This window comes from Methanonatronarchaeum sp. AMET-Sl (genome assembly GCF_029854155.1).
GTDB lineage: Archaea > Halobacteriota > Methanonatronarchaeia > Methanonatronarchaeales > Methanonatronarchaeaceae > Methanonatronarchaeum.
Map to the genome: position 1 here is coordinate 612,672 of NZ_CP122958.1, position 115,343 is coordinate 728,014.

At 37.5% G+C, this 115,343-nt stretch carries 109 protein-coding genes, 4 tRNA genes and 3 pseudogenes (2 of these 116 cut by a window edge); 58 read left to right on the forward strand and 58 right to left on the reverse strand.

From position 1 onward, the window contains the following. From aroD to QEN48_RS03025, 3 genes are all read right to left on the reverse strand, one after another. Positions 1-554, reverse strand: the 5' portion of a protein-coding gene (aroD, locus tag QEN48_RS03015; RefSeq protein WP_280108928.1) for a type I 3-dehydroquinate dehydratase. The gene continues 178 nt to the left of window position 1, outside the view; only the first 554 of its 732 coding nucleotides appear in the window; it begins with the start codon at positions 552-554; its stop codon lies off the left edge, out of view. Between the two features lie 99 nt (positions 555-653). Then, a complete protein-coding gene (locus QEN48_RS03020) occupies positions 654-1,775 on the reverse strand; it encodes a 3-dehydroquinate synthase II (protein WP_280108929.1) in 1,122 nt (373 codons plus the stop codon). Between the two features lie 6 nt (positions 1,776-1,781). Continuing rightward, on the reverse strand, positions 1,782-2,582 hold the full coding sequence (locus QEN48_RS03025) for a 2-amino-3,7-dideoxy-D-threo-hept-6-ulosonate synthase (protein ID WP_347985126.1): 801 nt from the start codon (positions 2,580-2,582) through the stop codon (positions 1,782-1,784). A gap of 216 nt (positions 2,583-2,798) precedes the next feature. On the opposite strand from QEN48_RS03025, the gene QEN48_RS03030 reads away from it, so the two are divergent. The 3 genes from QEN48_RS03030 to flaJ all read left to right on the forward strand — a co-directional run bounded on the left by QEN48_RS03030 (position 2,799) and on the right by flaJ (position 7,622). Then, positions 2,799-3,983, forward strand: coding sequence for an MFS transporter (locus QEN48_RS03030; protein WP_280108931.1), 1,185 nt, complete (start codon positions 2,799-2,801; stop codon positions 3,981-3,983). A 145-nt stretch (positions 3,984-4,128) separates the two neighbouring features. Continuing rightward, a complete protein-coding gene (locus QEN48_RS03035) occupies positions 4,129-5,844 on the forward strand; it encodes a type II/IV secretion system ATPase subunit (RefSeq protein ID WP_280108932.1) in 1,716 nt (571 codons plus the stop codon). Between the two features lie 59 nt (positions 5,845-5,903). Further along, on the forward strand, positions 5,904-7,622 hold the full coding sequence (gene flaJ, locus QEN48_RS03040; RefSeq protein WP_280108933.1) for an archaellar assembly protein FlaJ: 1,719 nt from the start codon (positions 5,904-5,906) through the stop codon (positions 7,620-7,622). Positions 7,623-7,694: 72 nt separating this feature from the next. Here the strand turns inward: flaJ and QEN48_RS03045 are convergent, their stop codons facing one another. Continuing rightward, entirely contained in the window at positions 7,695-8,687 is a 993-nt protein-coding gene (locus tag QEN48_RS03045; protein ID WP_280108934.1) for an AI-2E family transporter, read from the reverse strand. Between the two features lie 341 nt (positions 8,688-9,028). Between QEN48_RS03045 and QEN48_RS03050 the strand changes: the two genes are divergently transcribed. Together QEN48_RS03050 and QEN48_RS03055 are read left to right on the forward strand one after the other, a co-directional pair. Beyond that, a complete protein-coding gene (locus tag QEN48_RS03050; protein ID WP_280108935.1) occupies positions 9,029-9,769 on the forward strand; it encodes a hypothetical protein in 741 nt (246 codons plus the stop codon). 269 nt (positions 9,770-10,038) lie between these two features. Next, entirely contained in the window at positions 10,039-10,467 is a 429-nt protein-coding gene (locus QEN48_RS03055) for an Hsp20/alpha crystallin family protein (RefSeq protein WP_280108936.1), read from the forward strand. A gap of 345 nt (positions 10,468-10,812) precedes the next feature. On the opposite strand, the gene QEN48_RS03060 is transcribed toward QEN48_RS03055, so the two are convergent. Further along, positions 10,813-11,088 carry a helix-turn-helix domain-containing protein gene (locus QEN48_RS03060; RefSeq protein ID WP_280108937.1) on the reverse strand — a complete coding sequence of 92 codons (276 nt, stop codon included), beginning with the start codon at positions 11,086-11,088 and terminating at the stop codon, positions 10,813-10,815. A 244-nt stretch (positions 11,089-11,332) separates the two neighbouring features. Here QEN48_RS03060 and QEN48_RS03065 point away from each other — a divergent pair, with 244 nt between their 5' ends. From QEN48_RS03065 to QEN48_RS03075, 3 genes are all read left to right on the forward strand, one after another. Then, positions 11,333-11,737 (forward strand): hypothetical protein, encoded by a 405-nt coding sequence (locus tag QEN48_RS03065; protein WP_280108938.1) that lies wholly within the window; start codon positions 11,333-11,335, stop codon positions 11,735-11,737. 118 nt (positions 11,738-11,855) lie between these two features. After that, positions 11,856-12,134, forward strand: coding sequence for a hypothetical protein (locus QEN48_RS03070; protein ID WP_280108939.1), 279 nt, complete (start codon positions 11,856-11,858; stop codon positions 12,132-12,134). Positions 12,135-12,194: 60 nt separating this feature from the next. After that, positions 12,195-12,476, forward strand: a complete 282-nt coding sequence (locus tag QEN48_RS03075) for a hypothetical protein (RefSeq protein WP_280108940.1) — start codon at positions 12,195-12,197, stop codon at positions 12,474-12,476. A 19-nt stretch (positions 12,477-12,495) separates the two neighbouring features. On the opposite strand, the gene QEN48_RS03080 is transcribed toward QEN48_RS03075, so the two are convergent. Continuing rightward, positions 12,496-12,933 carry a bifunctional nuclease family protein gene (locus QEN48_RS03080; protein ID WP_280108941.1) on the reverse strand — a complete coding sequence of 146 codons (438 nt, stop codon included), beginning with the start codon at positions 12,931-12,933 and terminating at the stop codon, positions 12,496-12,498. Between the two features lie 107 nt (positions 12,934-13,040). Between QEN48_RS03080 and QEN48_RS03085 the strand changes: the two genes are divergently transcribed. From QEN48_RS03085 to QEN48_RS03095, 3 genes are all read left to right on the forward strand, one after another. After that, positions 13,041-13,766: a proteasome assembly chaperone family protein gene (locus tag QEN48_RS03085; RefSeq protein WP_280108942.1), complete on the forward strand. Its 726-nt coding sequence runs from the start codon at positions 13,041-13,043 to the stop codon at positions 13,764-13,766. Between the two features lie 12 nt (positions 13,767-13,778). Next, a complete protein-coding gene (locus QEN48_RS03090) occupies positions 13,779-14,168 on the forward strand; it encodes a DUF473 domain-containing protein (RefSeq protein ID WP_280108943.1) in 390 nt (129 codons plus the stop codon). A 79-nt stretch (positions 14,169-14,247) separates the two neighbouring features. Beyond that, a tRNA-Arg gene (locus tag QEN48_RS03095) sits at positions 14,248-14,336 on the forward strand. A 328-nt stretch (positions 14,337-14,664) separates the two neighbouring features. Here QEN48_RS03095 and QEN48_RS03100 read toward each other — a convergent pair. After that, complete coding sequence (locus QEN48_RS03100) at positions 14,665-15,360, reverse strand: phospholipase D family protein (protein ID WP_280108944.1); 696 nt, start codon at positions 15,358-15,360, stop codon at positions 14,665-14,667. Between the two features lie 697 nt (positions 15,361-16,057). On the opposite strand from QEN48_RS03100, the gene QEN48_RS03105 reads away from it, so the two are divergent. The 3 genes and pseudogenes from QEN48_RS03105 to mtbB all read left to right on the forward strand — a co-directional run bounded on the left by QEN48_RS03105 (position 16,058) and on the right by mtbB (position 19,978). Next, complete coding sequence (locus tag QEN48_RS03105) at positions 16,058-16,612, forward strand: HDIG domain-containing metalloprotein (RefSeq protein ID WP_280108945.1); 555 nt, start codon at positions 16,058-16,060, stop codon at positions 16,610-16,612. A gap of 375 nt (positions 16,613-16,987) precedes the next feature. Further along, positions 16,988-18,421, forward strand: a pseudogene (mttB, locus tag QEN48_RS03110) ([trimethylamine--corrinoid protein] Co-methyltransferase). A 150-nt stretch (positions 18,422-18,571) separates the two neighbouring features. Next, positions 18,572-19,978: pseudogene (gene mtbB / locus QEN48_RS03115) on the forward strand ([dimethylamine--corrinoid protein] Co-methyltransferase). A 383-nt stretch (positions 19,979-20,361) separates the two neighbouring features. Here the strand turns inward: mtbB and QEN48_RS03120 are convergent. After that, positions 20,362-21,192, reverse strand: coding sequence for a CARDB domain-containing protein (locus tag QEN48_RS03120; RefSeq protein WP_280108946.1), 831 nt, complete (start codon positions 21,190-21,192; stop codon positions 20,362-20,364). Between the two features lie 821 nt (positions 21,193-22,013). Here QEN48_RS03120 and QEN48_RS03125 point away from each other — a divergent pair. Then, positions 22,014-24,497, forward strand: a complete 2,484-nt coding sequence (locus QEN48_RS03125; RefSeq protein ID WP_280108947.1) for a PAS domain S-box protein — start codon at positions 22,014-22,016, stop codon at positions 24,495-24,497. Positions 24,498-24,646: 149 nt separating this feature from the next. On the opposite strand, the gene QEN48_RS03130 is transcribed toward QEN48_RS03125, so the two are convergent. The 3 genes from QEN48_RS03130 to QEN48_RS03140 all read right to left on the reverse strand — a co-directional run bounded on the left by QEN48_RS03130 (position 24,647) and on the right by QEN48_RS03140 (position 27,446). Continuing rightward, complete coding sequence (locus QEN48_RS03130; protein WP_280108948.1) at positions 24,647-24,829, reverse strand: hypothetical protein; 183 nt, start codon at positions 24,827-24,829, stop codon at positions 24,647-24,649. A gap of 246 nt (positions 24,830-25,075) precedes the next feature. Next, positions 25,076-26,509 carry a serine hydrolase domain-containing protein gene (locus QEN48_RS03135; protein ID WP_280108949.1) on the reverse strand — a complete coding sequence of 478 codons (1,434 nt, stop codon included), beginning with the start codon at positions 26,507-26,509 and terminating at the stop codon, positions 25,076-25,078. Positions 26,510-26,924: 415 nt separating this feature from the next. Beyond that, complete coding sequence (locus tag QEN48_RS03140; protein ID WP_280108950.1) at positions 26,925-27,446, reverse strand: hypothetical protein; 522 nt, start codon at positions 27,444-27,446, stop codon at positions 26,925-26,927. 422 nt (positions 27,447-27,868) lie between these two features. Here QEN48_RS03140 and QEN48_RS03145 point away from each other — a divergent pair, with 422 nt between their 5' ends. Continuing rightward, a complete protein-coding gene (locus QEN48_RS03145) occupies positions 27,869-29,638 on the forward strand; it encodes a PAS domain S-box protein (protein ID WP_280108951.1) in 1,770 nt (589 codons plus the stop codon). Positions 29,639-29,742: 104 nt separating this feature from the next. Beyond that, positions 29,743-31,821: an MEDS domain-containing protein gene (locus QEN48_RS03150; protein ID WP_280108952.1), complete on the forward strand. Its 2,079-nt coding sequence runs from the start codon at positions 29,743-29,745 to the stop codon at positions 31,819-31,821. A 237-nt stretch (positions 31,822-32,058) separates the two neighbouring features. Here QEN48_RS03150 and QEN48_RS03155 read toward each other — a convergent pair whose 3' ends face one another. Continuing rightward, entirely contained in the window at positions 32,059-32,424 is a 366-nt protein-coding gene (locus QEN48_RS03155) for a hypothetical protein (RefSeq protein WP_280108953.1), read from the reverse strand. 363 nt (positions 32,425-32,787) lie between these two features. On the opposite strand from QEN48_RS03155, the gene QEN48_RS03160 reads away from it, so the two are divergent. Then, complete coding sequence (locus QEN48_RS03160; protein ID WP_280108954.1) at positions 32,788-32,961, forward strand: hypothetical protein; 174 nt, start codon at positions 32,788-32,790, stop codon at positions 32,959-32,961. 604 nt (positions 32,962-33,565) lie between these two features. Then, the gene (locus QEN48_RS03165) at positions 33,566-33,844 is read left to right on the forward strand and encodes a helix-turn-helix domain-containing protein (protein ID WP_280108955.1); all 279 of its coding nucleotides are present in this window, start codon (positions 33,566-33,568) and stop codon (positions 33,842-33,844) included. Positions 33,845-33,985: 141 nt separating this feature from the next. On the opposite strand, the gene QEN48_RS03170 is transcribed toward QEN48_RS03165, so the two are convergent. Continuing rightward, the gene (locus QEN48_RS03170; protein ID WP_280108956.1) at positions 33,986-35,857 is read right to left on the reverse strand and encodes an aldehyde ferredoxin oxidoreductase family protein; all 1,872 of its coding nucleotides are present in this window, start codon (positions 35,855-35,857) and stop codon (positions 33,986-33,988) included. A 225-nt stretch (positions 35,858-36,082) separates the two neighbouring features. Between QEN48_RS03170 and QEN48_RS03175 the strand changes: the two genes are divergently transcribed. Further along, positions 36,083-36,748, forward strand: coding sequence for a class I SAM-dependent methyltransferase (locus QEN48_RS03175; RefSeq protein WP_280108957.1), 666 nt, complete (start codon positions 36,083-36,085; stop codon positions 36,746-36,748). Here the strand turns inward: QEN48_RS03175 and mgtE are convergent. Further along, positions 36,740-37,807, reverse strand: coding sequence for a magnesium transporter (gene mgtE / locus QEN48_RS03180; RefSeq protein WP_280108958.1), 1,068 nt, complete (start codon positions 37,805-37,807; stop codon positions 36,740-36,742). The genes QEN48_RS03175 and mgtE overlap by 9 nt on opposite strands. 56 nt (positions 37,808-37,863) lie before the next feature. After that, positions 37,864-40,674, reverse strand: coding sequence for a leucine--tRNA ligase (gene leuS / locus QEN48_RS03185; protein ID WP_280108959.1), 2,811 nt, complete (start codon positions 40,672-40,674; stop codon positions 37,864-37,866). 300 nt (positions 40,675-40,974) lie between these two features. On the opposite strand from leuS, the gene QEN48_RS03190 reads away from it, so the two are divergent. Then, a complete protein-coding gene (locus tag QEN48_RS03190; protein ID WP_280108960.1) occupies positions 40,975-41,322 on the forward strand; it encodes a CGGC domain-containing protein in 348 nt (115 codons plus the stop codon). 97 nt (positions 41,323-41,419) lie between these two features. Here the strand turns inward: QEN48_RS03190 and QEN48_RS03195 are convergent, their stop codons facing one another. Beyond that, entirely contained in the window at positions 41,420-41,695 is a 276-nt protein-coding gene (locus tag QEN48_RS03195; RefSeq protein ID WP_280108961.1) for an amphi-Trp domain-containing protein, read from the reverse strand. Between the two features lie 60 nt (positions 41,696-41,755). Here QEN48_RS03195 and QEN48_RS03200 point away from each other — a divergent pair, with 60 nt between their 5' ends. Further along, a complete protein-coding gene (locus QEN48_RS03200) occupies positions 41,756-42,049 on the forward strand; it encodes a winged helix-turn-helix domain-containing protein (RefSeq protein ID WP_280108962.1) in 294 nt (97 codons plus the stop codon). A 26-nt stretch (positions 42,050-42,075) separates the two neighbouring features. Here the strand turns inward: QEN48_RS03200 and QEN48_RS03205 are convergent, their stop codons facing one another. Continuing rightward, a complete protein-coding gene (locus tag QEN48_RS03205; protein WP_280108963.1) occupies positions 42,076-42,552 on the reverse strand; it encodes a type IV pilin N-terminal domain-containing protein in 477 nt (158 codons plus the stop codon). Positions 42,553-42,782: 230 nt separating this feature from the next. Here QEN48_RS03205 and QEN48_RS03210 point away from each other — a divergent pair, with 230 nt between their 5' ends. Continuing rightward, positions 42,783-43,190, forward strand: coding sequence for a hypothetical protein (locus QEN48_RS03210; protein WP_280108964.1), 408 nt, complete (start codon positions 42,783-42,785; stop codon positions 43,188-43,190). A gap of 19 nt (positions 43,191-43,209) precedes the next feature. Here the strand turns inward: QEN48_RS03210 and QEN48_RS03215 are convergent, their stop codons facing one another. Further along, on the reverse strand, positions 43,210-45,444 hold the full coding sequence (locus QEN48_RS03215) for a DEAD/DEAH box helicase (protein ID WP_280108965.1): 2,235 nt from the start codon (positions 45,442-45,444) through the stop codon (positions 43,210-43,212). Between the two features lie 375 nt (positions 45,445-45,819). Here QEN48_RS03215 and guaA point away from each other — a divergent pair, with 375 nt between their 5' ends. The 8 genes from guaA to QEN48_RS03255 all read left to right on the forward strand — a co-directional run bounded on the left by guaA (position 45,820) and on the right by QEN48_RS03255 (position 52,243). Further along, positions 45,820-46,731: a glutamine-hydrolyzing GMP synthase gene (guaA, locus tag QEN48_RS03220; RefSeq protein WP_280108966.1), complete on the forward strand. Its 912-nt coding sequence runs from the start codon at positions 45,820-45,822 to the stop codon at positions 46,729-46,731. A 5-nt stretch (positions 46,732-46,736) separates the two neighbouring features. Further along, a complete protein-coding gene (locus QEN48_RS03225) occupies positions 46,737-47,897 on the forward strand; it encodes an acetylornithine transaminase (protein ID WP_280108967.1) in 1,161 nt (386 codons plus the stop codon). Between the two features lies 1 nt (position 47,898). Continuing rightward, positions 47,899-48,966 carry a histidinol-phosphate transaminase gene (hisC, locus tag QEN48_RS03230; protein ID WP_280109093.1) on the forward strand — a complete coding sequence of 356 codons (1,068 nt, stop codon included), beginning with the start codon at positions 47,899-47,901 and terminating at the stop codon, positions 48,964-48,966. 4 nt (positions 48,967-48,970) lie between these two features. After that, complete coding sequence (locus QEN48_RS03235; protein ID WP_280108968.1) at positions 48,971-49,489, forward strand: adenylate kinase family protein; 519 nt, start codon at positions 48,971-48,973, stop codon at positions 49,487-49,489. A gap of 73 nt (positions 49,490-49,562) precedes the next feature. After that, entirely contained in the window at positions 49,563-50,156 is a 594-nt protein-coding gene (locus QEN48_RS03240; RefSeq protein WP_280108969.1) for a CDP-alcohol phosphatidyltransferase family protein, read from the forward strand. Positions 50,157-50,165: 9 nt separating this feature from the next. Then, entirely contained in the window at positions 50,166-50,522 is a 357-nt protein-coding gene (locus tag QEN48_RS03245) for a hypothetical protein (protein ID WP_280108970.1), read from the forward strand. A 58-nt stretch (positions 50,523-50,580) separates the two neighbouring features. Beyond that, complete coding sequence (moaA, locus tag QEN48_RS03250) at positions 50,581-51,471, forward strand: GTP 3',8-cyclase MoaA (RefSeq protein ID WP_280108971.1); 891 nt, start codon at positions 50,581-50,583, stop codon at positions 51,469-51,471. Between the two features lie 31 nt (positions 51,472-51,502). Beyond that, on the forward strand, positions 51,503-52,243 hold the full coding sequence (locus QEN48_RS03255) for a sulfite exporter TauE/SafE family protein (protein ID WP_280108972.1): 741 nt from the start codon (positions 51,503-51,505) through the stop codon (positions 52,241-52,243). A 42-nt stretch (positions 52,244-52,285) separates the two neighbouring features. On the opposite strand, the gene QEN48_RS03260 is transcribed toward QEN48_RS03255, so the two are convergent. The 11 genes from QEN48_RS03260 to cooS form a co-directional block, all read right to left on the reverse strand. Next, positions 52,286-53,122 carry a rhomboid family intramembrane serine protease gene (locus QEN48_RS03260; protein ID WP_280108973.1) on the reverse strand — a complete coding sequence of 279 codons (837 nt, stop codon included), beginning with the start codon at positions 53,120-53,122 and terminating at the stop codon, positions 52,286-52,288. A 332-nt stretch (positions 53,123-53,454) separates the two neighbouring features. Continuing rightward, positions 53,455-53,727, reverse strand: coding sequence for a hypothetical protein (locus tag QEN48_RS03265; protein ID WP_280108974.1), 273 nt, complete (start codon positions 53,725-53,727; stop codon positions 53,455-53,457). Positions 53,728-53,924: 197 nt separating this feature from the next. Continuing rightward, positions 53,925-53,997, reverse strand: a tRNA-Asn gene (locus QEN48_RS03270). A 103-nt stretch (positions 53,998-54,100) separates the two neighbouring features. After that, positions 54,101-54,173 (reverse strand) — tRNA-Arg (locus tag QEN48_RS03275). Between the two features lie 61 nt (positions 54,174-54,234). Beyond that, a complete protein-coding gene (locus tag QEN48_RS03280) occupies positions 54,235-54,447 on the reverse strand; it encodes a hypothetical protein (protein ID WP_280108975.1) in 213 nt (70 codons plus the stop codon). Next, a complete protein-coding gene (locus QEN48_RS03285; protein WP_280108976.1) occupies positions 54,440-55,561 on the reverse strand; it encodes an isocitrate/isopropylmalate dehydrogenase family protein in 1,122 nt (373 codons plus the stop codon). The genes QEN48_RS03280 and QEN48_RS03285 overlap by 8 nt, the downstream gene beginning before the upstream one ends. After that, entirely contained in the window at positions 55,562-56,035 is a 474-nt protein-coding gene (locus QEN48_RS03290; RefSeq protein ID WP_280108977.1) for a 3-isopropylmalate dehydratase small subunit, read from the reverse strand. Beyond that, entirely contained in the window at positions 56,035-57,273 is a 1,239-nt protein-coding gene (locus QEN48_RS03295) for a 3-isopropylmalate dehydratase large subunit (protein WP_280108978.1), read from the reverse strand. The genes QEN48_RS03290 and QEN48_RS03295 overlap by 1 nt, the downstream gene beginning before the upstream one ends. Before the next feature lie 321 nt (positions 57,274-57,594). After that, complete coding sequence (gene trxA, locus QEN48_RS03300; protein ID WP_280108979.1) at positions 57,595-58,002, reverse strand: thioredoxin; 408 nt, start codon at positions 58,000-58,002, stop codon at positions 57,595-57,597. A 95-nt stretch (positions 58,003-58,097) separates the two neighbouring features. Beyond that, on the reverse strand, positions 58,098-59,078 hold the full coding sequence (locus tag QEN48_RS03305) for a zinc metalloprotease HtpX (protein WP_280108980.1): 981 nt from the start codon (positions 59,076-59,078) through the stop codon (positions 58,098-58,100). Between the two features lie 85 nt (positions 59,079-59,163). Then, entirely contained in the window at positions 59,164-61,038 is a 1,875-nt protein-coding gene (gene cooS / locus QEN48_RS03310; RefSeq protein ID WP_280108981.1) for an anaerobic carbon-monoxide dehydrogenase catalytic subunit, read from the reverse strand. A 111-nt stretch (positions 61,039-61,149) separates the two neighbouring features. Here cooS and QEN48_RS03315 point away from each other — a divergent pair, with 111 nt between their 5' ends. The 5 genes from QEN48_RS03315 (at position 61,150) to QEN48_RS03335 (ending at position 66,055) form a co-directional block, all read left to right on the forward strand. Then, positions 61,150-61,914 (forward strand): V4R domain-containing protein, encoded by a 765-nt coding sequence (locus QEN48_RS03315; protein WP_280108982.1) that lies wholly within the window; start codon positions 61,150-61,152, stop codon positions 61,912-61,914. Between the two features lie 34 nt (positions 61,915-61,948). Then, complete coding sequence (gene endA, locus QEN48_RS03320) at positions 61,949-62,950, forward strand: tRNA-intron lyase (protein WP_280108983.1); 1,002 nt, start codon at positions 61,949-61,951, stop codon at positions 62,948-62,950. A 27-nt stretch (positions 62,951-62,977) separates the two neighbouring features. Then, positions 62,978-64,273, forward strand: a complete 1,296-nt coding sequence (locus QEN48_RS03325; protein ID WP_280109094.1) for a tryptophan--tRNA ligase — start codon at positions 62,978-62,980, stop codon at positions 64,271-64,273. Continuing rightward, on the forward strand, positions 64,270-64,731 hold the full coding sequence (locus QEN48_RS03330; RefSeq protein ID WP_280108984.1) for a ferritin family protein: 462 nt from the start codon (positions 64,270-64,272) through the stop codon (positions 64,729-64,731). The genes QEN48_RS03325 and QEN48_RS03330 overlap by 4 nt, the downstream gene beginning before the upstream one ends. 469 nt (positions 64,732-65,200) lie before the next feature. Next, positions 65,201-66,055 (forward strand): hypothetical protein, encoded by an 855-nt coding sequence (locus QEN48_RS03335; RefSeq protein ID WP_280108985.1) that lies wholly within the window; start codon positions 65,201-65,203, stop codon positions 66,053-66,055. A 379-nt stretch (positions 66,056-66,434) separates the two neighbouring features. Here QEN48_RS03335 and QEN48_RS03340 read toward each other — a convergent pair whose 3' ends face one another. Next, positions 66,435-68,078: a hypothetical protein gene (locus QEN48_RS03340; protein ID WP_280108986.1), complete on the reverse strand. Its 1,644-nt coding sequence runs from the start codon at positions 68,076-68,078 to the stop codon at positions 66,435-66,437. Between the two features lie 4 nt (positions 68,079-68,082). Continuing rightward, the gene (locus QEN48_RS03345) at positions 68,083-68,841 is read right to left on the reverse strand and encodes an ABC transporter ATP-binding protein (protein ID WP_280108987.1); all 759 of its coding nucleotides are present in this window, start codon (positions 68,839-68,841) and stop codon (positions 68,083-68,085) included. Between the two features lie 125 nt (positions 68,842-68,966). Between QEN48_RS03345 and QEN48_RS03350 the strand changes: the two genes are divergently transcribed. Next, positions 68,967-69,650: a DUF5668 domain-containing protein gene (locus QEN48_RS03350; protein ID WP_280108988.1), complete on the forward strand. Its 684-nt coding sequence runs from the start codon at positions 68,967-68,969 to the stop codon at positions 69,648-69,650. Positions 69,651-69,834: 184 nt separating this feature from the next. On the opposite strand, the gene QEN48_RS03355 is transcribed toward QEN48_RS03350, so the two are convergent. Next, positions 69,835-70,215 (reverse strand): hypothetical protein, encoded by a 381-nt coding sequence (locus tag QEN48_RS03355; RefSeq protein ID WP_280108989.1) that lies wholly within the window; start codon positions 70,213-70,215, stop codon positions 69,835-69,837. Between the two features lie 196 nt (positions 70,216-70,411). Continuing rightward, complete coding sequence (locus tag QEN48_RS03360; RefSeq protein WP_280108990.1) at positions 70,412-70,801, reverse strand: DUF4870 domain-containing protein; 390 nt, start codon at positions 70,799-70,801, stop codon at positions 70,412-70,414. A 304-nt stretch (positions 70,802-71,105) separates the two neighbouring features. Between QEN48_RS03360 and QEN48_RS03365 the strand changes: the two genes are divergently transcribed. From QEN48_RS03365 to QEN48_RS03380, 4 genes are all read left to right on the forward strand, one after another. Continuing rightward, positions 71,106-71,180, forward strand: a tRNA-Pro gene (locus QEN48_RS03365). Positions 71,181-71,395: 215 nt separating this feature from the next. Beyond that, positions 71,396-71,902, forward strand: coding sequence for a tryptophan-rich sensory protein (locus QEN48_RS03370; RefSeq protein ID WP_280108991.1), 507 nt, complete (start codon positions 71,396-71,398; stop codon positions 71,900-71,902). A gap of 65 nt (positions 71,903-71,967) precedes the next feature. Then, positions 71,968-73,506: an Ig-like domain-containing protein gene (locus QEN48_RS03375; protein WP_280108992.1), complete on the forward strand. Its 1,539-nt coding sequence runs from the start codon at positions 71,968-71,970 to the stop codon at positions 73,504-73,506. Then, complete coding sequence (locus QEN48_RS03380; RefSeq protein ID WP_280108993.1) at positions 73,493-73,645, forward strand: hypothetical protein; 153 nt, start codon at positions 73,493-73,495, stop codon at positions 73,643-73,645. The genes QEN48_RS03375 and QEN48_RS03380 overlap by 14 nt, the downstream gene beginning before the upstream one ends. Before the next feature lie 59 nt (positions 73,646-73,704). Here the strand turns inward: QEN48_RS03380 and QEN48_RS03385 are convergent, their stop codons facing one another. Next, positions 73,705-76,158, reverse strand: coding sequence for a heavy metal translocating P-type ATPase (locus tag QEN48_RS03385; protein WP_280108994.1), 2,454 nt, complete (start codon positions 76,156-76,158; stop codon positions 73,705-73,707). Positions 76,159-76,472: 314 nt separating this feature from the next. On the opposite strand from QEN48_RS03385, the gene QEN48_RS03390 reads away from it, so the two are divergent. Beyond that, positions 76,473-76,973, forward strand: a complete 501-nt coding sequence (locus QEN48_RS03390) for a type IV pilin N-terminal domain-containing protein (protein ID WP_280108995.1) — start codon at positions 76,473-76,475, stop codon at positions 76,971-76,973. A 59-nt stretch (positions 76,974-77,032) separates the two neighbouring features. On the opposite strand, the gene QEN48_RS03395 is transcribed toward QEN48_RS03390, so the two are convergent. The 3 genes from QEN48_RS03395 to QEN48_RS03405 are packed head-to-tail and all read right to left on the reverse strand — an operon-like array spanning position 77,033 to position 79,004. Further along, complete coding sequence (locus tag QEN48_RS03395) at positions 77,033-77,860, reverse strand: molybdopterin synthase (protein ID WP_280108996.1); 828 nt, start codon at positions 77,858-77,860, stop codon at positions 77,033-77,035. Positions 77,861-77,872: 12 nt separating this feature from the next. Further along, on the reverse strand, positions 77,873-78,490 hold the full coding sequence (locus QEN48_RS03400; RefSeq protein ID WP_280108997.1) for an orotate phosphoribosyltransferase-like protein: 618 nt from the start codon (positions 78,488-78,490) through the stop codon (positions 77,873-77,875). Between the two features lie 16 nt (positions 78,491-78,506). Continuing rightward, on the reverse strand, positions 78,507-79,004 hold the full coding sequence (locus tag QEN48_RS03405; RefSeq protein WP_280108998.1) for a hypothetical protein: 498 nt from the start codon (positions 79,002-79,004) through the stop codon (positions 78,507-78,509). A gap of 261 nt (positions 79,005-79,265) precedes the next feature. Between QEN48_RS03405 and QEN48_RS03410 the strand changes: the two genes are divergently transcribed. The 3 genes from QEN48_RS03410 (at position 79,266) to QEN48_RS03420 (ending at position 81,875) form a co-directional block, all read left to right on the forward strand. Beyond that, positions 79,266-79,475 (forward strand): histone family protein, encoded by a 210-nt coding sequence (locus tag QEN48_RS03410; RefSeq protein WP_347985127.1) that lies wholly within the window; start codon positions 79,266-79,268, stop codon positions 79,473-79,475. Positions 79,476-79,729: 254 nt separating this feature from the next. Next, a complete protein-coding gene (locus tag QEN48_RS03415) occupies positions 79,730-81,082 on the forward strand; it encodes a PAS domain S-box protein (protein WP_280109000.1) in 1,353 nt (450 codons plus the stop codon). Between the two features lie 13 nt (positions 81,083-81,095). After that, positions 81,096-81,875, forward strand: coding sequence for a HAMP domain-containing sensor histidine kinase (locus QEN48_RS03420; protein ID WP_280109001.1), 780 nt, complete (start codon positions 81,096-81,098; stop codon positions 81,873-81,875). Between the two features lie 5 nt (positions 81,876-81,880). On the opposite strand, the gene QEN48_RS03425 is transcribed toward QEN48_RS03420, so the two are convergent. Beyond that, a complete protein-coding gene (locus QEN48_RS03425; protein WP_280109002.1) occupies positions 81,881-82,492 on the reverse strand; it encodes a hypothetical protein in 612 nt (203 codons plus the stop codon). Between the two features lie 163 nt (positions 82,493-82,655). On the opposite strand from QEN48_RS03425, the gene QEN48_RS03430 reads away from it, so the two are divergent. The 3 genes from QEN48_RS03430 (at position 82,656) to msrB (ending at position 84,721) form a co-directional block, all read left to right on the forward strand. Then, positions 82,656-83,387, forward strand: coding sequence for a HesA/MoeB/ThiF family protein (locus tag QEN48_RS03430; protein WP_280109003.1), 732 nt, complete (start codon positions 82,656-82,658; stop codon positions 83,385-83,387). Positions 83,388-83,721: 334 nt separating this feature from the next. After that, positions 83,722-84,312 carry a peptide-methionine (S)-S-oxide reductase MsrA gene (msrA, locus tag QEN48_RS03435; RefSeq protein ID WP_280109004.1) on the forward strand — a complete coding sequence of 197 codons (591 nt, stop codon included), beginning with the start codon at positions 83,722-83,724 and terminating at the stop codon, positions 84,310-84,312. Continuing rightward, a complete protein-coding gene (msrB, locus tag QEN48_RS03440; protein WP_280109005.1) occupies positions 84,305-84,721 on the forward strand; it encodes a peptide-methionine (R)-S-oxide reductase MsrB in 417 nt (138 codons plus the stop codon). Before msrA ends, msrB begins: the two co-directional genes overlap by 8 nt. 9 nt (positions 84,722-84,730) lie before the next feature. On the opposite strand, the gene QEN48_RS03445 is transcribed toward msrB, so the two are convergent. Next, positions 84,731-85,516, reverse strand: coding sequence for an alpha/beta hydrolase (locus tag QEN48_RS03445; RefSeq protein ID WP_280109006.1), 786 nt, complete (start codon positions 85,514-85,516; stop codon positions 84,731-84,733). Positions 85,517-85,591: 75 nt separating this feature from the next. Further along, entirely contained in the window at positions 85,592-87,283 is a 1,692-nt protein-coding gene (locus QEN48_RS03450; protein ID WP_280109007.1) for a thiamine pyrophosphate-binding protein, read from the reverse strand. 368 nt (positions 87,284-87,651) lie between these two features. Between QEN48_RS03450 and QEN48_RS03455 the strand changes: the two genes are divergently transcribed. The 4 genes from QEN48_RS03455 (at position 87,652) to QEN48_RS03470 (ending at position 92,013) form a co-directional block, all read left to right on the forward strand. Continuing rightward, a complete protein-coding gene (locus QEN48_RS03455; protein ID WP_280109008.1) occupies positions 87,652-88,848 on the forward strand; it encodes a pyridoxal-phosphate dependent enzyme in 1,197 nt (398 codons plus the stop codon). Next, entirely contained in the window at positions 88,845-89,942 is a 1,098-nt protein-coding gene (comD, locus tag QEN48_RS03460) for a sulfopyruvate decarboxylase subunit alpha (RefSeq protein WP_280109009.1), read from the forward strand. Before QEN48_RS03455 ends, comD begins: the two co-directional genes overlap by 4 nt. Before the next feature lie 129 nt (positions 89,943-90,071). Then, positions 90,072-91,301 carry a methanogenesis marker 16 metalloprotein gene (locus QEN48_RS03465; protein WP_280109010.1) on the forward strand — a complete coding sequence of 410 codons (1,230 nt, stop codon included), beginning with the start codon at positions 90,072-90,074 and terminating at the stop codon, positions 91,299-91,301. Further along, positions 91,285-92,013: a UPF0280 family protein gene (locus tag QEN48_RS03470; protein WP_280109011.1), complete on the forward strand. Its 729-nt coding sequence runs from the start codon at positions 91,285-91,287 to the stop codon at positions 92,011-92,013. Before QEN48_RS03465 ends, QEN48_RS03470 begins: the two co-directional genes overlap by 17 nt. A gap of 27 nt (positions 92,014-92,040) precedes the next feature. Here the strand turns inward: QEN48_RS03470 and QEN48_RS03475 are convergent, their stop codons facing one another. The 3 genes from QEN48_RS03475 to QEN48_RS03485 all read right to left on the reverse strand — a co-directional run bounded on the left by QEN48_RS03475 (position 92,041) and on the right by QEN48_RS03485 (position 96,152). Then, complete coding sequence (locus tag QEN48_RS03475) at positions 92,041-92,724, reverse strand: phosphoadenylyl-sulfate reductase (RefSeq protein ID WP_280109012.1); 684 nt, start codon at positions 92,722-92,724, stop codon at positions 92,041-92,043. 273 nt (positions 92,725-92,997) lie between these two features. Further along, positions 92,998-95,550 carry a PAS domain-containing protein gene (locus QEN48_RS03480; RefSeq protein ID WP_280109013.1) on the reverse strand — a complete coding sequence of 851 codons (2,553 nt, stop codon included), beginning with the start codon at positions 95,548-95,550 and terminating at the stop codon, positions 92,998-93,000. A gap of 116 nt (positions 95,551-95,666) precedes the next feature. Beyond that, positions 95,667-96,152: a universal stress protein gene (locus QEN48_RS03485; RefSeq protein WP_280109014.1), complete on the reverse strand. Its 486-nt coding sequence runs from the start codon at positions 96,150-96,152 to the stop codon at positions 95,667-95,669. Between the two features lie 159 nt (positions 96,153-96,311). Between QEN48_RS03485 and QEN48_RS03490 the strand changes: the two genes are divergently transcribed. Continuing rightward, the gene (locus QEN48_RS03490) at positions 96,312-97,157 is read left to right on the forward strand and encodes a S16 family serine protease (RefSeq protein ID WP_280109015.1); all 846 of its coding nucleotides are present in this window, start codon (positions 96,312-96,314) and stop codon (positions 97,155-97,157) included. A 76-nt stretch (positions 97,158-97,233) separates the two neighbouring features. Here the strand turns inward: QEN48_RS03490 and QEN48_RS03495 are convergent. The 6 genes and pseudogenes from QEN48_RS03495 to QEN48_RS03520 form a co-directional block, all read right to left on the reverse strand. Next, positions 97,234-97,530 (reverse strand): annotated as a pseudogene (locus QEN48_RS03495) (hypothetical protein); the annotation flags it as partial. A gap of 436 nt (positions 97,531-97,966) precedes the next feature. Continuing rightward, positions 97,967-98,746, reverse strand: a complete 780-nt coding sequence (locus tag QEN48_RS03500) for a class II glutamine amidotransferase (RefSeq protein ID WP_347985121.1) — start codon at positions 98,744-98,746, stop codon at positions 97,967-97,969. Positions 98,747-98,898: 152 nt separating this feature from the next. After that, on the reverse strand, positions 98,899-99,162 hold the full coding sequence (locus QEN48_RS03505; RefSeq protein ID WP_280109017.1) for a hypothetical protein: 264 nt from the start codon (positions 99,160-99,162) through the stop codon (positions 98,899-98,901). Positions 99,163-99,282: 120 nt separating this feature from the next. Further along, positions 99,283-99,681: a hypothetical protein gene (locus QEN48_RS03510; RefSeq protein ID WP_280109018.1), complete on the reverse strand. Its 399-nt coding sequence runs from the start codon at positions 99,679-99,681 to the stop codon at positions 99,283-99,285. A gap of 646 nt (positions 99,682-100,327) precedes the next feature. Beyond that, positions 100,328-101,101 (reverse strand): PHP domain-containing protein, encoded by a 774-nt coding sequence (locus QEN48_RS03515; protein ID WP_280109019.1) that lies wholly within the window; start codon positions 101,099-101,101, stop codon positions 100,328-100,330. 22 nt (positions 101,102-101,123) lie between these two features. Further along, positions 101,124-101,885, reverse strand: coding sequence for a DUF6293 family protein (locus QEN48_RS03520; RefSeq protein WP_280109020.1), 762 nt, complete (start codon positions 101,883-101,885; stop codon positions 101,124-101,126). 117 nt (positions 101,886-102,002) lie between these two features. Here QEN48_RS03520 and QEN48_RS03525 point away from each other — a divergent pair, with 117 nt between their 5' ends. From QEN48_RS03525 to QEN48_RS03535, 3 genes are all read left to right on the forward strand, one after another. Then, positions 102,003-102,239: a hypothetical protein gene (locus tag QEN48_RS03525; RefSeq protein WP_280109021.1), complete on the forward strand. Its 237-nt coding sequence runs from the start codon at positions 102,003-102,005 to the stop codon at positions 102,237-102,239. A gap of 77 nt (positions 102,240-102,316) precedes the next feature. Further along, positions 102,317-104,896 carry a PD-(D/E)XK nuclease family protein gene (locus QEN48_RS03530; RefSeq protein ID WP_280109022.1) on the forward strand — a complete coding sequence of 860 codons (2,580 nt, stop codon included), beginning with the start codon at positions 102,317-102,319 and terminating at the stop codon, positions 104,894-104,896. Further along, a complete protein-coding gene (locus QEN48_RS03535; protein ID WP_280109023.1) occupies positions 104,893-107,748 on the forward strand; it encodes an ATP-dependent DNA helicase in 2,856 nt (951 codons plus the stop codon). The genes QEN48_RS03530 and QEN48_RS03535 overlap by 4 nt, the downstream gene beginning before the upstream one ends. A gap of 73 nt (positions 107,749-107,821) precedes the next feature. On the opposite strand, the gene QEN48_RS03540 is transcribed toward QEN48_RS03535, so the two are convergent. Further along, complete coding sequence (locus QEN48_RS03540; RefSeq protein WP_280109024.1) at positions 107,822-108,475, reverse strand: hypothetical protein; 654 nt, start codon at positions 108,473-108,475, stop codon at positions 107,822-107,824. Between the two features lie 138 nt (positions 108,476-108,613). Then, positions 108,614-109,138 (reverse strand): NTPase, encoded by a 525-nt coding sequence (locus QEN48_RS03545; protein ID WP_280109025.1) that lies wholly within the window; start codon positions 109,136-109,138, stop codon positions 108,614-108,616. A 23-nt stretch (positions 109,139-109,161) separates the two neighbouring features. Here QEN48_RS03545 and QEN48_RS03550 point away from each other — a divergent pair, with 23 nt between their 5' ends. Further along, positions 109,162-109,374, forward strand: a complete 213-nt coding sequence (locus QEN48_RS03550) for a hypothetical protein (RefSeq protein WP_280109026.1) — start codon at positions 109,162-109,164, stop codon at positions 109,372-109,374. A 162-nt stretch (positions 109,375-109,536) separates the two neighbouring features. Here QEN48_RS03550 and ftsZ read toward each other — a convergent pair whose 3' ends face one another. Then, entirely contained in the window at positions 109,537-110,619 is a 1,083-nt protein-coding gene (gene ftsZ, locus QEN48_RS03555) for a cell division protein FtsZ (protein ID WP_347985128.1), read from the reverse strand. Between the two features lie 315 nt (positions 110,620-110,934). On the opposite strand from ftsZ, the gene QEN48_RS03560 reads away from it, so the two are divergent. Beyond that, positions 110,935-111,579: a DUF2284 domain-containing protein gene (locus tag QEN48_RS03560; protein WP_280109028.1), complete on the forward strand. Its 645-nt coding sequence runs from the start codon at positions 110,935-110,937 to the stop codon at positions 111,577-111,579. Positions 111,580-111,688: 109 nt separating this feature from the next. Here QEN48_RS03560 and QEN48_RS03565 read toward each other — a convergent pair whose 3' ends face one another. From QEN48_RS03565 to QEN48_RS03590, 6 genes are all read right to left on the reverse strand, one after another. After that, on the reverse strand, positions 111,689-112,186 hold the full coding sequence (locus QEN48_RS03565; protein WP_280109029.1) for a small multi-drug export protein: 498 nt from the start codon (positions 112,184-112,186) through the stop codon (positions 111,689-111,691). 100 nt (positions 112,187-112,286) lie between these two features. Further along, entirely contained in the window at positions 112,287-113,369 is a 1,083-nt protein-coding gene (locus QEN48_RS03570) for a S16 family serine protease (RefSeq protein WP_280109030.1), read from the reverse strand. Positions 113,370-113,655: 286 nt separating this feature from the next. After that, entirely contained in the window at positions 113,656-114,138 is a 483-nt protein-coding gene (locus QEN48_RS03575) for a hypothetical protein (RefSeq protein ID WP_280109031.1), read from the reverse strand. Positions 114,139-114,303: 165 nt separating this feature from the next. Further along, positions 114,304-114,783, reverse strand: coding sequence for a hypothetical protein (locus tag QEN48_RS03580; RefSeq protein ID WP_280109032.1), 480 nt, complete (start codon positions 114,781-114,783; stop codon positions 114,304-114,306). A 152-nt stretch (positions 114,784-114,935) separates the two neighbouring features. Further along, positions 114,936-115,148, reverse strand: a complete 213-nt coding sequence (locus tag QEN48_RS03585) for a carboxymuconolactone decarboxylase family protein (RefSeq protein WP_280109033.1) — start codon at positions 115,146-115,148, stop codon at positions 114,936-114,938. A 99-nt stretch (positions 115,149-115,247) separates the two neighbouring features. Continuing rightward, on the reverse strand, positions 115,248-115,343 hold the end of the coding sequence (locus tag QEN48_RS03590) for a PAS domain S-box protein (protein WP_280109034.1). The gene runs 2,793 nt beyond the window's last position; only the last 96 of its 2,889 coding nucleotides appear in the window; its start codon lies off the right edge, out of view; its stop codon occupies positions 115,248-115,250.

The window sequence follows — 115,343 nt, forward strand, 5'->3', positions numbered from 1 at the left end:
ACTGTGTATGTAGCTCTCATTAATGAAAGTACATCGAGTGGTGTTTTAGCCATATAAGCCACTTTAGCTATATCACCGATCTCCATGCATTCTTCTATTTTCATTGCGATCTCTGTTGTTCTTGGTGTTAAGGAGTGGTTGTGGTAGGAAACTATTATGGGAACTCCTTGTTCCCTAGCTTTATCAATTAATTTATCTCTAAGGTCTCGAGGGGTATGTAGTTCTATGTCGATTATGTCTGCAAAACCCATAAAAGAAATTAGGTCTTCAACTCGATTTGACTCTGATCCATCGTACTCTCCGCCCTCTTTCTCCCGTCTGTTGGTGATTATTAAAGATGGCCCACTTCTTATTTCCGATAACCCTCTTTTTAGGTCCCGATAACTATCTTGATTTATTTTATCTATTCTTAATTCTATTAAGTCTGTTTTTTGGTTATTTAGGTAATTTAATGCTTTTTCAACGTTTTTTTCCCCGATAGAACCACATATAATTGGTTCTAAACCGATTTCTATATTCTTGGTTGAAACCGGTTTACTGGCTGTTGGCCTCATTTTATTTTAAACCTCCAGGTAAGTTAGAAAATATTTTTATTTTTTTTTGGGTTTTTGGTTGTGTCGGTGTTATTGAGGGGTTGTATAGTTTTTTGGTTTTTATTTTTCTTTGATTGTTTCTGTTACTTCCATTCCGAAGTGTCTTGCTTTTTCTTCTGTGTTTACGAGTACTTTGTCGCCTTCTTTTAGTTCAGATATTGATTTTGGTTTTCCTTCTGGGTCTACGAGTCTTATTGTTTCTGCGTTTTGGAGTACTGTTTTTATTGTTGTGTTTTCGGTTTCTGCTTCGATTAGCATGAGTGGGCGTTTTTCTATTTTGGATCGGCCTACTACTGCTTTTTTTGTTTTTCCTTCGTTGTTTACTATTAGTACTTCGTCACCTGCTTCTAGTTCGGAGAGGTATACTGTTTTGTTTCCTGGTGTTTTTAGGTATGCGTGTACGCCTCCTGCGTTTACTCTGAATGGTCTGGCTGCTACGTATGGTGATTCTATTGATTCTGAGTGTATTAGGAAGAGTCCTGTTGAACTGCTGCCTACTAGCATGCCTTCTCCTTTTTTCATTAGGCTGCATGTGTCTACGCATACTCGGTCTCCCATTCCTACTGGCTCTATTTTTTTTATTGTGGCTTCTGTTAGCTCTATTTCTCCTTCTTGGAATTCTTCGAGTTTTTCGGATGCTTTTATTATTTCTTGTATGTCGTTTGTTTCTAGTAGGACTCCGTCTGACCCTACTTCGAGTGTTTTTAGGGCTGTTTCGAGTTCGGTTGAGTTTTCTATTCCTGTGATGATTTTTACGTCTTTTTCTTGTAGTTCTGCTATTAGGTTTTCTAGTGGTATTATTTTCCAGTCTTCGCCTCTGATTATTATGTAGTCTACTTTTTCGGCTATTTGGCTGGCGAATTCTTCGTGTTTTTTGTCTGTTATTATTATGTATTCGGCGGTTTCTCCTTTGAAGTCTTTTAGTGTTTCTATGTCTTCTGATGAGTTTGGTCCGATTGGGAGTGTTTTTGTTCCGTCTCCTTCTCCGTTTTTTCCTGCTACTTTTATGTCTGCTTTGTCTCCGTATGATGCGGTTTTTATGTTTCCGAGTTCACGTGTTTTTTCCACGTCTTCGTCGTTTATTAGTACGGTGTTGTATCCTTGTTCTAGGGCAGTGGTTATTTTTTCTTTTTTGTCTTGCCATTTTTTGGTGTCGGCTTTTAGCCATAGTTCTTTTTTCATTTGTTATCATCTCTTGAGTTTTTTGTAGACTTCTTCTGCTTTTTTGTCTTTGTGGACTATTTCTGAGATTGCGTTTGTCATTGCTGGTACGTCGCTTGATTGGAATACGTTTCTTCCGATTGCGACTCCGCTGGCGCCGCCTTTTATTGCGCCTTCAACCATTTCTAGTACTTCTTTTTCGTTTTCCATTTTTGGTCCGCCGGCTACTACTATTGGTACTGGACATCCGGCTACTACTTCTTTGAATGTTTTTGAGGATCCGGTGTAGTTTGTTTTTATTATGTCGGCTCCTAGTTCTGCTCCTGCTCTTGCTGCGTGTTTGACGTATTTGACGTTGTATTCATCTTTTATTTTGTCTCCTCTTGGGTACATCATTGCTATGAGTGGTATTCCCCATTTGTCGCATTTTTCTGCTACTTTTCCGAGTTTTCTTAGTTGTTGGGCTTCTGTGTCTGACCCTATGTTTACGTGGACGCTTACTCCGTCGACTCCGTATTTTAATGCTTCTTCAACTTCGCATACTTGTATTTTGTTGTTGGGGTTGGGTCCGAGTGATGTGCTTGCGCTGAGGTGGGTTATTAATCCGACGTCTTTTCCATATCCTCTGTGTCCATGTGGTATCATTCCTTTCTGCATTAATACGGCGTTTGCACCGCCTTCTGCTACTTTTTCTACTGTGTCTGAGAAGTTTACGAGTCCTGGTATTGGTCCGACGCTTATTCCGTGGTCCATTGGTACTATTACTGTTCTTTGGCTGTTTCTGTCTATTATTCTTTCTTTTCTGATGTTTTTTCCTATCTCCATTATTCATTCACCCACACAGAGGTGTGTTAATGTGTGTCACACTTACATAGTTAGTTGTTCCAGAATACTTAATACTTCCCACAAAACACCACACACCAACAAACAAACATAAAAAACCAAACAACAAAACACTATCCCCCAAAACCAAAAACAACACTATAACAACAAAAAACCAAATAAAAAACAACAAACCCAACACCCCCAAAAAACGGTGCCAAAATGGAAACAAAAACAAAACTACTCGTAACATTCGCAACAATCTCATCCCTCTCAATGGGAATGATATTCCCATACATACCACTATACGGCCAAGAAATAGGAATGCCAATATCATTAATCGGCTACCTAATATTCACATACTACATCACAGAAATGTTCTCAAGAATACCAGTAGGCCAAATAACAAACGAACTCGGATACCCAAAAATAACCCTAATAGGCGGAACACTATTCATAACCTCATCAATACTATACCTAACATCCGAACTAATATGGCCAATACTATTCCTAGCACAAATAACATTCGCCCTAGCATTCTCAATAGCATGGGTCTCCATACCAGCCTACATAACAAAAGAAAAAGCATCACTACCAAAATACACCTTCCTAGTAGGAATAGGATGGCTATTCGGCCCACCAATCGGCGGAATAACACGAGACCTACTAGGAATGACAGAACTATTCATAATACTAACAATAAACAGCATAATCCTACTAACAATCTCAATATACTTCTACAACCAACCCCAAAAACCAAACCCCAACCCAACAAACAAAAAAACCACAATAACCAAATCAATAAAAAAATCAAAAAACTCATTCAAACAAGCCTACCACCTCCTCATCAACAGAAAAAAAGTCCTAATAGCAACACTCGTCTCACTAATAATGTTCATGTCATTCGGCCTCCTAGCATCCGTAATCCCACTACACCTCGAAGACATAGGATTCACCTCCTTCCTAATAGGAATATTCGCAGCAACACAAACAACAGTATCCGCAACAATCCGCCTAAAAACAGACCCAATAGCAAAAAAAATCGGCCGAGTAAACATACTAATCATAGGAACCGCAGTATGCGGACTAGCAATATACACAGTCTCAATATTCACAACCCCAACCGCACTAATCCTAATATCCGCAGTATGGGGATTAGGCCACGGACTCTACCTACCAATAGCCTTCGACCTAATAGCAGACGACACAACCGGAGGCGAAAGAGACATAGGAATGGGATTAAGAGGAACCGTAGGAACCGCAGGATCCGCAATAAGCGTACTCATATTCATGTACATAGCAGAAATAATAACACTCTCATTCTCAATAGCAACATTCGGAGTAATAATGATGGCTTTCGCCCTAACACTACACATATATTGGAAGAAAAAAGGAGTATGCCGCTAAAAACAACTAAACAAAAAAAAACATTAAAAACCACTAAAAAAAGGGATAACAATATATAGCGTCACTAAAAACAATTAATGAAAAACCATTTAATGATACTTTAAAAACCAAAAACCAAGCCAATCTATAAAAAAGGGATTTCAAGATGAGCGTTAAACCACAGGGAACAAAAACAATATCCTCCGACCTAAGGAGGCTTGCCGGAAGACATAGACACCTAAAGAGACATGTAATTAGGTTTAAAAAAATAACCGGCACATATCCTGAACTCATCGGAAGCCCCGACAGCAAACACAAAACAGATTATCCAAACGTAATATACCCAGTAGGCGAATCCATATTCTGCCACATATACGGAAGCCCAACACAAGACTCAAGATACTACGCCGTAGAACCCACAATAACAAAAGGAGAAAAACAGAAATTCAACGAAGTAAAAAGAAGAATCTTAGATAGAAGCATAAACGTAAAAGCACCAGAAACAAGCAACCAATTCGACGACAGAATCGAAAAACTACTAAGCGAAACAACAATAATCTCCGACGACATGCCAGCCGGAAACATCCTAACCAAAATCTGGAGAGGAATAAAATACCTACTCGGAAAAGACGTAGTAACAATCGACAGAAAACAATACAACAAATTCCGATACCGCCTCAACAGAGACATAATCGGACTCGGACAACTAGAACCCGTAATGAGAGACAAAGCAATAGAAGACATACACGTAGTAAGTCCAGAAGACATATTCGTAGAACACGACGTATTCGGCCTAAACCAAACAAACATCGAGTTCAACGACCGAGAAGAATACGACAGATACCTACGGTCAACAGCAGAAAGAATTGGAAACCCCGTAAGCGACTCAAACCCAATAGTCGACGCAACACTACCAGACGGATCAAGACTAAACCTCGTATACAGCGATGACGTATCACTAAAAGGCCCAACACTAACAGTAAGACAACAAGACGAAACACCACTAACAATCACACAACTAGTCAAATGGGGTACATTCTCACCCAAAGCAGCAGCCTACATGTGGCTAGCACTAGAAAACGACATGAGCGCCTTCGTAGTTGGAGAAACAGCTTCAGGAAAAACAACATCACTAAACGCCATACTCTCATTCATACCAAGAAACTCAAAAATATATACAGCCGAAGACACCGCAGAAGTCGTACCACCACACAACGCCTGGCAACAACTACTAACAAGAGAATCCGACAACAAAGAAAACAACGGCTCCGGCGAAGTAAGCATGTTCCACCTAATCAAAACCGCCCTCCGATCAAGACCAGACTACATAATCGTAGGAGAAGTCCGAGGCGAAGAAGGCCGAATGGCCTTCCAAGCAATGCAGACCGGCCACCCAGTAATGTGCACATTCCACGCATCAGACGTTAAAAGCATGGTACAGAGATTCACAAGCGACCCAATAAACGTCCCAATCGCCTTCTTCGGAAACCTAAACATCGCCATATTCCAAAACTTCATAAGAAGAGGAGACCAAGACCTCAGAAGAGTAACATCAATACACGAAATAGAAGGATACTCACAAGACATGGGCGGCGTCGTAACAAGAGAAATATTCGAATGGGACCCAATAAAAGACGAAATAATATTCAAAGGAATGAACAACTCCTACATCCTTGAACAAAAAATAGCACCAAAACTCGCATACGAAGACAGCCGAAGAATATATCTAGACCTAGAACTACGAACAAGAGTAATAGAAGCAATGGTAAGAGAAGCAATATTCGAATACCACGAAGTAAACAAAACACTAAGCAACTTCCAAAAAAACGGACTAGAAGGCCTACCATTCGAAGTCAAAAAACCAGAAGCCATGCTAAGATAAAAACACCTAAAAAACCAAACCTAAAAACAAAAAAAAATAAAACAGCCCCACACGGTAACATGAAAGACAAGGACGTAAAGAAAGGGAAATACACCTTTTCATGGAGACGGGCAGTAGAAACCCTATTAAACGAATCCGTCTTCAGCTACTTAATCAGATATATAACCAGCTCCGCATTACTCGGAACCGCAATATACTACTTACTAACACTATTAATAGGCGACCTACTAGGTCCATTCCAACCAATACTCCTATTAATACCAATATTCATCGTAACAGTAGCAATAATATACCCAAAACTCCTTGCAGACCGACGAAGAATTAAAATAGACCAAGCAATGCCATTATTCATAACAAGCATGGGAGTATTAAGCACAACAAACATACCAAGAATCGACGTTGTAGAAACAATCTCCCAACAAAAAGAATACGGCCCAATCGCAGACGAAATGAAAAAAATCGTCGAACTCGTCAAAACATGGAACATGTCACTAGACGAAGCAGCCAGATTCCAATCAGAAGTCACCCCCTCACCCCTCCTAAGAGACTTCCTAGAAAGAATGGCATACAACGTAAGCGCAGGCCAAGGACTCGAAGAATTCCTCAAAAACGAACAAGAAGTCGTGATGTCAGAATACGAAACAATGTACATGAGCGTCCTAGAAGACATGGACGTACTAAAAGACCTATTCATATCAATGACACTATCAGTAGCCTTCATAATAGTATTCGCAACAATAATACCAATACTAACCGGAATCGACCCCAACTTCCTGCTATTCGCAAGCATAATGCTATACGGCTTAATAGAAGCCATGTTCCTATACGGAACATACGTAAAAGTACCATTCGACCCAGTATGGTACGAATTTGAAGACATAACATTCTTCGACAAAAAAATAATACTCGCAATAATAGCCAGCATAATAGGCGTAATTATAACAGCAATAATCCTAGCACTAAACCTATACCACAACCTCCCAATAATAGAACACATAGAACTACCATTACCCCTATACTTCGCAATCGCCCTCACCCCACTCTTGATACCAGGAATACTAATGCGAAAAGAAGAAACCAAAATCAAAAAACGAGACAGAGCATTCCCATCCTTCATCAGATCCCTAGGATCAAGCGAATCAGCCAAACAAACAACAACCACAAAAGTACTTAAAACACTTCAAACAAAAGATTTCGGAGACCTAACAAACGAAATAAGAAACCTCTACAAACGACTAAACCTAAGAATCAACCAAATAAGATCATGGAAACAATTCGCCATGGAAACAAAATCATTCCTAATACAAAGATTCTCAGAAATGTACTACAAAGGCAGATTAAAAGGTGGCAACCCCGAAAAACTTGGATACATAATAGGCAAAAACTTCAACAAAATACTAGAACTCCGACAACACAGAAAACAAACAACCTCAACATTCACCGGCGTAATATACGGAATAACCGCAAGCTCAGTATTCGCCTTCTTCGCAGGAATAGAAATCGTAAAACTAATGATCAACATAATGGCCGACGTACAAATGCCAGACGAAGACTGGATACAACAAATAATCTACACCGAAATATACAACATACCAGACGTACAGGTCCTAATAATGATATTCATACTATTAAACGCCGTAATGAGCTCAATGATGATAAAAGTCGTAGACGGCGGCCACCACATAAACACATACCACCACCTAGTAGGCCTCGTATGGATAGGCGTAATAGTAGCCCTAATAACAGAAAGACTAGTATCAATGTTCCTAACAATCTAAACCCAAATACAACCCCCCAAAAATAGAACATTCCAACCCAAAAAACCCTTTTTTTAAGCCACAAAAACCTCATTATTTCGTCTCAGAAACTATTTCAAAGGTCTTTATCAATATAGCAATCACCAAAGGCCCGACAATAATACCGATCGCACCAATAGTGATAATACCACCTATAAAACCTATGAAGTACTGGCTTGGCGAAAGACCTGTCTCAAGATCTGCTAGATAAGGCCGTAAAACCAGATCAGGCAGTCCAGCAATCAATAATAAACCGGCTACCAAAATTATTGCTGCAAACACCAACTCTCCAACCAACACTTCAAAAACTACTAAAGCGATTATTAGGAGAGATGGACCCAAGATAGGTATAAACTGTAAGACACCTGCAATAAGAGATAGAAATATAAACGGTTCATAACCTAATAGATAGAAAAACGGTAACCCAACAAAGAAGGTGAGTACTGCGGTTGATAACTGAACTACATATAAACCAATGATCGTATCTTTTATCTTTTTATTATATCCATGCAATAACTCGTGGTAAGATTCATCAAAAATACCTAATAAATACCTAGCGATCACATTAGATTTATGGAGCAAAGCATAAACCAGAACGATTAAAACTAAAAATTGAAGTAAAACAGTTGGAGTTGCTTGAGCCACCTCAATAGCAACCTCAGTAATGTACTCCCAACTTATATCAACCAACAGACCTACATCCAAACTCAAATCAAATCCAAATAACTCGAACTCAATCGACTCTGGAATATCCCGTAAAAAATCGAATAAAACATCTCTCCTACGATATAAAACAATAACAAACGGTAAGGCAAGAGCTATAAGACCAATAAACGCCATTAAAGTCGAAATTATACTTGAAATGAAACTTGAAAAACCCTTCCTCCTCAAAAAACTATAAAGAGGATACAACGAATAAGCAATAGTCCCAGCAAAAACAAATGTCCAGATAATCCCAGAAAAAACCCACATAGTGATAAAAAACGTAACTAAAAGAGCCGAAACATACAGAACCAACCGTGAGTTTTCTCCAAAGATACGAGTCATAAATAAAAACCATCAATTAAGCTATAAACCCTAATCATCTATCTAACAACAAACACAATAAACATTTTCCAAAAAAACATACCAACCAAAAAACAAAGACCCAAACCAAAAAACCAAAAAAACTTTATATAGTTTAAAAAATCTGATAAAGCAATTTATAATTACTAATACTTTTTAAAAGCGTTTTAGATAAATTTTCTTGGAAAATAAAAAGCCTAATGTACTTTAATTACATACTGTAGTTTATAGTAAGTAAATATTGGTTTGTTAGGGAAAAAAATAAGGAGCATTCAATTAACTGTCCAAAAAACCCCCTAAACCCTAACAACAGGAGTAGATAAATGAAGAAACTAATAGTTTTAATAACACTATTTGTAGTAGTTGTAGGGCTAACATCGATAACCGGATGTCTAGACGATATAGATGACCTAGAGTTCTCAATACCGTCAGACTACATAAAAGAATCTACAGCAATATTCGAAGGATTTGAACTAACACAATACATAGTAGACGATAAAACAACTTCAGAAATACTAGATGAACTAAAAAAATCAGCTGAAGATGCTGGATGGAAAACATACGCTGAAGATTTTGACCTCGGACCATACTTAGGTGGGATAGCCTACGAAAAGAACGATGAACTCTTGATAATATACGTAAGTGAACTCGAAGAACAAACAATGACATTCATAATGACAGGATCCAAAGAACACCTAAACGATGAAAAACCACCAACAAACGACCTAGATGAAGCACCAAAAACAGATGTCGATGGTGAAGACCTAAATGAAATACCTAGATACACAGATTCAGTTAGAACAGCATACTGGCACTGGATGTCAACAGACATATCAACACACTACGTCACATACATAACTGAAGACACCAAATCCGAAGTGAAAGATTACTATGAAAACATTCTGAGCGATTGGAATGACTACGTAACTTGGCAATACCAACAAGATGGGGAAACAGTAATCTGGCTATCAGCAGAAAAACAAGAAATATACACACTTATTTTAATCGGACCAAGTGACTTCGAAGGATACACAGAGATATACATCACATACACCATAGAATAAAACAAAACAAAAAACAAATAAATAGGTTATAACCACAGCCTTAAAACAGATAAGTATTGTAGCCCTAAAGAACTTTAATCCCAAAATTAAAGCACAAGAAAATAAAGGGCTACAGTAACATTTTTTTGTTCAAACCTTTTTTACAGTCCTAAATAGTTTTTAATTTATTATAAATAAATATAAAGTTATTTAAAGATATTATAACGCTTTATTTTGTGTTGGGAAAATTTTAATAGATTCCACACAAACACAATTATTGGTGAGAAAACATGAGTTGGGATCCATTCCGCGAGATTAAAAGAATGAGAGAACGTATGGAAGACATATTTGAAGAAATTGAAGAGGAAGGATTAGAAAAACACAGAGGTAGAACCGGATTCAAACCATTCGTCGATGTAATAGAACACGAAGAACAAGTAACAGTAACAGCAGACCTACCAGGCGTTGAAAAAGAAGGAATCAAAATCAACATATCAGACAACATACTAACAATCGAAGCAACAAGAGAAAGAGGAACCGATACCGAAGAAAAAGGATACCTCAAAAAAGAAAGAACAGTAGGAAAATTCCAGAGAAAAGTAAAACTACCAACAACCGTAGACGAAGAAAACGCAGAAGCCACATTCAAAAACGGAGTCCTAGAAATCAAACTACCAAAAAAAGAAGAAGACAAAGGCAAAGAAATCAAAATACAATAAACCCACCCACCTCTTTTTTTCCAAAACAACAGACACAAAAAACCCAAAAACACCCCTAAATTCAGAAGACAGAGAATCCTGGAGAATTTCAATCAAAAACCAACTTCACAAACCCCAAATTCTTCCAACAAAACCATCATCCACCAAAACCCCCAATTAACCACAAGACATATCGTCTCAACCTATTTCTTATTCAATACAAATAAACAGTTTTCTAAGTTAAGAACCCATAGAGCCTTCTTTAAATCGAACCAATTATATTTTTCCAATAAACTCCATATCCCTCAAAAAGAGTTTATAGCAAATAAAAGAAAACAGAGGTTTAAAAAAAACTGGGAAAAATTGTTATTTTAACTCGTCCCATACCCCGACAAGTTTGTCTTCTTTTTCTTCATTTTCAGTAAACTCAACTTCAATCCCACCATTAAAATCTATTTTAGCAGTCTTTATACGGCTTCTATACAATTTTATATCCCCTCCATCCTCGGAAACCGTCTTACCATCAATTTTAATTAAATCAGCTTCTTCAAGCTCTTGAATTCTCCTATAACCAGTAGCTATTGGCACATCAACTTCATCAACAATCTCTTTAACAGGCTTTGGCTCCTGAGCCTCCGACAAAATCTCAACACTGTATTTATTGCCAAGTGCACGAATTACCTTGATAGGATCCATCGATTATCGTATAAATAGCAATCAATATAAAATCTTTCTTTAAAACTCACCGAAAACATTGTTAACCCCCGAAAAACAACCAAAACCAACCCAAAACAACAAACACTATAAAACCATTTAAACCAAACACAGAAATCACCTTAAAATAAAAATATTAATAAAAACTAAACATAGTTAGGGAAGAGAATAAATGAAAAAAACCTATAAGATAGTGATTCTCACCGCTCTAATACTTTTATTAGCCTTTGCACCAGGTTGTTTAGGAGAGGCTCAGGAAACTCCAACTTACCCGGATGCTGAGAAAATAGATATTCCAAAAGACCTATCTCAAGATATATTTGATGAAATAGGTTTTGAAGGCATAATAAACGCATATAAAACCACAGATACACCAGACGAGATAATGGATTGGTATGAAGAGGAAATGGATAACCAAGAATGGACAGACATCTTCAGTAAAGCAGGAATACCATTCTGGGAAAAAGAAAACACATTGCATGGAATCCAGATATTAGAGCCAGATGAAGCCCAAGAAGAATTCGATGTCAACAAAACAGTAATAATAACAATAACCATACCCCCTATAGAAATCTAAACAACCAAAAAAACCAATGAATATAAACATACATGATTATCAAAAATAAGAATCGTAGATTATATTTATAAACAAGTCCTTTGAAAAAATAAATAAGGATTTAAAGGGACTTGCTAAAATGGAGACTATCGAAATATTATACATAATATTCAGCATTACATTATCAATATCCGGACTCTTATTAGTAGCATTTTCATTAAGAGCCTACAAAAGAACCTACCGAACAGACATGATATTACTATCACTCGGATTCGCCTTAATAGTCTCTGCAGCAATAGGAACAACAATAAGCGCGTTCCTAAGCGATTTCGCCTACCCACAACTCCTACTAACAATAAACTACTTCATAACAACAATCGGATTCCTATGCCTAATATACAGCCTAATAATCGAATAAAAAAACCAAAAACTGAATAACCCAACAAAAACAAACATAGAAAACATGGAGCCAGAAAAATTGAAAGAAAACGAAAACGACCAACAAAAAAACCAAAACTACAGACCACCCGACCTCAAAGAAAAAGGATATACAAACAAAACCTGTTTCAGATGCCAAGAAACAGGCTTCCCAGTACTACAAGCAGGCGAAAAAACAGCAATCATACACCTATGCCCAAACTGCGACCACATGTGGATAATAAACCACCAAGAACAAAAAATAGAAGAAATACCAAAAGAACTACCACACTACCAAGAAATAGCCAAAAAACTAAGACAACAATACAAAGAAATACTCTAACCCACAACCCCAAAAAAATTCATTCCTTCTTCTTAAAACTCGATGGAGAAACACCCCTCTTCTCCATCAACTGTTCATTAACATAAATAGGAGACCTAACCCTAGCAGCAATCGCTATAGAATCACTCGGCCTAGCATCCAAAACCAACTCCTCACTACCATCATCACCATACCTACTAATATGTAATTCAGCATAATACACAGAGTCCTTCATCTCAGTAACCAACACCCTATCCAAAGCACAACCAAACTCATTCAATATCTCAACAAAAAGGTCATGGCTATGAGGACGGCTATTAGACAACTGAGACAAACCCATCTTGATACTACCACCCTGCATCGGACTACACAAGATAGGTAAAACCTTCTCATTCATCTCCTCCACACCCTGCAACAAAATAATAGCCCCATCACCAGTCCTACCAACTTCGTAGATCTCAACCTCAATAAAATTCATTAACTATATATTTATTTTCCCACAACAAAAAACCTCCAACAAAAAACCACACTGTAAATGGAAACCATTATTAATTCTAACATAAAGAAATAACTAGTTGGGTAAAAATGACAGATCCCGAGATTATTCTTCAAAAAGAAATAGAACCAGAAAAACCCATCATAATAGAGGGTTTCCCAGGAGTAGGGCTTATAGGAAACATAGCAACCCGCCACATAATAAAAGCAATGGAATTCGATGAAGTTGGATTGATAAAATCTGAGAGATTCCCACCGGTCGCAATCATAGAGGAAGGAGAAACCAAACACCCACTCAGAATATACAACAAAAACCAATACATAATCTTCACCTCAGACATACCAATGTCAAGCAACCTAGCAAAAGACATAGCACATGAAATCGTACAATGGAGCATACAACAAAAATCAAGAGAAATAATATCGATCGCCGGAATATCAACAACAAGCCAAGCCACATCCCGCGTATTCACAGCAGCAAGAGATAAAAAAGACCTCCAAGGACTAGAAGACCAAACAGAGAGATTTACAACCGGAAACATACTCGGATTCACAGGATGCATCCTAAACGAATCAAAACTACAAGAAATACCAGCAATAACCCTCTTAGGAGAAACAAGAGGAATAGGTCCCGACCCCAGGTCAGCAGCCGACGTAATCAAAATACTAAACCAATACCTAGACCTAAACATAGACACAACCAAACTAATCGAAGAAGCAGAAAAAATCGAAGAAGAAATGAACCGAATGATGCAGAGAATGGAAGAAATGGAAGAAACAAAAAAACCAACAATCAAATCCCCAATGTACCAATGAGGTGACCTAAAAATGAAAATGAAAGTACTAAGCGGGATCGCACAACCAGTACTAGACGAACTACTACAAGACGGAACAAGAACAATAGAACTCCGAAGCGCAAACAACATAATGACAATATTAGACCAAAAACCAGGAGACCACATATTCCTATCAAACAAAAAAAGAGACGACATAAACAAAGGAACAAACGGAATAATAGCAAAAATACAAAACAAAAAAATCTCAATGCACCACATATCCTACACAACAGACTCAATCTACGAAGAAAAAGAACTCACAATAGTAAGAATAAAAACCCAAACAGCAGGACTAGGAACAATCAACAAAATAATAAAACAAACACCCCACGGAATCACAACAGAAATAACAGAAAGAACCGAAAGATACTCAGCCGGCTAACAAAACCCAAAAAAACAACCAAAAACCAAGAAAGTTTAAATCAATAAAAGAACAAAAAAACCCAGACCCCACTCCCACAGGGCCCGTAGCCTAGCGGATAAGGCACCAGCCTTCTAACAACAAACGGAAGAAAGCTGGTGATCGCGGGTTCGAATCCCGCCGGGTCCGCTCAAAACAACCAAACCCAAACAAAAAACACTACCAATACCATACCCACCATAAATCGTTTTCATAAACTGTAAAATTAGATTTAATACTTTTTCTACCATTTTTTTGGTCTTGAAACAATTTAGAGGGTGGACACCGGGGTTTGTTTAAATATAACTGGAGCTGAATATGGTTTCAAACAGTGGGAAGAGGTTTATCTTGAGGTCGAGCCAGGAAATTGAAAAATTAATTTGACTATGGATGTGGGAATGAAGAGGTCACTGCTGGCTTTCAGCCTGCTGAAGGCAAATCATAAGGTTGATTGGGGTTGGTGTTTAGGTTTTTTGGTTTAGTTTTTTTTGTTTTTTGGGAATTTTAGTTTGTTTTTGTGTTTTTTGTAGCATTTGTAGCAGACTGGTTTGTTTTTGGTTGTTTCTTTTTCTTTTTTGCAGATGTGGCAGTATTTTTCTTTGTAATCTTTGTTTTTGTATTTGTTCCATTTTTTGTAGCATTTACGGCAGTAAGGGGTTTTTGGGTTTAGTTTGATTTTTTTCTTGCATCTTATGCAGTATCCTTTTTTGTTGTTTTTTTGTTGTTTTTGTGTTTTTTGTTTGGGGTCTGTATCTTTTGCTGTTTCGACTATGAAGTCTATTTCTTTTTTGAGATCGTTGTATAGTTCTGGGTCTTGTTTTTTGTTTATGTATACTCCCATTTCGTAGTTGTTTTCTTGGGAGTGTTGGTAGAGGTTCATGGAGGTTATTATTGCTTCTTTTTCGTTTAGGTAGCATTTTGCATGAAGGTCTTCGTGATAACTTGTTTTGATGTATTCAAGTTCGCTCAACCATTCCCTTTCCTTTTTTTCAAGTTTATTTTTTCTATAAACAATTTTAGCAAATTTTTTCCTGTTATTTTTAACCTTCAACCGGTTTTTGATTTTTTTATTAATCTGCAGATAAGGACTCATCAAAATCAAATTATCATCTGCACCATCGATTATATCCTCTATTTTAGATGAAATCTGGTTTGTTCTCAAAAAATCAGCCATGCAAAAAACACTCCATACAACTAAAAAAACAATAATAACAAATAAATAATAAATTTTTCCCCAAAAAACGTAGTTTAGAAGCCTAAAAACCAAGATATAAAAGAGAAATAGTCTCTATTAACCTCAAAACAAAACGCAAAAAATAATAGGGGGTATGGCCATGGCCGCCTTATTTTAATTTCTTTCCTTAGGTTTTATACTCCTATTTACATCTTAATTTAGTTTTAGACCTTTTTTATTTGACAAACTATTTATTCAGCAGCAGCGGTAATTCCCTAGCATAGGGAGTTCTCCCCACGCAACCATCTCGCTCGGGATTGGAATCATTTGGTCACCAAACTGAAAAACGATTATTGTCTTCAATACCAAAAAAAACCCTTTTAAACTCTCTTAACAAACTATTGTTTTTTAGAAATAAATATTTTATGGTTTTAAACCTTCTAAAGTCTTTATAGACAATATAAAAGTTTTAGAAGTTGTTTTACTTGTAATTTTAATAGGTTTAATAAACCCCAGATTCAACTTAAAACACAAATTTATTTTTATAGGGGTTTTAAAGGTTTTTCTAGATTTTTGAGAGATATACAAGATTAGGTATGTAGTTTTTTGGTTGGCTTTCTGGCGATGTTGGTGGTGGGGGTGTTCCTGTTTGGGTTGAATAGGAGATATGTTTCTTTAGAAGTAATGGATAGTTAGTATGATTGGGGAAGATGAAGCTGAGAATATGGTTATTGAGTGGGTGGATACGGAGAATTTGAGGAAACATATGTATGCGGTTTCTGCTATTATGGGGGAGGTTGCTAAGGAGTTTGATGGTGACTCTGAGTTGTGGAGGCGGGTTGGTTTGTTGCATGATATAGATTATGAGGAGACTAAAGATAATCCTATGGAGCATGCTATGAGGTCTGCGGAGATTTTAGAGGATAAAATGCCTAAAAAGGGTTTGAAAGCTATTAGAGCCCATAATCACCAGCATCTTGATGTAAGTCCTGAAAATGATCTTGATAACGCTTTGATTGCGGCGGATGCGGTTTCAGGGTTGATAGTGGCTACAGCTCTTGTTATGCCCAACAGCAAACTAAAGGAAGTTAGAGTTGAATCTGTGCTAAAAAAATTCGACGACTCATCCTTTGCAAAAAACATAGATCGAGATAGAATCCTCTATTGCCAAAAAATAGGACTTGAAAAAAAGGAATTTATAGAAATCTCAGTAAAGGCCCTACAAAAAATAGACCAAAAACTAGGGCTCTAACCCCAACCAATAAAAGCCCTACAGAACTACCTCCTTAAAACAAAGACCTACATTCCCTACATATAGCAAAAATGATTATAAAGGAGGGCAGTATCTCTCTTTTTTTGTTAGGGGTATGGTTATTTTAGTGGATATGGAGTTAGAGGTATTTATTTTGTATATATGGATATATTCGGGTAGTCTTTTTGATTTTCTTGTTTTTGGGTTTAGGGAGGTTTGTTTTTTGTGTTTTTTGTGTGGTTTGTTTTGTTCTAGGTTTTTTGGTTTGTTTGGTTGATAATATTTATTTATTTGGTTTATATATTCGTTATTGGGGTTTTGAGTATGTTGGGTAGTGGATTTGGGTCTAGTATGGATAGGTTCTTGGGTTCGAGTATGGCGTTGTTTACGAAGGATGAGCTTGAGGAGATTCATAGAACTACTTTGCAGGTTTTGCGGGAACCGGGTATTTATGTTGAGAGTTCCCGTGCTCTTGATGTTTTTAAGGATGGTGGGTGTAAGGTTGTGGGAAAGAGGGTTAGGATACCTGAGGGGGTTGTTAATCGGGCTTTAAAGACGGCTCCATCTTCTTTTTTGATGGCTAGTAGAGATAGGGAACATGACATTGAGATTGAAGTTGGTGGTAATGTTCATTTTACTACTTTTGGTGTTGGTGTGTTAACATGTGAGATGGATGATAATGGTAATTTTAGAATAAGGAATTCTAGTGAAGATGATGTAGGGGATCAAGCGAGGATTGGGGATTATCTAGAAAACATCGATTGTTTCACACAAACCGTGACTGCTTATGAGTTAACTGGAAAAGCAGAACAAGATGTACATGAATTGTTTGCTTTGTTTAAAAATACCTCTAAACATTTTTTTCATGGTGAAGCTGTTGGAGATAATTTAGATTATTATTTTGAGATGGCTAAGGCTTATTACGGTGGAGATGAGGAAATGGCTCGGGAAAGACCGTTGTTTTCAACAGATTTGTGTCCAACAAGTCCACTTCAATTAGGTGAAAATGGATGTAAAGTTATAATTAAAAGCGGTGAGTACGATATACCTGTTGACGTCTTAAGCATGGCGATGTCCGGAGCCTCCAGCCCAATCCACCTAGCCGGAACCCTCGTAATTCATAACGCAGAAGTCCTGGCTGGTATTGTGTTGTCGCAGCTAGCTAACCCAGGTGCTCCTGTTTTTTATGGAAGTTCAACTACACAGTTTGATGTTAAAAAAGGAACTGCTCCAGTCGGAGCACCAGAACTCGGAATGATAAGCGCGGGGGCCGCAAGAATGGCTCAATTTTACGAAATACCATCTTATGTAGCCGGTATATAGGCTGACTCGAAATTACCGGATGCTCAAGCGGGACACGAAAAAACAATAACCGCCCTTTTACCAGCGATGGCAGGCGCTAACATAGTCTATGGTGCCGGTATGCTTGAACTTGGAATGACCTTCAGCAACGAACAACTCGCAATCGACAACGACATAATCGAAATGGTTAAGAGGGTTGTGGAAGACGGAATCGAAGTAAACGACGACACACTAGGCCTGGAAAGCATCCGTGAAGTAGAGTTCGACCAATTCATAACCCACCAAACAACAAGAGACAACATACACAGCTATTCCTCACCAACACTAATCAACAGACAGATGAGAGAAGACTGGGAAAACAGTGGATCAAAAGACCTAGCAATGCAAGCCCATGAATTCCTAAAAAAAGAACTAGCAGACTATAAACCAAAAAAGATTGACCCAGATAAACTGAAAGACATGGAAGAAGTCGTAAAGAAAGCAGACAAAGGAATTGAATTGAATTGAATTGAACCTAAAAAACTGGATTTAAAAAATTGACTTATAGTATTTTTTTGGATATAAACCTCATTTGGATGGATTCTTAGATAGCGAAGTATTAGCAAACTAAAAACAAATAAAAATAAATTTAGTTTTGAGAAAGAGAGAGTGGGTTTTATGGCATATAAAGTTTGTATGGGCGATGGTTCTTCAATAGAAATGGATAAAAGTCAGATATATGAAGAATTAGAGTTAGGTAGTAAAGCTGCAACAGAGGAAGCTGAGATAAACCAATTATCTGATAATGAATTGGATAGATTACTATCGATATTAATTGAACCGGGAAAGGTTGTTGGAGTGGAAAAAGGAGATGAAGTAGTTTTTAGCCAAGACGACGGTGGTTTAAGATTAATTGTAGATCAAGCTGATGGAGGTGTTGGGACATCACTTTCAAGACAGCAAGCAGTTCAAACTCACGAAAGGGCTTTTGCAACCGACTCCATCGAACTTGGACACATAGACTACAGCTTCAAACCAACAAAACCAATCATAGCACAAGAACAGCAAACACTTGAAAACATATTACTAAACACAATTGCTCCAGTTTGGTATGGATCAATGCCAAACCTAGGGTATTACTACAAACCAGACGGGCCATTCCGAAACCCAGGAAAACTTATGAAAAACGGAAAAATAGAAGAAGCCATGGAATCACAGGAAAACGCTGTAGACCAAGCCATGGAGGACATAGGATACATAGCCAAGAACCTAGCCAAACTAGGACTAGACGGCCTAAACCTAGACACAACAGGAGCAGCAGGAGACCCAGACTTCAAAGCATCACTCGAAATAACAGAAAAACTAAAATCAAACCCAAAAACTAGTAAAATAGCCATCGAGATTGGTATGGCTGCTGAAAACGTACTCGGAATGCACGGCGACTTAAAATACGATGGAACAACACTCGCCGGAACATGGCCACACCAACAACTAGAACTAGTAGAAAAAGCAGGCGGCGACATATTCGGACCAGTAATAAATACAGATACAAACAAAAGTTTTCCATGGAATCTTGCTAGGGCTGTTACGTTTGTTAAAAGGACTACTGAGGATGCCGACATCCCAATTCATGTTAATATGGGTATGGGTGTTGGTGGTATACCGATGTTTGAGACTCCGCCAGTGGAAGCAGTTACACGGGCTTCTAAATCTATGGTTGAGGTTGCTGGAGTAGACGGTATATAGGTAGGGGTCGGAGACCCAGTAGGAATGTCCCTCGCCCACTACGCCGCATCAGGCCTAGGTGGATTAAGAACCTCTGGAGATCTAGTCTCAAGAGTAATGATGAACAAAAAAATGGGGATCGATGAATCCAAACAATACGTCGCAGACAAACTCGATGTCTCCATCGCAGACCTATCCGACGTCTTCGTGATGAGAGAACTACGAGAAGACATGGACATAGGCGTAATCACATCCGTACCAGGATGCGCAAAAGGAATAGAAGCCAAAGCAAGAATAGCCGAAGTCCTCGACCTTGAAATACCATCAGTCAACAGACTAGAAGACAAACTCGAAATCTAAAAACCCAAAAAAATATAGAACAAACCAGGACCTTGTCTCTTTTTTGTTTTAACTTTAGAATCTTTTCTCGCCATTCTCTTTGACTTCTTCTTGTTTCGATAGTTGTTATGACGGTTTACTTATTATTTTGCTCTTAGTTGTTAAGATAAGTGATATTCCTTGGAAAAGTAAGCGGTATATGGAATGGATATAGATTTCATTTCTTATTTTTGCCTATTGATCTTGTTTAGCTCATTAAGAAAATCCTTATTAGTTCTTTTTAGGTTATTTTTGGATGAGTGATGAGGTTGACTGATAAGATGTCCTTAGAGGGTGATGGAAAAACAATCTGCATTGAGGATTTGAAGAAGGGGATGAGAACTTAATTAAAACCGCCTTTGTTATTAACCTCTGTTTTTTCTGTTTTGTAATGCTATTATTGAGACAGCGGTTATTAAGCTGATTAGCGCAACTAGGGCTTTAAATCCGGGTATCTCTTCATCGATGGGTATTGTGAATTCTTTGGTTTCAACTTCTTCGTTTGAACTCATGAATTTGAATTGGTATTCGCCTTCTTCTAGTTCACCTAGGCTGTAGGTGTTGTTTACTGTTTTTACTGCTGGAGAGGATAGGCCTGTGTCTTTTTCTATTTCTGTGTTTACAGTAAATGTATTGTTTTCTTTGGTTGGTTCATCCCAGTCTACTACGCGGTATCCTAGATCTGAGAATGTTATTGTTACTTCGGATTCGACATATATCTCTTCTTTATCTGTATTGTTATGTTTGATGATTTCTATCTCTACTTCATCTTCATCTGGGATATAAGTCTCCCAATCATTCTCCTCAACCGTTAATCCACCGTCTTCTATTTCGTTATCAGTTTCTACTTTGAAGTCGTATTCTCCGCTGTCATTTACTTTTGTTTCCCAAGTTAGATTTATCTGTTTCGTTTCATTTGGCTCTAGTTGGATTTGAGCCGTATCTACAGTTTCGCCAACTGGATCTCCAATATATAGTTCAATGGTTTGGTTGCCATCAATATTACCTGTATTTTTAATTTCTATGGTGGCAGTGAAGTTTTCACCTTCTAAAATAGGTGAGTTTGTCTCAACTATATCGACTTCAAAATAAGCTTCTTCTTCAAGAGATAGAGGTTCTGCAGAAACAGGTTGCAATAAGACTAATATGAGTATACAGACTATCAAAAATAAATAAATATATTTTCTATATGTCAAAACAACCACCTAACAAATAAATTTGTTTTTTTATCTCTGCCCAACAAACCTTATATACAAACTCCTATATTCACGTTATATAAATAATGATATAAGTAATTTTTTTTAAACCTTTTTTCACCTAATACCGAATAGAAATGGATTTGGAACTGACATAGACCCATTTATAGAGAATATGGGTTTTTGTTTCGTTACCGCTGTAAACCCAAAACCTTTAGGCCGATTAATTATTTGAAGAAATTTCTAAAAGAACTATTTTCTATAAGAGGTAAAAACTACACAAACAGCCTTAGATAGAGAATTTTTTTTAAAGAGATTATGATGCGATAGACACCTTTTGGAAGGGAAGAATATTGAAAACACAGATCTCTACATGGATGTTTACCAGGTTTTTTTCTCTAACCAATATATAAAGGTCTAGACCTAGGTTGTATAGAAAAATTTAAAGAAATTAATCCATCTATTGAATTTGTTTTAAGGAGTTTTTTAAGGGCTATTCTATTATAAGAGGATTAAATAATACGAGTTTATTTATGTTTAGGGAAGTTAGATCCCTGCCATTTTTTGTATATAAACTTTGAATTTAAGTTTGGGCAAGCTACACGATTTAAAAAAGGGCTTTTATTTTCGGTATCGATAGTTGGTGATAGTGGGAGAAAGTCTTGTTAATGAAATCCGGGGATACAGCCTCTTTAACCCAGCTAGATAAAGTGGGATGTATATTTATAATTCAAGAAACGGTTTTTTTGGTAAGAATATGGTGTGAAACTTTTATCTTTTATAGGTAACTATTTTACTTGCTTATGGTTTTTAAAATTCTGTTGGTTGATGATGAGCCTGGTTTTTTAGATTTGGCTGAAATCTATTTGGAGAGGGAGGATGAAGGCTTGGAGGTGGAGACAACTAGTTCTATAGAAGAAGCGTTAGAGTTAATTAAGAAGGATTGTTTTGATTGTGTTGTTTCCGATTACCAGATGCCTTCTATGGATGGTATTGAGTTTTTGGATACTTTAAGAAATGAATTTGGCATGGGTATTCCTTTTATATTGTTTACTGGTAAGGGTCGGGAAGAAGTTGCTATGGAAGCTTTAAACCTAGGAGCAGATAGATATCTCCAGAAAGGAGGTGGTCCAGAAAGTCAGTTCAAAGTCCTGGCACAGGCTATAAAGCAGGAGATAGGGAATTATAGGAAGAGTAAAGAATTATTGAAAAGCGAGGAACGATATAGACGGTTATTTGAGACAGCTAAAGATGGAATGATTATTTTAGATGCGGAAACTGGTGAGATAAAAGACGTTAATCCATATTTATTGAATCTCTTGGGGTATGAAATAGAGGAATTAGTAAATAAGAAGCTATGGGAAATAAATCCCTTTAAAGATATTGCTGAAAATAAACGGAAATTTTTGAAGCTAAAAAAAGAAGGGCATGTTCGGTATGAGGATTTACCATTACAGACCAAGGATGGAAGAGAAATTTCTGTTGAATTTGATAGTACAACATATCTAGCTGGAAATGAAGAAGTTGTTCAATGCAACATAAGGGATATCTCGAATAGAAAGGAAAAAGAAAAAGAGCTTCGTATAGAGAGAAAGAGATTTAAGGAAATTTTCAATAAAGCTAATGACGCAATTTACTTACATGAATTAACAGAAGACAACATGCCTGGGAGATTCCTTGAAGTGAATGAAGTAGCTAGTCAGATGCTTGGATACTCTAAAGAAGAATTTTTAGAGATGTCACCAAACAAGATTGATGCTGAAGAAGAAAAAAACAAAATTCCAAAGATTATGAAAACATTAGCTGAAGAAGAAAACGTTCGTTTTGAAATGAAACATCAAGCAAAAGATGGAACAAAAATACCAGTCGAAATACATAGCCACCTATTCGAGTTAGAAGGTGAAAAAAAGGTATTATCAATAGCAAGAGACATAACAGAGAGAAAAGAATTTGAAAAAAAATTAAAGGAATATAAATTAGCTATTGATGGATCAGATGACTTAATTGCAGCTGTTGATATTGACTATCGTTATTTATTTGCAAACCAAGCCTATAGGGAGTTTTTAGCAGAAGGTAGAGATATCGCTGGAAAACATCTTAGCGATGTAGTATCTACTGAAATATATAAGAAAATTAAGCCCAATGTCGATAAATGCCTATCTGGAGAAACCGTTAGATATGATATGAAGAGACAGAAAACTAACGAATCCATTATAAAATATCTAAATATATACTATTATCCACTAAAAAATGAAGAAAATAAAGTTATTGGTGTTGTAGGAATTTTAAGAGATATCACTGAAAGAAAAAGACTGGAAGACAAATTTAAGGAATTATTTATCAACAATCCTGAAGCACTGGTTTATATTGACACAAAAAACAACATAAAGGACGTAAATAAAAGGTTTATGGAATTATTTGGTTACAAAAAAGATGAAATCGTTGGAAAAGACCTAGACGACCTAATTGTACCCTCAGAAAAGAAGGATGAAGGAAAAAAACTACAAAGAAAGGTTAAATCAGGTTATTTTAACTATGAAACAACAAGAAAAACTAAAGAAGGTGAATCAATACCAGTCTCTATTTCAGGGTTCCCTATGAAAACAGAAATTGAGAAAGGATATCTTGGCCTCTACAAAGATATATCTAATAGGAAACAGGCCGAGGAAAGAGAAAAATTCCTTCACAGCTTACTGAGACATGATGTACTGAATAAACATCAGATTATAGATGGTTATCTGGATTTATTGGAAAACGACTTAGATGGGTCTAGTGAGTATCTATCGAAGGCGAAAGAAGCATCTCAAAAGAGCCAAGACATAATTGAGAAAGTCAGAACGTTGAGAGAGGTTGAGGAAGAAGAAACTAAACAAGTTGACTTAAACCCACTTATAAAAGAAATATTAGAAGAAAAAAAGTCTGTTTTAAAACAAAATAGCTTTCAAGTAATAACAAAATACCCTAAAGATAGCTGTAAAGTAAAAGCTGGATCATTGCTAAAAGAATTATTAAATAATTTAATAGAAAATACAATAAAACACTCAAAAGGAGACAAAATAAGGATAAATAGAGAAGAAAAAGAAAAAGAAGTAATCTTCTCAATAGAAGACAATGGAAAAGGAATAAACGACAAGGAAAAAGAAAAAATCTTCGAAAAAGGATACAAAAACCAAGAAACAGGCGGAACCGGCCTAGGACTATACCTAGCAAAAGAAATAATCCAAAAATATGATGGAAGATTAGAAGTCGAAGATTCAGAGTTAGGTGGCGCTAGATTCAATGTAATTTTAGAAAAGAAAATGTAGCAAACCCTCATAAAAAACGATAATACAAAAGACTTCATAGAACATGGTTTATAACAAAAAATAACTAACAAACCCAAAAAATAACTAACAAAATAAGAGAGAATAAATAAGAGAGAGGGAGGAGATCTCCCCCTAGCATCAATCCTCATTTAACCGTTTTTTGGAGCTTCACCTTTATCTAGTGCATCCTCAATTGCGGCAGGTATTTCCTCGAGCTTACTTTCAAGGGCGTCTTGAGCTGCTTGTGGTAGTTCTTCAAGTGTACCGTTTTCAGCAAGCAGTATTATAAGTTCAATAATTTCCTCTTCACAAGGTACTCCTGCAAAACTCATAAAAAACCCACCTCCTTAATTAAATCTAAATATTAAATCAACTAAAAAATTTTGATTTCATCTATCGTTACCAAGAACATTAGATATCTAACAAACAACCTCTTTAAAAGCAAAAAACAATCCTTAAACATTCTAAATAACCTAACCACACTGAAAGGAAATTCAAGTAGGAATAAAAATACCTATTTTAATTCCTTTTAATCTTAATTATATAGGTTAATGGGTTTTTAAGGTGTATTTATTAAATTATTTTTTAGGGAATAACATCCATACTAGAACTAAAATACAGAACAATGTTAGAGTTAAACTCATTAGTTCACTGGATATAGGTAGAAAATCTCCTATGGAACTACGTATCCATATCCACCAAATCAACAGAATTGTCGCTACAGAGGCAGTTACAGAGATTCTTTTTTTAGAATTAACTTTATATTCAGGGTCAAAACTACGTTTACCTTTAAAGCCATCATAACTCAATAAAAACACTAATATACCGCTTAAAATCCCAAAAAACCATATTGGTATTTTCAATAACTTTAAAACACTAGATAAAGCAATATCAAAATCGTTATAAACAGCCCATTCATCAATTACCTTTCCTATAAACTCTAGACTGCGTTCACTGTTAGTTAAAATGACAACGCCGTCTCCAGAGTTTGGTACCAATTGATACCAACTCCAAGAACCGGTTCCCTGACCCCCATGGCCGATAGATTTGGAGTTACCGGATATATCGATAAAATGGCCTAAACCAGCTTTATCAAAAACAACGTTATAAAAACCCTTAGTTTCAACTTCACCACTATACATCAGGGAAATAGATTCATTGGTAAGAACACCACCTCCAGTACTTCCAGCTGCAACAAACCTCGCAACATCATCCAGAGTTGATAGAAGCATGGAATGAGCATTACCAGGCTCCCGATAAAACTGGGTTTTAGAGCCATCAACTCTATGTTCCCTAGCAACTTTCTCCAAATCAACATCATCTAAACCAAAACACGAATCATACATACCTAAAGGAACCAATATCTCCGTCTTCATAAACTCCTTGAAATCACGGCCTGTAACATCCTCAATCAAAACCTCTAGCAACAAAAAACCGGGATTAGAATACTTAAACCCACCAACCTCTTCAACAGGAGATACAGACGGCATATCTCCAACACCCAGAACCACCTCCCTAAGAGAAGGCACCTCCTCATCCAACCCATAGTTATCATAAACAACAGTTGGAAGTCCAGCACTATGGCTCAACAACCGCCTAACAGTAACCTGACTCCAACCCCATTCAGATTCCGATAACTCCAAACTAGTGATATACCTCTCTATAGAACTATCTAAATCAACCAAACCCTGTTCAACCAAAGACAAAACTCCCCAAGCGGTTAAAGACTTACTGATAGATTGAACCCGAAACAAAGTATCACTATCAACAGAACGGCCATCACGCTCCTGGACACCAAAATAACTAGACCAAACAACCTCTCCATCACTAACAACTGCAACCCCAGCCCCCGGAATACCATAACGATCCAACAAACCCGGAACCCTATTATCAACAAAAGACCTAAAAGAAGAACCACTACCACCAAACCCACCATAAAAACCACCAACACCAAACCCAGACAACCTCAAAAACCTACGCCTAGACACCTCATCAAACTCATCCAAATCCAAAAAAACCACCAAAAAACCCTGATTAAGATATAATAAAACATTTAGACTAAATAACATAAAACTAACCCAAAACCAAGTAATTCAGGCCTTAAATAAAATCTCAAAAAAATAACTGGGTTACCAACCTGACAAGACACCCAATGCTGTTCTAACCAATGGTTATTATAGGCATGGAGTTATTATCCGCTCTATTGAGTTTTTTATGATTTTTTTTGGTTTTAATCTATTTTTTCTTTTTTTTGTTTCTTAATATTTTTTTAGGTTTTTCCGAATGTTATCTCTATTATATTTATATTAAAGACTAAGTAGAGATTAACCTCTTTTTCAGTCTAAAGCTATTTTCTACTTTTTATTATTAGCTTTATAATCTAATTAGTTAGCTTTATTTTGGTTTTTCATAGATTTGGCTAGAGGTTTATACTATTTCTAGTGTTTTGGTGAATTCTAGTTCTTCACCTGAATTTTTATCGGTAACTATTACTTCAAATTCCCAAGTTCCTGTCTCCCATCCATCATAGCTCCATGCAGAAGGTGAGAACAAGATTTCTGCGTATTCTTCATCTTGAGCACTCAAATATTCTTCATCTTGAGGACTCAAAGTGTCGGTTGAAGTTGCGTCATAATCGGGGATGTGTTCACCTTCATGATACATCTTTGTATCTAGATGGTATTCTGCTACGTTGTCTTCAACTTCAAATCCATCTACAGAGAAGTATTTGTATATGTATATTTCATTTGATTGGTATTCTGCCTCTCGTTCAACCCAATTATCTGGGTCCTCTGCTTCTTGGTCTTCCACAAACTTGAACTCTACAAGCTCAAGTTCTTCTTCACCGTTATCTCCAATATTTATGTCATCCACACCATCAATACACCCTGCTGTAAAACCTATAGAAACCAATATCACTAAAGAAAAAACGATTATTTTCCTATTCATTAATAATTAAATCTATATCTTTTCTTATATAAGCTTTAATAATTTAACCAAATAAATAACAAATATTTTATAGTCAATTTTTAATATAAAGCGATTTAACTATAAATAAAAAATATAGAATACACAAAACTGCATTTCTCCATTTAAAAATTTAGGAAAATCTCTATAAATCTTGATTTATTTTTTTAATTCGAGAAATATAACCTTTTGCTCGGTATTTATTATTTCAACTAAAGAAGGCCTTGGTTTTTAATTTACGGCTAGAAGTTATTTAGAGAAATTTTGTTTTCTTTTGTTTTGACTTATTTTTAGATGCATATGGTTGTTTTTGGATAGGGGTGTGGGTGATGAAACAGTATTTTTATGTCTTAATGTTGGTTATTATTAACTAGATTGGTTGTGTTAGGTGGAGTTAGTAATTTATGTGGGTTCTTGTTGTTGATGATGAGGCTGGGTTTTTAGATCTTGCCTCTACTTATCTTTCAAATATTGATGAAAGATTTGATGTAGATACGGCTTTGTCTCCTGAGGAGAAGTTGGGGGAGATTGAGAAGTATGATTGTATAGTCAGTGATTATCAGATGCCTGATATTGATGGCTTGGAGTTTTTAGGAACTGTTAGGAACGAATTGGATAATGATGTTCCTTTTATTATGCTTACCGGTAAGGGTCGGGAAGAGATTGCAATGGAGGCTTTGAATTTAGGCGCCAATCGTTATATACAGAAGGGAGGGGATCCTAAGAGCCAGTTTGAAGAGTTGGCTCACGCAATTATTCAGGAAATTGAACACCATAATACCAAAAAGAAGGTTAAAAAGAAGGAGGAGAGATATAGAAGGCTGTTTGAAACAGCATACGACGGAATGCTCATAATGGATGCGGAAACAGGAGAAATAAAGGATGCCAACCCCCATATACAGGAGTTAACAGGATATTCTAAAGAAGAATTAGTTGGGAAAAAACTCTGGCAACTCGGGACATTCAAAGACATAGTTGAAAACAAAAAAAGATTTGAAAAACTAGTAGAACAAGGATACGCTCGATATGAAGACCTCCCGCTCAAAACCAAAAACGGAGAGAAAAACTGGGTCGAGTTTATAAGCAACACATATCAAGTAGGTGGAGAAAAAGTAATTCAAAGCAACATTAGAGACATCACAGACAGGAAAAAATCAGAACAACAAACTCAGGAAAGACTCAAAGAATTAGATTTGTTGTATAGTCTCTCCAAACTTGAAACTAAGCATAGATCTATCGATAAAATACTGGATAAAACCGTCAACCTATGGCCTGATGCCCTGCAGCATCCTGAAGATGCATGCGCCCGCATCAAATACAGAAATCAAGAATATAAAACCGATAATTTCCAGGAAACTGAATGGAGCCTCAAAAACAAAATAACCCTCGAAGGTGAAGAAAAAGGATTTGTACAAATCTGCTACCTAAACCAAAAACCTGAAGCAGACAAAGGCCCCTTCCTAAAAGAAGAAGAAAAAATACTCAACGAATTCACAGATAGATTAGCCAGAATTTTAGAAAAAAACAAAATAAGAGAACGGGAAGAATTCCTACACAGCCTACTAAGGCATGATGTTCGGAACAAAACTCAGATATCAACGGGATATCTTGAACGATTAAAGGACTATAAACTCCCGGAAGAAGCAGAAGAATACGTGGAAAAATCAGGTAAGGCCGTTAAGGACATCATAGATCTAATCGAGAAGCTTAAAACGTTAAGTGAAATTAAGGAAAAAGAAGAATTGGAAGAGATTAACATTCATTCAATTATAGAGAAAATCATTGGGGAAAGAACGTCCCAAGCCAGTGAAAAAGGAATAGAGATAGAATACGGTGGTTTGGACTGCCAAGTTCAAGGAGGATCTCTCCTTGAGGAACTGTTTTCAAACTTGCTGGAAAACTCAATAAAACACGCAGACTGTCAAAAAATCCAGATATCAGGAAAACAAACAAACGGAGAATGCGTGGTCACGATTGAAGACGACGGGAGGGGAATACCAGAGGAAAAGAAGGACAGGATTTTTGAAAAAGGCTTTAAATCAGGAATAACTAGTGGCTCTGGATTTGGATTATACTTGGTTAAAGAAATCGCTGAAAAATACAGCGGCTCCATAAAAATAAAAGATTCGGAGCTTGGTGGAGCTAGATTTGATGTGGTTTTGCAAAAGGCCTGAATAATTTTAAATAGACAGGCCTGATATTGGAGTGGTTGGATAGTTGGTAATGAATAAATAGGGAGAGTAAGATATTTCTTATTAGTTTATGTGGGTGTATATTTGTGGAGAGTTTGGAAAGAGTTTTAGCTGATTTGGAGTTGGGAAGTCACTTGTGTTGTGTTTATAGCGATAGAGAGGTGTCCTTGTCTCAGATTTCTCTGTTTGTTGTGAGTGGTTTGGAGCGTGGTGAAAAATGTCTGTATGTGGCGGATGATAGGTCTAAAAAAGATATTGTTGAATTTATTGATGAACAGGGTGTGGGTGTTGAAGGATATTTGGAGACTGGCCAGTTAGAGTTTTTAACCGGAAAAGAATCCTACTTAAAAGATGGTTATTTCGATCCAGATGAAATGATCGATATGATTGAAAGTGAGGAGAGTAAGGCTCTTGATGAAGGTTATAATGGTTTGAGAATTACCGGTGAGATGACCTGGGTTTTGAGTGACCTACCTGGTACTGAAAGGTTGATGGAATATGAAATGAAATTGAATGAGTTTTTTCCAGGTAGCAACTCAATGGGCTTGTGTCAGTATAACGAGAACAAGTTTTCACCTGAGACGTTGATTGATGTTATCTATGTCCATCCAAAGATTCTGCTTGAAAACTCTATATATGATAATCCTTATTACATGCCCCCAGACCTCTTACTGGATAGATTAGAAGGGAAAGTTAGCTGGAAACATTATGAACGGATGAGGGAAGAAATAAAGAATAGGAGTAAACTGGAAGAGAAAAGAGATTTATTCAAGTTTTCAATAGAGAAAGCTTTGCCAGAAGTATATTGGATTACTCCAAAAGGGAGGTTTATTTATGCTAACGAGAAGGTTAGGGAGAAGTTGGGTTATTCCGAAAAAGAGCTAAAGGAACTATATGTTTGGGATGTGGATCCAAACTATCCTGAAGAGAGAAGAGAAGAATTTTGGGAGAGGTTAAAAGAACAAAAGACCCAGAAGGCTGAAAGCTTTCACATAACTAAGTCTGGATATGTATATCCCGTCGAAATAACCAGTCATTATCTAGAGTTTAAAGGAGAAGAATACGAGTTTTGTTTCGCAGAAGACATCACCGAACGAAAAAAAGCTGAGGAAGAGATTCGAGAACTCAGCCAGTTTCGCAAAACAATCATACAAGATGCAAATGTTTGGATTAACGTTCTTGATACCGATGGCAATGTAAAGGTTTGGAATAAAGCTGCAGAAAGAATCAGCGGATACTCAAAAGAAGAGGTCATCGGACATGACAAAATATGGAGATGGCTTTATCCAGATGAACAATACCGTCAAGAAATAACACAAAAAGTAGGCCAGATCTTTCAAGGAGAAGAACTTGAAAATTATGAAACAACTATTCAATGTAAAAATGGTGGAAAAAAGACTATTTCTTGGACATCACATCCCCTAGAAGACAATGAAGGAGAAATAATAGGCTCTATAGCCATAGGTAAAGACATCACCGAACAAAAAGAGGCAAAAGAGAGAAAAAAATTCCTAAACACCCTACTAAGACAAGACTTAGGAAGCAAAACCCGGATTATCCAAGGACACCTCCAACTACTTAAAAAACAAACAGACATCCCAATAGAACAGAAAAAACACCTGGAAAAAGCTATAAAAACAGGTCGAGAAGCCGACGAAATCCTAGGGTTAGCGAGAAAACTCCAAGAAATAGAAAAAACCGACTGGAGCGAAGAAAAAGACATCATTAACATTCTGAATCATGTTGTCCAAGACATCTCAACAATCGCCAAAAGAGAAAAAGTCCAAATACAAAAAACCCAGCCCGACACCACAACAAAAGTAAAAGGAAACTACTCACTAAACATAATGTTCTCACAAATCCTACTAACAAGAATCCAAACAACCAAACCTAAAAAAATAAAGATAGACACAAAAGAAAAAGAAGAAAAAATCTTAGTTAAAATCGAAGACGATGGAGAACCATTACCCAAAGACATTGCAAACATGTTCTCAGGAAAACCATACACCGGAGAAACCACAGGAGTCTCCGGAGCAAGATACTACATGATCAGACAAATAGCAGACCACAACCACGCAGAAATCAAAATCCAAAATTCAGAGCTCGGTGGCGCCAGATTCGATATATATCTACAGGCAGTAGAGGGAGAGTACCCCGGGGCTTGACCCCGAGGCAGTGCACAAAAACCTAAATCAAATAACCATGCTTATAGAAACAAAATCAACAAATATCACGAAATACAAATTATCTTTGAACAAAAAATGAGAAATAAAGGCCAGCAAAACTAAAACCAACAAACTAAATAAAAATTAGAATAAAGAAAACCAACCAAAAACCACCAACCCAAAAAACCATCTTAAAGCAGGCCTCATAACCCCCGCCTCTTTAGATGAGAGGTCACTTCACCCCAATATTTTATCTCTACAACCTCCCTCCGGTCTACATGACTTTGGCCTGTCAATCAAATCCTTTACAGCCTTTTCCCTATCTACTCTAGCTTCTCTAACTTTTTTTGGAAGGTATTTTAGAGGGGGGAGTTCTTTAATAGGTGAGTTATGGTTTTCAAAATGTTTTGCTAGTTCATCATGACGTTTCTTTAAAGACTTTAATTCTATAAAACCATCTCTAGCAAGACCAATTAAATTATTCTTATGCCGTATAGAACCCTCATACTCAGGTCTAGTTCTCTTTATTGTTCCAACTAATGCATGTAACTCACGATGTTCCCCCAAAATATGTTGCATACACATCAATTCAGAATCAATCATCCACATCCTCAAGGAAAAACCCCCTTAAACACGAAAAAAACTATAAATATATAATTTATCCAATAGAAATATCATTAAAATTATTTAAACATTATTAATTTTATCAATTTCTAAAAATCAATTAATCACTTTTTTAGTAAAAACCCCTTTTTCTTAAAACAATGGTTTAGTTTAGTTATGGATTTAAGTTTGTTTTTTTATTTCCTTTTTTTATCTTAAATCAGGGCTGTATTCAATCTCTAAGTACTAAATGTTGGTGATTTGACTTGAGATAAAACTATTGATTTATTTCTCTATTTTTTGTAGTTTCAGGTTTTCCCAAAGATTTTTTATATCCTTGGGTATTTATCGGTAGGTATGGTTGTGACTAAATATACTTTGGAAAGTGTTGTTGGCCATCTGGTAAAAGATAAGGATATTACTGAGGAAGAGATTCTGGAGCTTGCTAGTGAAGTTATTTTAGATAAAAACAATTCTGGTATCGATCAGATTGAGTACAAGGTAGGAGACGAAGATAGGATTACTATAAAGGAATAAATACCTGAGGGTTTTTTCTCTCCCTTAGTTAATAAAAAGAACTGATTTTTTTTTAAAAAAAAATATCGAATATTGAATGTAGGGTGGGGGTTTAGTGGGGTTTGATGGTGTTTTTGGGGTGTTGGGGAGAAATAGAGTGCTTTGAACATTAATAGTTTTTTTGGAGTTAGGTATTCTGTTGTTGATTTGGTGGTTGGAGGTATGGTTGGTGGAAATCAAAATCCTGTTGAACAGGATAAAGGCCCTGGATAAACTCTTTTCTTCAAGATCATGATTTTCTTTACGTCTATCTTTAAAAAACAACATAAAAAGCTTTTACCTACAGATTTAGTCACATTTAAATATAACAAAAGTACATTGTACTTTAAAGAAGGGTAAGTTATGTATTAAGTTTTAGTGTTTATTTTTTTAGCAGACACTTAGAAAGACTTAATTGATATTCAGTTGGTACCTAATGTCAAACTATTTTTATATGTTATAATAAATAAAAAACTTCGACAAAAAAACTACAATGTTATAACCATTTTTGTAGTTGGTTAACCCAAAATATATCAAAAATAAAAAAATAGAAATTTTAAAATGCCAAAAGGTATAGCTGGTTGGGATGTCAAAATCAAGAAATAAAGAAAATAAAATGAATTACAATAAGCTTGGTTGGATAAAGGCAAGTACATATCGTCAAAATATATTAAGGTCCTTGGAGGCGGGCCCGAAGACACCAAAAGAACTTGCTGAAGAAAATGAATACCGTATGAGTCATGTCAGTAGGACTCTTTCGAACCTAAAAGAAAAAGGCCTGGTGGAATGTCTTAATCCGGATTGCCGGAAAGGCAGGTTGTATGCTTTAACAGATGAGGGAAAAGAGATGATTAAAGTTATCTAAATAAAAACCTCTTGTTCTTGGTTTATTGTTAGAGACTTAGTGGTGTTTGTTTAGGTCTTTATTTATTTTTTATATGGGGTTTTTGTTGTTTTATCTGGGTTTTAGGTGGGGACTGGGTTTAGTCCCTACCTATAGAGATGGTTATTTTGTCCATGTTAGGTCTAGTTTTTTGAGTGTTTTTGGTGTTGGTTTTCCTGTTTTTGTGTCCCATCCCATTGCTTTGTAGTAGCTTTTTAGGCCTTTTTCTAGGTTTACTGTTTGTCCTTTTCCTGGTCCGTCTGGTGCGGGTTCTTTTTTGAATCGTTGTGGGATTGTGTCTGTTTTTTTGGTGTGTCCGAGTTTGTTGTTTATGATTCTTTCTAGGTTGATGACTCGTTCTGCTTTTTTTAGTAATTCTTTTTTGTTTGTTGTTTTTCCTGTTGCTTTTGAGTATAGTTCTGCGTATGTTGAGGGTTTGTTGGCGAGTGTTATTGATGTGAAGAGGCAGATTCCTAGCATGTTTGTGGTCATTAGGTGTTCTTGGAATGGTTTGATCCATTCTTTGTTTCCATCGTCGAGGGGGTCTATTTCGTCGGATGTGATATCTAGTTCTTCTTCTCTGTATCCGAATGCTTCTATGGTTGGTGCCCATGGCCTTAGGTGGTCTGCTCCTCTTGGACTGACTGCGTGTACTACTGCTTCTCCTTTACTTGCTCTAACTCCGTCTGCAGCCATTTCCATTCCTTTTACGTGTATGGCTGCGTATTTTGCTTTTTCTCCGATTTTTTCAGCTGCTCTCATTACTCCATCTGCTAGGATGTCTCCGAATCCTTTTCGTTCTATTATTTTTTCTAGTAACTGGATTATGGCTTTTTCATTACCCCACTCTAGTTTTAATCCATCTGTTGTTTCTTTTGTGATTATTCCTTGGTCGTACCATTCCATTGCTGTTGCTATTACTTGTCCTGCAGAGATAACATCTAGGCCTTGGTTGTCGCATATATATCCGGCCATAGCTATTGAGTTTAGGTCTAGATTTAGACATTTGCTTCCAAATGCTGCAACTGTTTCGTATTCGGGTCCTCCTCCTTTTTCTCCTTTGTATTTTCCTTCTTTGATTTCTGTTATTCTTCCACAAGCTATTGGGCATCCATGACATCCGTATGGCTTTACGTCAAGTGTTTCGTGGTATGCTTCGTGGTCTAGATGTCCTTTTGCTTCTGGGTATGTTGTTTTCTGCCAGTTTTTGGTTGGAAGTAGGCCTAAACCGTCTATTGCTGCGAAGAAACTTGGTGTTCCATATGGCTTTAGTTCTTCTTTAACGAAGTGTTCTGAGAATAGTTCTTTTCGTGCTTTTTTACTAGATTTTTTAAGTTCATTTCGATCTGAGATCTTTATGGGGTTGTCTCCATGTACTGCTATTGATTTTAGGTTTTTACTTCCGAACAATGCTCCTAAACCACCTCTACCAGCAGCTCGATGGCTATCTGTCATTACAGAGGCATAGAGCACTTGTTTTTCACCTGCAACACCGATAGAAGCAAATTCAAACCCATTAACGTTCCATTTTGTTTTTAGTTTTTCTGTTAGTTTTTTTTCAGTTTCTTTAACACCTAATCCCCAAATGTCTTCTGAACCAACAATCTCAACTTCTTGGTTGTTTATAGCTATTGAAACAGGTTTTTCTGACTTCCCCTTCACTAATATTAAGTCATAACCTGCTTTCTTTATTTCTGGAGCTAAAAAACCACCACAGTTAGATGCACCAACAGTTTTGGTTAAAGGTGAGTAGAACACTATACATAAACGACCGCTTGACGGAGCCGAAGTCCCAGTTAATGGGCCGGTTGCTAAAATAATTGGTTGTTCACTATCCAAGGGCATAGCTTTGAAATCCATGTGTTCGTATAGATACCTAGCGCCAAGCCCCTCACCACCTACATAATCACTTATCCATTCTTCAGGAATTTCACCAGACTCAACCACCTTATTGGTTAGATCTAGAGATAAAAACCTACCTGTATATCCATCCATTTAACTACACCTATTGAAGGTAGATATCGAATAACACCGTAAATATTTTTGCAAAAAAACACCTGAAAAAAATAGTTGTATAACCCTATAGGTTATCCAATATTAGGTAAAGGGTTTTTTAAGTGGTTTTTTGTTGGTTGGTGGTTGGTTTTTATTGTTTTGGTTTTATTTTTGGAGGGGAAAATTGTTTCTGTTGTTTTGTTCATTGTTTTTTTGGTGGTTGGTTTGGGTGATGTAGTTGAGGTGGATAGGTCTTTTGATGAGGCTTTAGATACCTATAGGTTTTATAGTCGTTTTTATAGGTTGATTGAGGTTTTTGAGTTGCCTGTGAGTGATATGGCTTTTTCTTTGTTGGGTGATGTTGAGGGGTCTTGTGTTTTGGAGGTTGGTTGTGGTGTTGGTGGGGATCTTGTTAGGTTGGGTGAGAGGGTTGGTGTTGATGGTTGTGTAGTTGGTTTGGATTCGGTTTATGAGATGGTTTGTAGGAGTAGGGAGAGGGATGGTGGTGTTGGTGGTGTTGAGGTTGTGGTTGGTGATGCTAGATGTCTTCCGTTTGGTGATAGTTGTTTTGATGGTGTTTTTATGAAGGGTGTTTTGGAGTTGTTTAAAATTAGGGAGTTTGAGTTGGTTTTAGGTGAGGTTTTAAGGGTTTTGAGGCCTGGTGGTTGGTTTTTAGTTGGTTCTTTAAGTAGAGAGGGTTTTGAGGATAGTTTGTTTGTTAGGCTGTATGAATGGCTTCATATTAGGTTTCCTAGGTATTTTGATTGTCGTCCGATATATCTTGAGCGTTTGTTGAGGGATAATGGTTTTGTTGTTGATAGGGTTGGTTTGGTTGTTTTGTTTGGTTTTGTTCCGTTTAAGGTGGTTTTGGCTTATCCTGGGTTAGATTAGTTCGGCCATTAGTAGTGTTGCTAGGCCGAAGTATATGAGTAGTCCGCTTACGTCTTTTATTGTTGTTATTAATGGGTTTGACGCTGCTGCTGGGTCTTGTCCTGTGAGGTAGAGTATCCAGGGTATTACGAATCCTACTAGGGCTGCTACTAGGCTTGTGCCTATTATTGAGCCGAATACTACTAAGGCTAGGTCGGTTCGCTGTAGCCATAGGTAGGCTCCTAATGCTGCTATTCCTCCGATTAGAACTCCGATTATGAGTCCTGTTATGGTTTCTTTTATTACTCTACGCCAGATGTTGGTTTTGTCTATGTGGCCTAGTACGACTCCTCTTACGAATATTGTTGAGGATTGTGTTCCGACGTTTCCTCCCATATCCATTATGACGGGTATGAATATTGCTAGTAATACGACGGTTTCAAGTGTTTCTTCGAATGCACCGATTACTCCTCCTGCTAGGAATCCTCCTAGTAGTGCTACTATGAGCCAGGGTACTCGTATTCTCAGTATTTTGTGGAGGGGTGCGTCTAGCATTACTGTGCTTCTTTTTGTTTCTATCTCTGTGAAGTCGGTTGGGTCTGGTAGGTCCATTCCCTGTAGTTTTAGTAGGTCTTCTGTTACTGTTTCTTGTACAACCTCGATTAATTGTTCTGATCGGACTATCCCGATTAATCGGTTTTGGTCGTCGATTACTGGTATGGCGGGGAAATGGGATTCTGAGACGTCTACGGCTGCTTCTTCGGCGTCAGCGTCTTTTTTAAAGTAGAGTAGGTCTGTCTCCATTATTTCGGAGACTGGTTTTTCTGGTGGTGTGTTTAGCATTTTTCGGAGTGAGCAGACTCCTTTCAATCGTTTTTCGTTGTCAACAATGTAGGTATAGTATATGGTGCTTTTTTCTGGTTGTTCTGGTGCGTAGTCTCGGAATTTCTTTATTGCTTCTCCAACCGATGTGTCTTCTGTCACAGATACATATTCCTGTGTCATGACCTCGCCGACCGATATGTCGTAGTCGGCTGCGTCTGTTGGTTTTTCGTAATCCTTGTCGATTGGAGATATCATAAATCAAAACTAAATCATTAAATATTTATAAAACTACCGATTTCTTCTGGTTATTTTTATTCTAGGTATATTGCTGGTCGTAGTGGTCGTGCGTTACTGGCTTTTTCTTGGTTTTCTGCGTTTTTTTCTGTCTCTATCTGTATTTCTGTGTTGAATTCTTTTTTTAGGTAGTTTTTGGCTCTTTCGAGCACTTGTTTTTCGTTTATTTTATCTAGTGTTGTTGTTTTGTTTTTGTTGATTTCGGTTGTTATTTTGTTTAGTAGTTTTTTGACTTTGTTTCCTTTTTCTCTTAGTTCGGGGTTTTGCATTAGTTCTCCCATGATTTTTCCTTGGTTTTGTGAGTTCATTTTTATTGCTGTTTTGTATACCTGCCATTTCCAGTTTTCGGCTGTGTATATATGTATTTTATTTGGTTTTTTGCCTGTTACTTCTATTATTTCTTTTATGTCGTCTCTGGTTTGTTTTATGAGTTTTTCGTCTTCTTCGAGTTGGTTGTTTATTTTTGTTTTGTCTGGTTCTGGGTATTTTTGTTTTGTTATATGGCCTTCGTTGGTTTTGGAGTGGATTTCTTGTGTCATGTAGGGGATGAATGGTGCTAGTAGTTTATTCCAGTCTATTGCTATCTCTTTTAATGTGTGTTTTGCTGCTTCTCGGTTTATGTCTGTTCTTTTGTGGTACCAATCGATGTCTTTTTTGAATTTGTAGAAGGCTGTTTGTAGTGCTTTTCTTGTTTGGTGTTTTTCGAGTGATCGACGTGTTTTTTTGATTGTTTTGTTGAAGCGGCTGATTAGCCATCTGTCGATTGGTTTTTTTTCTGGGTTTTCTTGTATTTCGTTTTCTATGTATTGGTTTACTTTGTTCCAGTAGGTTTTTAGGTTTTGGTGGGTGGATTTTACTGCGTTTTCTCTCCAATCGAAGTCTTGCCATGGTTCTGCGCTTGCTGAAAGGAAGAATCTTACTGTATCTGCTCCGTATTTGTCTATTGCTTCGTTTAGTAGGACTACGTTTCCTTTTGATGAAGACATTTTTTTGCCTTCTAGTAATCCCATTCCACATACGGACATTCCTTTTGGCCATAGTTTTTGGGGTAGGAGTGCGGTGTGATGGAATATCTGGAATGTTAGGTGGTTGGGTATTAGGTCTTTTGCTGAGAATCGATAGTCGTAGGGATACCAGTACTTGAATTCTTGTCTCATTTCTTCGATTTCTTCGGTGGTTACTTCTGATTTCTCAGCAACCTCTTTGGCTGTTCCTTTTCCAAGGAAGACGTAATCGAATAGTGATGGATCTATTTCACGGTTTTTGATGTGGTTTGCTATTGTGTAGTAGGCCATATATAGTGTTGAATCGCTTAATGGCTCTATTATCCATTCTTGGTCCCATGGTAGTTTTGTTCCAAGCCCTACTCTTCTTGTTCCGGCCCATTCTTCTAGCCAGTTTATTGTGTAGATGAAGTCTTTTTTGATTTCTTTCGGTATTAGGTCTGCGTTTTCGATTGATTTCTTGGCTTTTTCTTTCCATTCTGGGTTGTTGTAGTCTATGAACCATTGGTCTTCAACGATTTTCACGACGGCGTGTTCTCCACAACGGCATATTACTGGTCTTTCGTTGAATTCATACATTTTTGTGGCTATCCCTAGCTCTATCATGTCTTTTTTGATCGCTTCTCTACCTGACTTGATGTCCATTCCGCCGTACTCACCTAATTCACTTGATATCTTTCCTTTTGCGAACTCTACGCCATATAGGTCTTCTGTTGCCTTCTCTAGTTCGGGGTCGTCTTGGCTTTCGATTCCATATTCGTTTAACACTTCCCGGGCTGGGGTTTCTTCGTAACGTTCTGTTTCAACTATTGTTATAGGTTTTATGTGGCTGGCTTTTTCATCTAATTCGTCTAATGCGGCTAGGTCGTATGGTGCGTGTGCTGGTACTGACATTACGACTCCGCTGGCCATGTTAGGGTCTAGGAAGTCTGCAGGCATTATGTCTACGATACCTGGATATGGGTGTTTGGCTTTCTCCCAAACCAATTCCTCTCCCTTTAGGGTTTCAAGTTTCTCTATCTCTTTGTTTTGTGCTTCAAGTTTTTTAGCAGCTATTTTACTTACAATCCAGGTTTCTTTCCCAACCTTTATCTTTATATATTCGGCGTTTGGTTTGATCCAGAGGTTTGTTACTCCAAAAATAGTTTCTGGACGTAGCGTTGCACAGGGTAGGATTTCTCCTGTCTTTAATTTGAATTTTATTAATGTGAATTCATCTATTTTAGCTTGTTCTCCTTCAAGAAGGTCGTGATCTCCAAGAGCGTTTTCATCATGAGGACAGTATTTAACGGGGTGGGTTCCTTTTTTTATCAACCCAAGGTCTCTTAGAGACTCGAACTGCCATTTAATAAAGGATTTGTATTCATCGTCAACTGTCCGGAACTGTCTTCTCCAATCTATGGAGTATCCCATACGGCTCATTATTTCTTGATATTCCTGGCTAAAATAATTCACTATTTCAACTGGATCTGTAAAACTCTCCAATGTTTCTTCAGGAACGCCGTAGAGGTCTCGATAAAGCTTTATGGTGTCTTCATCACCATCTTCAATCCTCCTAGAAATACCTATCACGGGTGTTCCCGTAACGTGCCAAGCCATTGGGAAAAGAACGTTATATCCATCCATCCGTTTAAATCTAGCTATTATATCCGGCAATGTATACGTCCTGCCGTGACCAACATGCATAGACCCACTTGGGTAGGGATATGCTACATTAACATAATAAGACTCACTAGAAGAAGGGTTGACCTCAAACAAACCCTCATCCTGCCATCTCTGCATCCACTTATCTTCAATTATAGCCGGAGAGTATTCTTCCACCATAAAAACCAATTCCCCACAAAAATACTGTCTATATTATATTACGTATATACCGCCTTTAGAGACAATTTTAGTTCATCTTCAATAAAGATACAAACTATTTTTCTAAATTATTCCTAGTTGCCTATATCTCTTCTTTATATCAAATGGGTTGATACACTAAAAATTTGACTATTTTTTAAAAAAAAGTCTCTAAAACAAAAAACCATTTTGTTAACAAAGGCCTAACTCCTAATCATAAGAGTTTTTTGTTATGAATTTATTGAAAAAAATTTCATTTGGATTGGTCCAGGGGTTTGAGTTATGACTGAAGAAACCACTAAAGTTGCAGTTGTTAGGTGTGAACGTATTTCAGAGGCCTGTGCTGGCTATGGATGTCTAACTGCTTTTAACGACCGCAAAGTCAAGTTCAAGGATATGGATGATGCTGAACTTGTCGGTTTCTTCACCTGTGGCGGATGTCCAGGCCGAAGAGTTAAAAGATTGGTTAAAAAACTGCAGAGTAAAGACCGTGCACCTAATGTCATACATTTGAGTTCCTGTATGTTGTATGGAGAGGATATGAACTACATAGAATGTCCATCACTTGATGAGATCGAAGATATGATTTCTTCGATGGGAATAGAGGTTGTTCGGGGAACACATCACTAAAAAAAGAAAGAAGAGGGTTGAGGTAGTAGACCCAAACCCCTTTTATTTTTGTATTAATATGGAGTAACTGGAGGACTTGGGGGTAGTTGTGGAAGGCTTACTCTAGTTTGAGTTTTTTATCTGTGTATCTCTCGAACTCTAGTTCTATCTCTAGTTCGTCTCCTTCTAATTCGATTTCTACTTCTACGTCATTTCTGATTTTGAATGGTAGTTCCCATTCGTTTGTGGTTATTTTTATTTCGTTGCTTTCTTCAATTTCATCTGCTAGGTTTCTTAGAAATTCAGCTGTTTCTTTTCGGGTCATGTGTACTTCTTCTTCAAATCTTCCTTCGATAACTCTTTTATTTCCTCCGTCTTTTTTATCCATCTTCATTTATTCCACCAATAACTAAAACAACCAATAAATATATAAAACTTCTTTGTAAAAATATACATGATGTTGTTAGATATATTAGGATCCAAAAAAAGACTACAAATACTCAAACTACTAAGCAAAGAAGACCAATACGTATCCCAAATCATGAAAAAACTAAAAATGGATGGAAAAAACACCAAACACCACCTCGACACCCTAGAAAAAACAAACATAATAACAACCTACCCACAAGGAAGAAAAAAATACTACAAACTAAACAGAGAAATACAACTAAAAATAACACCCCCACCAGAAGGAACATTCCAACTACTAACACTCACAAACAACAAACAACAAACAACAAAAAAATAAAGAAAAGATAGAAAATTAAAACAACATTAAGACAACACCGAAATCAAACTACCAACCGTACCCCCAGAATCCAAATCAACAACACGAACCTCAACCTCATCCCCCAACTCAAGAAGATCTTGGCTATTACCCAAACCGATTACCACAGTTATTCGTTCACCGGGAGACCATTGCTCACCGTTAATAGATTTTTCAAGACTTGTAGTGTTTGTCTGGCTGGTATTAAGATTTGTCACAAGTATATTGGTTTTATCAGAAACCAGAGATTGACCAGATTCATGTAACAAAGTAACATAAACTACACCTTCGTTGTCTTGTATTTCTATGTTTTCTAGTGAGATGCTGGCTGTTGGTGTTGTTGTTGGTATGTTTATGGCTCCGAATGTGAATGCTGCTACTATTGCTGCGAGCAATACTACTATCGATATCATCATTATTACACCTATCACGGGGCTTATACCTGATTCATCACTAAAACTTATTTTTCTAGAGAATTTCTTCAACTTATTTCCTCCAAACCTATTATACGCTCTATAAAGTTTTTTTACGTTTTTAAGTTGTTTTAAACGGTTTTTTTAGTTTATAGAGTCTGTTAATTTGTTTTATAACTTTGATTCGGTATTTAAATATTTCTATCCGATTTAACAACCTTTTAATAGGTTAATTGGTTTAGTATATCTCTATAGAGTAGCTTTATATTGGTGTATGTTGGTTGTTGGTATAGGTGGGGTATTTGTCTGAACTCTCTATTGCGTTTGTTTGTGTTGAAAACGCTGGCCGTAGTCAGATGGCAGCGGGTTTTGCGAATAAAATTGTTTTAGAAAAAGAACTTGATATTGAGGTTGTTAGTGGAGGTACCGCTCCAACCGGATCTATCCATAACGTTGTGATTGATGTGATGGATGAAGTTGGTATCGATATCTCAGATGAAGAACCACGTAGAATTAAATACTATGAATTGCGGTCGATTGATTATATTGTGACTATGGGTTGTAGTCAAAATATCTGTCCCTCCAACTTTGATGTAAAAACTATTGATTGGGATTTAAAAGACCCTAAAGGAAAGGAAATCGATGAGGTCCGCATAATCAGAGATGAAATAAAAGAAAAGGTATCTTTATTGTTAAACGATCTGGCTTAAATTAGGTTCACTCTTTTTTTTATTTTTTATTTTTTTTGGTTTGTTTTTTTAGGTTTTTTAGTATGTGTTTGGCTCCGTTTTTGTCTAGTGGGTTGTTGTTGTTTCCGCATTTTGGTGAGTATATGCAAGAGGGGCAGCCTTCTTTGCAGTTGCAGTCGTTTATGAGTTCGTTTGTTGTTTGGATTAGTTTGTTTATGATTTGGTAGCATTTTTTTGTGATTCCGATTCCGCCTTGGTATGCGTCGTACATGAATATTGTTGGTTTGTCTGTGTCTTGGTGTTTTAGTGATGAGACGCCTCCGATGTCCCATCTGTCGCACATTGCGTGGTAGGGGGTCATTGCTATCATTGCGTGTTCTACTGCGTGTAGTGACCCTTCAGGGCTGTATCCTTGTTCTTCGTTTTTTTGTATGGTTTGGTTTGGTATTTCTATCCATAGGCCTTCTGTGTCGAATTCTATTGGTGGTAGTTTTAGTGGGTGTATTCCGAGTACTTCGTCGCCGTTTTTTGATCTATAGGCTGTGTAGTGTTCTGATACTCTTACTCCGCCGTGTTTTATTGTTTTGTCGTGTTGTGTTTTTCTTGTTTGGTTTATCTGGATTTCTGTTGTTGATATTGGTTCTGTGTAGTGTTCGACGTCTCGTTTCTCGACTTTTATTTTTCGTTCTTCGTTATTGAATTCTTCAACTATATATGATTCTCCTTGGTGTAGTAGTACTGCGCCTTGGTGTGCTTCTCTGTATGCTTGCCATGTGTCCATTGTTTCTAGGGTTTTGTTTTTGTGTTTTATTTGGTATATTTCGCCGGATATGTTGTTTAGTTTGACTTTGTGGTGGGGTTGGTTGTTTGGTGTGTAGTAATAATCGTTTGCTACTTTTCTGAGTAGGCCTTTGTCGGTTAGGTATTCGAGTTGTTTTTTGTGTTTGTTTTTGTATTTGGTGTTTCTTATTGGTGTTTCGTGTGCTGCGCAGGCTAGATGTCCCATTGTGATTTTGGGGTTTTTTATGTCTATTATTGCGTGTTCGTGTGGTTTGTTGAATAGTTTTTTTGGGTGTTTCATGAAGTATTGGTCTAATGGGTTTTCGAATCCCATTAGGAAGACTATTGATTCTTTTCGGTCTCTTCCGGCTCTACCGGCTTGTTGCCATGTTGATGTTATTGTTCCTGGATATCCGGATATTATTACTGAATCGAGTTTTCCGATGTCGATTCCGAGTTCTAGGGCGTTTGTTGAAGCTACTCCTTTTATTTCGCCTCTTTTTAGTTGTTTTTCTATTTTTCGTCGTTCTCTAGGTAGGTATCCTGCTCGATAAGCTTTTATTTTGTCTTCTTTACCGGCCCAACGACTTACCAGTTCGGCTATTCGTCTTGAGATGGTGAAACATAATGTCTGGAGGTCTTTTTGAACTAGATATCTTAATAATGCGCTTGACTGCATGTGGGGGGAGAGGTCTGGGTTTTGTTTTGTGTCCCAAAAAATGAAGTGTTTTTTTCCGGAGCTGCTTCCGTCTTTTTTTATTGGGGTGAATTGACGGCTGGTTAGTTTATTAGCCAGCTCTATTGGGTTTGCTATTGTAGCACTAGACATTATTATTTGGGGAGTGGAGCCATATTTTTTGGACAGCCGTAACAACCTATGTAGGAGGTGGCTTACATTTGAACCGAAAACCCCTCTGTAGTTATGCACTTCATCGAGAACTATGTACTCTAGGTTTTGGAAGACCTTGCTCCATTTCTCGTGCCAGGGAAGGTAATAATGTAATCCATAGGGATTTGTTAAGATAATTTTCGAGCGATTCCGTATCTTCACTTTTTTATCACGGGTTGTATCTCCATCATAGATATCTGGCCAACCATCGGTCTCAAGATATCTATCCATATCTCTAAGGGTTGTGAGTTGATCATTTGAAAGAGCCTTTGTTGGATATATATAAAGAGCCCTTGCATTAGGGTTTTCAAGCAGTTTTTCAAATACAGGTATATTAAAAATAAGTGTTTTACCTGAAGCGGTTGGAGTTGTGATGATAACGTCTTCTCCATCCTTTATATGTTTAATAGCTTTTGCTTGATGGCTATATAACCGTAGGTTGTTTTCTTCTAAATAGTTTCTAATATCGTTATGTAGTTCCACATCACCATAACTAGGTTTTTGTTCCGGCAAAACCTCTTTATAGGTAATCTGGCCCCTATACCAGTCCTCTCTCTCCAATCCCTTTAAAACTCCTTCAATATCCCTTTGACTACCATTAACCATGTTTTAGACCTAATGAGGTATGTAGAACCTACCTTATAAACCAAATATCTATTCTCTAACAAACATAGGAATACCTAAAAACCCCTTACTAAACCTAATAGCTTTATATTTAAAATCTAATAGAAATCATGTTGTTCTTAATTCAGGGCTAGATGTTATATGTGTGTTTAGGTGTTTTTTGGATAGAGGCCTAAAAGTTAATTGGGTCAAAGGCAATTTGAAGTTTGGAAACACCAGGTTTTGTTTGGTGTTTTTAATCGCTTCAAACAATAATGTGGTTATTTGGTTGGTTTTTTTTAGGCCAATCTATAAGCTTGTGGGGTGACCAAAGTTTGTTGCGTTTTTGGATGTATTTGGTAGATTGATGGTGTTTTTATGGTTGAAGTTGAAAAGTTTATTGAGAAATCTGTTAGTGAAATAGATGAAGAGATTGATGGAGATGCGATGATTGCTTTATCTGGGGGTGTTGATAGTTCTGTTTGTGCTGAACTTGCTTACAGGGCTATCGGTGATAAGCTTTACCCTGTTTTTGTCGACACTGGTTTGATGCGTAAGGGGGAGGTTGCCCAGATTAAGGAGACTTTCAGTCACATGAATTTGAGGGTTGTTGAAGCTAGGGATCGTTTTGTAGGTGAGTTGGAGGGTGTTGTTGACCCTGAAGAGAAGAGGCATGTTGTTGGTCGGGAGTTCATCCGGATTTTCGAGGAGGTTGCCAGGGAATTTGATATAGAGTATTTGATCCAGGGAACTATCTATCCGGATAAGATTGAGAGTGAAGGAGGTATTAAGAGTCATCATAATGTTGGAGGGCTTCCTGAACGTATTGATTTTAAGAGCATTGTGGAGCCGGTTGAAGACCTATATAAGGATGAAGTAAGAGAGGTTGGTAGGGCTTTAGAGCTACCTGAAACGATTACTGAGAGAATGCCTTTCCCAGGCCCCGGACTCGGTGTCAGGATAATTGGAGAGGTTAATGAAGAGAAATTAAGTGTTGTTAGAGAGGCTAACGCGGTTGTCGAAGAAGAAATAATGGATTTAGAGCCATGGCAGGCTTTTGCCGCCCTATTATCAAGAGGGACTGGCGTTAAAGGAGATAAAAGGATCCATGGATGGATTATAGCTATCCGTGCAGTTGAATCGCGGGATGGAATGACTGCTAGAGCGATGGATGTACCTATGGAGCGTTTGAAGAAAATAGGTCAACGAATAACTCGAGAGATAGATGAAGTTTCTCGAGTGGTCTACGATGTTACAGATAAACCCCCAGGAACAATTGAGTATGAGTGATAAAGATGAATTTAGATGAAGTCGCAGAGTTAGGTGAAAAACACCTAATCGATGTATACAACAGATTACCAATAATGCTTGAAGGCGGTCAAGGAACACGAGTATGGGATTCAGAAGGCAATGAATACCTTGATTTCGTTGCGGGAATTGCTGTAAACTCTGTTGGCCATTGCCATCCAAATGTAGTTGAAGCGGTTAGAGAGCAAGCTGGAAAATTGATCCATTGCTCAAATTTCTATCACATAGAGAGTCAAGCAAAACTTGCAGAAAAAATCTCAGAGATATCATTTGGAGACAAGGTTTTTTTCGGCAACAGTGGTACCGAAGCAAATGAAGCCGCTATCAAACTTGCTAGAAAGGCCACAGATAACACCGAGATAATAGCTGCCGAGGGATCTTTCCATGGCCGTTCACTAGGCTCATTAAGCGCTACATGGAAAGATAGATATCGAGGACCGTTCCAACCATTGGTGCCCGACTTCTCGTTCGTACCATACGGAGATACAGAAGAAATTAAAAACAGAGTTTCTGGAGAAACAGCTGCAGTTATGCTTGAACCCATCCAAGGTGAAGGTGGAGTAAACATACCTCCAGAAGGATATTTAGAGGCCGTACGTGACATCTGTAACGATACAGGTACATTACTCGTTTTTGACGAAGTCCAGACAGGTATGGGTCGGACAGGAAAATGGTTTGGATACCAACACCACGATGTAGAGCCTGACATAATCTCGCTCGCCAAATCACTTGGAGGAGGTTTACCAATAGGAGCAATGGTAGCTAAAAAAGAAGTTGGAGAAGCCTTCACCCCAGGTGACCACGCCTCAACATTCGGTGGAAACCCAATAGCATGTTCAGCCGCACTCGCCACAATAAAAACAATGGAAAACGATAACCTCATCAAGAGATCAAGAGAACACGGAGCCTACATGAAGAACCAACTGAAAGACCTTATCCACCAAGACCAAAATAACTGGATTAATGAAGTACGGGGCCGTGGATTGATGATAGGGCTTGAAACAGATGGAAAAGCCCAAGAAATAGTTGACAAAGCCCTTGAAAAAAAAGTCTTGTTAAACAAAGTCAGTGAAGACGTAATCCGGTTCGTACCGCCATTAACCGTTACAAAAAAAGAAATCGATAAGGTGGTTTCCCTAATTGGTTGAAATGAACAAAGTTGCCAAAGAGATAGATGAATACAAACGGGGAAAGACAAAAGAAGAGATAGCAGAGAAATATGGTTTAAACCCCAACGAAATTGTATCGCTCGCATCAAACGAAAACTCATACGGACCACCCCCAAAAGCGATACAGGCAATAAAAGAAAACGCAGGCCGTGTATATCGATATCCCTCTCCGAAAGACGCTGAAAGAATAAGACGAGAAATCGCTCAAAAAACCAAACTAAAGCCAGAAAACGTCGTTTTAGGAACAGGTTCAGACGGCATAATGGAAAGCCTCATGAAGATGTATATAGAGCCCGGCGACCAAGTAATAATCCCAACCCCAACCTTCTCCTACTACACATTATTAACAAAAATCTATAAAGCCAAACCAAAACACATACAACGAAACCAAAACTACAGCCTACCAAAAAACATATCCAACGAAATCAACCAAGACACAAAAATAATCTTTATATGCAGCCCAAACAACCCCACCGGAAACACAGTCACAACCGAAAAACTAAAACAAATTTTAAAACAAGACATACTTGTCGTATTAGATGAAGCATACATTGAGTTTGCAGACCAAACACACGCACCACTAGTAAAACAACATGACAACCTAGTTGTATTACGAACCTTCTCAAAGGCATATGGACTTGCTGGATTAAGAATCGGATACGCATTAACAAACCCTAAAATAACAAATAAATACAAAGCAGTTTCACCACCATTCCCACTTGCAATACCCTCAATAGAAGCCGCAATAGCCGCTTTAAACGACAAAGAACACCACAAAAAAACAATTAAAAACAACCAGAGAGAAAGAAAACGACTCCAGAAAGAAATACCACTAAAAACATATCCATCCAAAGGAAACTACGTATTCATAGACACCAGCCCCATAAAAGCAACCAAAATAACAAAAAAACTCATGAAAAAAGGCGTGATAGTAAGAGACTGCACACCAATACCAGGATGCAAAGACACACACATACGCATAACAGTTGGAACACCAAAAGAAAACACAAAAACAATCCAAGCAATAAAAAAAATAACAAAAAAATGATAAAATGAAAATAGCAATAACAGGAACACCAGGAACCGGAAAAACAACAGCAACCAAAAAACTACCCAAAAAATACAACGTAACCCACCTCAACCAACTCGTAGAAGAAAACAAACTATACACAGAAAAAGATAGAGATCGAGACAGCTACATAGTCGACATAGAAGCCATAAAACAAAAAACACCAGATAAAGGAATAGTAGAAGGACATTTCTCCCACCAACTAGATATCGACCGAATAATACTACTCAGATGCCACCCAACCGAACTAAGAAAAAGACTAAAAAACAAAGATTTCAACCAACAAAAAATCCAGGAAAACGTCATGGCCGAAACAGTTGACGTAATCCTACTAGAAGCAATGCAAACAGGCAAAACAATCAACGAAATCGAAACAACAAACCTAAAACCAAAAGAAGTAACAAAAAAAATACAAGAAATAATCGAAAAACAACCAAAACAAAACACCGGAAACATAGATTGGATAGAACAACTCAACGAACAAAACGACACACAACTATAAATACACAGACTAATAAACCCAAAACAACCAAAAAAACCCAAAAGAAACAATAAGAAAGGGAGAAAAGGAAAGGATGTTAAATCAGTTACGGCCATTTGCAAGCCAGACGGCAAAACCGATAACAAAAAAACTGGCACAAAAAAACATAACACCTGACCAACTCTCTATAACTTCTTTAATAGCAGCAATCCTCTCCGCAATCGCATATATATTTGGAAATCTCATAATAGCCGGAACACTTGTCTTAATAAACTCAATACTCGACCTATTAGACGGAGAGCTAGCCAGAACTCTAGGGAAAACCGGTCGTCAAGGAGACTTCACAGACCACATAATCGATCGATACGCCGACATATTCATATTAGCCGGAATCACATTATCCCCATACGCACCCACATATCTAGGTATACTCGCAATAACAGCAGTCCTAATGACCAGCTATCTAGGAACACAATCACAAGCAGTAGGAATCGGAAGAGTATACGCAGGCCTATTAGGAAGAGCAAACAGACTCCTTTTAATAATCTCTACAACATACCTAACCGCAATATACCCCCACAAAATAATGGGATACACATTAATCGGATGGCTATTAATCCTATTTATAATACTCGGAACAATAACCATAATACAAAGAACAAACCAAATAAAAACCAGATTGAGATAAACCAAGAAAATGAAAAAAACCATCAATAAATTCTCGATAGGAACAATAACCGCAGCACATGGAAACATCGGATACCAAACAATAAACAACATATACGCCGCTGGCGAACCCTGGACCCTAATACCAGCAATAATAGTCATATTTCTCGCAATAACCTCAATTAAAAAACAAAAAACCGCACCAGTACTAGCAGGCTACATACTCATAATACCAATAGCAACCGTTTCACTAATAGGAATACTACTACCCATAACACCCCTACCCCCTATAGTGATCATAGGGTTATACATAACCAATTTAATAACATTTTTAGGTTTATTATACTCGACCTTAATCGGAATAAAAACCATAACCCAAATAACCTAACCCCTCTAATCACTTTTTCTGCAGATATTTTTTAACAAACTAAGATATACTACACCATATGGCTTGCTCCATTGAAGATAAGTATGGCCGAGAGATAACAAACCTCAGGTTCTCCCTCACCCAAACCTGCAACCTAAATTGTATCTACTGCCACAATGAAGGTGAAAACGGAGATGAATGTAACCTGATAACACAAGAAGAAGTTATTGAAGCTGTTAAACTTGGAACCAGATATGGAATTAAAAAAGTAAAACTCTCCGGCGGCGAGCCATTACTAAGACCAGACCTAACGGAGATCATCCAGAAAATATCACCCCACCTAAATGACGTATCACTAACAACAAACGCCATATTACTACCACAAAAAATCGATGAACTCTGCGAAGCAGGGCTAGACCGAGTGAATATAAGCCTAGACACACTAAACCCAGAAACATACAGAGAACTAACAGGCGGCGACCTAAAAAAAGCATTAAAAGGAATAGAGGCAGCCGAACAATCAAAACTATTTCCAGTAAAAATAAACACAGTAATACTAGATAACATAAACACAAACGAAATCCAAGACTTCATCAACTACGCAAAAAACAACGACATAATACTACAGCTCATAGAATACCACGACACAAACACACTAAAAAACCAAAAAAACTACAGCCAATACCACTACAACCTAGACCCAATAGAAAAAACACTAACAAAAAAAGCAGACAAAATCAAAACAAGAAAAATGCACCACAGAAAAAAATACTACATAAAAAACGCAGAAATCGAAGTAGTAAGACCAATGCACAACACCGAGTTCTGTGAAAACTGCACAAGACTCAGAGTCACAAGCTGTGGAGAATTCAAACCTTGCCTAATGAGAGAAGACAACCACGTACCATTCAACGGAAACATGGAAAAATCCCTACTAAAAGCAATAAACCAAAGAAAACCCTACTTCTAAAAAAACCAAATAAAATTATTAATCAACATTGATGACAGAAACAATATTGTTAATACTTGGTATAGCTGTTTTAACATACATTGGAAGTGGCATTGGAACTTTAACTGGCTTCGGGACCTCTACAATAATGGTCCCAGTCCTAGTCCTTTTCCTACCACTACCAACCGTATTACTGTTAGTTGGAATCATACATTGGTTTACAGATATCTGGAAAATAGGTTTGTTCAAAGAAGGAATTGAATGGCATTTAATACTACTTTTTGGAGTCCCAGGAATAATCACCACCTACTTAAGCGCTCGATTGGTCTTTGAACTACCACTAACAATATTAACCAGATTGTTAGGCCTACTATTAATTTTTTATGTTCTATATCTACTTTATAACCCTAAATCCAGTTTGCCTAGAAACAAAGGAACTGCTTTAGCAGGAGGCGCTATCTACGGAGTTCTAGCCGGAATATTTGGAATCGGAGGCGCAGTTAGAGGAGCTTTCTTAACAGCATACAACCTACCTAAATCGACATACATCGCAACAACAGGAGCCATAAGCCTTGCAATCGATACAACAAGAATAACAACATACATAGATGGTGGAGCCTCTCTAACAACACCACTACTAATAGGATTATTAATTTTCATACCAACATCATATTATGGCTCAAAAACTGCAGAAAAAATAGTTAGAAAAACACCGAAAAATAAATTCAGAAAAATAATAGCCATATTCCTCCTAATAATCGGAATACAACTATTAATTGCACCAACACTATAAACCCAGTTCACTAAAAAAATGATTTTTTTAAAATAAAAAACATCAATACCTTTTTCTCCCCCCACTTAATAAATCTGATTTTGGTTTCTGATCATCACCATTTTTAAACAACAAGCCATACAACAACCCAATACCAAGACCACCAAGATGCGCCAAACTAGCGATCGGGCCCTGACCAATCATCGCCACATTCAATATAACAAAGATAACGGTTGCAACCCAAAGCTTCATTGGAATTACAATTAAAAAAATCCGCATATTCGGAGCCAACATAGTTAAAGCTCCAAAAACACCAAAAATGGCACCGCTCGCACCAACCACATAACTCTCCATAAACACTACATGCGCTAACCCACCGATAACTCCAGCAACCAAATATACCTCCAACAAACGCCTACTTCCAACACGCCTCTCAAGTTCAGGACCGAAAAAGAACAACACAATCGCATTCACAAACAGATGGAATTCATTACCATGAGCAAACATACTCGTAATTATTGACCAAGGCCTCTCAACAAAATCCGGTCCTAAAAAGAAAACCGAGAGCTCCAACATTGGATCGATCCCTCTTAAAACGATTTGAACCAGATAAGCAACAAAAATCAATCCAAGCAACAGTAAAGCTACATTTCCCTTAAAATAAGATAGGAATGGAAGGTATTTCTCAACAAAACCAACTTCACCCCCCCTATCACCTGTTTTAGGATCCATTATCTTACCCTGACTCCTTAACTTAGCTCTATAATCCGACAAACCACTGCACGAATGGTTCTCAGGCAACCTATGTTCCGCACAGAACTCCTCGCCACAGAACTTACAGGTATAAGGCATGTACTCAACTTCATCACACTCAGAACATCTCGTAGGTATACTAATCAACCTCCAAAAACCCAATAAATCATTTCCAATAGACAAAACCCATCTAGATAACAATCTCAATAAGTCTTCCAGAAAAAATGAATCCGGAACAAACTTGTATCTTCCCCACAACAAACCCCAAAAAAACCAACAACCTAGTCTCAACAATTATGAAAATTAAAAAAAAACCAATAAAACCCCTTTCCAAAAAAAGGGAGGGGAGATGGGGCCACACAACCTAACCTAACCAATAATATTAACCCACTCACTCGATAACAACAAGGATTTATTAATTGTCTTCTATAGCTTTAATACTATTTTTATGGTGTTTGGGTGTGTATTTAGGGGTTTGGTTAGCTGGGTTTGGTGCTTTCAACACCATTTAGGTAACCGAACATTCCTGAGAAGAATGCGGCAACTCCGACTGCGATTAAAGCCCATGTTATATCGCCTGATTGGATCAATAATGCGTGTACTAGGTATGTGATTAGGACTGCGATTGCTAAGCTTATAGCTCCAGCTAGGACGGACATTAATTGATTAAGTGCATATCCTATAACTACTCCAACTAAGATCGATATTCCCCATAAACCAATAAACCAAACCAAGGCACCACTAAAATCCAAAATAAATAACCTCCAGTAATCTCTTTTTTATAGTTATTTAACTAAGGAACTTAAAGATTTCCAAAAAACAACGGTCTATCTTATCTAGATTTTCTAGAAATTGATTTATTTTTTGTTTTTGATTTATAATAGGGGTTATTAGTGGTTTTTTGGATGTGTGGTGGTTATAAGCTGGAGAAGTAGGGTGGGGGTTGTAGCGCCGCCAACCGGACTCGAACCGGTGGCCACCACGTTAACAGCGTGGCGCTCTACCAACTGAGCTATGGCGGCATAGAAATATTTTTTGTGTTGTGCCTGGTTTGGGTAGAATCTACTTATCCCTTTTAGATTAAAAACCTTATGGAGTTTTCGGGGAGGTTTATTTGTTTTTAAGTGTCCCGACCGGGATTTGAACCCGGGTTCACGGCTCCGCAGGCCATAAGGATAGTCCACTACCCTATCGGGACAATTATTTTCTCTGTTATTGTTGGGGTTGTTTTTATTTAATGGTTTTTGGTGTTTTTTGGTTTATTTGTCTTTGTCGTCTTTTTTTTGTTTGGTGATTTTTTGTATTGCTTCTTCGATTTCTTGGTCTGTGAGTTCTTCTGTTTCTTCGTCTCCGTGTGTTAGTATTGCGTTGAGTACTTCTTCTTCGATGTTTTCTGGTTTTTTCATTATTTTTATTCCGTCTTTCGTTCGGCATATTTTGTTGATTTTGTTTTTTAGTTCTTTTTTATCCATTTTCTCGTATCCTCCGGGCTATTTCATTGCCTACTTCATCTGTTCCTGCGTTTCCACCCATGTCGTAGGTGAGTGTTTCTCCGTTTTTGACGGTTTCTGCTATTGCGTTTATTATTGTTTCTGCTGCTTCGTTTTCGTTTAGGTGTCTTAGCATTAGTGCTCCGGACCAGATTGTTGCTATTGGGTTTACTTTGTTTTTGCCGGCGTGTTTTGGAGCTGTTCCATGTATTGGTTCGAACATGCTTGTTCCTTCAGGGTTGATGTTTCCGCCGGGTGCTAATCCAAGGCCTCCTTGTATCATTGCGCCTAGGTCTGTTATTATGTCTCCGAACATGTTGGGTGTGACTACGACTTGGTACCATTCTGGGTTTTTAACGAACCACATTGTTGCGGCATCAACGTAGTTGTATTCATGTTCTATGTTTGGGTATTTATTGCTTGTTTTTTCCATGATTTCTCTCCAGAATCCATAGATGTCGGAGAGTACGTTTGCTTTATCTACACCTGTAACTCTTTCTCGGTTTGTTTTTTCGGCGTAATCGAATGCATACTCTATTATTCTTTCTGCTCCTTCTTGGGTTATAACTCCGAGTTGGTAGGCTATTTCTTCTGAATCGCTTTCTATGTCTAGATCGAATTTTAGTTTGTATAGCTGTCTTTCTATTTCAAGTGTTTTTTGTGACTTTCCTTTTTCCGCCCGTCCACCGACTCCTACGTAGAAATCTTCTGTGTTTTCTCTTAAAACTACAAAATCTATGTCACCAGGATTTTTTAATGGACATTCTGCTCCAGGTAATAGTTTTATTGGACGTAGGTTAACATATTGATCGAAATAGAACCTTAGTTTAAGTAATATGCCTTTTTCAAGGATTCCTGGCTCTACTCTTGGGTCTCCAAGCCCGCCGAGATATATTGCATCATATTTTGACAGTTCTTTCAGGGCAGTTTCAGGTAATGTTTCCCCTGTTTCTAGGTAATGGTCTGCTCCATAGGGATATTCTTTCCATTTAACGTTGAATCCATGTACGTCTCCAGCAGCTTCAATTACTTTTTTCCCTTCATCTATTATTTCGGGACCAATTCCATCTCCCGGTAATACAGGTATTTCATGCATTTATAGCATCTCCTTTTTTACGTAATTTAACAACCCATCGTTCTGAACGATGTTCTCTATAAAACTAGGGGCTTTCTCTATCCCATAAGATTCATTCTTTGTTTTATTGACTATTTTATCGCCCTGAATCTCTATTTCGTCTCCATCCTCTATCTTGTCGGCCTCACTTGAAACAACTACCATTAAACCCAGGTTTATTGAGTTCCTATAGAAAATTCGTGCAAAACTTTTAGCTATAACTATGTCCACACCGGATCCCTTGATAGCTAGTGGTGCGTGTTCACGACTGCTTCCACAACCAAAGTTCTCACCAGCAACAATTATATCTCCCTCTTCAACCTCACTGGCAAACTCACTTCGTTCACTCTCAAATACATATTCAGCCAACTCCTCCGGCTTATTCATAGTCAAGTATCTACCCGGTATTATTGCATCGGTACTTATGTCATCTCCAAACTTCCAAACTCTACTCATTAAGAATCACCAATTGGTTTAGCTATTACTCCCTGAACAGCACTCTCAGCAGCAACTTCAGGCGAACCAAGATAAACCTCAGCATCTGGAGATCCCTCACGACCCCTGAAATTCCGGTTAGACGTCGCTAGACCAACCTCACCACCAGCAAGCAACCCAAAACTACCGCCCATACAAGGACCACAACATGGACCCTCAATCACAGCGCCAGCATCAAACAAAGTCTTCAAAACACCCTTCTCCTCAGCCTCTCTATAAACAGCCCGACTCGCCGGCACAACAATAACACGAACATCCTTAGAAAACTCACGACCTTTGATTATGTTGGCTGCAGCTTCTAAATCTTCAAAACGACCATTAGTACAAGAACCAATAAAAACCTGATCGATCTTGGTGCCTTCTAGTTTGGTTATGTTGTGTACGTTGTCTACTTGGTGTGGTGCTGCTATCTGTGGTTCTAGATTGGATACATCGATCTCAATCTCCTGTATGTAGTTTGCGTCGGGATCTGATTTTAGCCATTCTGGTGGTTTTGTTCCAGTGTATTGTTTTGTTTTTTTGTCTGGTTCCATGATTGCTGTTTTTCCGCCCATTTCTATTGCCATGTTGGTTATTGTTGCTCTGCTTGGTATTGTTAGTTGTTTTGTTGTTGGGCCTGTGAATTCTATTGCTTTGTATAGTGCTCCGTCTGCTCCTATTTTTCCGCATAGGTTGAGTATTATGTCTTTGGCGCTTGTGTTTTTTGGTAGTTTTCCGGTTAGGTTTACTTTGATTGTTTCTGGTACTTTGAACCATAGTTTTCCTGTTGCGAATGCTGCTGCCATGTCTGTGCTTCCCACTCCTGTTGCAAAGGCGCCTACAGCTCCATATGTACATGTATGGCTGTCCGCACCAATCACCAACTGACCAGGCTTAACATGGTTCTCCAACATCAACTGATGACAAACACCCTCACCAACATCATATATGGTTATTCCTTGTTTTTCTGCGAATTTTCGTAGCATTTTGTGGTTTTCTGCTGCATTTATTGAGTCTGCTGGTGCTTGGTGGTCTAGGGGAATGAATATTTTATCTGGGTCCCAGACTTTGTCAGCGATTTTCTGGAAGCCTTGCACTGCTAGTGGGGCTGTTATGTCGTTTGCCATTGCTAGATCTATGTCTGCGAATGCGTAGTCGCCAGCCTTTAGGTCTTCTCCACTGGATTTTGATAGTATTTTTTCTACAATTGTTTTGGGCATCTATTATACACCTATTGAATCGATAATACCGCCTGTAGATACCGGCTGTTTCAGTCGGGTATTCGGTTTATATGGCGGTTATGTTTTTATGTTTCTTATTTAAATGGCCTTGACTCTGGTTATTTTTTATGGATAAATAGATTTGGAGAAAATAGAGGTTGTGGTTTAGTTAGGTATCCAAACCTGTTTTGGTTGTTTTTATTGTTCAAATATAATTAGTAAACCTATGTTTTTGGCCCCAACCATAGGCCGTTACAACCCAAGAACCGGTATCCCCGTATCTCGCCTTTTTTTTGAGGTTTTTTGTGGTTTGGATAGGGGTTAGGCTGTTACTTTTTCGATTACGTTTTGTAGTTGTTGTTTTGGTAGTGCTCCAACTGTTCTGTTTACGAGTTCGCCGTTTTCGAAGAATAGTAGGGTTGGTATGGACATTATTCCGTATTTTCTGGCTACGCCTCCGTTTTCATCTACGTTTAGTTTCCCGAAAACAATTTCTCCTTTGTATTCTTCGGCTAGTTCTTCGATTACTGGTTCTAGTTTTTTACATGGATTGCACCAGTCGGCCCATGCGTCAATTACGACCATTTTGTTTTCATTTATTACTGATTCGAAGTTCTCATCTGTAACTTTTATAGGTTTACCTTCACTCATGCTTTCTTTCTCCAGTTTTTCTTTAAGTTCTTTAATCTTCTTTTTTCTTATTTCATCTATATCGTTATCTCTGTTCATTTTCACTGTTAAATATCAACTTTACCAGCACAAAAAATGTTTTGCATTAATACTGTTTTTTTAGGTAGTTTGGTATAAAAAAAGGGGTGGTTTTGTTATAGTTCGAGTGCTCTGAGTCTTTTTTTTATGTTTGGGTGTGTTGAGAATAGTTCTGAGAATTTTTCTTTTAGGGATAGGTCTTTTTCGGCGTATTCGTTTATTTGATGTCTATTTGTGAGGCTACCGCTTGTAACGTCGGGGTCTGCTATTAGTAGTGGTTTCATTGAGAGTGCTAGTGGACTTGCTCCACCCATCATTGCTGAAGTACCTTTTCTTGTTGCAGTTCTAGACCTTTTTCGCTGTGATTCTTGTTTTTTTATGCTATCGATTCCATTGCTTATTTTCATTAGGCCGCTGGCTAGTTTTTGGTCACCGTTTCTTACTGTGTTTGCTGAATGTCTGTCTGCGTAGTATTCTCTGAGTCTGCTGAAGTACATTATGCAGATTTGAAGTATTAGGTAGAACACCATTGATGCGATTGCGATTAATATTATTGGTTTGCTTTCCCCTCTTGAGTTGAATATTGATGAGTAGAATAACATTCTTCCTAACACTAGGAAGAGTGCGGGTAGTATTGATAGCACCATCATGTATGTTGAGTCGTTGTGTTTTAGGTGGCCTATTTCGTGGCCTATTACCGCTTCGACTTCATCCCATTCAAGCCTTTTCATTAATCCTGTAGTTATGGCTACTTTATCTCCGCTGCGGAAGTTTCCATATGCGAATGCGTTGGGGAGGTCCATGTCAGCTATCATGACGTGTGGTTTTTCTATCCCGGATTGTCTAGCGATTCTTTCAACTGTTTCATGGTATTGTCTATATTCTTGTGGATCTGCTTCCTCTACTTTATATGCTTTTTCAACTATGGTTGGTGCAAACAACCATTGTAGTAGGAAGAATGGTACCACTAGTGCTATAGATAATAGGATTGGAGCGTCTACAAACATCAATATGATCGCTAGTGCTAGAGTTGTAGCTCCGATTATGGCTCCGAGTGACGCCATCATAGATGCTTTAAGCTTGAAGTTTGAAAACATCGAGTTTATTTATTCTTTTAAATAATTATCTCTTTCGCTTAATAGGTAAATAAAAAAGGTGGGGGATTAGGTGGTTGGGTGGGGGTTATAGGCCTAGTTCTTGTCTTTTTTTGTTTATGTGGTTTTCTATGTCGTTGGCTATTTCGGTTGGGTTGTCGCCTACTGCTATTTTTCCTCCTGTTAGTTGTTCTATGTCTTGTGTTAGTAGTTTGACGACGTTTTCGCTTCCTGTTATGGGGGGTGTTGGGGAGACGTGGGTGTATAATCCGTATGCTACTGCGGCTATTGCTGCTATGGTTGCTTTTTGTTCCATGTATTCTGGTGCTGTTACTGCTACTGGTAGTTGTGTGGGGTCTACATCTAGTTCGTTTGCTATGGTTGATACTAGGTTTAGGAGTCTTCCGGTGTCTGTGCATGTTCCGAAGCTTAGTACTGGTGGTATTTCGAGTGCGTTGCATACTGTTTGGAGGCCTTCTCCTGCTTCTTTGATTGCTTGTTGGCTTGTTAGTCCTGCTATTTGTAGTCCTGCGTTTCCACATCCTGCGCTTAATACGAGTATGTCTTTGGAGATGAGTTCTTTTGTTACGTTGATTGTTGTTTGGTCTTGTGGACCGTTTTTTAGGGTTGTGCATGATACGAGTGCTACTATTCCTTTTATGTTTCCATTGGCTATGTTTTCGATTAATGGGTCGAGTGTTCCGCCTAATGCATTTATTACTGCTTCTGGTGAGAAACCGGTTGTTATTTCTTGTTTGTTGTTTGGTATCTCTACTTTGTTGTCTTTTCTTTCTTTGTAGTTTTCTATGGCCATATCGATTATTTCGTTTGCTTGTTCTCTGACTTTGTCGGGGTTGTAGTTTATTCTGTCTTCCACTCCTGGTAGGTTGACTAGTTTTGTTACTGGTAGTATTTTGGAGTTGTATTTTTCTGCGTACATCTGGCTGGTTGGTAGTGTGCAGTTCATGTCTGCTGCGACTAGGTCTATTGCGCCTGTTGCTAGTACTGATTCGTAGGAGATCCAGTTTCCGGTTATTCCTTTGAATACGTTGTCTGTTTCGTATCTCTGCATGAGTTCTTGTCCTGTTTCTATTGACCCTATTATCTGCAGTCCTTTGGCTCCTGCTTCACGGGCTTTTTGTTGTGTTTCTTCTTTTCTGGCGATCTCTATTAATGCTGCTCCCATGAATGGTTCGTGGCCGTTTGGAACTATGTTTACGTATTCTGGGTCGATTATTCCTAGGTCGACTGTTGTTTGGTGGGGTTTTGCGGTTCCTAGGATTATGTCTTGCACGGTTTCTAGTAGTGTTAGTGAGCCGTAGGTTGTTGATAGTCCCATTTTAAGGGATTTTAGGGCTATGCTTTGGTAGTCTCCATCTACGTTTGTCATGACGCTTGTGTTGAGGTCCATTACTTCTTGTAGTGGTCCTCCTGGTAGTATTCCGAGTTCTTCCCATTTGTCTATTCTTGTTTGTGGTGCGTATTTCTGGAGTGTGTTTAGTGGTTTTTCGCTGTCGCTTTTGATTTCTTTTAGTATGTAGTTGGCTAGTTTTATGGCTGTTTCATTGGTTGTTCCGTTGGTGTCTATTCCGAGTTTTTGTGCTGTTTGTTCTAGTTTTTTGGGTTCTTTTATTGTGAAGAATGAGTTTTCTTTTGCGGCGGATTTGAGGGTTTTGGCTGTTGTTTTTGCGTGGTATGTGTAGGCGGTTGTTCCCATTGTGTTTATTTTGGCGAGGTTTCTCATGACCATTCCGTCTTGGTCTATTCCACAGACTCCTCTTTTTGATCGGCTTGTTATTCTGCATGGCCCGTTGCTGCAGATGTTGCATCTGGTTCCTTTTTCACAGAATTTACATCTGGTTGGTTCTTGGGATTCGAATCTTTCTTTTAGGTTGGTTATCTCGTCTTTTTCGATTTTCTCCATCATTTGGTTTATGGAGTTGTGGCTGCTGAATTTATCCATTTTGTTTTCCTCGTTTTTGTTGTGTTATCAAACAAACATAAACGTTTCGTAATCATACGAACATTCGTAAAGTATAAAACTAAATAAAATTAAAAAAAACCAAGACAAAAAATGCAAGAAAAACCAACCACCATATACACAACCCCAAAAGGCGCAATACCAATAAAAAGCCCCACAAAAAACCACATACTAAAAATACTCCAAAACAAACCAATGACCGGCAGCCAAATAACCAAAAAAATCAACAAATCAAAATCAACAACCTCAGTACACCTACAAGACCTACAAAAACTCAACCTAATCAAAACCCAAAAACACCCAGAAGACGCAAGAAAAAAAATCTACAAAACAAACACAAACCAAATCGGAAAAACCAGCAAACCAACAGACCAAAACTACAAAAAAATACTAAAAAACATCCAAAACACCGAAAACACCCAACAACTCCTCAAAGGACTATTCCACACAATAAGATACGGCCTAAAATCACTCGGAATCGACATACACCCAGCACTAAAACAAATGGGCCAAGACATAGGCAAAGCACTAGCACCAAAATTCCAATCAAACAACACACAAGACCTCCTCAAAGAAATCCAAAAATACTGGCAAAAACACCAACTCGGCCAAATACAAATACAAAAAAACACAATCACAATAAAAGACTGCTTCGACTGCAGCGACATGCCAGAAATAGGCAGACCCCTATGCTCCCTAGACGAAGGCATAATAGAAGGAATAATCAACACAAAAACCCAAAACAACATCCAAATAACAGAAACAGAATGCTACGGACTAGGCCACAACCACTGCAAATTCCAAATAACCAAAAAACAAAACAACCAAAACCAAAACAAAACCAACACAAACACCTAAAATAATACTTCACAAAGAACAATTCACAGTGACCATGCCGGAAATAAAAGAAAACGGAGTACAAATCAAAAACCAAAACAAAATCAAAGACCTACAAGAAAGCTACTACGGAACCAAAACCCAAAACGGATTACTACTAAACCACATCGAAGCAGCCTACCTAACAGAAATGAACAAACTCAAACTAAACAAAGAAAAACTAATCGAAACAGCCAGCCAAAACACAGAGAGATTCGAACTAAAATTCATAGTATACCGAGACCTCAGAGAAAGAGGCCTATTCATGAAACAAGGCGGAGAATCCGCCGACCTATTCCTATACAACCGAGGAAAAAAACCAGACAAACACCAATTCAAATACCTCGTACACATATACTCAGAAAAAGACAAAATAAACATAAACTGGATACACAAAAGAACAAAAAAAGCAGAAAACCTACGCAAAACACCCCTAATAGCATTAGTAGACGGAGAAGGCGACATAACATACTACCAAACAAAAAAACACAAACCAAAAGGAACAGCCGACAAAATAAACCAAACAAAAGCCAGAGGAACACTACTAGAAGAAAGAACACTCATATGGGAAAACGGAGAAAAACTATACAAAAACTGGTTCTACGGAAAACCATTCTCAGGAAACATATACCAACTATCCCTACCAGAAACACAATACCTCAAAGACAAAGGACACCTACAACTAAAAACAAACAACAAACAAATCAAAACAAAAACAGACGACCCCCAACGATTCACAAAAAAATACAAAATATACAGAGACCTCAGAGAAAGAGGCCTAATACCAAAAACAGGATTCAAATTCGGAACAGACTACAGACTCTACACAGAATACAACGGCCCACAAAACCTAACCCACGCCAAATACCTAGTACACACAACAACCCCCAACACAGAACTCCATCCACCAGAACTATCAAGAACAGTAAGACTAACACAAAACGTCAGAAAAAGAATACTGTTCGCAATAATAGACCGAAAAATAAACTACATCGAAATAGAAAGAATAAAACTCTAAAAAAACCAGGAGGACCTAAAACTGCAAATCGATCCATGGACATCTGACAAAATAGATGACTACGGAAAACTAAAAAAAGAATTCGGAATCCAAGACCTAAACCCAGAAACAATACCCAACCCACACCACCTAATCAAAAGACAAATCGTCTTCGGACACAGAGACCTCAACTACATAACCCAAGCAATAAAACAAAACAAACCATTCGCAGCAATGAGCGGGTTCGTACCAACAGGACAACCCCACTTCGGACATAAAATGGTAATGGACCAACTAATCTGGTACCAACAACAAGGAGGCCAGATATTCGCAGCAATAGCAGACATGGAAGCCCGTGCAGCCAGAGACCTACCACTAAAACAAAGCTACAAATCAGGCAAAAACTACCTAACCAGCCTAATAGCATTAGGACTAGACCCAGAAAAAGCATACATATACTACCAATCCCAAGACTACGGAGTAAGAAACCTAGCCTTCGAAGCCTCAAACAAAATGAACTACAGCGAACTAAAATCAATATACGGATTCAACAACCAAACCACCCTCGCACACATGTACGCAGCCCCAATCCAATCAGCAGACATACTATACCCCCAAACCCAAAAATTCGGAGGACCAAAACCAGTCGTAGTACCAGCAGGAACAGACCAAGACCCCCACCTCCGATTAGTAAGAGACGTATCAAAAAGAATGAGACTATTCAGCACAGAAAAAACAAACAACCACTACAAAATAAGAAGCAGACACGCAACACAAAAACAAATCAACCAACTCAAACAAAAACTCAACAAATACGGAGAAACAAAAACCTATGAAGAACACATAGAAATCAAAACAAACAACCCCGAAATACCCGAAATAACAAGACAACACGAAATACAAAACAACGGATACGGATTCTACCCACCCAGCTCAACATACCACAGATTCATGACAGGCCTAAAAGGAGGCAAAATGAGCAGCAGCGTAGAAGACAGCTACATAGCCCTAACAGACAACCCACAAGAAGCCGCAGACAAAGTAATGAAAGCCAAAACAGGAGGACGCGAAACCCTCAAACAACAAAAAAAACAAGGCGGAGAACCAGAAAAATGCGCCATATACGAACTACTATACTTCCACCTAATAAAAAACGACAAACAAATCGAAGAAACCTACAAAAACTGCCAACAAGGCGAAAGACTCTGTGGAAAATGCAAAAAAGAAACAGCCCAACACATCAAACAATTCCTAAAAACACACCAAGAAAAAAGAAAACAAGCAAAAGAAAAACTCGAAAAACACCTCAAACAAAACCATAAACCCCAAGAGGAATATAAATGACCAAACAAATAGATAAACAAAAACTAATCCACCACATCCTGAATGAAACCGCCCTAACTGAAGAACACAACTCCATAGAAAAATACAAAGAACTAAAAGAAATAACCAAAACAAACCAAAACCAAAAACTAACAGAAAGAATAAACAAAATAATAGAAGACGAAGAAAAACACCGAAAAACACTAAAATCAATAACCAGTAGAAAAAACCTGGACATCGAAAACAAAGAAATGATAACAACCACCAAAATAATGGAAGCATTGTTAGAGGAAATCAAAGCAATATCCCTCTACAAATTTGTACAGCAACTAACCATAGATCAAGAAACAACTAAAAAAACTGAAGAATTAATCCGAGACGAAAAAAAACACGCCAGAACCCTTATCTCAATATTAGAAGAACATAACACAAACATCGAAATAAAAGAAAAAAAGAACGAAATAATAATCAACCTATGAAACAACCCCGCCCCTATCCAAAAGAAACGGTTCCTAAGGCCTAAATTCTTAAAAAACAAAAAACCCAGCCATTACAGCTATACAATTAATGTCAGTATTTAAAAATCCAGAAACTCAGAACCTAAAGCCTTAAATGGTTTTTTTTATCAGAATAAAGGTAATTAAATTCACTTAAATTCTATTCTCGTGAATATATCTTGTATATCTTGTTTTTTAGCCTAATAACTCCTTTTTTTATTGGAGAAATTGATTTTATTACCGCTACCGAGTTAAGTATCTATTCATTTTTTTTATTTCACCTTTTTTTTGTGTTTTTTTTGGGTTTTTGGATAGGTATACCACAGAAAACCATTAAATTTAAGTTGAATTATTTAAAATTTAATTTAAAGAGTGGTGTTACTAAACAAAAAAACCTGCTACTAACACGATAAAAACAAGATATTAGTAACAACCACACCAGGAAGATAAAATGAACAAAAAACACATACTCGCCATAACAATAGTCCTACTACTATCAACAGCGATGATCGGATGCATAAACGACTACAGTCCGGATGACTATGAATTGTCTGTTAACGAATTTGATTTAATAGACCGCAGTGCTGATGAAGTTATAATCGATTTACATGTGGACCATTGGCATGGTGATCCATTAGAAGTTGAAGTAAACGATCATGTTTCGCTTGGAGCAGACATAGAAGACGGTGATGGTAACACGGTTGAGTTGGGTGAAGATGGTGATTATGAACTAGAGGTAGCGATGGCGGACCATGCTGAAGAAGGAGTTGTATCACTAGATAACCATGGAGACCACGTCCACATTACAGGTGAAGAAGAAGGTGAAACCGAAGTAGTCTTCCAACTAGTAGATAACGGTGAAATAGTATTCCAAACACCAAACCTAGAAGTCAAAGTAAGCCAACAACATGACCACAACGATGAACAATACAATCCGGATGACTATGAATTGTCTGTTAACGAATTTGATTTAATAGACCGCAGTGCTGATGAAGTTATAATCGATTTACATGTGGACCATTGGCATGGTGATCCATTAGAAGTTGAAGTAAACGATCATGTTTCGCTTGGAGCTGACATAGAAGACGGTGATGGTAACACGGTTGAGTTGGGTGAAGATGGTGATTATGAACTAGAGGTAGCGATGGCGGACCATGCTGAAGAAGGAGTTGTATCACTAGATAACCATGGAGACCACGTCCACATTACAGGTGAAGAAGAAGGTGAAACCGAAGTAGTCTTCCAACTAGTAGATAACGGTGAAATAGTATTCCAAACACCAAACCTAGAAGTCATAGTTGAATAACAAACCAAAGAGGGTGTACACTCAAAACACCCTCACCAAAATTAATTTTATCCAAATCCATAACCTAAAACCCATCCCTTCGAGAGAAAGATATCACCCAAGACTTCAATTTTCTTTATCTTAATTAAGGGCTAAAACCCACTCATCTTCAGAGAGAGGGAGGAGATGTCACAATCATCTATTTTTTTTAGTTACCAAGGAATCAAATAAAAAACGATTTAGATAAAAATAACCTATAAAGTTAAGTAATCAAAATCATGTTGGATTCCAATATCAAGGGTAATGGTATTCAAATCGCTTCAAACAATTGAAACCTACAGGACACCAAATACCTACAACATAAAAATTATGAAATAAAGATTAGAGATAAACCTCAGGGTCAAGACAAACTATAGCCATCTATTTTATTTATAGCTTTTTTAGAAACCAAAAAAGGCAATAGAACCATTAAAGCGAAAACAACTATAGAGGTTAGATATAGTGGTTTAACTCCAATAGAGAGTCCAAAAGGAAGTATCCATGAAACTAAAAAAGAAAAAACTTCTCTAAACTCCACACTATATATCAGGGCTCCCGAAAAAACAAACAGAACTAAATAAAAGGTATAGCCTATATAAGCCATTTTGCTTGGAAGCATAACCCTTGTTGAACTACTAATCTTTATAGATTCAAACCTTGGGAAAACCGTTCCAAGCCAGACAGCCATTAAACTCCCAAAAACCATTAATACTGGAGTAGCTATCGCTAAAACCAAAACATCAATATAATCGGTGCCAACAGAAACACCAGTTAAAACAACCAAACCAATCCCTAAAGGAATCGCAATCAATAACGTAGGTATAATATGTGCTAATACCAACTCACGGCCCTTAACACCACTAATCAACAAAGAGGGTAACACAACACCCTGGTCTCCAAGGAGATTAAGTGAAAACAAAGAACCAACACTCCACGCCACCAACAACAAAGATGCTATCGGTAGATATTCAGGAAAACTCATCAACATCGGTACAAACAGAACTGGGAAAAAAGAATACAGAGCCTTAATCGGGTTCCTAACCGTTTGAATAAGAACATTATGGATCAAGGTGTCAATTTTCTTTCCAAAAAACCTTGTGAAAACACCTGGCTCTAAAACACTCTCCAACTCACGCTCCAGACCACTTAAATCCTTTTCCTCAATGATTGAAACAGGGTCAGAAAGCCAGTAACGAGAACCAATCATAGCTGTAACCAAAACACCGAGTGGAAACGCTAAAAAAGAAAACAAAACAACAGCCATAGCCCTCCAAAACTCCACTTCAACCCCCGACATACCAAACAAAACAAAATCACCATACCAAACAAGAGGGGTGTTTTGAACAACCTCAAACAACGCAAAAGCAACATCATCAACCCAACCCATAAACAAAAAACCAAGATAAATACCAAAAACAAGAACAATCAAAGGAGTCTTGTACTTAACTAAAAACCTAAACCTAGTCAAGAAATACTTTAAACCCAAACCAATAGGATACCCAACAGCAACCGAACTCAAAGAAAACAAAACAACCAAAACTGGAACTAAAACCAAAAAGTGATAACTACCAAAACCAAAACCAAAACCCAACCCCAACCCAACCGCAGGTAAAAACAACCACATCAATAAATAAACCATCTCTGACAACAAAACACCCCAACCAACACTCTCAACAGAAACTATATGCATGAGTTTAGAAGCAACTTCAGGCCTTCCACGTTCACCAAAACCCCTAAACACTATAATTAAAACAATAAAAACCCATAAAACCGCTATAACACCACCAACAATAGAAACAAAAGAAAAACCACCTATATCACCAACCACCACCAACTCACTACCAACAAAATAACCAAGATATCCCCCACCAACACTACCCAAACCAACCATCAATAAATAAACAATAACCCCAAAAACCTGCTTAACATCAACATGTTTACTAACAGTCCTCCGAACATCCAACCTACCTACAGTAACTCCATCCAGAAAACCAAAAAACCCCATCCCTTCAGACCCCCCCAACCTCTTCCCTATGATCCGCAGTTACAGACAAAAACACCTCTTCAAGACTCTGAGCCTCACCACTCTCCACCCGCCTCTTCAAATCATCAGGACGGCCTTCAGTAACCAACCGACCCTTATTCAAAACACCAACAGTGTCCGAAAGCTCATCAACAACCGAAAGAATATGTGTCGAAAGAAAAACCGTACTATCACTCGACAACTCATCAATCAAATCCTTAACCACCCTAGCAGACCTAGGATCAAGCCCACTAGTAGGTTCATCAAGAAAAACCACCTCAGGCTCATGCAAAACAGCCTGAATAACACCAACCTTCTGACGCATACCCTTAGAATAATTACCAACCTTACGGCCAGCATCCTCAAAAATATCAAGCCGCTTAAGATACCGCTCTATCCGCTCCCCAGCAACATCACTAGACAACCCATACAACTTAGAGATATACCCCAACTGCTCCAAACCAGTAAGCTCATCAAACAAAGGCGGTTGTTCGGGCAGATAACCAATCTTACTAACAACCTTATCCCTATCCCCAATATCAACACCCATAATCTCCGCAGAACCAGAAGTAGGCTTGGTTAGCGATGTAAGCATCCTCATAGTAGTTGTCTTACCAGAACCATTCGGCCCAAGAAAACCATACACACTACCAACATCAACCTCTAAATCAAGATCCCTAACAGCCCAGAGATCACCAAACCTCTTCGACAAACCAACAGTCCTAATAGCAACCTCACAACTCATAATTAAACCACAACAAACGATGAATAAACTATTAACACCTAATATAATATAAAGATATACTAGAGGATTCAAAACCCTTAAATACCTAATAAAAATAAATTAGATATCTATAAAAAGGGATTTTAATGAAAAACATATCTTTTCAAGCCGTATTCGCTTTAATACTAGTACTATTAGGCGCACTACTCCTTCTACAGACAACAGGAATCTACGATACAACCAACCTAATCAAATACATACCAACCTTGTTCGTGCTCTTCGGAATATACATCATAATAAAAAGCAGACTCCAAAACCTATCCGGACCCATCATAATAATACTAGTATTCGGACTACTCCAACTCTACCTAATAGGCCTCTTAACAACCACCCTAATAAGAGACTGGTGGCCACTAATACTCGTAGCAATAGGCCTCTCAATACTACTAAACTGGTTTAGATCACCAAAAACAAAAGCAGAAGACACAGACATAATCGACCTATTCGCAATGCTAGGAGGAGTAGAAACAATGATAACCTCAAAACAATTCATGGGAGGAAGCCTAACAGCAATCTTCGGCGGAGTCAAACTCGACCTCAGAGACTCAAAACCAAAACACAAATACACAACAATCAACAGCCTCGTCTTATTCGGAGACGCAGACATAAAAATACCAGAAGAATGGGAACTCAAAATAAACCTAACCCCAATACTCGGAGACGTAAACGACAACAGAATGCGAACACAAAAAAGAATCGAACAAAAAGAACCAAAAACACTAGAAATAAACGGATTAGTAGCATTCGGCGACATAAAAATAACAGACTAACAAAACAAAAACCAAACCAACCCAAAAATATCCTAACATAATCAAACCACCACAAAAAACAAGAAAAACACCACCCCACCCAAAACAAACCCACCACTTAAAGGTAGGGTGGTTCAGAAATATATACTAAATAGATTAAAGTTATTTCTTCAAAACTAAATTTAGAATTAAATTATCGTTAGGGTTATATTTGTTTTTCAACCCAACTGGTAACGAAAGGGATTTTGGTCCATTCACCAATAAACGCAGAGTACATCAAATAAATCCATAAAACAAACGAAACTAAACCCAACAACATCTGAGCTAAAGTAACTAAGAAACCCAGAAACCAACCAATTACAGGTAAAGCAATAACCAAACCTAATAGATTCAAAATAACAGCTAAAACAAAAATCACACCAAAGACAACAATCGACTGAACCGCATGAAAACGAACAAAACGACTATCCTTCTCGATAAAATAAAACAAAAAACCAGTAAAAAACCAAAGCAAATACGATAAAGCACCAACTACATTCTCACTCAAACCAGTAACAGTACCAGAACCACCAAACTCCCCAGACATCAAACAAAAAAATACACCCAAACATACATAGAACTTACCCAAAACCACCCTGAAGCAAATTAAAAACCCTCTAACCAAATAAAAAAAATAAAAGATAGGAAAAGTTTTAGAACAAACCATATATGTCCTAAAACCATATCATATCGCTAACTAAACAACTTTTAGCTCTGAGTTAGGCTCTGGGTTAGGCTCTGGGTTAGGCGACTATTTCTTTTCCAGAATATTTATCGGTTAGATCTGATACAACTGGTAGTCGTGTTTTCTCTCCATTAAAGGCCTTATACATTAAGTATAGCCATAACACGAATGTCAGCAATCCTAACACTAACATGAATAACCAGACTATTAAACCAATAATAGATCCTAGGAAACCAATAGTAAGTGCTGTACCAACGACCCCTAAAACCACGTAAACTACGAATAAACCACCGAAAACAACCATCGACTGAACAGCGTGATACCTAACGAAATCATTATCCTTCTCAATAAAATAGAAAATAATTCCAGTTAGGAAACCAAATAAATAACATAATGCTCCAGCAATATTCGGCGACAAACCAGTACTAGTTTCAACATTTTCACTCATAACAATCAACCTCCAAAAAACCCCATTATATTCGACAAACAATACTAACCTAAACCTAATTTAAAATATACAACAATATTAATTAACTTAATATACGCAATAATAGTATATAAACTATTCTAAAACACAAAAACACCACTAAAAAACATTATAACGCCAAAACACCACTAAAAAAATCTTTATAGAAACTAAATTATCCAATCAGCCATAAAAATATAGCCAAACCAACCCCCTAAAACACCTCATGGAATAACAAAAATCCATAAATATTAAATGTATAAAACCCTACTACCAATAATAGACAGGGGCCATAGGGTAGCCTGGCCGATCCTCGTGCGTTTGGGACGCATGGACACCCGTTCGAATCGGGTTGGCCCCACTAACCCAAACCTAATTCTATAAATAACAAAGATAATAACAAAGGTGACACCCTCCTCTCCCTAAAGAAGCGAGGTACTTAGCCCTGAGTTAAAATAAAATACCGTGAGACTTGACCCTGGATTAATTTACAGGGAAAACTAAAATAACAAAACCGTTTAAACTGTTTCTAATAGTAAAAAACCATATTAAAGGCCATATAGAATATTAATATAAATGCCTAATAACATCCAGAAAATTAAGGAATTCCCTCAAAAACATCCAATACTATCATTAGTTACAGCAATAGTATTATGCGAATTAACCGGGATCTCAGGCAGTGTATTCACAGCCATGGGTTTAGAACCATGGTACCAAGAACTCACCAAGCCAGAGCTAACTCCACCAGGAAGCCTAATAAGCATAATCTGGATCATACTTTTCGCCCTAATGGGAATTGCAATCTGGCTAATATGGAAAAAAAGCACCCAACAAAATGTAAGAACCCCAGTCACACTATTTATAATCCAATTCATATTCAACATACTATGGTCCGCCATATTCTTCGGCCTACAATCACTCACCGGCGGCATGATAACCATAACAATACTATGGATAACAATCCTCCTAACAATAATCTCATTCTACCAAATCGACAAAAAAGCCGCAATACTAATGACCCCCTACATAATATGGGTCACAATAGCAGCAGCACTAAACCTAAGCCTCCTAATGCTAAACTAATAAACAAACATCTAACCACAACCCAATAAAACAAGACCTATAAATAAAAACCCATAGTTAAAAAAATGAAATTCCTATTGGATGAAAAAGGACAGGCCGAAATAATCGGCGTCATACTAATAATATCGATAATAGTCATAGCTTTCTCCCTCATCCAATCAGGAATGGTCCCCCAATGGAACCAAGAAACAGAATACAAACATTACCTAGAAGTAAACGACGACATGAAAAAACTATTTGGAGTAATGGAACGCGTATCAGCCCAAGGCCACACAGAATCAGCAGAAATAAAACTCGGAACAACCTACCAAGAAAGAGGCCCACTCATAAACCCACCACCAGCAACAGGAACCATACAAACCTACGACACAAACATAACAATAAACAACGCCATAGCCAAACAATCAGACGCCCAATGCAAATGGAACGGAACCGAAATAAAGTATAATAATAAGGGCTTGATGTACACACCCAACTACAACTACCAAGAAGGAACACCACCAATCCACATAGAACACTCCAACCTAATAATAGGATACGAAGAAAACCCAGAAATCACCAAACAAAACCTCATCGGCGACAACAAAATCAACATAATGAACCTAAAAGGAGACCACGAATCAAGCGGATACACACTAGAATCCCTAGGAATATACCCAAAATCAGCACCACCCAACACAGTAGCAATGGAATCAACAGAACAAGAAAACATAACAATAACCCTACAAACAAAAACACCACAAGCATACAACAACACACTAGAACAAAAAGACACAGTCTCAAACGTAACAATAAACGAACAAGAACAAGAAGTAACCATAACATTAACAGAAGGCACCTACTACTTCAAAACCACAGCACTATCCATAAACGAAGATACATCTCCAGACCCAGAATACATAATGACCTACGACCACGACCGCAACCACACACCACCAACAACAATCCAAGTCGAAGTCAGAGACCAATACAACAACCCACTACCAGGACAACAAGTAAACTTCAAAATCCATAGTATACAAAATGACGATCCTACTGGACAGCCGAATGATGACAAAGAAGACTATGTTACTATATATAATAATTGGACAGAAACTGATGAAAAAGGGATTGCAAAAACATTAGTCACAGTAGACACTGAAGAAATTGAAGATTCTGTAATATTCATCGAAGCCACAGCATATGGTGCAGACTGCCACACCAATTACAATAATATAATTATAGGAGACCCAGAATGGGAGGACATAGAAAAACCAGAACCACTAGACTGGATGCTAAATATAGAATCAATAGAATTTGAACCAAATGATAAATTTGAGATAATAGGTTTATGGCATGACAGAGATGAATCATTTAGTGGAGATACTTTAGTTGAGGTTGATGTAGCAATCGATGATGAAATATACACTACCTCTCTTGATGTTAGTGAATTTGATGAATTTGATGAATTTGAGGATGGTTGGGTAGAAGGTGAGGAGAATGGGCTTGATCGAGTTTTTGATCGTGAGGATGATTTTGGTGAAGAGGATATTAAGTTTAATAAAGGTCAAGTAGATTGGATTAAGGTAAGTATTGAAGAGACGAGTGTTATTGAAGAAATTTGAGGATGGTTGGGTAGAAGGTGAGGAGAATGGGCTTGATCGAGTTTTTGATTGCGAGGATGATTTTGGTGAATCGGATATTCAGTTTAAACGGATTCAAGTTATATTGAAGATATTAATGATTTTTTTTAAAAAAGAATAAAAACCTCATAATGATGAAAAGTTAACTTATAATTGACTTATAATTTTATGTGGTTTTAATTAGATTTTTGTGTTTTTTAGTGTGTTTGAGTTTAGTATGACTGATGCTGAGCTTGCGGCCATTGCTGCTGGTGCGAATACTGGGTGTAGTATTCCGATCATTGCTATTGGTATCATTGTTGTGTTGTAGGTGAGGGCCCACCAGAGGTTTTGTCTGATTTTTTGGAATGTTTTTTGTGATAGTGTGATTGCTTTTTCGACCCCTTCTAGTTGGCCTTTTATTAGAACTATGTCTCCTGCTTCTATTGCTATGTCTGTTCCGGTTCCGATTGCTATTCCGATGTCGGCTTGTGCTAGTGCTGGGGCGTCGTTTATTCCGTCTCCTACCATTGCGATTTTATTTTTTGTTTGTTTTTGTAGTTTCTGGATTTCGTGTTTTTTTTCGTCTGGCATTACTTCTGCGTGTATTTGGTTTATTCCTGCTTGTTTGGCAATTGCTTGTGCTGTTCGTTGATTGTCTCCTGTTATCATTTTTAGTTTGTAGCCTTTATTTTTTAGTTTTTGGAGTGTTTTTGGGGCGTCTGGTTTGAGTTTGTCGTAGATTGCTATTACTCCAATTATTTCGTTGTCTATTGCGGTTATTATGCCTGTTTTTCCTTGGTTTTCGAGTTTTTTGAGTGTTTTTTCTATTTCTTGTGGCTGTTTATCTATCTGTTCTTTTATTAGTGTTCTGTTTCCGACGATGATTTTCTGGTTGTTTTTTGTTGCGATAACGCCTTTTCCTTGTATTGACTGGAAGTCATCGGGTTCTAGTATCTCTATGTCTTTGTCTCTAGCTTTCTCTAGGATTGCTCTTGCTATTGTGTGTTCTGAACGTTTTTCTGCTATTGCTGCATATTTCAAGATTTCTTTTTTTGTGTTTTGTTTTGTTGGTTTGATGTCGGTTACTGACATTTTTCCTTCTGTTAGGGTTCCGGTTTTGTCGAATAGTATTGTGTCTACGTCTTTGAGTGTTTGTATTGCTTCTCCTTTTCGGATTAGGACTCCGTTTTCTGCTCCTTTTCCGCTTCCCACGATAAGGGCGGTTGGTGTTGCTAGTCCTAGGGCGCATGGGCAGGCGATTACGAGGGTTGCGATGGCTGCGTAGAGTGCTAACATAATGGGTGACATGGTTGTGTCAACCCAGAATAGGTATTGGTCTAGTGGTTCGGCTATGAACATTGCTTGTTGTGGGGCTAACAGCCAAACGAAGAAGGTTATTGTTGCCAGTAATAGTACGGCTGGTACGAAATATCGGGTTATTTTGTCGGCGAATTCTTGTATTGGTACTTTCTTGGATTGGGCTTCTTTAACCATTTCTATTACTTGTGAGAGGAATGTGTCTTCCCCTACCTTGGTTGCCTCTATCTCCAGATAGCCGTCTTGGTTGACTGTGGAGCCGATGACTTCGTCTCCTGGTTTTTTTGTTACGGGCATTGATTCACCGGTAGCCATCGATTCATCAACAGATCCCTCTCCCTCAACAACAACACCATCAACAGGTATTTTATCACCAGGCCTAACGGCAACCCTATCACCAACCTCCACTTGGCTCACAGACACCTCTTCTTCCCCATCACTGGTTATTAGGTTTGCAGTTTCTGGCTCTAGCTCCATTAATCCACGGATTGCTTCGGAAGCACGTCCTTTAGCTTTAGCTTCAACCCACCTACCGGTTAGATGAAAAGCCATTATCATACTCGCTATTGGAGTGAAATTAAGGACTGTGGCTCCTAAAAAAATTAAGGGACCAGTAATAAAGGCTGCATAAGAACCCATAGCTATTAAAAAATCCATATTAGGATTCAAGTTACCTATACTCTTTAAAGCCTGAATATTAGTCTGGTAGCCAGCATATAACAATACTGGTAAGGTTAGAATGATAACTCCAGCGTTATAGATCTGTGTGGTGGGCCATGCGATTCCATAAAACATCTCTGGAACCATCCAGACCATTATTGGTATGGTGAATGCCCAAGCGATAACCATTTTCTTCCAGCTGTTTTGGACATCGTAGGTGAACTTACCGCCTTCCCTGCTTACTTGATACCCAGTTTTTCTAATTGTTTCAACAAAATCTTTTTCAGAAATAACTTCTTGATTATACTCGATAACAGCGGTCTCAGCAGCTAGGTTGACACTGGCGTTAGAAACACCTTCAAGCTTATTAAGTTCACGCTCAATCTTCTGAGCACATGAACTACAAGTCATCCCCTCAATACCCAAACGAACACTACTAACACCACCAACCCCTTGATACCCAACCACCTCATAACCACCACTCTCAATCACATCCAACAAATCCCTTAAATCAACCTTATCTTGATTAAACTTAATATAAGCAGACTCCGACATCAAGTTAACTTCAGCCTCTAAAACACCACCAACCTCCGACAGCGAACGCTCAATACCCTCAGCACACGAACTACAACTCATACCACCAACCTCAACCTCAACCTCTCTAACATCACTCATAAAAACACCCTAAAAACCACTACAATAAAAAATAGTTCATCAAACTAAATAAACCAACAACCCTAACAAAAAAAATACACCAACCAAATAAAAACAGCTAAAAACCAAAATAAAACCCAGAATAACTAAATAACTTACAAACAAATATGAACACACCTTGTTTTACGGAAACTTTAAAAACCAAGCCTTACATAAAAAAACTAGTGTACTTAAATGGAAATACAAAGAACCACTTCAGATTAACGATTTATAGGGACTTAATCAATAAACATTCGTATAGATAAACAAAAAACCCTTAAAAAAGAGGTAATAAAATGGATTTAAATAAAATAAAAGCTGACATGAAGAAAGAAGACGGAGTCAGCCCCGTCATAGGCGTCATACTAATGGTCGCCATAGTAGTACTACTAGCAGCAATAGTAGCAGCATTCGTATTCGGAGTCGTCACAATACCAGAACCAACACCACAAGCATCAACAACAATCGAAGAAGCAACATGGGATGGAGATGAAGAGCTTAATGTAACGTTATTACATCAATCAGGAAGCTCACTTGACGCCCAGGACACGCAAGTAATAATAACAAACCTAGATAACACAAGCCAAACAAACACGACAACAATTAGTGATTGGGATGTAGACAATGAATGGTCGACAGGAGAAAGAATTAGCATGACTTTCGAAGCAAGCGATTTCAAAGATAACAATGGAAATAGTTGGAACGATGATGGTGTTAGTGAGATTGAGGTTCGTTTAGTTGATGAGCCTTCTGGTGGTACGATCAGTGTGATGACTTCTTCGGTAACTGAACTATAATTGGCGTGTTGTTGGAGTAGTTTGGTTTAGTTTGGGAGGTTTTTTCTCCTAACTTTTTTTTATTTTTTTTGTTTTTTGTTGTGTACCCAGGTTTCGCCTTCTATTGTGATTTCTTTTTTCCAGATTGGGGCTTTTTGTTTTATGAGGTTTATTCCGTCTTCGACTGCTTTGAATAGTTGTTGTCTGTGTGTTGCTGCGGCTACTACGTAGACTATGTCTTGTCCTACGTTTATTTCTCCGTCTTGGTGGTGTATTCGGGCGTCTATTATTCCTTCTCTGTTTTTTAGTTGTTGTTCGATTTCTTTGATTGTTTTTTGGAATGCGCCTTCGTATTTTTCGAAGTATAGTTTTTTTACTTTTGTGTTGTTGTTTATGCCTCTTACGACTCCTGTGAATGATCCGATTGCTCCGGCTTTGTTGAAGTCTGGGTGGTTTTTTATTTGGTTTATGAGGTCTGTTAGGTTTGGTTTGGTTGGGTGTTCTGGTGCGTTTTTGATTGCGTTTATTGTTTTTTGGATGTTGTTTTCTTTTTTGTTTAGTGTTAGGAGTATTGGTTTTTTGCATTTTTTGGCTGTTTTTTGTCCTATGACTATTTTTGGGAGGTTTGATTGTTTGTATCCTTCTATTAGTACTATGTCCATGTCTTTTAGTTGGTTTAGGCTGTTTTTTAGTGGGTTTTGGGTGTGGGTGATTGTGTAGAGTTTGTTGTTGGTTGCGGCGATTACTTTTTCTGCGTTTTCGCTGAGTTTTTGTGTGTCTTTGTTTGGTGTGTCGAATTGGTGTAGGTGTTTGATGACTCCTATTTTTCCGGGTAGTTTTTTGGTTAGTTTTTTTATTAGGGTTGTTTTTCCTGAGTTGGAGTTTCCGACTATTGCTATTGCTTTCATTTTTATCATCTCTTAGTCTACTCTTCCGACTCTGAGTAGTGATCTTACGGGGACTCCGTTTATGTTTCGTATTCCTTTTTTGTCTAGTAGTATTGCTGCTGCTTTTGGGTCGGCTCCACTTGCTTCTAGTGAGTTTATTGTTTCTCTCATTGTTGTTCCGGTTGTTATTATGTCGTCGATTATTATGCATTTTTTACCGCTTGGGTCGGAGAAGTTGGGGCTTATTACTCCTTTTTTATGTTTGGAGTCTTTGTCTCCTGGTTCCCATCTTTGTTTTCTTGGTAGTATTACGGCTATTTCTGCGTCGTAGTGTTCTGCTATTGGGTAGGCTAGGGGTATTCCGCTTACCGCTATTCCGACTATTACTTCAACTTCTTCTTCATCTACTATTTCATTTATTAGGTCGCACATGGCGATTGAGATTGATCGGAGGCGTTTTGAGCTTTTTCCGATTTCATCCCATTCTATAAAGAAGTCTTTTGGAGCTGTTGTTTTTTCATCCATTGCCCCTCGGTTTATTAACCATTTTGCGGTTTTTTTAGATACATTAAGTTCGTCAGCGATACTTCCGGTTTTCAAGCCTTTTTCTTTCAGTTTCCGGGCCTTATCTACAAGTTCCTCAAGACTCATACTGCATCAATATTTCCTAGTCATCAACAATATCTTTTCGCCTTAATATCCTTTCCTCTAAATCTGATCCGCAGACTGGACAGTCAACATATGTTTTAGAGCTATATTGACGTTTACAGCCAATGCATCTTAATCCCCAAACAACCTCTTCATCGATTTCTTTTTGTTGCACCCCTCTATAAGGTATATCAAGTTTCTTAGCTATGTTTTGAATTGAATAGTCATCTGATACCATTACGGGTTTATTTCCTTCTCGCTTTAGCCTATGCGCCAACCCAACCAACTTAATATCGGTTTTTGAAAGCCGTCCAAAATCCCCTGTTTCCTTAGATACCTGCTCTACATAATCAATATCTTTTTTCACCACATCACTAATGGAGTACATCCTACCTAAATTATATCTCGAGACCTTATCTCTCACTTCCTCAACAACCTCCTTGATTGTGATAACATCACCCTCCGGTAGGTCTCCAACAATAAACACAGAGGTATCTACAACAAAAACCCTAGACATCAAACAAAAAATACATCCCAAAACCCATTAAATACATACCAAAAACCAACCCTAACCAACTAACTACACTATCTATAGGGGGTGATGGATGAATGAAAAACCATTTAATGAAAGGAGGTAGTGTTTTCTAGAAATTTGATTTCAGGTTTCTAAACACGAAAAATATACCAATTACCCAGTATTATTGAATAAGAAGAATAAACCCCATCATAAAACGAAAATTATTTATCTATGTCCTGTTAAATCAAATATAGAGGTAAAATTATGACTGAACTACCATTAGCACCAGTTGATAGGATTATTAGGAATGGGGGAGCAGAAAGAGTAAGTGAAGAGGCAAGAGAAGCATTAGCAGAAGTCCTCGAGAAACACGGAGTAGAAGTATCCAAAGAAGCAGTAAAACTCGCAGAACACGCAAACCGAAAGACAGTGAAAGCAGAAGACATCAAACTAGCTTCCGACAGACTATAAAAAAATCAAAAAAGATTGGTACACCCCCCACCCCATACGGGTGGGGAACCAAATACCAACAAAAACCACAACAAACCAATAATTAATTAATTAATTCAAAAAAACCTAATTCTCAACCAACCCACAATTTCTTTAGCTAATTTTTTAGTTGTATTCTTAGTTTTATTTTTAGTAGTTTTATTTTTAGTTGTCTTTTTGGTATCCAATCGGTTATTATTTAAATCTTTTTTTGTATATCTAGAATTAGGTGTTTGATGATTTTGGATAACGGTATAGAGGTCTTGGTTGTTGATGATGATCGATCTTTTCTTAGTTTAACTCAGACGTATTTGGAGCGTGAGGATGAACGACTTGAGGTTGATAGTGTCTGTAGTGGATATAAGGCTTTAGATGTTTTCGGTGATTATGATTGTTTGGTTTCGGATTATCAGATGCCTGATATAGATGGTTTGGAGTTGTTAAATCGGGTTCGCAATGAATTTAACTCGGATATTCCATTTATTATGTTTACTGGTAAGGGTCGTGAGGAGGTTGCTATGGATGCCCTTAACTTGGGGGCGGACCGATATCTGCAGAAAGGAGGAGACCCTAAAACTCAGTTCATGGAGCTTGCTCATACAATCACATCAACTACTAAGGAAAGGTTTATGGAGAAACGTTTAGAGCTTGAGAAGAAACGGGCTGAGAAATATTTTGAAACCGCTCAAGTCATAATGGTTGTAATTGACTTAGAGGGAGAGGTTGTTCAAGCTAACCAAAAGGCATGTGAGGTATTAGGTTATTCAAAAAAAGAGTTAATTGGCTTAAATTGGATAGAGAACTTCATTCCTCAATATCTTCAGGAAATAGCTCGTGAAAAACACCTTAGTTTTCTAAAAACAGGTGAAAAAGACTTCAATATAAAATCACCTATAATAACTCGAGATGGGGAGGAACGAGTTATTTCTTGGCGGAACTCAACGATTGAAGATGAAGAAGGCAAGGCTATAGCTAGTTTGAACGCGGGGGTTGATGTAACCGATGATTTGTCGAGGCAGAGAGAGCTTAAAGAAAAGACCTGGATGTTAGAAGGTATGTTGGATGGGATAACCGATATAGTTTGGTTCCAACTCCCTAACCATGAAACAATTAAAATAAATAAAAAAGGCCTGAAACAAATAGATGTCAGTTATAACGAAGCGATTGGAGAGAAATGTTATAAAATACTTGGTAGACAATCTTTGTGTCCTGAATGTCCGGTGGAGAAATCGATTCAGAGTAAGAGTAAAGAGGTGGTGAAGAAGTATATACCGGAGATTGACCGGCATCTGGAGGTTGTAGCAACACCTATACTCAATGAAGAAAATGAGGTTGAGTTTGTTGTTGAACATTTGAAGGATCTTTCTAACATAAGGGAACTGGCTAAAAGACACCGGCTTATAAAGTATTCTGTGGACCAAGCAGCTATAGAAATCTATTGGATGAATCCTGAAGGAAAATTCATCTATGCAAACAATGTGGTTCGTGATAAATTAGGGTATAGTCCAAAGGAACTTAAAGAGATGTATGTTTGGGATGTTGATCCAGAGTTCCCCAAAAAATGGAGAGAAAAACTGGATATCGCTTAAAAAAAAGGGATCTATGACATTTGAATCTATACACGAAATAAAAAACGGAGAGCAATATCCAGTTCAGGTAACAAGTCACTATCTTGAACATGAAGGCACGGAATATGAATTGGCTTTTGCCAAAGATATCACTGAACAAAAAACAAAACAAAAAAGAGAAAGATTCTTACATAGATTACTTAGACATGATATATCCAATAAATGCCAGATAATACAGGGATATATACAGTTAATCAATAAACCAAAGATACCTAAAGAAGATCGTGAACTTCTTGAAAAAATAGAGAAAGCCTCTAAAGAACAAAGAAGGATAATAGAGAAAGTTAGAACACTTAAAGAGATCTCTGAAGAAGAACCTAAACCAATCGATGTAAACAAAATAATCAAGGAATCGGTACAAGAGAACAGAAACCAAGCACAGAAACAAGACATAGAAATAAAAAATAGATCCTATGAAGAACCAACAAAAGCCCTTGCAGGCAAACTACTCAAAGAAATATTAGACAACATAATCACCAATGCAATCCGACACGCAGAATGTAAAAAAATAGAAGTAAAAACAAAGAACCAAGAACAAAAAACAAAGATAATAATCCAAGACGATGGAGAGGGAATACCGGATGAACAAAAACCTAAAGTATTCAAAAAAGGCTACAAAAAAGGAAAAAACAAAGGAACCGGTCTCGGCCTACATCTAGCCAAAAAAATCGCAGAAGCCTATAATGGTGAAATCAAACTAAAAAACTCCAAACTGGGTGGAGCAAGGTTTGAAATAATCCTACAGAAACCATAACCCGACTATAGAATCAATGTTAAATAGATTATTAGGCCTGCGATTACCGGTACAAATACATTGTCGTTTATTTTTATTGCATCAACTCCTTCAAGAAACATAGCTATTAAGGCACCAAGTAATGCGGGTAATGGAGCTACGAACACCATTGCTCCTAAACCACCAAATATTCCTCCAACGAGGTTTCCATCAACCATTTTATCCTTACTGAATGGATGTTTTATTTTCCCGTAACACCGGCCGTAAACATGTGAAATTGAGTCACCGAAAGCTAAAACCATTATTGAGGCCAGAGCAACATCCCATGGAAACAAGACAACAACTAGGAATGCCCCGAATAAACCCAGTATAGCTCCCCTACCAGGAAAAACCTGCTTTGCTTCCGGGCGTTCAAACCTCTTTACCAGACGGCTGAAAAACGGTATCTTTGTATATTTTAAGCCAATAGATATGGCCAACCCAACCAACAAGAAAAATAGTATGCCACCGGCATCAGCTCCTAAAAAATCTAGTTTAGTTAATTCCCCGAAAAACTCAAAAAAACCTATATACAAAGATAAAACCATCAATAAACCCAAAACAACATGAATAAACTGTCTTTTAATCTCAAAAATCATAAAAAACCCTCACATAAATCTACTGTAAACAGAGATATGTTTACATCCCTAAAAACAAATCCCTGAAACAAATCAAGTTTCTTTAGAAACCATAGATCTTCGGGGTTTATAGGTGTTTTTTTGGGGAACTTATCATATTGTTTAACGAGTATTTAACGTATTGATGACTTTATCTAACTTTGAATTGGATAGGTATAGCCGTCAGTTGTTGATTTTTGGTGAAGAAGGTCAGGAAGTTCTTAAGGACCTTAGTGTTGTGGTTGGCGGTGTTGGTGGTTTAGGCAGTGTTTCAACGATTTTTTTAGCTAGGTTGGGTGTAGGCCATCTAAAGATAGTGGATTCAGATCTGGTTAGTGTTAGCAATCTTAACCGACAGGCTTTGTATGATGATGTTGATGTTGGTGAACCTAAAACTGAGATTGCTGTTGAGAAATTGAATGAAATGAACCCTGGTGTTGAGGTTGAGGGTGTTCAGACAGAAATAACAGAAGAAAATGTTAGTGATCTATTAAGAGAGGCGGATTGTTTCGTTGATGGCTTTGATAACATGGAGGCTAGATACGTAGTTAATGAAGAGTGTGTTGAAAGAGATATACCGTTTTTCCATGCCTCTTGCAGTGGCCTGGAGGGTAGAATAACTACAATAGTTCCAGGAAAAACAGCCTGCCTCAACTGCTTATACCAAGGCAAAGACACTATGGATAGTGGTCCAATACCTGTCGCCGGATTCACTCCAGCTAAACTAGCAGTAATGCAGGTTGAACAACTAACACGTTATTTCCTTGACATGGATGGCGTTCTGATGGATAGACTAGCTATCTTCCCAAAACAAAAAATGATACCCGATGAAATAGAGATCAGTCGAAACGTAAACTGCGATGTCTGTGGAAACTGACCACCAGGGAGTTGGCTCTATCTTAATCGTTTAGAATACATCTTTACTAAATCAAGTATTTAGGTATTTGAGGGTTTATTTAGAGAGACTGTCTCATTGACATCATCTTCTCCCTGAAGAGAAAGAGGTCTTAGGGCCTGAGTTAAGATAAAAAACCAGTTCTATGTCAATTGAGGTTGTGGTTAGAGTCTTAAAAAAACATTAAATGGCTGTTTGTTTGGCTTGAAAGATTTAGGTAACCACTATCCAGAGAGTTTTTTTGTGTCTGGTTTTGTGTGTTTGTGTGTATTGTTATGTTGTTGGAGGGGTATATTATATTGTAGGGTGGTTTGAGTTGTTTAATGGTTTTTTAAGTTGTTTGTTTGTTGGTTTTTTGGGTAGTGGTTCTCGTAAAAAGGCTGTTGGTTTGTTTGAGCGGTTTGAGGAGTCTGGTTATAGTAAGGCTACTTTTGCTGGTGGTTGTTTTTGGGGTTTGGAGAAGGCTTTTGAAGAACTTGATGGGGTGGTTGAGGCGATTAGTGGTTATAGTGGTGGTGAGACAGATGACCCTAGTTATGGTGAGGTTTGTACTGGTGAGACGGGTCATTTTGAAGCTGTTAGGGTGTATTATGAATCGGATGAGATTGGTTATTTAGATTTGTTAGAAGTTTTTTGGAGTCATATTGCACCTGGTTTTCCTGGGCCAAGTGATGTTGGTAATCTCTCTCAATATACTACGGCTGTTTTTTATCACGATGAAACTCAGAAGGAGTTGGCTATTAAGAGTAGGGATGGTTTGGTTGAGGAGGGAAGTAGGGTTGGAACTTTGATACGTCCGGTTGAGAAGTTTTATCCTGCTGAGGAGTATCATCAGGATTATTATACAAGGGGTGGTTCTGGTGATGTTGGTTGTTATGTTCCGGGGAAGGATGATCAAGATGGATAAGGATGAATTGAAGGAAAAACTCAGTGATTTGGAGTATCATGTAACTCAGGAAGGCGGTACTGAACCTGCATTTGACAATGAGTATTATGATTTGGAGGATGAGGGGATTTATGTTGATGTGGTGAGTGGGGAACCATTGTTCAGTAGTAAAGGGAAGTTTAAGTCTGGGACTGGTTGGCCAAGTTTCTATAAACCACTAGAGCCGGATAACTTAGTTTATAGGGAGGAGATGGATGGCCGTATTGAGGTTTTGAGTCGTGAAGCAGGGTCACATCTAGGGCATGTATTTAATGATGGACCAAGCCCGACTGGTAAAAGGTATTGTATGAACTCTGCAGCCCTTGAATTTATATCGAAGGATAGGTTGGGGGAGGAAGGATATAAGGAGTATGAAAAACTTTTTGAATAACAATCTTTTTTATTTTTTTGTGTTTTTTAGGAAGTTTTTTATTGTTTTATTGAATTCTTTGGGGTTGTCTTGGTTTGCTATGTGGCCTGCGTTTTTTATTTTTTTGTATTGGGTATTTGGTTGTTTATTGTGCCATTCTTTCATTTGTTTTTGGATGAATTTTAGGTCTTGGTCTCCATGGATTAATTGGATTGGTTTGTTTATTGGTTTTGGGATTCCGGTTAAGACTGTGTTTTGAATTTCTTCAGAGATGTTTATTAATTGTTTTTTACCGGTTTCGTTAAGTGTTTTCTCGATGTATCTTTGTGTTGTTGGTTTATTAGCCAGCTCTGATTTAGCCGATTGTTTAAGTATTTTCCATGGTGTTATTTTGCTTGCTTGTGAATGTATTTTGAATAAAGCTGTGGTATATTCATCTAATCCGTGGTATAGTGAGGGACTGCCTAACACGATTAGTTTTTTTACTGTCTCTGGGTATTTGTTTGTGTAGTGTTGTGTTATTAGGCCTCCGATTGATTGGCCTATTAGTGAGATCTGTTTTTGTTGGATTTCATCAAGTATTTTTTTGATTATCTCTGTTGTTTCGTTTAGGTTGAACTGTCGGTTTTTGTATGACCTGCCATGTCCTGGTAGGTCTAAGACGGTTAGATAATGGTTTTTCTTTAGTTCTTTGATTTGCGGTTTCCAGGTTTGGTGGTTTAGCCCCACTCCATGTATTAGGAGTATTGCTGGTTTTTGGGGTTGGCCAACAGTTTTGTAGTATATCTCTCCTTTTTTTGTTTCTATTTTGTTCATCTATATTTCCTGGTTTTTTTGTTTTATCTTTAAAGCAGGTCTTAAGTCCTCTTTTTATTTAGAGAGGCGGTCGCTTCAGGGGTCGTATACTTCTATTTCGATTAATGTATTTTTTGTTGTGTTTATTGCTTTTTCAAGGTCTTTTTTTAGTTTGTTTTTATTTTGGTTTTGATGTGTTTTGAAGTTGTGGCTTTCCGCGTTTTTTGGTATGTTGTTGTGTTTTGTTATGTGGAGTGGTTTGCTTCCTTTTTGTTTTAGGATGTCGGCGTTTCTTAATATTTTGTAGCCTTGGTTGTTTATTACGATTATTGTGATTCCTTTTTTTAGGTATCGTTGTGCTGTGTAGAGTGTTTGTGGGTAGTACATGTAGGAGCCGTCGCCTATGTATCCTATTACTTTTCGGTTGTTGCCTGTTGTTTGTTCTGCTATTGCTGCTCCTACTGTTGCTGGTAATCCATATCCCAGGCCTCCGCTTTTAATCCCGAGTAGTTGGCCGTGGCCGATGGGTAGTTCGCATCTTAATATGAATCCGGCTGTCACTCCTTCGTCGACAACTACTTTATCTTGAGTTATCTGTTTTAGTTTTTGTACTAACTCTAGTTTTGTAGGCCTCTTTTTGTGTGGGTCGGTTGGATGGTTTTTTTGTTTTTTTTCGTTGAGTTCTTGTTTTGTTTTCTCTATTTTTTGTTTTCTTTTGTTGAGTTCTTGTTTTGTGAAACTGTTTTTTGTTTTTTCAACCAGTTTTTTGAGTGTTTTCTCGATGTCTCCGTTTAATGCTGTGTCGCAGCTGTAGTTTTTTCCTAGTTCGTGTGGGTTGTGTCCGATTTGTATTATCTTTGTTTCTTGGGGTATGAGGGGTGTTTGGTAGTCGTAGAATGGTACGTTTGTTGTGCAGCCGATCATGAGTATTGTGTCTACGTTTAGTAGTGGTTTGATGTTTTCGGCTTTTGTTGGTAGTAGTGAGACGCAGTTTTCGTTTTCGATTGGGTATGATCTTTCTGACATCAATACTTCGCCGTGTACTCTTGCTCCGATGTTGTTTGCTAGTTCTCCAACGAGTTGGACTGATTTTTGGTTGGTTCGGGCGATTTGGTCTCCAACTATCATTACTGGTTCTTTTGAGTCATTTATTATTTTGATGGTTTTCTCGAGTTGGTTTTTTGGTGGTGTGCCGGGTTTGGGTATTTCTCCGAGTGGTAGTGGTTTTTCCTTGGTTTTTGTTTTCTGTATGTTCCAGGGTATATCTATATATACGGGGCCTGTTGGTGGTGTTAATGCTTTTCTAGCTGCTTTTCTTGTCACTTCTGGAATTTCAGTTGGGTCTGTTATTTTTGTATTATATTTTGTGTATTTTTCTACAAAATGGCATCTGTCTCCGCTGAGTGATGGCTCCCTTTTTTCGTGTCGTGGTGCTTGGCTTCCGCTTGTTAGTATGATGGGGGTTCCGGCGTAATATGCGCCATATAGGTTCCCAATGCCGTGGGCAATTCCAGGTGTTGTATGTAGGTTTACGAGTGTCAGAGGAGTGGTTTCTGGGTTTTTTTGGCTATGATATCGCATCATGCTTGAGTAACCGCTGGCGGCTCCAACTGCGATATCTTCGTGTAAGGCCATTATGTATTTTATTTTTGATTTTTCGATTGCGTCTATTATTGGGAGTTCGGTTGTTCCAGGGTTTCCAAATGCGTGTTGCACTCCATATTTCTCTAGGATTTTGATAAAGAGTTCTGCTGTTGTCATTTCTTTTTTTATGGAAGATGGACTCATCTATAGCAACTCATAATGAATATAAGAAATAGAAGGGATTTATATTTGGTGAATTTTTTTGGTTATCTCGGTATTAGCAGGTTTTTTGTTTTTGTTTTTTAGGGGTGGTTTGTTTGGTGTTGGGGTTGGGGCCTCTACCCCCTGGTTGTGGGGGTTTTGTAGGTAGATGAGGCCAAAAAACCTATAAAAACTTCTTTATATAAAACAATTTCCCTTGAAAACCTGTTTTTGGTCCACCTAAAAAACCTTATAGAGATTGGTGATATCCCTGGAAAATTGAGCATCAATTCTTGATATGTCTTGATTTTGTTGTTATTAGGAGATTTTTTGTTTTTTAAGGAAGAATTTTTTCTGTTTGGTGAAATTAAATGACTGATTTTGATTTAAAATGTCCAGAATGTAACTCATTTTTTAAAACAGATAGATTTAGTTTTAACTGTCCAGATAACTGTGATTCGTTATCTAACACCGTTTATCAAGGTTTTAATGTTGTTGAAGAAGAGGGAATTTGGCGGTACTTACCGATGCTTCCGGTTGATAAATCAAATAATTATAATAAAACTCCGGTGTTTTTGGAGAACCAGCGTTTCAATGAACTGGTTGGTGGGGAAGTGGTTATAGCTTTCCATGGCTATCATCCTGAAGTAGGTGCTGATCTTGATACCTGTACGTTTAAAGAGATAGAAGCGGTCTGTTCTCTACGTTACGCTATGGAACAGGGATCGGATTTGGCATTAGCGTCGGTTGGAAACACAGCAAACGCTTTTCTCCGATATACCCATCTAGAGGACATCACTACATATATATTCGTTCCTGAAAAAACCCATATAGATCTTTTTTGTGTAGAAAAAAGTGATAACGCCAAACTAGTTGTAATAGAGGACGCCAGCTACAGTGACGCCCAAGAGATAGCAAACCAGTTTTGTAGTAGACCGGATGTATCTTATGACGGAGGAGGCCGCAACATAGCCAGACGTGATTCATTATCAACACTCGCATACCAATACTATGAAAGATACAACAACCTACCAGACCATTATTTCCAGCCAATTGGAAGTGGTACAGGCGCAATAGCGTTTTACACCGGAAGCAAACGCCTAAATGATGTGGGGGTTGTGAATAAAATTCCTAAAATACATATAGCTCAAAACAATCCATTTACACCAGTAGTTGATGCTTGGAATCAGGGAACTCGAAAACTACCAACATATGACTACAACCCATTGGATCGAACATATGCAAAAGTATTGACAAACAAAAACCCACTTTACTCAACAACCGGCGGCCTATACGACATACTTAAATCAACAGGGGGTTCGGCTACAACAGCAACAAAACGGGAAGCAGAGAAAGCTGGAGAGAAATTCAATGAAATATTCAACATCGACCTATACCCAGCTGCCGAGGTAGGAGTGGCATCACTTATGAAGAAAAAATTGGACGGCAAGATATTGCTTAACATAACTGGAGCAGGGAGAAAAAAACTTAAAAAAGACCTCAATCCAACAACACCAAAACCTGACTACATAATTAACGATAAATCTGGATTAGAGGAGATAAAATGACTGAAGAAAAACTTGTTGAAGCAATCGAAAACGCTGGCGCAGACGTCATGCTGAACCTCCCATGTGGAAGGATAAAAAACTTAATAGAGATAGGTAAAAAAAGAATTGAAAACATCGATATATACAGAGAAGAGGAAGGGATCGGAATCTCCGCCGGCCTATGGATGGCTGGAAAAAAACCTATAATGTTGATACAGGGCTCAGGAATCGGAAACTCAATAAACGCATTACTAAGCCTAACAAAATGCTACGAAATACCACTCCCACTATTAATAAGTTGGCGAGGAGTCTACGATGAAAAAATAGAAGCTCAAAAACCATTAGGCAAGAGATTACCACGCCTACTCAAAGCAATGGACATACCCTACAAACTATACAACGGAAAAAACCACCAAGAAATCAGGGAACACATCGAACAAGCATACAAAAACAATGAAGTGCACGCAGTACTACTACGCCCAGATATATGGAGCAAAAGCCCAGACAACCAATTCACACGCCCTAAAACACCAGCCAAACAAAAAACATACAGCGAAATAAACCCCCAAAAAACCAGATACCAGATATTAAACCAAATTAAAGAAGCCCTAAAAAACAACCTGGTTGTCTCAAACATCGGAATACCAAGCAGAGAACTCTACCACATCCAAGACCAACCCACAAACTTCTACATGCTCGGCAGCCTCGGCCTAGCCACACCAATCGGCATAGGACTAACAAAAACAAACCGAAAAACAATCGTCATAGATGGAGACGGCTCCATACTAATGAACCCAACATCACTGTTCACAGCAGCAAACCAAAACACCAAAAACCTAAAAATACTAGCAATCGACAACGCAAGCTACGGAAGCACAGGATGTCAAAAAACAACAACAAAAGCAGACCTACAAATGCTCGCCGAATCCGCTGGACTACAAACAACCAGAACCAACAACCCCCAAAAAATAAAAAAACAAATAAAAAAAGAAGGAAAAAAATTCATACACATACCAGTACAACCAGGAAACAAAAAAACACCAATAATCCCATACAACGCAAAACAAATCAAAAAAAGATTCATGTCAAACATCCAAAACCCAAAAACCCAATAAAACACCATAAATAATAAACCACATAAACATAACTCATAAAAAAAATTTTCTAACCATATAATACTTATTAAACCCCAAAAAACCTATTTTAACCCATAAAAACAACGAAATATAGTTGGAGAGGTATTTTTGAAAGATATAAATGAAATAAATAAAAAAATAGAAGAAAAAGAAGCAACCGTCTACTCTGCAAGAGAATTTAAACAAAAAATCAAGAAAAATGAAATTACAGACCCCAGTGAAGTAGATGTTGTAACAACCGCAACCCTCGGATTAATGTCAGGAACCACCGCACTATTATCAATACCTATCTCCCAAGAAGGTGTTTTCAGAAAAGCCAAAAAAACTTGGTTAAACGGGGTTCCAGCAACACCAGGCCCATGTCCAAACGAAAACCTAGGTCTGGTCGAAACAATTGTAAACGGAACCGCACAATCACTTGAAAACCCAGAATACGGAGGAGGCCATCTACTAAGAGATATCGCAGAAGGAAAAGAAATAGAAGTCGAAGTAGAATCGATTGAAGGAGATAGATACAGAAACACCGTAACCAAAAAAGACCTAGATTTCGCCCAAATAATAACATCTCGAATTGCATTTAAAAACTACATGGCCTTCTTGAACAAACAAAACGACACTGTAAAATCTATTTTTTCAGTTGATGGATTAAAAGGACCATATAAAGAAATATCCGTATCCGGTTGTGGTGAAATAAATCCACTAGAAAACGATCCAGAACTAAAAACAATAAACGTTGGTAAAAAAGTCCTGTTAAACGGAGCAACCGGCTACATAATGGGAGAAGGAACAAGAAGCACGCCACAAAAACCAAACCTCCAGTTATTCGGCGATCTAAAAGAAATGAACCCAACATATATGGGTGGGTTCAAGACATCTGGAGGACCTGAATGCATACAAGGAGTCGCCGTACCTATACCAGTACTCAATGAAGAGATATTCAACAACCTAAAAATAACAGACCAACAAACAAAACTCCCAATCGGCGAAATCCACGACAGAAAACCATTCACACACGACAACTACGCATCTGTATGGAAAAAAACCGACCTAACAGTGATCTACAACCCCGACATTTGTAAATGCAGCCAATGCATCGTAGAAGAAAAATGTCCAACCAACGCATTCACACCAAAAGATGGAATAGATAGAACCAAATGCTTCAACTGTGGATACTGCATCGGCAAATGTAAAGAAAACGCCTTCCAAGGAAACCTAGGCACAATCAATGTAGAAAACAAAGAAGTACCAATAAAACTTAGACAATCAAACCGAAACAAAGCAGAAAAAATGGCAATAGAACTTAAAAAAAGAATACAAAAAAATGAATTCAAACTATAAAATCCAACAAACCAACAAAAAATGGAGTAAAGGCCCAACAAAACTATCTATAAAAACAAAAAACCCAAAAACAACCCAAAAAATCATAAAAAAAGCAAAAACAACCCAAAAACAAATAAAAAACCATATAAAACAAAACCCCGAATTCAAGACATCAATGAAGCCATTAAAACTAGATGAAGAAAACTATACAGGCCCAATAAAAATGATGATCGAAGCCTCAAACAAAACAGGTGTCGGACCACTAGCAGCAGTAGCCGGGACAATCTCCCATAACTCAGGCAAAAACATAAATGAACCAATCCTAATAGACAACGGCGGCGACATATACCTACAGGGAACAAAAAAATACAACATAGCAATATACGCAGGCCAATCACCCCTATCAAACAAAATCTCAATAAAAACAGAACCAAAAAACGGATTAGGAATCTGCACAAGCGCAGGAACCGTAGGCCACTCACTAAGTCTAGGAAAAGCCGACGCAGTAACCACAATATCCAGAAACACAGCAACCGCCGACGCCGCAGCCACAGCAATAGCAAACCACGTCAACCACCCCGACACAGAAAAAGCAATAAAAAACGGATTAAACAAAGCCGACGACCTAAAACCCAACATACAGGGAGCCATAATCATAAAAAAAGACAAAATAGGTACAACAGGAAAAATACCAGAAATAAACCTACTGAAAAATAAACAAAAAAAGTAGATTTTTAGAACTATATAGATAAAAAAGTTATATAGAAGTGGTGTGGATCCCACACTCAGTTTTCTCTACATCCCGCCATCTTCCAGCCCGCTCCGATTCACTCTGGTTTTCCGGCAATGTTGTACAGTTTTCACATCCAAGCGAACGATATCCCTTTTTATATGCCTTATTAACAGGTATGTTATGTATAGCTGTATACCTCCAAACATCTAGCTCGGTAAAATCTTTAATAGGATTAACCTTAACAGTATCTTTATCAAACTCAATATACTGGGAATCCCGCCTTGTATCCGATTCAGTCACCCTCAAACCGGTTATCCAAGCATCATAACCATTTAAAGCCTTCTTAGTAGCCTCAACCTTAACTTCACCACAACAAACAGAAACATCTTCAAAAGCTCTCTCTGGTTGAACAAAATTAAACTCACGATAATTAACGTCGTATTTATCTAAAACAATATCCCTAAGCTCTAAAGTCTCATCAAACTCACTATCACTCAAAACACTAAAAACATCAGGCCTGTCAACAACCCTCAAAGCCAGATGCATAGTAACCATACTGTCTTTACCAAAACTATTAGCAATAGTTACTTCACCAAACCTATTATAACAATATTCAATAACTTTAAGGGCCCTATCAACCTTTTGACTAAGTGTATCCACTTCCCCACTTAAACCAAGTTCTTCAACCAAATTAATTGATTTAGACAAAATTACAAACCTCCAATAACACAATATATCAATCTAACAATTTATTTCAATCCATCATATCGATACTTAAAGCAACAACCTATACTTTCAATTATTGAAACTAACACTAAAAACCTATCCAAACCAAAAAAAACCAACACCAAAATAAAAACCAACTAAACAAACCCAACCAAAACCTAATAAAATAATTTATATAAAACAACCAATCTATTTTATACCTAGTTTTTAAGTGTTTTCGATAGGCCTATATGTTTTTTGAGGTTTATTTTGTTGTTAATTATGTTTTTTGAGTTTTATTTTGAATTGGACTCCACCTAAATCTGATTTTTTGCATTTTATTGATCCATCGTGGTTTTCAATGATCTTTTTAGTTATGTACAACCCAAGGCCGGTTCCTTCTCCTTTGCTATAGCCTTGGTTGAATATTTTATTTCTTTTTTCTTCAGCAATTCCTTCACCATCGTCTTCTATTGTTATCGTGCAGCCGTCTTCTCTTTTTTCTGTTGTTATTTTTATTTTTTGGCATTCTGAGTGGCGTATTGAGTTTTCGATTATGTTGTAGATTGCTTGTTTTAGTAATGACCCGCCTTCAACCTTACATCCTTGTGTTTTTTTCTTTATCTCTATGTCTTTTCTTTCTGCTTGGTTTTTTATTTCTCTAATTACTTCGTTTAATAGTTTTTCTAGTTCAATTTCTTGTTTTTCGGAGGTATTTTCAAGTTCTATTATTGTCTTAACTTTCTCTATGATTTCGCTTGATTCTTCTATTGATTTAATGGCTTTCTCTAGATGTTTTTTATTTTCTGTGGGGATTTTTTCTTTTTCGATTAGTTGTAGGTATCCTTTAGCGACCTGGTTTTTGTTTTTTACATCGTGTCTAAGTAAGCTGTATAGAAATTCCTCTCTTTTCTCCATCTCTTTAAGTTTCGTAATATCTTTGTATTGCCATAGATGTCCGTTTTTTATATTTTTTCCTTCCTCTTTGATTGGTATGTAGTCTCTTAAGAGTATACGGCCATCTTTTAACGTTATTTCTTCTCCTTTCCTTTTTTTATTGTTTTCTATGAGTTTTTCAATACCTTCTATAAACTTATTTGGATCATTAAACTGGTTTTTAGCTTTTTCTGCAATTTTTTGACAATCTTCTCCTATTAATAGGGATTTTTTTGGTATGTTGAATATTCGACATAACTCTTTGTTGGCGTATATTATTTCTCTATCCATGTTTTCGAATAGAATACCGACCTCTTGTTCTTCCATCAATGTTTTTAGACGGGATAGGGTTTTCTCTAGCTCTATTTCTTTATTTTTCATCTCTGTAACGTCATGGGAGGTTCCTAAAATCAAATCAACACTACCTTCTTTTATTATTGGAGTAAGTTTAGTTACTGCGTATACATCTCTATCAGGCAGTTCTACACGCTCTTCATAAGTAATTGTGTTTTTAGTTTCAAGACATTCACGGTATCTTTCCTCAAGTTTTTCTCCAATTTTTTCTCCAAAAACATCGGTCGGCGTTTTACCTTTAACCTCGGTTGTTTTCTTCCCAATTAACTGTTCTTCATAAGGATTAAGTCGCTTAAACCTGAATTCATTGTTTTTAACTTCCACTAAAAAAATACTGGTCTCTACGTTGTTAAAAACGGTTTCATATTCCTTAGATAGTTTTTTTATCTTTTCTTCATACTCGACCCTATCTGTGACGTCTCTTAAGTGTTCGATAATGAACTCTACCTCATTATCCTCATTTAAAACCGGATTAGCTGTTACTGAAAGATATTTATCGAATTCAGGTTGATATTTATCGATTTTAGTTATCTCTTTCTCTTCAATGGCCTGATTGGTTGGACAAATACGACATGGGCCCTCTCTACCCAATAATTCATAACATTTCTTGCCTTTAACTTCCTCTGGAGAAATTCCGAGAGCTTCATATCCTTTTTGGTTGTATCTAATTATAGTGTGATCAGGTAATTGGAAACCGATTATGTCCTGTACGCCGTCTAACATACCCTCCAACATCCTGGTTTTCTCCTCAATTTCCCTCTCCCTCTCCAACCTCTCGGTAACATCGATTCCCGAACCAAAACTCCCAATAATACTATTTTCATCATTTTTCAATGGTGAAATCCGCCATGAAACCACCTTTTCAACACCATTATCTACAACCAAAGGTATCTCAATCGATAGGTCTTTCTCACCATCTAAAACCCGGTTATGGATCTCTAAAGCAGTTTGCTTTTCTCTATCACCTATGTAGTTAAACCAGTTGTCTCCTATTAAATCGTCTTTATCCGTTTTTAATAACTCACTTGCCTTTTTGTTGGCATCAAGTATAACTCCGTTTTCATCTATAGCGACCATGAGAACTCTAGCGGTCTCGAAATATTTCTCAGCCCTTTTTTCTTCCTTCTTTAACTTTTTTTCAGTTTGTTTTTTATCAATTGCTTCTTTTATTGCGTGTTTTAGCTCCATGAACTGGGTTTTAGGATCTCCTCCTTTCTGCAGATATCTATCCGCCCCTAAGTTAAGGGCATCCATAGCAACCTCCTCACGACCCTTACCAGTAAACATAATAAAAGGTATGTCACTACCAATTTCCTCTCTAACCTCCTTCAATAACTCCAAACCATCTATACCAGGCATCTGATAATCCGAAACCAAACAATCATAACCACTAAAAACGTCTAAGGCCTTTCTAGGGTCAGAAACAGTATCAATTGATAGTTCTTCGTCATTAAGATAGATAGAGGTCAACTCTAAAAACGATTCGTCATCATCAACCAACAAAACCCGATATCCAGTATCTTCAAATTGACTTACCATATAAACCACACCAATAACCTATCTAACCCAAAAACTAAACTATATAAACCAATCTATTAAAATAAACACATATTTTTTTAATCAAATAATATAGAGAATGGTTATAGAGATTTTTCTTAATATGTGTCGACTACAAATACCGGGAGGGTTGAGCACTTTAATACTTTTTCCGTTGTGCTTCCAAGAATTAACCGATCAATACTGCCCTCACCATGACTACCCATAACAATTATATCTATATCGTTATCTTCCGCATACTTAATAATTTCTTTACTTGGTTTCCCAGCCCTAACACTCTGAACAACCTCTAAACCACGTTCTCTAGCTTTATCAACTATTTTCATAGTTGGTTTTTTCAACTTTTTCTCAGTTTCACTATCACTAGGCATCTTCCCAGCCTTCAAATCCTCAACAACCTTCTGACTCACAACAGTACCATCAGAAATCTGAACGCCTCCCCTCATCACAGGTGGCATAACCCTATGAACAACATAAAGCACATGAATTTCACTATCAAACTTCTCTGCAACATTAAAAGCATGTTCACAAGCAATAAGACCTGCTTCACTCCCATCAGTAGGAACAAGAATCTTCTTATACATCTATCTCTCAACCCTTAAAAATATAATATACATCACCGTTTTTAACATTTTTCTAAAAAACACCCCACCTCCTAAAAAATTTGTTTGAGATTTAAGAAAAAACAAACAAAACATAAAGGTAACTCAAACCTAAAATGAATTAAGAAAACTGGTTGATCTATGAAGAAAAAAACCCTAGCTACAACACTAATCTTGATTATATTAGTAATAGTGTTAGGTGTTTTCTCCGGAATAACCTATCAAGAAACCTTAGAACAAGAACAAGAAATACAGAAATTGGAGGAAAACCTACATAACCTATCTAAAGACTACAGTGATCTACTCGAGGAACATGAAAACTTGGAGGGTGAACATCAAGAGCTAGAGTCAGATTACAGTGAATTAACTGAAGAACATCAAGAATTAATCAATGAGTTTAGTGAACTAGAAACTGACTATCAAACCCTTTCCCAAGAATATGAGATATTAAAAGAAGAACTAGCTTTTGGGTCAACAGAATACTATGCATTAGGTATAAAAGATGATGAGGACGAAGGAACAGTTAGTTCGTTAACCGCTAAAATAATTCAGGGAGAAGGCTCGATTTACATAGATGTAACCAACCATATATTCGGCGAAACAACACAGAAAGCAAGCCAGACCTCAATCGTTGTCGCAAACCAATACACAGACCTTGATCTGAACAATGACTACAGCGCACTGATATCCTGGGGTACAGACGCAGACATAATAGATGGTCCAAGCGCTGGAGCAGCTGAAACCCTAACAATAATATCAGCAGCAAACAACCAAGAAATAGACACTGAAATAATGATAACAGGAACAATCAACCAAGACGGGACAATTGGAGCAGTAGGAGCAATCGAAGAAAAAGCCAACGCCGCAAAAGAACATGGTGCACACACAATCCTAGTCCCAGACGGACAACATGAAGAAATAGAAGGAATCGAGGTAATCGAAGTTACGGACATAGAAGAAGCAATGGACCACCTCGGACTAAAATAAAAACCCAGATAAAAAAATATTTATGAAAAGAGGGCCAACCCCTCCACTCCACATCATTTAAAGCCAAACCAAACCTTTAAAATGGCATTATCTTATATTCGCCATTTTCCTCAACTAAAATTAACTGCATTGGTGTTTCTTCATCTTCACCATCTTCCGTTATAGACACTTCAAACTCTGCTACTGTCATACCCATTTCCTCGTCTACTTCAGTATTAATATCACCGATGAGTTCTATTTTTAAATCTGTTTCCTCAAATTCATTGACCGCTTGCTCGGCATCTTCTTCGGTTATTTCAACTTGTTCTGAATGGACTTCCATAAGTAGTTCTGCATCTCTATCGTTTATTGCGTTTAAATAAGTTTCAACGGTTTCTTCCGGTGTATCGAAGCTTGCATCGCCTCACCGTTTTCCATACAACCTGTTACGACAGCAACTGAAGATATTAAGGCTAAGACTAATATTGCTGTCATTAGTTTTTTCTTCATTTTTTGTACCTTTTTTTTTTAAATTGGTTTTTTTGGTGATAAAACCCCTTGATATTGTTTTTTAGGGGTTGAATCTAGGTGAAGGGATGAATAGTATTTATGTTGTTGGGGGTCGCTAGTTTTTTTGGTATGAAGTGGGAGTGTGATAGGTGTGGTGAAATTCATAGGATGAATCCATCTAGATGTAAGAATTGTTCTTATACTGTTTTAACACCAAAAGGAGAAGAGAAATCTAGGGTTAATAGAAATCAATTAATAGTTTTGTTAATGTTTTTAGTCTTGATTTTGTTGTTGGTTTTATTTTTAATTTAAAGTTTATTTCAATCGTTTTGGTAGACTATTTCTCCGTTTTTTAGTATTATTAGTTCTCCTTTTTTGAATTCTTTCCAGTTTTCGTTGGTTAGTCGGTTTGTAGCGGCTATGAATCCTTTTTGGTTTGGATCTGTTTCTCGATCTAGGTTTACTTTTAGGTCTTCGTCCATGAGTTTTATTTCACCGTATGGTGCTTCTCTACGTACGTAATAGAAGGAGTTATGTCCTCCTGTGTCGTGATAACAAAATAGGTATTCTCCGTCTGAAAAAATGCAGTTGAATTTTCCAAACTTATTGATTTCCTTCAATAGGTTGTGGATCCAACTGAAATTATTACTCCAATCCTTTATCTCTTTTTTATTTATTTTGTCTATTAGGTGGCAGAATGTATGTTCGGAGTCTGTTGAACCAATTGGTTTAAACCTACCCAGAGATAGTTCATCGGTCTCTTCAATTGTTCCGTTGTGAGCAAAGATATACATATCTCCATCAAGTTCTCGACTAAATGGATGACTGTTCATGTATTGTGGCTCTGCAATTGTTTTTTTACGAATATGAGCCAAAACCAGTTTTGAATTAATCTTCGGATAATCCCGTAAAAAACGGAAAAGATCACTACTACTGGCCTTAATAGGCTCTTTAAAAATCTGAGCAGATTGGTCAGGATAGAAACCAATACCCCAACCATCCGGATTATCCTTATCACTATACCCAAAACCACGAACCGATAAAGAAGGTCTTACCAATTGATTAAAACATAGACCAAGCAACTCACACACAAAAAACACCTATTAAACTAACTAAAATTAAATTTAAACAAAACAACAAAGAAACCTATACTAAATCGAATTAAATAGTTAGGGCTTCCTTTAGATAGTTTCAGTTTACATAAATAAAAAAATTTCCAACATATAAAAAGTGAGCCATAGAGAGTTAGAGGTTACGGGGTTTCTTTAGATCTATTTGAAGGTTGTTTCTTTGTTTTTTGTTGGTTGAGGTTTTTTTGTCTGTTGATTGTCCATTTTGCGAGTATTTCTATTTCTTGTTCATGCATTTTGTTCCAATCTAAAGTTAGGTGTTTCTGTTTTTTGTTTTTTTTAATTTTGAATTGTTCTTTTTTGAAGTCTGCTATTATTGTTAGGTTTATTTCTTGTTTTTTTGGTTTGTTTGGTGTTTTTGTATTGCTGATTTTTGTTTCCTCCATGTTTTTCGGGTTTTTTGTGTTTTGGGGGTAGAGAGGTTGGGAGGGTTTTTATGTCTGATGAGTCCCTCCCTTAATGAGGTTTAAAGATCTTGGAGTTTTTTTGTGGTTGTTTTGGTTTGGTTAGGTGTTTAGTTCTTGTAGTTCTGGGTGTTTTTCTAGTGCTTTTTCGTATGTGTATAGTAGTACTGGTGTCCAGTGAGGTTGTTGAAATCCGTTTTCTGGTTCTGGTTTTTTTGCAAGTGGTAGGTTTAGTCCTCCGCCTTCTGCCATGTATGGGACTGGGTGTGTTGGTATGTACATCAGTTCTTTTTGTTCGATTAGTTCGTTTATTATTTCTGTTAGTTCTTTGCTCATTTCGGCCCAGAACACTAGGTTTGGGTCTTCTGGTGCTGTTAATGCGTATTCTCCGTCTACGTTGATTTTTTGTTTTAGGAGTTTTTTTAGTTCTATGAATGTTGTTCCGTTGTTTTCAGCGATGTAGTTACGTAGTATTTTTTTTATTTCTTTTTTTGTTTCCATTTTTATCTCCTTTTTTTGGTTGGGGCAAAAAGGGTGTTTCCAAGGGAGGGTCGGGGGAATTTATCTGTGGGTTTTCTCCCTTGGAGTTATTTGTCGGTTTGGTTTAACCGATTTTATTCCTTTTTTGATATGACGCCCAAACATAATTAAAATCTTCTTGATATAAAACAATTTCCCTTGAAAAACTGTTTTGTTAAATCAAACCATAAAACCACCATTCACCTACAGATTGAAAGCGAGAATACCTTGGGGTAGACCCAGAAACAGTTAACAAAGAGCTATAGGCCCTGATAACAATAATTAAATACCTTAACATACAGAGGTATTTATTGGTTGTTTTAAGGGTCTGCTTTAACATAAAACTGGTTCTATGGCTTTCAAAAAACTGTCTATAGCTTGGAGCAACATCCTAAAACATAGTCAGATATATCTTGAAAACGCGATAAGCAGTAGGAAAAAGTTAGTGCCAATGTGCAAAAAGAGGGCTATCGAAGAGAAATAGAGTACATTAAAAATACACGTATCCCCCGGAAGGTAACTATCAACTATTGATTTACCGCTCGAAATCATGGTTCGTAGAAAGCAAACACCTCTTGAACAAGATAAAGCCCCCTACATAAACTCCTCCTCTTTATGGCGGGGTATGTCACTTGTTTAAGAAATTGAATGTGGATTTAAATGGCTTTAGAAATGTTTTTAAGATTTTTTTAAGGATGTATGCGGTTTTTCTGAAGAAAGCCTTGACGTAATGGTAGATGTGTTTATGCATTGCAGCTCTCTTTCCAGTGATTTTGGTTCCACCATTGTTGATCGTTTCTAAAACCTCTTGTATCTCGACTTCTGATAATGATTTTTTATCTTCGAACGTTATTTCGGTGTAGCATTTGCCTATTGTACCGAGGGAGTGTGCATCACTGGCACCAATCTTTGTATATCCATGTTTTTCGGCAAATTTTCTAGCTCTCTTGTTCTGGATACCGGTGAAGAACCAGGCATTCAATGTCTCAATTGCGTCACATTCATCTATGTTTTTTTTACGTACACCATGTCTGCTTTTCTGGAATGGGTGGGGGATGATTGCGACGCCACCTTCTTCGCGAATACGTCTGACGGTTTCGTTTATTGGTAAACCTGAAGGTATTCTTTTATCAATTCCGATTCCAAGAAGATGGCCATGTCGAGTGCTGATCTCGATTCCAGGGATAACCATTAAATCTTCTATGTCTTCTGCAAGTTCACATCCTTTAAGTGAATTATCAATCTTATTATGGTCTGTTATAACTATTACATCGATATCGATGTCGGCTGCTTGCTCAATAATTAATTCAACCGGCTCCTTTCCGTCGAAGGAATCTTCGGAGTGAACATGAGGGTCTACTTTTAATTTCAAAACTTCGTTTTCAGGTTCTTTTTCGAACAAAACAGTTTCCCTCTAGTTATATTTAGCTTATTTTTGCTATGTATTTTCCAGTCTCTGTTTTTTTGATTATGTTGCGTCTTCCAGTTTTTTCTCGTGTTATATATCCATTTTTTTCTAGTTTGTCTAGTATTCCTCTGTTTAAACGCATTATTAATTTTTGTTTCTTTTTTCTATTTAGGTCTTGATATCTGCCTTTGAATTTATATCTACTGTGTTTTTTTGATAGTTGGTTGAGTAGGTCATCTGTTTTTTGTGGTCCTTTTTTGTCTAATGTTTTTAATACGGTTATGGCTTCTTCGCTTGGTTTTTTAAAACTTAGGTTTTTTATTTCTTGTATTTGGTTTGTTTCGACGATGCTTAGTCCATGTTTGTTTTTCTCTTTTTGGCTATCTGGGTATCGGTCGGCTTTTACGTAGTATGTATTGATGTCGTGGTACATGCCTGTTAGTGTTGTTGCTACAGCTGTTAGTCGGCCTGCACCTGAGATGTTTATGTAGATTCTGGAGCCGTTGGTTTTTTCTTTTTTAATTAAACTGCTTGTTTTGTCCATTACGTCGATTAGATTGAAGATATCTGTATCGTGGATTTTGAACTCGATTTTTAGTTTATTTAGTTTTTGTTTGATTTTTTTGGTGTATTTTTTTTGTTTTTTGTATAATCTGTGTCCGTGTTTCTCGCTGTCAACGGTTAGTATATGTATTCGGTTAGCAGGATATTTTTCAAGTGGCTGTATTACCCTATCTATCTCGAATCCAAGCGGGGTTATGTGAACGATTTCTTCCATTTCTAAACCACATTTATTTGTTATATATGTTAACGTGAATATGTTTATGTTTTTTTGTTTAAAAACATAGTAATAAGGATAGAATAAACCACCCATCTCTTTAGGAGTGATATAAATATGAAAGAATATGGAGTTGAAGTTGATCCAGAAGAATGTGAACATGAATGGATGCCATACGAATTAGGAGCCATCAAAACCGGTGGAGGATTAGGAGCAACCCAAGCAACCGCCTTCCAGATATACAAAGCAATATGCCCTAGATGTGGCAAACTAAAATCCCTATATGAAATGGCTAGACGTAAAGAGTTTGAAAAAGAAATGGAAAAACTCCATCAACAAAAAAACAAAAAATAACCACTCCCATTTTATTATAGAGAAGTGGGCTAGGGGTTTTTGTTGTGTGGCTGCGTATACTATAGATGTGTGTTTTGATGGAGGTATGTCAGGCTCTTTCTATTGATGAATTATTTGATTTGGTCCGGGATTATGACCTTGTTCTCACCGTTGAAGCACCTCTAGCCGATTCATTAAACAGTCGTGTTGAACAGGCTTTTTTAGGTGATTTCGCCACAACCCCACGTCGCTATGTGTATACAGAATCAAAAACCGATTTGATGAATAAAAAAGAACTATTCCATCACATCGATAATGAACTGGAGTTCGGTTGGAAAAAAACAGCCTACCTACTTGAAGAGATAATCGATTGTTGGCTCGAGACCGGTAACCCCCACAAAATCTTAAATTATAATCAATACAATCGAAGTGAAGTAAAGAAGATATTAGATATATTGTTAACTACAAGAAATATCTATCGAGCGATGGATAGATATAGAATAACCGGTTCTAGTGTCGCTGTCGTTGGTTTTCATCAATTTAAGGAATTGGATAAAAAATTACTACCAGATAGTTTTGATAAAATAAATGTATTCAAAGAATCTAAAACAACTTTACCACGTTTTAATGTATTTAATTCAGGTATAGAGATCGTTCAAGCGTTATCTAAAAATGTCTCTAAAAATAATGCTGGAGACACCGCTTTTGTCTTAAACCAATCAAGTAGATACCAACCATTAGTTATGTCGATGCTTGAATCTAAAAACATCCCCTACCTAACCCAACGGGACATAAATGAAAACATCGATTTTAGAAACTTCCATTCACTCTGTCGAACCGCAACAACACAAAAACGATTTAAGGTAGGAGAACTCCAGCCATTACTAAAAAACCTAGATATAGATATCAACCGTCAATACAACCAGAAATACATCGACTCAATAGAATCAGAAAAACTCCAACAAATCCTTGAAAAAACCAAGGACTCAACTATAAAAGAAGCACTCAACCAATATACCCAAACCATAGGCCGGAAATTAAACCAGATAACCGAGTTCTATAGAGAAGCCGGTTTACTTGATTCAGTTATAACAGAAGAGTTATTAGACCTGGTTGAGTTCTACCTCGATGTCTTCGATATCAATTGGGAAACAGATAATTATGGCGGCGTCCTATTCGTTTCACCCAAAAACATAGCCTGGGTAGACAGACCCCAGATATTCCATATCGGAATGAATAGTGAATGGAGCTCTAAAACACCAACCAAACCCTGGATAGACAAAAACAAATACCACCAAACCAAACTCAAAAACTTCAAGATATTGATCCAAAACCAAAACAGCTACTACATGGTGCAAAACAAACACCAAAACGAAGAGGTCACTCCATGCTATTACTTCAACCAAATACACGACAAAGAGTTCACAAAATTCACCGACCTACCCTACAGAAAATACGGTGAAAAACCCACTCAAAAACTCCAGGCCTTCAATAAAAAAGACCTAAACATCAAACCAAAACAAATAGATCTAATCAGCCAATCCGACCTCAACAAACTGGTCGAATGTCCAAGAAACTACTACTTCAATAAACTAATACCACTCAGTGAACAGGACTACTTTAAAAAAGGCCGTCTATTCCACGACTACGCCGAATTCTACCACAACCACCCAGAATACACAGATAAAAACCAACAAAAATTCATCAAGTATATGGTATCCGAGATGGAGCCATTGGTAGAAAACCAATACCTCCCCATACTAAAAACCGAGTTCATCAATGGAACACAAAACATAAAGAAATACATCGATGAAAACCAAGTTCAAGAAACCAAACCCAATGGATATACAAAAAACAACTACAAAGATCAAAACATTTTCTCAACAAAAACAAACAAACCAATAACATCCGGACTAACAGAAGTTTGGTTTGAAGACCGAGAACTAGGTTGTCGAGGAAAAATCGATCTAATAAAAAACAAAAAACAGTTGGTTGACTACAAAAGCAGTAAAAACAAAAAAACTAGCTCCAACATAATAAAAAACTCAAACATCGATATACTGAAAAACAAACCAAACTTCCAAGCCATCCTCTACTTAATGCACCACCGTAAAACACAACCCAAAACCGAGATAGACTTCATATACTACTACTTCCTAAACAACATCGAAAACCAGATACAAGGCAAATCCAATTACAAAAATAACATAACAAAAATAACATACTACCCAAACACATTCCAAAAACAAATAACCCAGAAAACAGCCTACAACTGGCTATGCAAAACCAGTAAAACAAGAAAACGATTCCTAGAGAAAATTGGGCCAGAAAACTACCAAAAAGCGATGGAAAAAATAACAATATCTAAAAAAGCAGAGTACGATAAAGACCTGCTAACCAAAGAATGTCTAGATGAATTAAAAAACAACTACAGTAAGTTTCTAGAAATCGGTAGAGGCAAAGACGTTACAGCCAGACAACTAGAAAAAAGAACAAATGGTTTATTACGTAAATTAGTGGATTATCGCCTTAATAACTACTTCAAAGAAGATATAGATCGTTTTGAAATATTTCTAAATAAAAAACTCACAGAACTAAATAAATATAAAAGGTCTAGATTTCCAGTTGGAGAACCAGATTTCGATAAATTGGATTATCCAGATTTAATAATAAAATGATTAAACCAAACAATAAACAAAAAGAGTTAATAGAACAACACGACGGAATCTACCTAGTCGATGCCGGACCTGGTACCGGTAAGACCTACAGCCTAACCGAGAGATACATACAAATACATCAAAAAGGCATCGAGCCAGAAAATATATTACTAATAACATTCACAAGAAACGCAGCCAACCAACTAAAAGAAAAAATAATACAAAAATCCAATATAAATCCATCAAAAATACAGGACGCAGCAATAACCACATTCCACAGCCACTGTAAAAACAAAATCGAATCAAATGGATTCAACACCCCCCAACACCTAGGGCTACAAGACCACATAACAAAAAACACCCGCACCCTAGAAAGCCAGGTATTAGAAAACCGACATTTCAATCGGTTCTACAGCCAATTCAAAAACCAACACCCAGAATACAAAAACCAATACAGAGTGGTTAACAACCCAAACAACCTGCTCCACCTAATCAAATCACTAGCAGTGAAAGGAATCATCCCCCAAAAACATGGATGGTACCGCAACTCCGGAAAACACCTCGATGGCGACCTCCAAGAACTTAAAAACAAAATAGAGAAACAAAACAAACCAAGACCAGGTAAAAACGGCCCTAAACAATCAGAACTCAGAAAGAGATTAAACACATATAAAAACAAATGCTTCACCCAAAACGCACCCACCAACCAAGAAATACGAGGCGGTAGGGCCAGCAAACAGGTCACACCAAAATATATAGAGAAAGCAATCAACGAAGACCGTAGAAACCTAAAAAAATATATACACGACATCTACCACGAATACCTACAGTACGCCCTAAACAAAAACTACCTAAACTTCAGTTTCTACCTACTTTTCGCATACGTAATGTTGGTTGAAAACCCAGAACTACAGAAACAACAAGGATACAAATACGTAATGATAGATGAATTCCAAGACACAAACGAAATACAACTAAAACTAGCATTACTCCACGCAAAAAAAGGAAACCTCTGCGTCGTTGGAGACTGGAAACAAAGCATATATAGCTTCCAGTACGCAGATGTCCAAAACATCCTTCAATTCAAAAAAAGACTCAGAAAACATAAAAAAACCCTAAACAAAGACCACCCCCGAATAAACTACAACACCGAAAACATCAAAAAAACCAACCTAAAACAAAACTACAGATCAGGCCAAAAAATAATCGATTTCGCCGAAACAGCCCTAACACTAAAAGCAAAACAAAACGAAAAAATCGAAGAAAAAAAGATCCAAAACCAAATAACCAAACTAAAATCCCAAAAACCCCATAAACCAGAAATCAAAGCAATACACAGCGAAAAAGAAAAACAAACAATCCTAACAAAAATACAAGAAATAACCCACAACCCCGAATACACAATCAAACCAAAAACAAACGACCAAAAACGTGAATTAACCTATAAAGACATCGCAATACTAACAAGAACAAGAAAATTCGGACTCGAACTACAGAAAAAAGCCAGACAACATGGAATACCAATCGCCTACGAAGGAGGAGTCGAACTATTCAAAACAAACCCCGCAATCCTCCTACTAGCATGGCTAAGAACAATCCAAGACAGAGACACAAAAAAAGGATGGGCAGTAATACTTGAAAACACCGGCTACACACTAGACGAAGCCAAACACATACTAAAACACAAAAAATACCCAAAAAACATGACCCAATTCAGACAACAACTCCAAGAAATAGAAACACTAACAGGAATAGCCCGCAAAATATTCGACCAATACCAAATCGACAACGCCTACTCAAACAAAACCATCGAAGTCATAGACAACGTCTTCAAAAACAGCTACCTAAACCTAGGAGAAATAATCCATTTCATAGAACAAAACATCCAAGAAGAAGAAACATACGAAATTGACAGTAAACACAGAGAAGACCTAGCAACCATACAGACAATACACACCGCAAAAGGCCTCGAATACCCAGTCATATTCATATCAAACGTAAACCAACACAACTTCCCAACCCAAACACACAGCAAAGGCCGAATAACATACAACAACCTAACCGGAATACGCCAAAAAAAGATCTACAATAAAAAAAACCAACCCTACCTATACGACAACTGGAAAACCCACATAATAAACAAATCAATAAAAAAAGACTACAACGAAGAAAGAAGACTGATGTACGTCGCAATGACAAGAGCAAAAAAATACCTATACATAACCGCAGACACAAAAAACAAAAGCCAGTTCTACAAAGACCTAAACCTAAACAAAAAACAAATCAAACCAGACATCAAAAAAACCCCAAAACAAAAAACCCAACCAAACCAATTCAAAACAAAACCAACCAAACAAAAAACACCAATAAAACTACCAATAACCAAAGTTATCAATAAAACAAAATCAAAAGGCCGAGGAACAAAACACGGAATAAACCTACATAAATACGCAGAAAAATACATAAACGGCCTCGAAACCCAACCAAAAAACCAAGATGAAAAAAACGTCAAACAATTCATAGACCAACTAAAAGGAACCAAAATCCCAGAAAAAAAATGCACACTACCCCTCCACATAAAAAACACAAAAATAATACTAAACGGCAAAATCGACTTAATACACAAAACAAACAACAAAATAGAAATAATCGACTACAAAACCGAAAAAAGCAAACAAACCAAAAAACAACACCAAACACAAATAAGCCTATACTACCACACACTCAAACAAATATACCCAGAAACAAAAATCACCCCAATCATATACTACACACAAACCAACCAAAAACAAACAATCAAACCCCAACCAATAACAAAACTAAAAAAACAAATAACCCAAACACTCAAAAAACAACAAAAAACACAAAAATAAAAACCCACTTAACCCAGAAAAAAAGGTTATCCAACCCCAAAACTAACACTCCTCCAATCAGGGAGAGGTTACTTCACAACTCCAATAAAACCAAAGAAGGATAATTAACTGAAGGCCCAACCGACGAAAAAACACTAGATGTAACAGATAAAAAACCTACATAACGAACCGAACCAACATACCTTTCAACACCACCAACAGCATCTCTAAAAACCTCTGGCACCCCACTCCTCAAGTTATATAGAGGTAAGGCCTCAGATAAACGATTAAAAACCTTCAACAACCTCCCAAACAAAAAACCCTGGTTACCTAAAAAAACAAACAAATCCAAAAACAAATCCCCAACCAAATCACACTCAAACTCTAAACCCCTTAAATCCCTAAAATAATCATAAAGATGGTTAGGCAGTTCTTGATAATTCTCACTCCAACTATAACCCTCAACACCCAACCCATCAATCTTACTTAAAAACTCATCAACACCCAAAATATCTTTTTTACGGCCACGATAAAAATCAAGAACCCCCATAGCATTATCAACATCACTCAAACGACCTAGAGAACCCGGATAATAAACCTCACAACCCAGTTTACCCGACAAACTCCCTAAATCACCATACACATCACCCAAAACCAATAAAGAAGGATCCAAAATAACCTTATCAATAAATATACTGGAACCATCAACATCCAGTGAATCGAAAAAACTTTGATAACCACTCTTCATAGTCCTAACCTAATATAAAACAAACAATATAATTAACTTTTGTGAGAGTTTGAGAGAGCAGTAACCCCACTCCTCCTTAGGGAGAAAAGGATGTCACTAGTTTCCATCAAAAACCAAATAAAACCCCACAAAAACCCATCAACCATCCATAGTAAGTTCTACAGGCGGTAGAGGGAGAGTGCCTCGGGCCTCGACCCCGAGGTAGTTCACATCACCTCTATCTTTCACCCTACCGATATAACCTGTAACAGACTGTTTATGTATCACACCGAGCACAGGAACATCACTCTCTAGGACTCTCCAACACCATTCTTTAAATACTTCACTATAAACCTCCATAGGACCTATTTCATCAACTACAACGACATCAGATTCTTCAATCCCCCTTTTGAAACTCTCTCTTGAAACTCTATCCACACTAGATATATCCACCCTATATTTACCTACCTTAGGCCCTTCCTCTTGATCTATATGGGCTAACACTCCTGACCTACCACTCAATACATCGATTATCTTGAATCCTTTTCTACGACCATTTTCCCGAATCTCTGGACAATAAACACCACCAACAACATCCCTATCTCTCAATTCATCAACAACCTTCATCAAAACAGTGGTCTTACCAACACCAGGACCTCCAGTAATAAAATAATTACCTACCAAAAAAACCACCCAAATAGTTTAAATTGAATTACCTGTCTCACTTTTCTGCAATCCAAATAGGGATGGAGACAAAAACCAACAACAAACCAACAAAAAACAAAGTTGAAACAAATCCAGCTATAGAAACCTCAAAGGATGAAAAAACAGAAACACCTAAAACCAATGACAATAAAATAGAAGACAAAACCAAAAACAGGCCCAGGAAAATTAAATTCAAAGGAAAAACACGCATATAACCAAAAAACATGACTAACCACCCTCTAATAAACTATAAAACCCTATTTTTTTACTATAAAACCCTCTTTAAACCCTAAATACCCCTATATCTATCTCTAAGTTCAATTTGAATAAAGGTTTTTTGGGGAAGTTTTTATTCTGCTTCCCCTTTTCTGGTTGGGTTATTTTATTCTGTCGATTGTTAGATTGGGTTGTTCTCTGTTTACACATCGACCGTTTCCGTTGTTCATGACTTGAGAGCTGTTAACTCCTGTCATGATTGCCATTACTCTTACTTTTCCATCGTAGTTCTCGTTTATTCTGGCGCCCCAAATGACGTTTGAGTTTGAGTCGAGTTCGTATGTTAGTTCTTGAGCTACACTCTCACTTTCTTTTAGTGTGAGGTCGGATCCACCTGTTATGTGTACTAGACAGCCGGTTGCTCCTTCGTAATCTACATCTAGTAATGGATGGTTAAGTGCCTCTCTAACTACTGAACCGGATTTGTCTTCTTCTCCGGTCTCTCCAATCAACATGACTGCTACTCCACCACAACTCATGATGGTTTTTACGTCGGCATAATCTAGGTTGATTAGCGATGGCTGTGTTATTGTTTCCGATAGTCCCTTCACCGTTTCCGCTATTAATTGATCCATAACGCTGAATGCTTGTTTTATCGGTAGGTCGGGAACATAATCCAGTAGTCTATTGTTATCCAATACGATTGCGGTGTCTGCTTCTTGTCTTAATCTCTCAAGACCTCTTTCAGCCTTTTTAAGCCGCGCTCTCTCCACATTGAATGGTGTGGACACCATTCCGACAACGATAGCCCCCTGATCTTTAGCTACTTCAGCAACGACAGGTGATACTCCAGTACCTGTTCCACCACCCATTCCGGCGGTGATAAACACAAGGTCTGCACCCTCTAAAACATCCTCCAGTGTACCTCGAGCAGTTTCAGCCGCCTTCTCACCTAGCTCTGGATATCCACCGGCTCCAAGACCCTTAGTGAGAGACTTGCCAACCAAAATCCTTTTATCAGCCTTTATCATGTCGAGATGTTGTTTATCCGTGTTTATAGCAATAGTTTCTGCACCCTCAACACCAATCCGATAAAGCCTGTTAATAGTGTTGTTACCTGCACCACCACAACCAACAACCACTATCTGTGGCTTACCAAACTCCTCAAACTCCTCTATATTCTGATCTCTAAAATTAGTTTCTTCCGTACTGTGTTCCTTTGCTTGATTAATTAAGGAATCCATACTATCCATCCCCTCCAAATATTAATAACAATCCTCCAATACAAAATCCAAATCAGATTGCCAATATACACTTATAAATTCACAGATTAAATACCTTTGGGTATCCCCCCAAAAAACAAAAACCCCACAAAAACAAACCAACCACCCCAAAACACCAAAAAAACAACCAAACAAAAACTAACAACAAACCAATAATATAGTTAAATAAAACGAAATCAAGAACTAAAACCATTTGTTGGATAGATGTGTTTATATACTAATTTAGATTTAATAACTAATTAACTGTATTTAATTAATCGTTTTAGGTGTTTATTAATGAGTGTTAGTATCTCTAGTTTGGAAGATATCTTTAAAGATATTCATGCTGATTTCAAGAATATAGAGCCAGATAAGGTTGTAGTTGCTAACTGGGTTCGCTGGAAATGTAAATATGGATGCAAAGCCTACGGAAAACATTATTCATGTCCACCCCACACACCAACACCACAAGAAACCAAAGACATCCTACGAGAATACTCAATAGCATACCTCTTCAGGTTCAAAGACATCGAAACAGACCCAGAATACATAGATAAAGATAAACCCACCAGCTACAGCGAGATTATGGGAGGAGAAAAACCAAACCCAGAACACCTCCACCACTACTTCTACCCAGGCGTCAAAAAAGTATACGAAACAATGCCAAAAATAGAGCGAGAAGCCTTCATCAATGGATACTACAAAGCATTCTCATTCGTAGGACTACCATGCAGCCTCTGCCAAGAATGCGTAATAGAAGAAAAAAACCTACAAGAACCAACATCAAAAAAAGACTGCAAAAACCCAGACACAATGAGACCACCAATGGAAGGAAGCGGAATCGACGTAATACAAACAGCAAAAAACGCAGGATACAACCCAGAAATACTAACATCCAAAAAACAACCAATAAACCTCTACGGACTACTACTCCTAGAATAAACCAAACCAAGGCACCAAAACCAAAAAAACCCTAAAAAACAACACTATAGCCCTATCGTCAATGATAGGAGAACCCAACTCAATTTTTTATAAAAAAAGGGGAGGGAGGTTAGAGTACAGTAGCTATGCTGATAACTCCTAAAACTGCGAGTGAAACAATAACACCAGAAATCAAAACACCCAAGAAAATCACTAATGTAGCAGGAACCAACTTAAATCCAAATAAATAAGCAGCTGCAACACCGGTCCAAGCACCAGTAACCGGCAAAGGAATCGCAACAAACGGAATCAACCCTAACAAACCATAACGCCTAACCGAACCCTCAACCCGATCCCTAGTTCTACTAAAAACCCAATCAAAAAACCGGTCAAAAACACTAAAACGCCTCAACCAACCCTCAACCCTAGGCAAAAACTTCAACAAAAAAGGAACCGGAATCATATTACCAACAACAGAAAAAAAATAAGCCATAGGCAAAGACATCCCATAAACACCAACAGCAACAGGAAGCCCACCCCTAAGCTCAACAACAGGAAGCATAGACAAAATCATCGTCGCAAGCCAATCAGGCAACCCAACAAGCCACAAAGCAATATCCTCAACCACAAAACCACCACAATAAACAAACAACCCACAAACACATAAACACAACACCAAAAACAAAAAAAATAAGGGATGGATTACCCACCCCACACCAACTAACTACTTATTCGACAATGAAAGTCTCAGTGAACATTATATCCTTATCACCAACAGGATCCACAACCTCGATAATCACTTCATGCTCCCCCTCCATCCAGCCATCACTTGGAGGTTCATACTCGTTTGTAAACCATATTGTCTGAACCCCATCCAACTCATCATCAAACCATAAGTATTCATCGAAGAAAGGATCAACGGTTCCATCAGGCCATACAATCGTTACATACTGTTGATATTCCGCATACCCTTCTTCATCAAGTTCAAATCCCTCTATCTCAAAATAAAGTTCAACCCATTCATTAGATTCATAAACACCCGGATGTGGATCATAGTTCTGATAATCATAGACTTCGTTTACAAATGAGAAATCACCCACCTCTAACTCGAGCTCTGGATACTCAACGTCTCTAGGCTCTAAACCAACCTCGTACATAGCTTCCTCAATATGACTGACTTCAACAACATCTATTCCAGGCATATAGACAGATTGGCCTTCAGGTACTAAAACGGTTTCAAAACCCATTTCCTCTGCGGCTTCAACCTTTTCTTCCACACCACCAACAGCACCAATACTACCATCAACTTCAATAGTACCTGTAATCACTACTTCATCATCTAATGGTTGTTCATTAGCAGCAGAAATTATGGCGAGAGTTTGAGCGGCACCAGCACTAGGTCCACCAAGGCTAACAAGCTCACTTTTTGGATCAAAATCAAGATATACATCATGATCAGACTCTAAATCAAGATCGGTATGAAGGTCAGCTACATCCCGTGCATCAACAGCAGAACCTTGGGTATCTACTTCAAAAGCGGTGTTATTAATTTCAAGATGTATAGAGCCATCACCCGAAGCAACCGAGACATCTAAATCTCTAACAAAACCACTATCATCTAAATAAGTTAAATAATGATAACTCGAATCAAAACTCTTAGTCTCCTCCAACAAACTCTCATAATCCTCAGACAGTGATTGATAATTCTCCTTATATTGCTCGGCATCCATATACATAAAACCACTGAAACCAGCCAAACCCAAAGAAACCAAAACCAACAAACCAATAAAGATTTTTACAGACAACTTCATTTCAATAAACCTCATAAATCCTTTTTTCGCTAATCTGTATCTATTTGATTCTAATTATTTAAGAAGCTATTCTAACTGACTTATATCTCGAAAATATTAATTCAAGATATATAACTTTAATCCAGTATTCAACTTTATAACCAAAATTAAAGAGATATATAGTTATAGATGAAGAGAATACAGAATTGAATAACTTAGATTCCAATTGAACATGATATTTAATTATGGTAAAATTAGGGATAGGGAATTTAATTGAATTTTAATCCCCTATCCAATTATCAATTTTTTAGATTGCTATGTACCAATTGCCATCATCTTCAAATACGGCATCCATACGTAATTCTTGTTCTCCTTCAGCAGTTGTGAGGGAGAAAGTAACTACTGCATAACCATCCATACCATATTCATCGACAAAAGATTGATATTGATTTTCCCAGTAATTAACTTCATTTTCTAATTCATCTCCCTCGAGATCCATTACCTCTTGGATACCGTCTTCAATTTCAACTTCGTTGACCTCACCTACAGAGTCATAGTTTAAAGAAAAACTAGCTATCCACCAATCTATATCTCCTTCATCAACTTCTTCAAGCATATCTGGATGTAACAACTCTTCAACAGTATCTTGGTCACCTTCAACAGCTGCCGTTAAAAACTTTTCATAGGTTTCTTCGGCGGTTAGCTCATCGTTATTATTTTCTATACACCCTGTAACCATTACCCCTGAAATTAAGGCAACTATTAACCCTAGAACCAATATTCTTTTCATTGCAATCTACATGTTTTTTAAGTATCTTTCAGTATAAATCTTTTTTTTAAAAAGGTTAAACTATGGAGAGATAAATTTAAAGCTAGAACTTGTTATTAAGGGAATTTAAAAAATAAAAAAGAAGAGCTGATTTCAGCTCTTCCTGAGGTAGGTCAGGTTATTTTTTTATGCTTCAACTACTTCGAATGTTTTTGTGAATTCAAGTGGTGGAGTATCTCCCAATGTGTCTTGAACTACGAACTCTATTTCCCAAGTACCGGTATCCCATCCGGCTTCATCCCACCAGTATGGAGCGAACCATATTTCGACCCAATCATAATCGTCTGCAGGTAATGTATCTGCGTCTTCGTAATCAAGGTCCTCTACATGTTCTCCATCAGGGTTGTATACTGAGGCCTCGTATTCATATCCTACTTCTCCATCGACTGCCTCAAACCCAGCAACTGTAAAGTAGGTATACACATATATCTCATCGGTTGTATATTCAGCGTCTCTTTCTACCCATTCATCGGGATCCTCTGCTTCTTGGTCTTCAACGAACTTGAATTCCTCTAACTCTAGTTCGTCGTATCCGTTTAGGCATCCGGTTGTGGCGACACCGAGACCGAGTGCTAAAATCAATAAAACAACTAATATCTTTTTCATTTTAATTCACTGTTTAGCTTTATACTTATTTATATTATTTAATACCTATGTTGTAGATCTCTTTTTTTGTTTTCTAAAGCAGTATGTTGTATATGGGTGTTAACATGGTTAATTTAGGTTTATTAATAATTTTCTTAGTTGGTTTTGTTAGTTTATTTTAGTTGTTGGTTGGCGGTTTTTTCAACTTTTTCGGCTGGTACTTGTTTTACTTTTTTTGCTATTTTGAGTGCTGATTTGATTTGTTTTCTGGTCAATCCGGTTTCTATGGCTTTTGGTATATGGTGTTCTATACATGGTATGCAGTTGCTTCCTATAGCTGCGCCGATCGCTACCAACTCAATTTCCTTGTCAGATAGTTCTTTCATTTTATACTTCCTCAGAACTAGGTTTCTATTTATTATCTATTGTTTTGTTATAAGGTTATAGTTGGAATTTATTGAGGATTTAAAAGGAATTGGTTTTCTTTATTTTTTTGATAGGGTTTTTTGGGTTTTTGGTTTTTGTAGGGTTATGTCGAATCTGGTTCCTCCCATTTTGGAGTTTTTGGTTGTTATTTTTCC

Bases quoted from the DNA above. Each gene is read 5' to 3' on its own strand.
- QEN48_RS03020 (WP_280108929.1), bottom strand. From the start codon at position 1,775: ATGAAAAAAGAACTATGGCTAAAAGCCGACACCAAAAAATGGCAAGAC.
- QEN48_RS03030 (WP_280108931.1), top strand. From the start codon at position 2,799: ATGGAAACAAAAACAAAACTACTCGTAACATTCGCAACAATCTCATCC.
- QEN48_RS03035 (WP_280108932.1), top strand. From the start codon at position 4,129: ATGAGCGTTAAACCACAGGGAACAAAAACAATATCCTCCGACCTAAGG.
- flaJ (WP_280108933.1), top strand. From the start codon at position 5,904: ATGAAAGACAAGGACGTAAAGAAAGGGAAATACACCTTTTCATGGAGA.
- QEN48_RS03045 (WP_280108934.1), bottom strand. From the start codon at position 8,687: ATGACTCGTATCTTTGGAGAAAACTCACGGTTGGTTCTGTATGTTTCG.
- QEN48_RS03050 (WP_280108935.1), top strand. From the start codon at position 9,029: ATGAAGAAACTAATAGTTTTAATAACACTATTTGTAGTAGTTGTAGGG.
- QEN48_RS03055 (WP_280108936.1), top strand. From the start codon at position 10,039: ATGAGTTGGGATCCATTCCGCGAGATTAAAAGAATGAGAGAACGTATG.
- QEN48_RS03065 (WP_280108938.1), top strand. From the start codon at position 11,333: ATGAAAAAAACCTATAAGATAGTGATTCTCACCGCTCTAATACTTTTA.
- QEN48_RS03070 (WP_280108939.1), top strand. From the start codon at position 11,856: ATGGAGACTATCGAAATATTATACATAATATTCAGCATTACATTATCA.
- QEN48_RS03080 (WP_280108941.1), bottom strand. From the start codon at position 12,933: ATGAATTTTATTGAGGTTGAGATCTACGAAGTTGGTAGGACTGGTGAT.
- QEN48_RS03085 (WP_280108942.1), top strand. From the start codon at position 13,041: ATGACAGATCCCGAGATTATTCTTCAAAAAGAAATAGAACCAGAAAAA.
- QEN48_RS03090 (WP_280108943.1), top strand. From the start codon at position 13,779: ATGAAAATGAAAGTACTAAGCGGGATCGCACAACCAGTACTAGACGAA.
- QEN48_RS03100 (WP_280108944.1), bottom strand. From the start codon at position 15,360: ATGGCTGATTTTTTGAGAACAAACCAGATTTCATCTAAAATAGAGGAT.
- QEN48_RS03105 (WP_280108945.1), top strand. From the start codon at position 16,058: ATGATTGGGGAAGATGAAGCTGAGAATATGGTTATTGAGTGGGTGGAT.
- QEN48_RS03130 (WP_280108948.1), bottom strand. From the start codon at position 24,829: ATGAGTTTTGCAGGAGTACCTTGTGAAGAGGAAATTATTGAACTTATA.
- QEN48_RS03140 (WP_280108950.1), bottom strand. From the start codon at position 27,446: ATGAATAGGAAAATAATCGTTTTTTCTTTAGTGATATTGGTTTCTATA.
- QEN48_RS03145 (WP_280108951.1), top strand. From the start codon at position 27,869: ATGTGGGTTCTTGTTGTTGATGATGAGGCTGGGTTTTTAGATCTTGCC.
- QEN48_RS03155 (WP_280108953.1), bottom strand. From the start codon at position 32,424: ATGATTGATTCTGAATTGATGTGTATGCAACATATTTTGGGGGAACAT.
- QEN48_RS03165 (WP_280108955.1), top strand. From the start codon at position 33,566: ATGTCAAAATCAAGAAATAAAGAAAATAAAATGAATTACAATAAGCTT.
- QEN48_RS03170 (WP_280108956.1), bottom strand. From the start codon at position 35,857: ATGGATGGATATACAGGTAGGTTTTTATCTCTAGATCTAACCAATAAG.
- mgtE (WP_280108958.1), bottom strand. From the start codon at position 37,807: ATGATATCTCCAATCGACAAGGATTACGAAAAACCAACAGACGCAGCC.
- leuS (WP_280108959.1), bottom strand. From the start codon at position 40,674: ATGGTGGAAGAATACTCTCCGGCTATAATTGAAGATAAGTGGATGCAG.
- QEN48_RS03190 (WP_280108960.1), top strand. From the start codon at position 40,975: ATGACTGAAGAAACCACTAAAGTTGCAGTTGTTAGGTGTGAACGTATT.
- QEN48_RS03195 (WP_280108961.1), bottom strand. From the start codon at position 41,695: ATGAAGATGGATAAAAAAGACGGAGGAAATAAAAGAGTTATCGAAGGA.
- QEN48_RS03200 (WP_280108962.1), top strand. From the start codon at position 41,756: ATGATGTTGTTAGATATATTAGGATCCAAAAAAAGACTACAAATACTC.
- QEN48_RS03215 (WP_280108965.1), bottom strand. From the start codon at position 45,444: ATGGTTAATGGTAGTCAAAGGGATATTGAAGGAGTTTTAAAGGGATTG.
- guaA (WP_280108966.1), top strand. From the start codon at position 45,820: ATGGTTGAAGTTGAAAAGTTTATTGAGAAATCTGTTAGTGAAATAGAT.
- QEN48_RS03225 (WP_280108967.1), top strand. From the start codon at position 46,737: ATGAATTTAGATGAAGTCGCAGAGTTAGGTGAAAAACACCTAATCGAT.
- hisC (WP_280109093.1), top strand. From the start codon at position 47,899: ATGAACAAAGTTGCCAAAGAGATAGATGAATACAAACGGGGAAAGACA.
- QEN48_RS03235 (WP_280108968.1), top strand. From the start codon at position 48,971: ATGAAAATAGCAATAACAGGAACACCAGGAACCGGAAAAACAACAGCA.
- QEN48_RS03240 (WP_280108969.1), top strand. From the start codon at position 49,563: ATGTTAAATCAGTTACGGCCATTTGCAAGCCAGACGGCAAAACCGATA.
- QEN48_RS03245 (WP_280108970.1), top strand. From the start codon at position 50,166: ATGAAAAAAACCATCAATAAATTCTCGATAGGAACAATAACCGCAGCA.
- moaA (WP_280108971.1), top strand. From the start codon at position 50,581: ATGGCTTGCTCCATTGAAGATAAGTATGGCCGAGAGATAACAAACCTC.
- QEN48_RS03255 (WP_280108972.1), top strand. From the start codon at position 51,503: ATGACAGAAACAATATTGTTAATACTTGGTATAGCTGTTTTAACATAC.
- QEN48_RS03280 (WP_280108975.1), bottom strand. From the start codon at position 54,447: ATGGATAAAAAAGAACTAAAAAACAAAATCAACAAAATATGCCGAACG.
- QEN48_RS03285 (WP_280108976.1), bottom strand. From the start codon at position 55,561: ATGCATGAAATACCTGTATTACCGGGAGATGGAATTGGTCCCGAAATA.
- QEN48_RS03290 (WP_280108977.1), bottom strand. From the start codon at position 56,035: ATGAGTAGAGTTTGGAAGTTTGGAGATGACATAAGTACCGATGCAATA.
- QEN48_RS03295 (WP_280108978.1), bottom strand. From the start codon at position 57,273: ATGCCCAAAACAATTGTAGAAAAAATACTATCAAAATCCAGTGGAGAA.
- trxA (WP_280108979.1), bottom strand. From the start codon at position 58,002: ATGAACAGAGATAACGATATAGATGAAATAAGAAAAAAGAAGATTAAA.
- QEN48_RS03305 (WP_280108980.1), bottom strand. From the start codon at position 59,078: ATGTTTTCAAACTTCAAGCTTAAAGCATCTATGATGGCGTCACTCGGA.
- cooS (WP_280108981.1), bottom strand. From the start codon at position 61,038: ATGGATAAATTCAGCAGCCACAACTCCATAAACCAAATGATGGAGAAA.
- QEN48_RS03315 (WP_280108982.1), top strand. From the start codon at position 61,150: ATGCAAGAAAAACCAACCACCATATACACAACCCCAAAAGGCGCAATA.
- endA (WP_280108983.1), top strand. From the start codon at position 61,949: ATGCCGGAAATAAAAGAAAACGGAGTACAAATCAAAAACCAAAACAAA.
- QEN48_RS03330 (WP_280108984.1), top strand. From the start codon at position 64,270: ATGACCAAACAAATAGATAAACAAAAACTAATCCACCACATCCTGAAT.
- QEN48_RS03335 (WP_280108985.1), top strand. From the start codon at position 65,201: ATGAACAAAAAACACATACTCGCCATAACAATAGTCCTACTACTATCA.
- QEN48_RS03340 (WP_280108986.1), bottom strand. From the start codon at position 68,078: ATGGGGTTTTTTGGTTTTCTGGATGGAGTTACTGTAGGTAGGTTGGAT.
- QEN48_RS03345 (WP_280108987.1), bottom strand. From the start codon at position 68,841: ATGAGTTGTGAGGTTGCTATTAGGACTGTTGGTTTGTCGAAGAGGTTT.
- QEN48_RS03350 (WP_280108988.1), top strand. From the start codon at position 68,967: ATGAAAAACATATCTTTTCAAGCCGTATTCGCTTTAATACTAGTACTA.
- QEN48_RS03355 (WP_280108989.1), bottom strand. From the start codon at position 70,215: ATGTCTGGGGAGTTTGGTGGTTCTGGTACTGTTACTGGTTTGAGTGAG.
- QEN48_RS03360 (WP_280108990.1), bottom strand. From the start codon at position 70,801: ATGAGTGAAAATGTTGAAACTAGTACTGGTTTGTCGCCGAATATTGCT.
- QEN48_RS03370 (WP_280108991.1), top strand. From the start codon at position 71,396: ATGCCTAATAACATCCAGAAAATTAAGGAATTCCCTCAAAAACATCCA.
- QEN48_RS03375 (WP_280108992.1), top strand. From the start codon at position 71,968: ATGAAATTCCTATTGGATGAAAAAGGACAGGCCGAAATAATCGGCGTC.
- QEN48_RS03385 (WP_280108994.1), bottom strand. From the start codon at position 76,158: ATGAGTGATGTTAGAGAGGTTGAGGTTGAGGTTGGTGGTATGAGTTGT.
- QEN48_RS03390 (WP_280108995.1), top strand. From the start codon at position 76,473: ATGGATTTAAATAAAATAAAAGCTGACATGAAGAAAGAAGACGGAGTC.
- QEN48_RS03395 (WP_280108996.1), bottom strand. From the start codon at position 77,860: ATGAAAGCAATAGCAATAGTCGGAAACTCCAACTCAGGAAAAACAACC.
- QEN48_RS03400 (WP_280108997.1), bottom strand. From the start codon at position 78,490: ATGAGTCTTGAGGAACTTGTAGATAAGGCCCGGAAACTGAAAGAAAAA.
- QEN48_RS03405 (WP_280108998.1), bottom strand. From the start codon at position 79,004: ATGTCTAGGGTTTTTGTTGTAGATACCTCTGTGTTTATTGTTGGAGAC.
- QEN48_RS03415 (WP_280109000.1), top strand. From the start codon at position 79,730: ATGATTTTGGATAACGGTATAGAGGTCTTGGTTGTTGATGATGATCGA.
- QEN48_RS03420 (WP_280109001.1), top strand. From the start codon at position 81,096: ATGACATTTGAATCTATACACGAAATAAAAAACGGAGAGCAATATCCA.
- QEN48_RS03425 (WP_280109002.1), bottom strand. From the start codon at position 82,492: ATGATTTTTGAGATTAAAAGACAGTTTATTCATGTTGTTTTGGGTTTA.
- QEN48_RS03430 (WP_280109003.1), top strand. From the start codon at position 82,656: ATGACTTTATCTAACTTTGAATTGGATAGGTATAGCCGTCAGTTGTTG.
- msrB (WP_280109005.1), top strand. From the start codon at position 84,305: ATGGATAAGGATGAATTGAAGGAAAAACTCAGTGATTTGGAGTATCAT.
- QEN48_RS03445 (WP_280109006.1), bottom strand. From the start codon at position 85,516: ATGAACAAAATAGAAACAAAAAAAGGAGAGATATACTACAAAACTGTT.
- QEN48_RS03450 (WP_280109007.1), bottom strand. From the start codon at position 87,283: ATGAGTCCATCTTCCATAAAAAAAGAAATGACAACAGCAGAACTCTTT.
- QEN48_RS03455 (WP_280109008.1), top strand. From the start codon at position 87,652: ATGACTGATTTTGATTTAAAATGTCCAGAATGTAACTCATTTTTTAAA.
- comD (WP_280109009.1), top strand. From the start codon at position 88,845: ATGACTGAAGAAAAACTTGTTGAAGCAATCGAAAACGCTGGCGCAGAC.
- QEN48_RS03470 (WP_280109011.1), top strand. From the start codon at position 91,285: ATGAATTCAAACTATAAAATCCAACAAACCAACAAAAAATGGAGTAAA.
- QEN48_RS03480 (WP_280109013.1), bottom strand. From the start codon at position 95,550: ATGGTAAGTCAATTTGAAGATACTGGATATCGGGTTTTGTTGGTTGAT.
- QEN48_RS03485 (WP_280109014.1), bottom strand. From the start codon at position 96,152: ATGTATAAGAAGATTCTTGTTCCTACTGATGGGAGTGAAGCAGGTCTT.
- QEN48_RS03490 (WP_280109015.1), top strand. From the start codon at position 96,312: ATGAAGAAAAAAACCCTAGCTACAACACTAATCTTGATTATATTAGTA.
- QEN48_RS03505 (WP_280109017.1), bottom strand. From the start codon at position 99,162: ATGGAGGAAACAAAAATCAGCAATACAAAAACACCAAACAAACCAAAA.
- QEN48_RS03510 (WP_280109018.1), bottom strand. From the start codon at position 99,681: ATGGAAACAAAAAAAGAAATAAAAAAAATACTACGTAACTACATCGCT.
- QEN48_RS03520 (WP_280109020.1), bottom strand. From the start codon at position 101,885: ATGGAAGAAATCGTTCACATAACCCCGCTTGGATTCGAGATAGATAGG.
- QEN48_RS03525 (WP_280109021.1), top strand. From the start codon at position 102,003: ATGAAAGAATATGGAGTTGAAGTTGATCCAGAAGAATGTGAACATGAA.
- QEN48_RS03530 (WP_280109022.1), top strand. From the start codon at position 102,317: ATGGAGGTATGTCAGGCTCTTTCTATTGATGAATTATTTGATTTGGTC.
- QEN48_RS03535 (WP_280109023.1), top strand. From the start codon at position 104,893: ATGATTAAACCAAACAATAAACAAAAAGAGTTAATAGAACAACACGAC.
- QEN48_RS03540 (WP_280109024.1), bottom strand. From the start codon at position 108,475: ATGAAGAGTGGTTATCAAAGTTTTTTCGATTCACTGGATGTTGATGGT.
- ftsZ (WP_347985128.1), bottom strand. From the start codon at position 110,619: ATGGATTCCTTAATTAATCAAGCAAAGGAACACAGTACGGAAGAAACT.
- QEN48_RS03560 (WP_280109028.1), top strand. From the start codon at position 110,935: ATGAGTGTTAGTATCTCTAGTTTGGAAGATATCTTTAAAGATATTCAT.
- QEN48_RS03570 (WP_280109030.1), bottom strand. From the start codon at position 113,369: ATGAAGTTGTCTGTAAAAATCTTTATTGGTTTGTTGGTTTTGGTTTCT.
- QEN48_RS03575 (WP_280109031.1), bottom strand. From the start codon at position 114,138: ATGAAAAGAATATTGGTTCTAGGGTTAATAGTTGCCTTAATTTCAGGG.
- QEN48_RS03580 (WP_280109032.1), bottom strand. From the start codon at position 114,783: ATGAAAAAGATATTAGTTGTTTTATTGATTTTAGCACTCGGTCTCGGT.
- QEN48_RS03585 (WP_280109033.1), bottom strand. From the start codon at position 115,148: ATGAAAGAACTATCTGACAAGGAAATTGAGTTGGTAGCGATCGGCGCA.